At 71.7% G+C, this 102,810-nt stretch carries 93 protein-coding genes, 4 pseudogenes and 1 riboswitch; of the genes and pseudogenes, 34 read left to right on the forward strand and 63 right to left on the reverse strand.

The window, feature by feature from the left end; all coding sequences use genetic code 11:
- Window positions 1-135 precede the first annotated feature (135 nt).
- The gene (locus tag ACFUJR_RS05400) at window positions 136-981 is read right to left on the reverse strand and encodes a L,D-transpeptidase family protein (protein WP_383163249.1); all 846 of its coding nucleotides are present in this window, start codon (window positions 979-981) and stop codon (window positions 136-138) included.
- A gap of 226 nt (window positions 982-1,207) precedes the next feature.
- On the opposite strand from ACFUJR_RS05400, the gene ACFUJR_RS05405 reads away from it, so the two are divergent.
- The 3 genes from ACFUJR_RS05405 to ACFUJR_RS05415 all read left to right on the forward strand — a co-directional run bounded on the left by ACFUJR_RS05405 (window position 1,208) and on the right by ACFUJR_RS05415 (window position 4,444).
- Window positions 1,208-2,788: a methylmalonyl-CoA mutase gene (locus tag ACFUJR_RS05405; RefSeq protein WP_383163247.1), complete on the forward strand. Its 1,581-nt coding sequence runs from the start codon at window positions 1,208-1,210 to the stop codon at window positions 2,786-2,788.
- 137 nt (window positions 2,789-2,925) lie between these two features.
- Window positions 2,926-3,582 (forward strand): leucine efflux protein LeuE, encoded by a 657-nt coding sequence (gene leuE, locus ACFUJR_RS05410; RefSeq protein ID WP_383163245.1) that lies wholly within the window; start codon window positions 2,926-2,928, stop codon window positions 3,580-3,582.
- A gap of 37 nt (window positions 3,583-3,619) precedes the next feature.
- Window positions 3,620-4,444, forward strand: coding sequence for a MerR family transcriptional regulator (locus ACFUJR_RS05415; protein ID WP_383163243.1), 825 nt, complete (start codon window positions 3,620-3,622; stop codon window positions 4,442-4,444).
- Between the two features lie 60 nt (window positions 4,445-4,504).
- On the opposite strand, the gene ACFUJR_RS05420 is transcribed toward ACFUJR_RS05415, so the two are convergent.
- Both ACFUJR_RS05420 and ACFUJR_RS05425 read right to left on the reverse strand, forming a co-directional pair.
- The gene (locus ACFUJR_RS05420; RefSeq protein WP_383163242.1) at window positions 4,505-5,815 is read right to left on the reverse strand and encodes an alpha-2,8-polysialyltransferase family protein; all 1,311 of its coding nucleotides are present in this window, start codon (window positions 5,813-5,815) and stop codon (window positions 4,505-4,507) included.
- On the reverse strand, window positions 5,812-6,804 hold the full coding sequence (locus ACFUJR_RS05425; protein ID WP_383163240.1) for a glycosyltransferase family 2 protein: 993 nt from the start codon (window positions 6,802-6,804) through the stop codon (window positions 5,812-5,814). Before ACFUJR_RS05425 ends, ACFUJR_RS05420 begins: the two co-directional genes overlap by 4 nt.
- Before the next feature lie 187 nt (window positions 6,805-6,991).
- On the opposite strand from ACFUJR_RS05425, the gene ACFUJR_RS05430 reads away from it, so the two are divergent.
- The 13 genes from ACFUJR_RS05430 (at window position 6,992) to ACFUJR_RS05490 (ending at window position 21,275) form a co-directional block, all read left to right on the forward strand.
- Window positions 6,992-8,260, forward strand: a complete 1,269-nt coding sequence (locus tag ACFUJR_RS05430; RefSeq protein ID WP_383163238.1) for a DUF6716 putative glycosyltransferase — start codon at window positions 6,992-6,994, stop codon at window positions 8,258-8,260.
- Entirely contained in the window at window positions 8,260-9,465 is a 1,206-nt protein-coding gene (locus ACFUJR_RS05435) for a cytidylyltransferase domain-containing protein (protein WP_383163236.1), read from the forward strand. Before ACFUJR_RS05430 ends, ACFUJR_RS05435 begins: the two co-directional genes overlap by 1 nt.
- Before the next feature lie 14 nt (window positions 9,466-9,479).
- A complete protein-coding gene (locus ACFUJR_RS05440) occupies window positions 9,480-10,373 on the forward strand; it encodes an N-acetylneuraminate synthase family protein (RefSeq protein WP_383163235.1) in 894 nt (297 codons plus the stop codon).
- Window positions 10,370-11,602, forward strand: coding sequence for a hypothetical protein (locus tag ACFUJR_RS05445; protein ID WP_383163233.1), 1,233 nt, complete (start codon window positions 10,370-10,372; stop codon window positions 11,600-11,602). The genes ACFUJR_RS05440 and ACFUJR_RS05445 overlap by 4 nt, the downstream gene beginning before the upstream one ends.
- A 116-nt stretch (window positions 11,603-11,718) precedes the next feature.
- A complete protein-coding gene (locus ACFUJR_RS05450; protein ID WP_383163232.1) occupies window positions 11,719-12,984 on the forward strand; it encodes a M20 family metallopeptidase in 1,266 nt (421 codons plus the stop codon).
- A gap of 298 nt (window positions 12,985-13,282) precedes the next feature.
- Window positions 13,283-14,320, forward strand: a complete 1,038-nt coding sequence (locus ACFUJR_RS05455) for a BMP family protein (protein ID WP_383163230.1) — start codon at window positions 13,283-13,285, stop codon at window positions 14,318-14,320.
- 196 nt (window positions 14,321-14,516) lie between these two features.
- Window positions 14,517-16,109, forward strand: coding sequence for an ABC transporter ATP-binding protein (locus tag ACFUJR_RS05460; RefSeq protein WP_383163313.1), 1,593 nt, complete (start codon window positions 14,517-14,519; stop codon window positions 16,107-16,109).
- Window positions 16,106-17,218: an ABC transporter permease gene (locus tag ACFUJR_RS05465; RefSeq protein WP_383163228.1), complete on the forward strand. Its 1,113-nt coding sequence runs from the start codon at window positions 16,106-16,108 to the stop codon at window positions 17,216-17,218. Before ACFUJR_RS05460 ends, ACFUJR_RS05465 begins: the two co-directional genes overlap by 4 nt.
- Window positions 17,215-18,504: an ABC transporter permease gene (locus tag ACFUJR_RS05470; protein ID WP_383163226.1), complete on the forward strand. Its 1,290-nt coding sequence runs from the start codon at window positions 17,215-17,217 to the stop codon at window positions 18,502-18,504. The genes ACFUJR_RS05465 and ACFUJR_RS05470 overlap by 4 nt, the downstream gene beginning before the upstream one ends.
- Window positions 18,501-18,905, forward strand: coding sequence for a cytidine deaminase (locus tag ACFUJR_RS05475; protein WP_383163224.1), 405 nt, complete (start codon window positions 18,501-18,503; stop codon window positions 18,903-18,905). Before ACFUJR_RS05470 ends, ACFUJR_RS05475 begins: the two co-directional genes overlap by 4 nt.
- A gap of 80 nt (window positions 18,906-18,985) precedes the next feature.
- Window positions 18,986-20,263 (forward strand): thymidine phosphorylase, encoded by a 1,278-nt coding sequence (locus ACFUJR_RS05480; protein ID WP_383163223.1) that lies wholly within the window; start codon window positions 18,986-18,988, stop codon window positions 20,261-20,263.
- 100 nt (window positions 20,264-20,363) lie between these two features.
- Window positions 20,364-20,939, forward strand: a complete 576-nt coding sequence (locus tag ACFUJR_RS05485; RefSeq protein WP_383163221.1) for a Uma2 family endonuclease — start codon at window positions 20,364-20,366, stop codon at window positions 20,937-20,939.
- 66 nt (window positions 20,940-21,005) lie between these two features.
- Window positions 21,006-21,275, forward strand: a complete 270-nt coding sequence (locus ACFUJR_RS05490; RefSeq protein WP_383163219.1) for an STAS domain-containing protein — start codon at window positions 21,006-21,008, stop codon at window positions 21,273-21,275.
- A 9-nt stretch (window positions 21,276-21,284) separates the two neighbouring features.
- Here the strand turns inward: ACFUJR_RS05490 and ACFUJR_RS05495 are convergent, their stop codons facing one another.
- The 3 genes from ACFUJR_RS05495 to ACFUJR_RS05505 form a co-directional block, all read right to left on the reverse strand.
- Window positions 21,285-22,259, reverse strand: a complete 975-nt coding sequence (locus ACFUJR_RS05495; protein WP_383163217.1) for a sigma-70 family RNA polymerase sigma factor — start codon at window positions 22,257-22,259, stop codon at window positions 21,285-21,287.
- 82 nt (window positions 22,260-22,341) lie between these two features.
- A complete protein-coding gene (locus tag ACFUJR_RS05500) occupies window positions 22,342-22,989 on the reverse strand; it encodes a L,D-transpeptidase family protein (RefSeq protein WP_383163312.1) in 648 nt (215 codons plus the stop codon).
- 125 nt (window positions 22,990-23,114) lie between these two features.
- Complete coding sequence (locus ACFUJR_RS05505; RefSeq protein WP_383163215.1) at window positions 23,115-24,377, reverse strand: MFS transporter; 1,263 nt, start codon at window positions 24,375-24,377, stop codon at window positions 23,115-23,117.
- A 62-nt stretch (window positions 24,378-24,439) separates the two neighbouring features.
- Here ACFUJR_RS05505 and ACFUJR_RS05510 point away from each other — a divergent pair, with 62 nt between their 5' ends.
- Window positions 24,440-25,393: a LysR family transcriptional regulator gene (locus tag ACFUJR_RS05510; protein ID WP_361596640.1), complete on the forward strand. Its 954-nt coding sequence runs from the start codon at window positions 24,440-24,442 to the stop codon at window positions 25,391-25,393.
- 20 nt (window positions 25,394-25,413) lie between these two features.
- On the opposite strand, the gene ACFUJR_RS05515 is transcribed toward ACFUJR_RS05510, so the two are convergent.
- Window positions 25,414-26,202: an alpha/beta hydrolase gene (locus ACFUJR_RS05515; protein WP_383163212.1), complete on the reverse strand. Its 789-nt coding sequence runs from the start codon at window positions 26,200-26,202 to the stop codon at window positions 25,414-25,416.
- A gap of 115 nt (window positions 26,203-26,317) precedes the next feature.
- Between ACFUJR_RS05515 and ACFUJR_RS05520 the strand changes: the two genes are divergently transcribed.
- Together ACFUJR_RS05520 and ACFUJR_RS05525 are read left to right on the forward strand one after the other, a co-directional pair.
- Window positions 26,318-27,472 carry an adenosine deaminase gene (locus ACFUJR_RS05520; RefSeq protein ID WP_383163210.1) on the forward strand — a complete coding sequence of 385 codons (1,155 nt, stop codon included), beginning with the start codon at window positions 26,318-26,320 and terminating at the stop codon, window positions 27,470-27,472.
- A 171-nt stretch (window positions 27,473-27,643) separates the two neighbouring features.
- The gene (locus ACFUJR_RS05525) at window positions 27,644-27,994 is read left to right on the forward strand and encodes a hypothetical protein (RefSeq protein WP_383163208.1); all 351 of its coding nucleotides are present in this window, start codon (window positions 27,644-27,646) and stop codon (window positions 27,992-27,994) included.
- Between the two features lie 80 nt (window positions 27,995-28,074).
- Here ACFUJR_RS05525 and ACFUJR_RS05530 read toward each other — a convergent pair whose 3' ends face one another.
- The 5 genes from ACFUJR_RS05530 to afsQ1 all read right to left on the reverse strand — a co-directional run bounded on the left by ACFUJR_RS05530 (window position 28,075) and on the right by afsQ1 (window position 31,790).
- On the reverse strand, window positions 28,075-28,275 hold the full coding sequence (locus ACFUJR_RS05530; RefSeq protein WP_383163207.1) for a PspC domain-containing protein: 201 nt from the start codon (window positions 28,273-28,275) through the stop codon (window positions 28,075-28,077).
- A gap of 93 nt (window positions 28,276-28,368) precedes the next feature.
- Window positions 28,369-28,950, reverse strand: coding sequence for a VanZ family protein (locus ACFUJR_RS05535; protein ID WP_383163205.1), 582 nt, complete (start codon window positions 28,948-28,950; stop codon window positions 28,369-28,371).
- Between the two features lie 58 nt (window positions 28,951-29,008).
- Window positions 29,009-29,635, reverse strand: a complete 627-nt coding sequence (locus ACFUJR_RS05540; RefSeq protein WP_383163203.1) for a hypothetical protein — start codon at window positions 29,633-29,635, stop codon at window positions 29,009-29,011.
- The gene (locus ACFUJR_RS05545) at window positions 29,632-31,104 is read right to left on the reverse strand and encodes an ATP-binding protein (protein ID WP_383163201.1); all 1,473 of its coding nucleotides are present in this window, start codon (window positions 31,102-31,104) and stop codon (window positions 29,632-29,634) included. The genes ACFUJR_RS05540 and ACFUJR_RS05545 overlap by 4 nt, the downstream gene beginning before the upstream one ends.
- 8 nt (window positions 31,105-31,112) lie before the next feature.
- On the reverse strand, window positions 31,113-31,790 hold the full coding sequence (afsQ1, locus tag ACFUJR_RS05550; RefSeq protein WP_181019089.1) for a two-component system response regulator AfsQ1: 678 nt from the start codon (window positions 31,788-31,790) through the stop codon (window positions 31,113-31,115).
- A gap of 158 nt (window positions 31,791-31,948) precedes the next feature.
- Between afsQ1 and ACFUJR_RS05555 the strand changes: the two genes are divergently transcribed.
- Window positions 31,949-32,713: a SigE family RNA polymerase sigma factor gene (locus tag ACFUJR_RS05555; RefSeq protein ID WP_383163198.1), complete on the forward strand. Its 765-nt coding sequence runs from the start codon at window positions 31,949-31,951 to the stop codon at window positions 32,711-32,713.
- Window positions 32,714-32,855: 142 nt separating this feature from the next.
- On the opposite strand, the gene ACFUJR_RS05560 is transcribed toward ACFUJR_RS05555, so the two are convergent.
- The gene (locus tag ACFUJR_RS05560) at window positions 32,856-33,485 is read right to left on the reverse strand and encodes an ATP-binding protein (RefSeq protein ID WP_383163196.1); all 630 of its coding nucleotides are present in this window, start codon (window positions 33,483-33,485) and stop codon (window positions 32,856-32,858) included.
- 119 nt (window positions 33,486-33,604) lie between these two features.
- Between ACFUJR_RS05560 and ACFUJR_RS05565 the strand changes: the two genes are divergently transcribed.
- Both ACFUJR_RS05565 and ACFUJR_RS05570 read left to right on the forward strand, forming a co-directional pair.
- Window positions 33,605-33,994, forward strand: coding sequence for a hypothetical protein (locus ACFUJR_RS05565; protein WP_383163194.1), 390 nt, complete (start codon window positions 33,605-33,607; stop codon window positions 33,992-33,994).
- 125 nt (window positions 33,995-34,119) lie between these two features.
- Window positions 34,120-34,260 (forward strand): hypothetical protein, encoded by a 141-nt coding sequence (locus ACFUJR_RS05570; protein WP_383163192.1) that lies wholly within the window; start codon window positions 34,120-34,122, stop codon window positions 34,258-34,260.
- 141 nt (window positions 34,261-34,401) lie between these two features.
- On the opposite strand, the gene ACFUJR_RS05575 is transcribed toward ACFUJR_RS05570, so the two are convergent.
- From ACFUJR_RS05575 to deoC, 3 genes are read right to left on the reverse strand one after another with little or no spacing between them, the layout of a single operon-like run.
- Entirely contained in the window at window positions 34,402-35,286 is an 885-nt protein-coding gene (locus tag ACFUJR_RS05575) for an aldehyde dehydrogenase family protein (RefSeq protein ID WP_383163190.1), read from the reverse strand.
- Complete coding sequence (locus ACFUJR_RS05580; protein ID WP_383163188.1) at window positions 35,279-36,715, reverse strand: aldehyde dehydrogenase family protein; 1,437 nt, start codon at window positions 36,713-36,715, stop codon at window positions 35,279-35,281. The genes ACFUJR_RS05575 and ACFUJR_RS05580 overlap by 8 nt, the downstream gene beginning before the upstream one ends.
- Before the next feature lie 5 nt (window positions 36,716-36,720).
- On the reverse strand, window positions 36,721-37,677 hold the full coding sequence (deoC, locus tag ACFUJR_RS05585) for a deoxyribose-phosphate aldolase (RefSeq protein WP_383163186.1): 957 nt from the start codon (window positions 37,675-37,677) through the stop codon (window positions 36,721-36,723).
- 231 nt (window positions 37,678-37,908) lie between these two features.
- Between deoC and ACFUJR_RS05590 the strand changes: the two genes are divergently transcribed.
- Entirely contained in the window at window positions 37,909-39,081 is a 1,173-nt protein-coding gene (locus ACFUJR_RS05590) for an LPXTG cell wall anchor domain-containing protein (protein ID WP_383163184.1), read from the forward strand.
- A 180-nt stretch (window positions 39,082-39,261) separates the two neighbouring features.
- On the opposite strand, the gene ACFUJR_RS05595 is transcribed toward ACFUJR_RS05590, so the two are convergent.
- From ACFUJR_RS05595 to ACFUJR_RS05610, 4 genes are all read right to left on the reverse strand, one after another.
- Window positions 39,262-41,613, reverse strand: coding sequence for an LAETG motif-containing sortase-dependent surface protein (locus tag ACFUJR_RS05595; protein ID WP_383166096.1), 2,352 nt, complete (start codon window positions 41,611-41,613; stop codon window positions 39,262-39,264).
- Window positions 41,614-41,774: 161 nt separating this feature from the next.
- Window positions 41,775-42,485, reverse strand: a complete 711-nt coding sequence (locus tag ACFUJR_RS05600) for a DUF6333 family protein (protein WP_383166099.1) — start codon at window positions 42,483-42,485, stop codon at window positions 41,775-41,777.
- Window positions 42,486-42,640: 155 nt separating this feature from the next.
- Window positions 42,641-43,705, reverse strand: a complete 1,065-nt coding sequence (locus ACFUJR_RS05605) for a DUF6397 family protein (RefSeq protein ID WP_383166102.1) — start codon at window positions 43,703-43,705, stop codon at window positions 42,641-42,643.
- Between the two features lie 83 nt (window positions 43,706-43,788).
- Complete coding sequence (locus tag ACFUJR_RS05610; RefSeq protein ID WP_383166105.1) at window positions 43,789-44,193, reverse strand: roadblock/LC7 domain-containing protein; 405 nt, start codon at window positions 44,191-44,193, stop codon at window positions 43,789-43,791.
- A gap of 163 nt (window positions 44,194-44,356) precedes the next feature.
- On the opposite strand from ACFUJR_RS05610, the gene ACFUJR_RS05615 reads away from it, so the two are divergent.
- Window positions 44,357-44,782 (forward strand): PPOX class F420-dependent oxidoreductase, encoded by a 426-nt coding sequence (locus tag ACFUJR_RS05615; RefSeq protein WP_383166108.1) that lies wholly within the window; start codon window positions 44,357-44,359, stop codon window positions 44,780-44,782.
- A gap of 80 nt (window positions 44,783-44,862) precedes the next feature.
- Here the strand turns inward: ACFUJR_RS05615 and ACFUJR_RS05620 are convergent, their stop codons facing one another.
- The 5 genes from ACFUJR_RS05620 to ACFUJR_RS05640 form a co-directional block, all read right to left on the reverse strand.
- A complete protein-coding gene (locus ACFUJR_RS05620) occupies window positions 44,863-45,480 on the reverse strand; it encodes an ATP/GTP-binding protein (protein WP_383166111.1) in 618 nt (205 codons plus the stop codon).
- Window positions 45,461-45,877 (reverse strand): DUF742 domain-containing protein, encoded by a 417-nt coding sequence (locus ACFUJR_RS05625; RefSeq protein WP_383166114.1) that lies wholly within the window; start codon window positions 45,875-45,877, stop codon window positions 45,461-45,463. The genes ACFUJR_RS05620 and ACFUJR_RS05625 overlap by 20 nt, the downstream gene beginning before the upstream one ends.
- A gap of 15 nt (window positions 45,878-45,892) precedes the next feature.
- Window positions 45,893-46,327 carry a roadblock/LC7 domain-containing protein gene (locus tag ACFUJR_RS05630; protein WP_383166117.1) on the reverse strand — a complete coding sequence of 145 codons (435 nt, stop codon included), beginning with the start codon at window positions 46,325-46,327 and terminating at the stop codon, window positions 45,893-45,895.
- On the reverse strand, window positions 46,324-49,359 hold the full coding sequence (locus ACFUJR_RS05635; protein ID WP_383450234.1) for a nitrate- and nitrite sensing domain-containing protein: 3,036 nt from the start codon (window positions 49,357-49,359) through the stop codon (window positions 46,324-46,326). The genes ACFUJR_RS05630 and ACFUJR_RS05635 overlap by 4 nt, the downstream gene beginning before the upstream one ends.
- A gap of 130 nt (window positions 49,360-49,489) precedes the next feature.
- Window positions 49,490-50,410, reverse strand: a complete 921-nt coding sequence (locus ACFUJR_RS05640; protein ID WP_383166123.1) for an MHYT domain-containing protein — start codon at window positions 50,408-50,410, stop codon at window positions 49,490-49,492.
- 151 nt (window positions 50,411-50,561) lie between these two features.
- On the opposite strand from ACFUJR_RS05640, the gene ACFUJR_RS05645 reads away from it, so the two are divergent.
- From ACFUJR_RS05645 to ACFUJR_RS05660, 4 genes are all read left to right on the forward strand, one after another.
- A complete protein-coding gene (locus ACFUJR_RS05645) occupies window positions 50,562-51,176 on the forward strand; it encodes a class I SAM-dependent methyltransferase (protein WP_383166126.1) in 615 nt (204 codons plus the stop codon).
- A gap of 86 nt (window positions 51,177-51,262) precedes the next feature.
- Window positions 51,263-51,568 carry a hypothetical protein gene (locus ACFUJR_RS05650; protein WP_383166129.1) on the forward strand — a complete coding sequence of 102 codons (306 nt, stop codon included), beginning with the start codon at window positions 51,263-51,265 and terminating at the stop codon, window positions 51,566-51,568.
- 90 nt (window positions 51,569-51,658) lie between these two features.
- Window positions 51,659-52,528, forward strand: coding sequence for a hypothetical protein (locus tag ACFUJR_RS05655; protein ID WP_383166132.1), 870 nt, complete (start codon window positions 51,659-51,661; stop codon window positions 52,526-52,528).
- A 203-nt stretch (window positions 52,529-52,731) separates the two neighbouring features.
- Window positions 52,732-54,150 (forward strand): tannase/feruloyl esterase family alpha/beta hydrolase, encoded by a 1,419-nt coding sequence (locus ACFUJR_RS05660; protein ID WP_383166135.1) that lies wholly within the window; start codon window positions 52,732-52,734, stop codon window positions 54,148-54,150.
- A gap of 211 nt (window positions 54,151-54,361) precedes the next feature.
- Here ACFUJR_RS05660 and ACFUJR_RS05665 read toward each other — a convergent pair whose 3' ends face one another.
- From ACFUJR_RS05665 to ACFUJR_RS05675, 3 genes are all read right to left on the reverse strand, one after another.
- On the reverse strand, window positions 54,362-54,907 hold the full coding sequence (locus ACFUJR_RS05665) for an MOSC domain-containing protein (RefSeq protein WP_383166138.1): 546 nt from the start codon (window positions 54,905-54,907) through the stop codon (window positions 54,362-54,364).
- A 111-nt stretch (window positions 54,908-55,018) separates the two neighbouring features.
- Window positions 55,019-55,201, reverse strand: a complete 183-nt coding sequence (locus ACFUJR_RS05670) for a hypothetical protein (protein WP_383166141.1) — start codon at window positions 55,199-55,201, stop codon at window positions 55,019-55,021.
- Window positions 55,202-55,216: 15 nt separating this feature from the next.
- Window positions 55,217-56,308, reverse strand: coding sequence for a fatty acid desaturase family protein (locus ACFUJR_RS05675; RefSeq protein ID WP_383166144.1), 1,092 nt, complete (start codon window positions 56,306-56,308; stop codon window positions 55,217-55,219).
- A gap of 288 nt (window positions 56,309-56,596) precedes the next feature.
- Between ACFUJR_RS05675 and ACFUJR_RS05680 the strand changes: the two genes are divergently transcribed.
- Together ACFUJR_RS05680 and ACFUJR_RS05685 are read left to right on the forward strand one after the other, a co-directional pair.
- Window positions 56,597-59,734, forward strand: coding sequence for a DEAD/DEAH box helicase (locus tag ACFUJR_RS05680; RefSeq protein WP_383450236.1), 3,138 nt, complete (start codon window positions 56,597-56,599; stop codon window positions 59,732-59,734).
- Window positions 59,731-61,046, forward strand: a pseudogene (locus tag ACFUJR_RS05685) (SWF or SNF family helicase). The gene ACFUJR_RS05680 and the pseudogene ACFUJR_RS05685 overlap by 4 nt, the downstream one beginning before the upstream one ends.
- A 45-nt stretch (window positions 61,047-61,091) precedes the next feature.
- Here ACFUJR_RS05685 and ACFUJR_RS05690 read toward each other — a convergent pair.
- Both ACFUJR_RS05690 and ACFUJR_RS05695 read right to left on the reverse strand, forming a co-directional pair.
- A complete protein-coding gene (locus ACFUJR_RS05690; protein WP_383166149.1) occupies window positions 61,092-61,673 on the reverse strand; it encodes a hypothetical protein in 582 nt (193 codons plus the stop codon).
- A 121-nt stretch (window positions 61,674-61,794) separates the two neighbouring features.
- Window positions 61,795-62,649 carry a bifunctional 5,10-methylenetetrahydrofolate dehydrogenase/5,10-methenyltetrahydrofolate cyclohydrolase gene (locus ACFUJR_RS05695; RefSeq protein WP_383166152.1) on the reverse strand — a complete coding sequence of 285 codons (855 nt, stop codon included), beginning with the start codon at window positions 62,647-62,649 and terminating at the stop codon, window positions 61,795-61,797.
- Window positions 62,650-62,678: 29 nt separating this feature from the next.
- Window positions 62,679-62,786, reverse strand: a riboswitch (ZMP/ZTP riboswitch).
- A 150-nt stretch (window positions 62,787-62,936) separates the two neighbouring features.
- Here ACFUJR_RS05695 and ACFUJR_RS05700 point away from each other — a divergent pair.
- Together ACFUJR_RS05700 and ACFUJR_RS05705 are read left to right on the forward strand one after the other, a co-directional pair.
- The gene (locus ACFUJR_RS05700; RefSeq protein ID WP_383166155.1) at window positions 62,937-64,217 is read left to right on the forward strand and encodes a GAF domain-containing protein; all 1,281 of its coding nucleotides are present in this window, start codon (window positions 62,937-62,939) and stop codon (window positions 64,215-64,217) included.
- A 45-nt stretch (window positions 64,218-64,262) separates the two neighbouring features.
- Window positions 64,263-65,786, forward strand: a complete 1,524-nt coding sequence (locus tag ACFUJR_RS05705) for an aldehyde dehydrogenase family protein (protein ID WP_383166158.1) — start codon at window positions 64,263-64,265, stop codon at window positions 65,784-65,786.
- 300 nt (window positions 65,787-66,086) lie between these two features.
- On the opposite strand, the gene ACFUJR_RS05710 is transcribed toward ACFUJR_RS05705, so the two are convergent.
- The 29 genes and pseudogenes from ACFUJR_RS05710 to ACFUJR_RS05850 all read right to left on the reverse strand — a co-directional run bounded on the left by ACFUJR_RS05710 (window position 66,087) and on the right by ACFUJR_RS05850 (window position 99,908).
- The gene (locus ACFUJR_RS05710; protein ID WP_383166162.1) at window positions 66,087-66,467 is read right to left on the reverse strand and encodes a hotdog fold domain-containing protein; all 381 of its coding nucleotides are present in this window, start codon (window positions 66,465-66,467) and stop codon (window positions 66,087-66,089) included.
- On the reverse strand, window positions 66,464-66,646 hold the full coding sequence (locus tag ACFUJR_RS05715; protein ID WP_383166164.1) for a hypothetical protein: 183 nt from the start codon (window positions 66,644-66,646) through the stop codon (window positions 66,464-66,466). Before ACFUJR_RS05715 ends, ACFUJR_RS05710 begins: the two co-directional genes overlap by 4 nt.
- Window positions 66,643-67,482 carry an SDR family oxidoreductase gene (locus tag ACFUJR_RS05720; protein ID WP_383166167.1) on the reverse strand — a complete coding sequence of 280 codons (840 nt, stop codon included), beginning with the start codon at window positions 67,480-67,482 and terminating at the stop codon, window positions 66,643-66,645. Before ACFUJR_RS05720 ends, ACFUJR_RS05715 begins: the two co-directional genes overlap by 4 nt.
- A 9-nt stretch (window positions 67,483-67,491) precedes the next feature.
- A complete protein-coding gene (locus tag ACFUJR_RS05725; protein WP_383166170.1) occupies window positions 67,492-68,373 on the reverse strand; it encodes an FkbM family methyltransferase in 882 nt (293 codons plus the stop codon).
- Window positions 68,370-69,119, reverse strand: a complete 750-nt coding sequence (locus tag ACFUJR_RS05730) for a hypothetical protein (protein WP_383166173.1) — start codon at window positions 69,117-69,119, stop codon at window positions 68,370-68,372. Before ACFUJR_RS05730 ends, ACFUJR_RS05725 begins: the two co-directional genes overlap by 4 nt.
- Window positions 69,116-70,330 (reverse strand): glycosyltransferase family 4 protein, encoded by a 1,215-nt coding sequence (locus ACFUJR_RS05735; RefSeq protein ID WP_383166176.1) that lies wholly within the window; start codon window positions 70,328-70,330, stop codon window positions 69,116-69,118. The genes ACFUJR_RS05730 and ACFUJR_RS05735 overlap by 4 nt, the downstream gene beginning before the upstream one ends.
- Before the next feature lie 327 nt (window positions 70,331-70,657).
- Window positions 70,658-71,857, reverse strand: coding sequence for a flavin-containing monooxygenase (locus tag ACFUJR_RS05740; protein ID WP_383166179.1), 1,200 nt, complete (start codon window positions 71,855-71,857; stop codon window positions 70,658-70,660).
- A gap of 465 nt (window positions 71,858-72,322) precedes the next feature.
- Window positions 72,323-72,481, reverse strand: a pseudogene (locus tag ACFUJR_RS05745) (transposase); the annotation flags it as partial.
- 808 nt (window positions 72,482-73,289) lie between these two features.
- Complete coding sequence (locus tag ACFUJR_RS05750; protein ID WP_383166182.1) at window positions 73,290-76,499, reverse strand: DUF4157 domain-containing protein; 3,210 nt, start codon at window positions 76,497-76,499, stop codon at window positions 73,290-73,292.
- Window positions 76,496-78,481, reverse strand: coding sequence for an ATP-binding protein (locus ACFUJR_RS05755; protein ID WP_383166185.1), 1,986 nt, complete (start codon window positions 78,479-78,481; stop codon window positions 76,496-76,498). The genes ACFUJR_RS05750 and ACFUJR_RS05755 overlap by 4 nt, the downstream gene beginning before the upstream one ends.
- Window positions 78,478-79,725, reverse strand: coding sequence for a DUF4255 domain-containing protein (locus tag ACFUJR_RS05760; protein ID WP_383166187.1), 1,248 nt, complete (start codon window positions 79,723-79,725; stop codon window positions 78,478-78,480). The genes ACFUJR_RS05755 and ACFUJR_RS05760 overlap by 4 nt, the downstream gene beginning before the upstream one ends.
- A 7-nt stretch (window positions 79,726-79,732) precedes the next feature.
- Complete coding sequence (locus ACFUJR_RS05765) at window positions 79,733-80,242, reverse strand: hypothetical protein (protein ID WP_383166190.1); 510 nt, start codon at window positions 80,240-80,242, stop codon at window positions 79,733-79,735.
- 89 nt (window positions 80,243-80,331) lie between these two features.
- Window positions 80,332-83,556: a DUF6519 domain-containing protein gene (locus tag ACFUJR_RS05770; RefSeq protein ID WP_383166193.1), complete on the reverse strand. Its 3,225-nt coding sequence runs from the start codon at window positions 83,554-83,556 to the stop codon at window positions 80,332-80,334.
- A gap of 16 nt (window positions 83,557-83,572) precedes the next feature.
- Window positions 83,573-85,750 (reverse strand): hypothetical protein, encoded by a 2,178-nt coding sequence (locus ACFUJR_RS05775; protein ID WP_383166196.1) that lies wholly within the window; start codon window positions 85,748-85,750, stop codon window positions 83,573-83,575.
- Complete coding sequence (locus ACFUJR_RS05780) at window positions 85,747-88,353, reverse strand: baseplate J/gp47 family protein (RefSeq protein WP_383166199.1); 2,607 nt, start codon at window positions 88,351-88,353, stop codon at window positions 85,747-85,749. The genes ACFUJR_RS05775 and ACFUJR_RS05780 overlap by 4 nt, the downstream gene beginning before the upstream one ends.
- A complete protein-coding gene (locus ACFUJR_RS05785) occupies window positions 88,350-91,094 on the reverse strand; it encodes a putative baseplate assembly protein (protein WP_383166202.1) in 2,745 nt (914 codons plus the stop codon). The genes ACFUJR_RS05780 and ACFUJR_RS05785 overlap by 4 nt, the downstream gene beginning before the upstream one ends.
- Window positions 91,091-91,456, reverse strand: a complete 366-nt coding sequence (locus ACFUJR_RS05790) for a GPW/gp25 family protein (RefSeq protein ID WP_383166205.1) — start codon at window positions 91,454-91,456, stop codon at window positions 91,091-91,093. The genes ACFUJR_RS05785 and ACFUJR_RS05790 overlap by 4 nt, the downstream gene beginning before the upstream one ends.
- A 10-nt stretch (window positions 91,457-91,466) precedes the next feature.
- The gene (locus ACFUJR_RS05795; protein ID WP_116164941.1) at window positions 91,467-91,784 is read right to left on the reverse strand and encodes a hypothetical protein; all 318 of its coding nucleotides are present in this window, start codon (window positions 91,782-91,784) and stop codon (window positions 91,467-91,469) included.
- 3 nt (window positions 91,785-91,787) lie between these two features.
- Window positions 91,788-92,309 (reverse strand): phage baseplate assembly protein V, encoded by a 522-nt coding sequence (locus ACFUJR_RS05800; RefSeq protein ID WP_383166208.1) that lies wholly within the window; start codon window positions 92,307-92,309, stop codon window positions 91,788-91,790.
- Window positions 92,306-93,433, reverse strand: a complete 1,128-nt coding sequence (locus ACFUJR_RS05805; protein WP_383166210.1) for a hypothetical protein — start codon at window positions 93,431-93,433, stop codon at window positions 92,306-92,308. The genes ACFUJR_RS05800 and ACFUJR_RS05805 overlap by 4 nt, the downstream gene beginning before the upstream one ends.
- Entirely contained in the window at window positions 93,426-93,806 is a 381-nt protein-coding gene (locus tag ACFUJR_RS05810; RefSeq protein WP_383166213.1) for a LysM domain-containing protein, read from the reverse strand. The genes ACFUJR_RS05805 and ACFUJR_RS05810 overlap by 8 nt, the downstream gene beginning before the upstream one ends.
- Window position 93,807: 1 nt before the next feature.
- Window positions 93,808-94,443, reverse strand: coding sequence for a hypothetical protein (locus ACFUJR_RS05815; RefSeq protein WP_383166215.1), 636 nt, complete (start codon window positions 94,441-94,443; stop codon window positions 93,808-93,810).
- Window positions 94,440-94,703: a hypothetical protein gene (locus ACFUJR_RS05820; RefSeq protein ID WP_383166218.1), complete on the reverse strand. Its 264-nt coding sequence runs from the start codon at window positions 94,701-94,703 to the stop codon at window positions 94,440-94,442. The genes ACFUJR_RS05815 and ACFUJR_RS05820 overlap by 4 nt, the downstream gene beginning before the upstream one ends.
- Entirely contained in the window at window positions 94,700-95,572 is an 873-nt protein-coding gene (locus ACFUJR_RS05825) for a hypothetical protein (RefSeq protein WP_383166221.1), read from the reverse strand. Before ACFUJR_RS05825 ends, ACFUJR_RS05820 begins: the two co-directional genes overlap by 4 nt.
- Complete coding sequence (locus tag ACFUJR_RS05830; RefSeq protein ID WP_383166223.1) at window positions 95,569-96,327, reverse strand: hypothetical protein; 759 nt, start codon at window positions 96,325-96,327, stop codon at window positions 95,569-95,571. Before ACFUJR_RS05830 ends, ACFUJR_RS05825 begins: the two co-directional genes overlap by 4 nt.
- Window positions 96,328-96,335: 8 nt before the next feature.
- On the reverse strand, window positions 96,336-96,857 hold the full coding sequence (locus ACFUJR_RS05835; protein WP_383166226.1) for a phage tail protein: 522 nt from the start codon (window positions 96,855-96,857) through the stop codon (window positions 96,336-96,338).
- 11 nt (window positions 96,858-96,868) lie between these two features.
- Window positions 96,869-98,410, reverse strand: a complete 1,542-nt coding sequence (locus ACFUJR_RS05840; RefSeq protein ID WP_383166229.1) for a phage tail sheath family protein — start codon at window positions 98,408-98,410, stop codon at window positions 96,869-96,871.
- 51 nt (window positions 98,411-98,461) lie between these two features.
- Window positions 98,462-99,235, reverse strand: a complete 774-nt coding sequence (locus ACFUJR_RS05845) for a BTAD domain-containing putative transcriptional regulator (RefSeq protein WP_383166232.1) — start codon at window positions 99,233-99,235, stop codon at window positions 98,462-98,464.
- A gap of 484 nt (window positions 99,236-99,719) precedes the next feature.
- A complete protein-coding gene (locus tag ACFUJR_RS05850) occupies window positions 99,720-99,908 on the reverse strand; it encodes a hypothetical protein (RefSeq protein WP_383166235.1) in 189 nt (62 codons plus the stop codon).
- A gap of 3 nt (window positions 99,909-99,911) precedes the next feature.
- Here ACFUJR_RS05850 and ACFUJR_RS05855 point away from each other — a divergent pair, with 3 nt between their 5' ends.
- On the forward strand, window positions 99,912-100,094 hold the full coding sequence (locus tag ACFUJR_RS05855) for a hypothetical protein (RefSeq protein ID WP_383166238.1): 183 nt from the start codon (window positions 99,912-99,914) through the stop codon (window positions 100,092-100,094).
- Here the strand turns inward: ACFUJR_RS05855 and ACFUJR_RS05860 are convergent.
- A pseudogene (locus tag ACFUJR_RS05860) lies at window positions 100,091-100,529 on the reverse strand (VOC family protein). The gene ACFUJR_RS05855 and the pseudogene ACFUJR_RS05860 sit on opposite strands and share 4 nt — an antisense overlap.
- A 371-nt stretch (window positions 100,530-100,900) precedes the next feature.
- On the opposite strand from ACFUJR_RS05860, the gene ACFUJR_RS05865 reads away from it, so the two are divergent.
- On the forward strand, window positions 100,901-101,083 hold the full coding sequence (locus tag ACFUJR_RS05865; RefSeq protein WP_383166241.1) for a hypothetical protein: 183 nt from the start codon (window positions 100,901-100,903) through the stop codon (window positions 101,081-101,083).
- Between the two features lie 297 nt (window positions 101,084-101,380).
- Here the strand turns inward: ACFUJR_RS05865 and ACFUJR_RS05870 are convergent, their stop codons facing one another.
- From ACFUJR_RS05870 to ACFUJR_RS05880, 3 genes and pseudogenes are all read right to left on the reverse strand, one after another.
- Window positions 101,381-101,677 carry a hypothetical protein gene (locus ACFUJR_RS05870; protein WP_383166244.1) on the reverse strand — a complete coding sequence of 99 codons (297 nt, stop codon included), beginning with the start codon at window positions 101,675-101,677 and terminating at the stop codon, window positions 101,381-101,383.
- A gap of 70 nt (window positions 101,678-101,747) precedes the next feature.
- Window positions 101,748-102,581 (reverse strand): IS5 family transposase, encoded by an 834-nt coding sequence (locus tag ACFUJR_RS05875; protein ID WP_383166247.1) that lies wholly within the window; start codon window positions 102,579-102,581, stop codon window positions 101,748-101,750.
- 86 nt (window positions 102,582-102,667) lie between these two features.
- Window positions 102,668-102,810: pseudogene (locus ACFUJR_RS05880) on the reverse strand (IS630 family transposase); the annotation flags it as partial.

Here is a 102,810-nt window from a genome sequence, read left to right on the forward strand (position 1 = left end):
GGGGGGTAAGGGGTTGGGTAGTGGGGGGGGGAGGGGATCTCCCCCCGTTCCGCGGGGCATGGAACACGGGGGGGGTGGGGCCCCTCTTCCCCCCCCCCCACCCGCGCCACTCTCACTTCGACCCGCTTGCGGTGCCTACCAGTGCACGACGACCTTGTCGCCGACCTTCACCTGGTCGAAGAGGGTCGCGAGCTTCGCCCGGTCCCTGACGTTCACGCAGCCGTGCGAGCCCCCGTTGTAGCCGCGGGCCGCGAAGTCCGCCGAGTAGTGCACCGCCTGGCCGCGGCTGAAGTACATCGAGTACGGCATCGGCGTGTGGTAGAGCTTCGACCAGTCGTCGCGGACCTTGCGGTCGACGTTGAAGACGCCCTCGCGGGTCGGGGTGTTCTCCGAACCGAAGCGGACGTCCATCGACGAGACGACCTTGCCGTCGATCATCCAGGCCAGCGTGCGGGTCTCCTTGCTGATGCAGAGCACGCGCCCGGTCATGCAGCGCGGGTCCGGCGTGTCCAGCGCGTTGGACGTGGACGGCTTCAGCTCGTCGGAGGTCGGCTTGCGGGTCATCCCGACGAGCCGCTGCCAGGTGACCTCGTCCACCGAACCGGTCTGCGGCAGCTCCCGCTTCTTCTGGAAGGCCGAGACGGCCTTGCCGGTGATCGAGCCGTAGAAGCCGGTAGGCGCGCGGTCGAAGTAGCCGATCTGCCGCAGCCGCGCCTGGAGCTCCCGCACCTGCTTGTTCTCGTCGCCGTCCTTCATCAGGACCTTGCCGACGGGCTGGGCGGAGGTGGGGGAGGAGCTGGGCGTCGGGGAGGACGGCTTGTCGTCCGTCGTCGGCGTCGCGCTCGGGGAGTCCGAGGTCGGCGCCGGGGTCGTGGGCGCGGCCGAGGAGGAACTCGACGGCCCGCTCGTCGCGGGCGTGCTGCCGCCGCCCGCCGCCTGGGCCGTGCAGCCGGTGGCGATCGCCACCGCGGCCGCGGCCATGAGTGCTCTGCGTATGACGGACGAACGGCGCATCGGTGCCCCCCCGGGAATCGGCCTGTGTACCTATTGGATGCTTCCCGCGCGCGCTTGGTTGCGCACCCGGCGCAGCTACGGAGCATCCTTGTGAGGAAGGTCCCAGCGCGCGGCCCCGCCGTCGCAGGCCCGCCGCTGCAGTCCGTCGCGAGAATCCGTACCGGCCAGTAGGTTCAATCGGGAGGCACACCAGATGGCGCGTGAGTCGGAGTCGGGGCTGCCTGTCGAGCCGGTGTACGGGCCGGAGGTGCTGGAGGGGTGGGATCCGGCGGAGAAGCTGGGTGAGCCGGGGGCGTACCCGTTCACGCGTGGTGTGTACCGGTCGATGTACACGGGTCGCCCGTGGACGATGCGGCAGTACGCGGGTTTCGGCACGGCGGTGGAGTCGAATGCCCGGTACCGGCAGTTGATCGCGAACGGCACGACGGGGTTGTCCGTCGCGTTCGATCTGCCGACGCAGATGGGCCATGACTCCGATGCCCCGCTCGCGCACGGCGAGGTGGGGAAGGTCGGTGTGGCGATCGACTCGATCGACGACATGCGGGTGTTGTTCGACGGGATTCCGCTGGATCAGGTGTCGACGTCGATGACGATCAACGCGCCGGCCGCGCTGCTGCTGTTGCTGTACCAGCTCGTCGGTGAGGAGCAGGGGGTGCCGGCTCACCGGCTGACGGGCACGGTCCAGAACGATGTGCTGAAGGAGTACATCGCGCGGGGTACGTACATTTTTCCGCCCAAGCCCTCGCTGCGGTTGATCGCGGACATCTTCAAGTACTGCCGGGCCGAGATCCCGCGGTGGAACACGATCTCGATCTCGGGCTATCACATGGCGGAGGCGGGGGCCTCGCCGGCGCAGGAGATCGCGTTCACGCTCGCCGACGGTGTCGAGTACGTCCGTACGGCGGTGGCGGCGGGGATGGACGTGGACGATTTCGCGCCGCGTCTGTCGTTCTTCTTCGTGGCGCGGACGACGATCCTGGAGGAGGTGGCCAAGTTCCGGGCGGCGCGCCGGATCTGGGCGCGGGTGATGCGGGAGGAGTTCGGTGCGAAGGATCCCAAGTCGCTGATGCTCCGCTTCCACACCCAGACCGCGGGTGTGCAGCTCACCGCCCAGCAGCCCGAGGTGAATCTGGTGCGGGTCGCCGTGCAGGGCCTGGCGGCCGTCCTCGGGGGTACGCAGTCGTTGCACACGAATTCCTTCGACGAGGCCATCGCTCTGCCGACGGACAAGTCCGCGCGCCTGGCGCTGCGGACGCAGCAGGTTCTGGCGTACGAGACGGACGTGACCGCCACCGTCGATCCGTTCGCCGGCTCGTATGTCGTGGAGAGGATGACCGACGACATGGAGGCCGCCGTGCTGGAGCTGATGCGGAAGGTCGAGGACCTGGGCGGGGCGGTGAGCGCGATCGAGTGGGGTTTCCAGAAGGGTGAGATCGAGCGTTCGGCGTACCGGATCGCGCAGGAGACCGACAGCGGTGAGCGGGTCGTCGTGGGTGTGAACCGCTTCACGGTGGATGTGGAGGAGCCGTACGAGCCGTTGCGGGTGGACCCGGCCATCGAGGCGCAGCAGGTGGAGCGGCTGGCCCGGTTGCGCGCGGGGCGGGACCAGGCAGCGGTGGACGCGGCGCTGGCGGAGCTGAGGAAGGCGGCGGAGGGCACGGACAACGTGCTCTACCCGATGAAGGACGCGCTCAGGGCGCGGGCCACGGTCGGCGAGGTCTGCAACGCCCTCCGCGACATCTGGGGCACCTACGTACCGACGGACGCGTTCTGAGCCGCGTGTTCTGAGCCGCGCGTCCTGAGCCTCCGCGTGTCCTCAGCCTCCGCGTGTCCTCAGCCTCGGCGCGCCCTGATCCTCCGCGATACGAAACACCCGGGCGGAGTGTCGTACCCCCGTGCGACACTCCGTTCATGCTGGGTGTCACCGATCTTCCGACCTATCTCGTGGGCCTCGTCCTCATCATCCTTCTGCCGGGGCCGAACTCGCTCTACGTGCTGTCCGTCGCCGCCCGCAAGGGCACCCGGACCGGGTACAAGGCCGCCGCCGGCGTCTTCACCGGCGACGCGATCCTGATGACGCTGGCCGCACTCGGCGCCGCCTCGCTGCTCCAGACCACCCCGCTGCTCTTCATGATCGTGAAGTACGCGGGCGCGGGATACCTGGCGTGGATGGCGTACGGGATGATGCGCTCGGCCTGGGAGATGTGGCGCTCGCGCGGGGAGACCGCGGTCGAGGAGAGCGAGCAGGCCCACGCGGGGCCGGGGGAGAACCCGTACCGCAGGGCGCTGATCATCAGCCTCTTCAACCCGAAGGCGATCCTCTTCCTCATCTCGTTCTTCGTGCAGTTCGTGGACCCGGCGTACGCCTACCCGGCCCTCTCCTTCCTGGTGCTCGGCACGCTGCTGGAGATCGGCAGCTTCCTCTACCTGACGATGCTGATATTCGGCGGCACGCGGCTCGCCACCGCGTTCCGGCGCCGCAGGCGGCTCTCGGCCGGGGCCACCTCCGCCGCGGGCGCGCTCTTCCTCGGCTTCGCCGCGAAGCTCTCCCTCAGCAGCGCCGCTTGACCCTCACACCGTGTGAGGCCGTGTCGTAGGAGTCGTCATGTTCACCATCGGAGACTTCGCCCGGCACGGGCGGGTGTCGGTCCGCATGCTGCGCCACTACGACGCCATCGGACTGCTGCGCCCGGCCCATGTCGACCCGCACAGCGGCTACCGCTTCTACGAGGCGGACCAGCTCGCCCGCCTCAACCGCGTCATCGCGCTCAAGGAGCTCGGCTTCACCCTCGAACAGGTGGGGTCGATCCTCGACGAGCAGGTCGGCGCGGAGGAGCTGCGCGGCATGCTGCGGCTGCGCCAGGCAGAGCTGGAGACGGCCCTGGCGGAGGCGGCGGGACGGCTGGCCCAGGTCGGCGCGCGGCTCCGAGCCATCGAGAGCGAGGGGCACATGCCCACACAGGACGTCGTGATCAAGAGCATTCCGCCGGTACGGCTCGCCGAGCTGAGCGGCGTGGCGGGGGGCTTCGGCCCGGGAGAGATCGGTCCGGTCATCCAGCCGCTGTACGAGACGCTGTGCGCGCGGCTGGAGGCGGCGGGCGTCACGGGGTTCGGCCCGGGGATCGCGTACTACGAGGACGCTGGGCGGGGCGACGGCTCGGTCGTCGTCCACGCGGGGATGACGCTCCCCGCGGGTACCGAGGAGGTGGCGGGCGTCGATGTCGTCGTGCTGCCCGGCCTGGAGGAGGCGGCGACCGTCGTCCACCGGGGCCCGATGGAGGACCTCCTGCCGACGGTCCAGACCCTGGCCACCTGGATCGACGCCAACGGCTACCGCTCGACGGGCTACTCCCGCGAGCTCTACCTGGAAGTCCCGGAAGACCGCGCGAAGTGGGTGACGGAACTCCAGGAGCCGGTCACCCGCGCCTGACGCGACAGAGACCGACGGAGCAGGGGCCGGCCCGGACACCTGTCCGGGGCGGCCCCCTGCTCACTTCGCCAGCGCCCGCTTCAGTTTCAGCGCCCGCCGGGCCAGGCGGCGGACTCCTGGGTGGCGGGGGACCGGGATGCCGCCCGGGAGGCCCAGGACGGTGAGGCGGCGGCGCTTGAAGTAGTGCCGCGTTCCCTCCGCGAGCGGGCCCGACAGGTGTCGTACCGCCGCGCCCCGCAGGTCCGGTCGGATCTTGGGCTGCATCGCGAAGCCCACCGCCGAGACCAGGCCCGCGAGGGCCTCCGCGTCCCAGGCCGTGGCCGGCGCGGTGTCGTCCTCCAGGTCGGGGACGAGCGCGTCCACCAGGGTCGCCGGGACGCGGTTGCTGTTCTGGAACGGGGCCAGCCTCTCCAGGAGCGTCCGCGTGCCGACCCGGGCCACCGGGATCCCGTAGAACGCGTGCGCCGTCATCAGCGCCGTCGAGAAGCAGCCCACCACCAGCGCGGGACGCTGCTCCCGGTACACCACCTCGGCGAGCACCGGCCGGTCGAGGACGGTGAGTTCGGCGCCGAGCGCCTCCGCCTCCCGTGCCAGCCGCCGGGTCCAGGCGTCCGGCGCCGTGGGGTGCGGCTTGAAGACGAGCCGCCGGTACCCGCGCGCGATCGTGCCGCGCACCATCCGTACGTGCAGCTCCTCCTCCTCGTCCGGGGTCAGCAGCGAGAGCGCCGCGAGGTACTGGCCGAGCAGCAGCGCCGGGCCCTCCTCGGTGGCGGGGCCGGCCGTGTCCGCCAGCTCGGCGACCACCTTGGTGAAGGCCTCCGCCGGCACCACCTCGGGCGTCGGTCCGAACTCGCCCAGCAGCAGCGGCGCGAGCCCGGGCACCAGGTCCAGATGGAGCAGTCGCCGCACTCGGTCGCCGACCAGCGGGTCGATCTTGTTACGGGTCGGGCCGTAGCTCATCAGCCCGTCGGCGTACACGTCGAGCCGCGCCTCCGGGAACAGCCGGGCGATCGTCAGCGCCGGCGCGACCTGCACCGACTCCAGGGCGATCTCGATCCGGTCGTCGCCGAGGTCCCAGAGCCGCCGCAGATGACGTTCGAGCATCGGCACGTCGTCCGCGCGAGGCGACCAGCCGGCCGGGTGGAGCGGGGAGATCGCCTCGTTCCAGGACAGCACCGCGTCGAAGCGGCCGCGCAGCCGCTCGAAGCCGGGCATCTCGTCGAGAGCCGGTGTGGTCTCCGGCACCGCCGCGTTGTTGCCGACGAGCAGGAGCCTCCGGTCGGCCGGGCCGAAGCAGCCGCTATCGAGGGCGGCGGCCAGCGTCGCCGCGCCGTACAGGGTGGAGGCGTAGAAGATCTGGGTGGTCCTCACGCGGCGGCCCCCGAGCCCTGGCCGAGGGAGCCCGCGCGGCGGCGGCGCAGCTTGCGCAGGACGCCCGCCCGTTCCTCGTCCATCGAGGACAGTGCCTCGTCGAGCACGTCCTGCGGCATGCGCCGCAGCGCCCCCGCACTCATCGAGCGCAATTTCCTCGCCACCGCCGGTTCGAATCGTTCAATGGAGGAGACGTGGTGCGAAATGAGCGCGCAATAGGTACGGACGGCTTTCGGAAGAAGCCGGTCCGCGTCCGCGTCGTCGGCCGTCTCCTCGATCACCTGGTCGAAAGCCCGGATGAAATCGAGTTGGCGGATATCGCCGATCTGGGTCAGCGAGGTGGAGACACCGCGCCGGTAGAAGACGCCCAGTGTGCTCACCGCGGCGAAGGAGTCCGCCTCCCGGTGCAGCTTCCAGATCCACGGCCGGTCCTCCGCCGTCCGCAGGCCCGGGGTGAAGTGGAGCAGCCCGCGGTCGAGCAGCCGCCGGTGGTACATCCCCGCCCAGGCGTACGGATAGTCGACCGAGGTCGTCCGGTGGGCCGGCAGGATCGCGTCCCGGGGACGCAGCACCTCGTTCCGGCGCGCGATCGGGGCGCGCTTCACCGACCGGCGCCGGTCGGTGTTCACCACGTGGTCGGTGCGGAGGAAGTCGCAGTCCAGCTCGTCCATGGCCGTGACCAGCCGGGACAGGTGCCCGGGGGCGAGCCAGTCGTCGCCGTCGAGGAACGCGAGATAGCGCCCTCGGGCGGCGTCGAGTCCGGTGTTGCGCGCGGTGGCAAGACCCTCGTTCCTCTCGTGCCGGAGCAGAACGGCCCCCGGGATGTCGCGTGCGGCCCGTTCGAGGATCTCCGGCGTCCCGTCCGTCGAGCAGTCGTCGACGAGAAGGAACTCGAAGTCCTCGCGGGTGTTCGCGCGCAGGCTTGTCAGGGTGTCTGGGGCATATGTCTGCACGTTGTAGAACGGCACGACGACGGAGAGCTTGACCACCCGGCCGACGCTAGGCGCCGCCCCGGCATTCGTTCTGACCGGCAGAGGGATGTTCGGTGAACACGAAGAGGCGGGCGGCTTAACCACCCCCGATCCCGGCCGTTTTCAGCGTGCGGAGAGGCTCTGTTCACCGTTTGTTGTGGCTCAGTTGGGCCAGCACACGAAATGCGTCTCTAGCGTCCTCGACGTGCCAGCAAGTACCCATGAACGAGTACGCGTAGCCGTACTCGCCGACTCCGACACCCGGTGGAAATGGGGCGCGCTCACCGCGCGCCGCATCACGAATGCCGAACCCACCGGTTTCGTCCTGCGCGGCCGGGCGACCCCCACCGCGCGTCAACTCGCCGAGACGGGGGTGTCCACCACACCCCCGCGCGAGGTGACGGGCGCGGAGTTCCTTCGTGAGGTACGGGACGGGGAGTACGACCTCGTCGTCCTCTCCCTCGTCGGCGGCACGGTCCGCGCGGTCCTCCAGGGGATCGCCGACCTGAACCTGCAGCGCCGCCCGCTGATCGTCACCGGCTATGTCGGAGTCGTCTACGAGAAGCTCGCCGACGGTCTCCTGCTGCGCCACGGCGCGGACGTCGTCCTCGCCAACTCCCGCCACGACGCGGAGCGTTTCCGTGCCGTGTACGAAGGAGTGGGCGCCGACGCCTCCTCGGTGGTGGAGGCGGCGCTGCCGTTCCTCGGCGGTGCGCCCTACGCCCCCGAGCCCGGCCGGGACACGCTCGTCTTCGCCGCCCAGCCGTCCGTGCCGGTCACCCGCGCCGACCGCGCGTACCTGCTCCGCAGGCTCGTCGAGCACGCGCGGCTGCACCCGGGGCGGGAGGTGCTGCTCAAGCTCCGCTCCAAGCCGGGCGAGCACACCACCCACCTGGAGGAGCTGCCGTACCAGAAGCTGGTGCGCGACCTGGACACCCCGCCCAACTTCCGTCTGGTGTACGGGCACATGGGCGAGGTCCTGGACCGCACCGACCTGCTGGTCACGGTCTCCTCGACGGCCGCGCTCGAAGCGCTGCACCGGAGGATCCCCACGGCGATCCTCACCGACATGGGCGTGCGCGAGGTCCTCGGCAACCACCACTTCATCGGATCGGGGCTGCTGACCTCCTTCGACCGGCTCGACGCGGACGTCCGCCCGAAGCCGGACGAGGAGTGGCTCGCCCGGCAGGGCGTCGCGTCCGAGGGCGGGTACGAGAAGGCCTTCGACGGCGCCCGCGCGCGGGTCGCCGAACTGCTCGACGGGCCGCCGCTGCCCCCGATCACCCCCTACTACACAACGGAGACGGCTCCGGGATACCTGCCCGGGATCCTCGCCCGCCACCGCCTCGACGTGACCGCCCCGGCGAGCCGCGACAGCGGGCTGCGCCGGATCGTCCGGGAGGCGGCGCGGGGCGCGTACCGCCACGGCGTCCAGCGCGTGGCCCCCGTCATCCGCCGTCTTGGAGAACTCTGATGACCACGACCGTGCTTGCCGTCATCCCGGCGCGGGGCGGTTCCAAGGGCGTCCCCGCCAAGAACCTCGCCCCGGTTGCGGGGGTCCCGCTGGTCTCCCGCGCGGTCCGCGCCTGCCTCGGCGCCCCTCTCGTGACCGATGTCGTCGTCTCCACGGACGACGCGGCGATCGCCTCGGCGGCCCGCGCGGCCGGCGCGGAGGCGATCCACCGTCCGGCGTCGATCGCCGGCGACACGGCCACCAGCGAGTCGGCGGTCCTGCACGCGATGGACGCGTTCGAGGCGACGAGCGGGCGCCGCGCGGACGTGATCCTCCTCGTCCAGTGCACGAGCCCCTTCCTCACGGCGGGCGAGGTCAACGGCACCGTGGAGAGGATCGTCGAGGGCGGCGCGGACACGGCCTTCACGGCCGCCCCGACCCACGGCTTCCTCTGGCGGGAGACCCCCGAGGGCGGGACCGGCGGGGAGGACTCCGGGGCCTACGGTGTCAACCACGACAAGGCGCACCGCCCCCGCCGGCAGGACCGCGAGGCCGAGTACCTGGAGACCGGAGCCGTCTACGCGATGGCCGCCGAGGGCTTCCGTACCCACAAGCACCGCTTCTTCGGCCACACCGCGCTCGTCGTCACCGACCCCGCCCGGGTCCTGGAGATCGACGACCCGCACGACCTGGCCCGCGCCCGCGCGCTCGCCCCGCTGCTCGACACGCCGATCACCCCCGGCTTCGACGACGTCGACGCCGTGGTCCTCGACTTCGACGGCACGCAGACCGACGACCGGGTCCATCTCGACTCCGAGGGACACGAGTTCGTCTCCGCGCACCGGGGCGACGGCCTCGGTATCGCGGCCCTGCGCCGGGCCGGCATGCCGGTCCTGATCCTCTCGACCGAGCAGAACGCCGTCGTCGCCGCCCGCGCCCGCAAGCTCCGGATCCCCGTCCTGCACGGCATCGACCGCAAGGACCTCGCCCTCAAGCAGTGGTGCGAGGAGCAGGGCATCGACCCGCAGCGCGTCCTCTACGCCGGCAACGACGTCAACGACCTCCCGTGCTTCCACCTCGTCGGCTGGCCGGTCGCGGTGGCGAGCGCGCACGACTCCGTACGGGCCGCCGCCCGTGCGGTGACCCTCACCCCCGGTGGCTCCGGAGCCGTCCGCGAGATCGCGGCCTGGCTTCTCGGACCCGAGCTCCACACCCCCAACTCCTAAGGAACACCAGAACCATGAGCAACCGTCTCCGCACGTTCGGCAGCAAGACCGCGGGCCCCGGCTGGCCCGTCTACGTCACCGGTGAGATCGGCATCAACCACAACGGCGACCTCGAGAACGCCCTCGCGCTCATCGACGTGGCGGCCGAGGCCGGCTGCGACGCCGTGAAGTTCCAGAAGCGCACGCCCGAGATCTGCACCCCGCGCGACCAGTGGGACATCGAGCGGGACACCCCCTGGGGCCGCATGACCTACATCGACTACCGCCACCGTGTGGAGTTCGGCGAGGACGAGTACCGCGCCATCGACGAGCACTGCGAGAAGCGCGGCATCGACTGGTTCGCCTCCCCGTGGGACACCGAGGCCGTCACCTTCCTGGAGAAGTTCGACGTCCCGGCCCACAAGGTCGCCTCCGCCTCCCTCACGGACGACGAGCTGCTCCGCTCGCTGCGCGCCACCGGCCGTACGGTCATCCTCTCGACCGGCATGTCGACGCCGAAGCAGATCCGTCACGCGGTCGAGGTCCTGGGCAGCGACAACATCCTGCTCTGCCACGCCACGTCCACCTACCCGGCCAAGGCCGAGGAGCTCAACCTCAACGTGATCAACACGCTGAAGGAGGAGTACCCGAACGTCCCGATCGGCTACTCCGGGCACGAGACCGGCCTCCAGACCACGCTGGCCGCCGTCGCCCTCGGCGCCACGTTCGTCGAGCGCCACATCACCCTCGACCGCGCCATGTGGGGCTCCGACCAGGCCGCCTCGGTCGAGCCGCAGGGCCTGCAGCGCCTGGTCCGCGACATCCGCACGATCGAGACCGCGCTCGGTGACGGCGTCAAGAAGGTCTACGAGTCGGAGCTCGGCCCGATGAAGAAGCTCCGCCGGGTCCAGGGGTCTGTCGCCGCATGACCGGCCAGCTGGCGTTCGTCGAGAGCCCGGTCCAGCTCCTGAACGTCCTGGAGTGGGCACACGCCCAGTCCCTCGCCGTCGGGGGCACGACCGCCCCCGACGGCCGGGGGGCCGCGATACACGCGCCCGCGCGCGCCGGGGACCAGGCGCCCCCGCCCGCTGCGGCCCCGCGCCCCGCGACTCCCGCCAGCACCACCGGCCCCGACGGCCGGGGGACCGTGGCCGACGGGCACGACCGCGGCGGGCTCACCGTCGTCGTGCTCTCGCCGACCGACCCGATGTCGCGCGGTCAGCTGCGCCGGATGGCTCAGCTGGCCCGCGACGACGGGTTCACCGTGCACTGGCAGGAGGCCCGTGGCACCCGCGGCTCCCTCGCACGGACGCTGCGAGAACTCGCCCCGCTGCTGCGGTCGGCCGAGCGCGTCATCGTCGGGGACCCGTTCTCGCGCTACGTGCAGCTCCTGCTCACGCTCTTCGCCCCCAGGAGTCTGACGGTCGTCGACGACGGCACCGCCACCATGGAGTACGCCGCCCAACTGGCCCGAGGCGAGCGCCTGGTGCGCTGGCACCGGCGTGGCAGCCGGGGACCGCGCGAGCTGGTGCTCGCGCCGGTGACCGCCGCCGCCCGCCGCAAGCTCGCCCCGACCCGGCGCCGTACCGTCGAGATCTTCACCTCGCTCCCGGTCGACCCTCCGCCCGGCACGACCGTCACCCGGAACACCTTCGCCTGGACCCGGTCGCGCTTCGGCCCGCCCCGGCTCACCAAGGGCGCGGACCTGGTCGGCACCTCGCTGGTCGAGACCGGTGTGGTCGACCCCGACCAGTACGCCGTCGTCGTCGCCGAGCTGGCCCGTACCCACGGCGCCACCCGCTACTTCGCGCACCGCCGCGAGGCGACCGAGAAGCTGCACCGGATCGCGGTGGAGACCGGTCTGGAGATCGTCCGCCCCGATATGCCGCTGGAGCTGATCGCCCGGCGCGGCCCGATCGGTCGTACGGTGGTCAGTTTTCCCTCGACCGTCGTCCACACCCTGCCGCTCGCTCTGGCCGGCACGGGGGTCAAGGTCGCCGTCTGCGAGATCGCGCCGGAGTGGCTCAAGAAGACCGCCTCCCCCCGGGCCCAGGGCTTCCTGGCCGGAGTCGCGGGCACGGCGGCCCACGAGGTCGACCGGCTGACCGCCCAGAGGGCTCAGGCCACCCAGACCCCACAACGGCTCGAATTCGGGTGAGCTTACCCACAACGGATGGTCGTCAAGCCTGGTAAACCGAGATTCTTTCCCCTATCGGGCTGAACTTTTCGTGATCAACGGGCAGTTGATCTTTGAAGGGGCCTACCCTTCAAAAGGTGAACCAGTTGAAGTCCCGTGAGCCCGGCTCCGTCGCTCTGCCCGGAACGCTGTCCGCGCCGCTGCGCGCCGAACTGATCGCGTTCCGCCGCGACTTGCACATGCACCCCGAGCTCGGCAACCAGGAGTTCCGGACGACCGCGGCCGTGAAGGCCCGGCTGGAGGCCGCGGGACTCGCGCCGAAGATCCTCCCGGCGGGCACGGGCCTGGTGTGCGACATCGGCACTTCAGGAGGGGGGCGAAGCTCGGACAAGGGTGACGGCGGGCCACGGGTGGGGCGGGCACGGCCCATGCTGGCGATCCGCGCCGACCTCGACGCGCTGCCCATTCCGGACGTCAAGACCGTCGCGTACCGCTCCACCGTGCCCAATCGGGCCCACGCATGTGGACACGATGTCCACACCACCACCGTGCTGGGCGCCGGGCTCGTCCTCGCCGAGCTCGACCGGCAGGGGCTGCTCCCCAACCCGGTACGGCTGATCTTCCAGCCCGCCGAGGAGGTGCTGCCCGGCGGCGCCGCCGACGCCATTGAGTACGGCGTCCTGGACGGGGTCGGCCGGATCATCGCCGTGCACTGCGACCCGAAGGTGGACGCGGGCCGGATCGGTCTGCGCCCCGGGCCCATCACCTCCGCCTGCGACCGTCTCGAAGTCACCCTCGACGGCCCCGGCGGCCACACGGCCCGCCCGCACCTCACCACGGACCTGGTCACGGCCGCCGCCCGGATCGCCGTCGACGTTCCGGCCCTGCTCGCCCGCCGGGTGGACGCCCGCTCGGGCCTCGCGGTCACCTGGGGCCGTATCGAGGCCGGCCACGCCTGCAACGTCATCCCGCAGCACGCCGAACTCTCCGGCACGGTCCGCTGCCTCGACCTGCCCGCCTGGCGCGACGCCCCGGACCTGGTCCACGCGGCGATCGACGAGATCGCCACCCTCCACCGCGCCAAGTCGACCATCAACTACGTCCGCGGGGTCCCCCCGGTCGTCAACGACCCGGTCATCACCGAACTGCTCCGGGAGGCCATGACCGCCCGCCGGGGAGCGGAGCAGGTCGAGGACACCGAGCAGAGCCTCGGCGGCGAGGACTTCTCCTGGTACCTGGAGCACGTCCCCGGCGCGATGGCCCGCCTGGGTGTCCGTACCCCCGGCGACCCGACACGCCGGGACCTGCACGCGGGCGACTTCGACGTGGACGAGCGGGCCATCGCGGTGGGTGTCGAGCTGTTCACCGCGGCGGCCCTGCTCGACGCCGCACCGCGGCTCTGACGCGCCCGGACGGGTTCGCCCGGTCGGCGCAGCGGCCTGCGCACGTCCGGCCCAGTGGCCTGCGCACGTTCGGCCCAGCGGTCCGCGCGCCGTCGCGCGGGCCCGGGTCGAACGCCCGCACCAGCGGGTATAACCGGTCGTGCCGGGTCGGACGCCGTCGGTCGTCCTTCTGGCCGGTTCGCGACGATCCGATAACGACTCATGAACGGGTCTTTAACTGACATCTACGCGCGTTACGATCCACGCGAAACCAGCGCCGGAAGAGGCGCTTTCGGTCAGTCTCGAAGGGACCCTCCTCTTGCGCCGGGTATCCAAGATCGTTTCCGCGTCCGTTGCGACCGCGGCCCTCGCTCTCACCGCCACCGCTTGCGGTGAGTCGTCCACCGAGTCCGCATCCGACTCGGACACCATCAAGGTCGGCATGGCGTACGACGTCGGTGGCCGTGGCGACAACTCGTTCAACGACTCCGCCGCCCGCGGCCTCGACAAGGCCAAGGCCGACCTCGGTGTCGAGACCAAGGAGCTCACCGCCAAGACCGGTGAGACCCCGGCCGACCGCGAGCAGCGCCTCACCTCCCTCGCCGAGGGTGGCTTCAACCCGGTCATCGGTGTCGGCTTCGCCTACAAGGACGCGATCGACAAGACCGCTGCCAAGTTCCCGAACACCACCTTCGGCCTCGTCGACTCGGTCTCCGAGGCGAAGAACGTCGACTCGATCGTCTTCACCGAGGAGCAGGGCTCGTACCTCGCCGGTGTCGCGGCCGCGCTGAAGTCCAAGGACGGCAAGATCGGCTTCATCGGCGGTGTCGACATTCCGCTGATCAAGAAGTTCGCCGCCGGCTTCCAGCAGGGTGTCAAGGACACCAAGCCGGACGCCACGGTCACGATCCAGTACCTGTCGACCGGCACGGACATGTCCGGCTTCGGCGCCCCGGACAAGGGCAAGGCCGCCGCCAAGGGCATGCTCGACAAGGGCATCGACGTCATCTACGCCGCCGCGGGCGGCTCGGGCGCCGGCGCCATCGAGGCCGTCGCCGCCAAGCCCGGCACCTGGGCGATCGGTGTCGACTCGGACCAGGCCAAGGACCCGGCCCTGTCCAAGTACGCCGGCTCGATCCTGACCTCGGTCGTCAAGAACGTCGACACCGGCGTCTTCGAGCTCGTCAAGTCCGTCCAGGACGGCAAGCCGATGACCGGCACGCACGTCTACTCGCTCGCCGAGAACGGTGTCTCCCTGACCACCACCGGTGGCCACCTCACCGACATCCAGGCCCAGATCGACGAGGCCAAGAAGAAGATCGTCGACGGTCAGATCAAGGTCGCCACGACCCTCTGACATCCGTCGGAGGGGGCCCGGAGAGCGGCTTCGGCCGACACTCCGGGCCCCCTTCACACGTCTGCCCGTGGGCAGTTGCACGATTTTCCAAAAGCTACGCGCGTAGCGTCCGTCGTGCAGGGTATTTTTCGCCACCGACAGCGTCTGCGCACCGGCCTCTTCCCCTCCTCACGCTCCCTGCCTAGGAGAGTGCGTCATCAAAGCCTCCAGCCCCAGCAGTCCCAACGCCGTAGAACTCCGCGGCATCACCAAGCGTTTCCCCGGAGTCGTGGCCAACCACGACATCGACATCACCGTGCGCCGCGGCACCGTGCACGCCCTCGTGGGCGAGAACGGCGCGGGCAAGTCGACCCTGATGAAGATCCTCTACGGCATGCAGAAGCCGGACGAGGGCACCATCACGGTCGACGGCGAGCAGGTGACGTTCCACAGCCCCGGCGACGCCATCGCCCGCGGCGTCGGCATGGTGCACCAGCACTTCATGCTCGCGGACAACCTCACGGTCCTCGAGAACGTCGTCCTCGGCTCCGAGAAGCTGTACGGCATCGGTGACAAGGCCCGCGCCAAGATCAAGGAGATCTCCGGCGCGTACGGTCTCGGCGTCCGCCCCGACGCGCTCGTCGAGGACCTCGGTGTGGCCGACCGTCAGCGCGTGGAGATCCTCAAGGTCCTCTACCGCGGCGCCCGCACCCTGATCCTCGACGAGCCGACCGCCGTGCTCGTCCCGCAGGAGGTCGACGCGCTCTTCGACAACCTGCGCGAGCTCAAGGCGGAGGGCCTGACGGTCATCTTCATCTCGCACAAGCTGGGCGAGGTCCTGTCGGTCGCCGACGAGATCACCGTCATCCGCCGCGGCACCACGGTCGGCACCGCCGACCCGAGGCACACCACGACCAAGCAGCTGGCCGAGCTCATGGTCGGCGCCGAGCTCCCGTCGCCGGAGACCCGCGAGTCGACGGTCACGGACGTGCCGATGCTGACGGTCCGGGACCTGTCGCTCAGCGCCGTCGACCCCGACGGTGTGGTCCGCGCGGTCCTCGGCGGCATCACCTTCACCATCCACAAGGGTGAGGTGCTCGGCATCGCCGGTGTCGAGGGCAACGGCCAGTCCGAGCTCGTCGACACGATCATGGGCATGCGCAACGCGGACCGCGGTGTGGTGACCCTCGACGGCGCGGACATCTCCCACGCGCCGACGCGCAAGCGTCGCGAGGACGGCATCGGCTGCATCCCCGAGGACCGCCACCGGCACGGTCTGCTCCTGGAGGCCCCCCTCTGGGAGAACCGGATCCTCGGCCACGTCACCGAGAAGCCCAACTCCAAGGGCGCCATCCTCGACCTCAAGGCCGCCCGCAAGGACACCGAGCGGATCGTCCGCGAGTACGACGTCCGCACCCCCGGCATCGACGTCACCGCGGCCTCCCTCTCCGGCGGCAACCAGCAGAAGCTGATCGTCGGCCGCGAGATGAGCCACGACCCCAAGCTGCTGATCGCCGCGCACCCCACCCGGGGTGTGGACGTCGGCGCGCAGGCGCAGATCTGGGACCAGATCCGCGAGGCGCGCCGGGAGGGCCTGGCGGTCCTGCTGATCTCCGCCGACCTGGACGAGCTGATCGGCCTCTCCGACACCCTGCGCGTGATGTACCGCGGGCGTCTGGTGGCCGACGCCGACCCGGCGACCATCACCCCGGAGGAGCTGGGCTCGGCCATGACCGGCGCCGCCGCCGGTCACCTTGAGCACGATGAGAGCCCTGAGGGCACCGACGGCCCGGAGGACGAGGCCCGATGAAGAAGTTCGACAAGGAGCGGGTGCTCCTGGGCATCGCGGCGCCGCTGCTCGCGATCGTCGCCGCCTTCCTGATCACCGCCCTGGTGCTCGCGGCCACCGGCAAGGAGCCGTTCAGCGCCTTCGGGATCATGTTCGACTACGGCATCAAGTCGGACAGCCAGGTCTACATCATCAACAAGGCGACGACGTACTACCTGGCGGGCCTCGCGGTGGCCATCGGCTTCCGCATGAACCTGTTCAACATCGGTGTCGACGGTCAGTACCGTCTCGCCGCCTTCTTCGCCGCCGCCGTCGGTGGCGCGCTGACCCTGCCGGGCATCGTCCAGATCCCGCTGATCATCATCACCGCGATGATCGTCGGCGCCATGTGGGCGGGCATCGCCGGTGTCCTCAAGACCACCCGGGGTGTCAGCGAGGTCGTCTCGACGATCATGCTGAACTTCATCGCGACCGCGATCATCGGCTACCTCCTCCAGCCCGGCCGCCTCGGCCACCTGGACGAGGCCGGCACCGAGGTCGCCACCAGCCCGCTGCCGGAGTCCTCGCACTTCTTCGAGTTCCCGACCACGCCGACCCCGATCATCGGTTTCGTCGTGATCGCCGCCATCGCCGGCGTCGCGTTCTGGTTCACGCTCGCCCGCACCCGCTTCGGCTTCGACCTGCGCACCGTCGGTCAGTCCGACACGGCCGCCGCGGCCAGCGGTGTCAACGTCAAGAAGATGGTCGTCACGTCGATGCTGATCTCCGGCGGTATGGCCGGTCTGATCGGCATGCCGACGCTGCTCAACGAGTCCTACGAGTACGGCGGCGGGTTCCCGGTCGGCATCGGATTCACCGGTATCGCCATCGCGCTGCTCGGCCGCAACAACCCGGTCGGCATCGCGCTCGCCGCGATCCTCTGGGCCTTCCTGGAGCGCGGCGGCCAGCAGCTGGAGTTCGAGGACTACGACAGGGAGATCGTCGGCGTCATGCAGGGCGTCATCGTCCTCTGCGTCGTCATCGCCTACGAAGTCGTCCGCCGCTACGGCATCAAGCGCCAGCAGCGTCAGGTCGGCGAGAAGCTCGCGGCCCAGGCCCGTTCCAACAACACGACGGAGGTGTCGGCGTGACCGCCACGGCGACTTCCACCCCGCCGCCCGCCGCGCCCAAGGCGGCCCGCGGCAAGGGCGGCCGCACCCGCCTCTCGCTGCCCGTGATCCTGCTGATCGTCGCGGGCGGGCTCATCGCCCTCTCCGCAGTCCGCGCCATCACCGGCGCGCAGGACCTCACCTCGGCCGGCCAGATCAGCGCCGCGCTCTCGCTCGCCGTGCCGATCGGCCTCGCCGGTCTCGGCGGTCTGTGGGCCGAGCGCGCGGGCGTGGTCAACATCGGCCTCGAAGGCATGATGATCCTCGGCACCTTCTTCGGTGCCTGGGCCGGCTGGCAGACCAGCCCCTGGATCGGCATCCTCGCCGGTGTCCTGGGCGGCATGTTCGGCGGTCTGCTGCACGCGGTCGCCACCGTCACCTTCGGCGTCGACCACATCATCTCCGGTATCGCGATCAACATCCTGGCGCTCGGTGTCACCAGCTACTTCGCCAAGCTGTGGTTCAACACCGGCGAGGCCGCGGCCAAGGGCGGCAGCCCCAAGCAGTCCCCGCCGTCCGAGGACATCACCTCGATCACGATCCCGGGCCTGTCCGACTGGCTGGCCGACATCGAGAAGCACCACTGGTTCCTGATCTCGGACATCGCCGGCATCCTCGGCGGTCTGGTCACCAACCTGTCGCTGGTCACGATCCTCGCCGTGCTGCTGGTGATCGGTACGTACTTCGTGCTGTGGAAGACCTCGTTCGGTCTGCGCCTGCGCTCCTGCGGCGAGAACCCGATCGCCGCCGAGTCCCTCGGCGTCAACGTCTACAAGTACAAGTACATCGCCGTGATCGTCTCCGGCGGTATGGCCGGTCTCGGCGGCGCCTTCCTGTCGCTGGTCACCTCGCACATCTACAACGAGGGCCAGACCGGTGGCCGTGGCTACATCGGCCTCGCGGCGATGATCTTCGGCAACTGGCGGCCGGGCGGCCTGGCGATGGGCGCGGGCCTGTTCGGCTTCGCGGACGCGCTCCAGCTGCGCAGCGGCGGCGACTCCGTGCACGCGCTGCTCCTGCTGCTCTTCGCGGTCCTCGTCGCGATCGCGGCCTGGAAGGCGTACAAGAAGCGCTGGATCACCTCCTCGATCGCCATCGTCATCGGCGTCGGCGTCTTCATCTGGTACCTCGGTACCGAGACGGTCCCGGTCGAGTTCGTCAGCGCCACGCCGTACGTGGTGACCCTGCTGGTGCTGTCGCTCTCCGCACAGCGCCTGCGGATGCCCAAGGCGGACGGCATGCGCTACCGCAAGGGCGAGGGCAAGTGACGCCCAGCGCCCTGGCGCCCGACTGGGAGCTGCTGCGGGTGACGGCCCGGGACGCCATGTCCCGTGCCTACGCCCCGTACTCCGGCTTCCCGGTCGGCGCCGCCGCGCTCGTCGACGACGGGCGGGTGGTCTCCGGCTGCAACGTGGAGAACGCCTCGTACGGCCTCGGGCTGTGCGCGGAGTGCGGGCTCGTCTCGCAGCTCCAGGCCACCGGCGGCGGCAGGCTGACCCACTTCGTCTGCGTGGACGGCCAGGGCGAGGCCCTGGTGCCGTGCGGGCGGTGCCGGCAGCTGCTGTACGAGTTCGGCGGCCCCGAACTCGTCCTGGAGACCCCGGCCGGGTTCGTCACCCTCGCCGAGATGCTCCCGCAGGCCTTCGGCCCGGACCACCTCGAGAAGTAAGACCGCGGAGCGGCCCTTCCGGCACGATGGGAAGGGCCGCTCCTCCTTTCCCCTCTATGCGCGTAGAAAGAGGCACCACCATGGACGTCATCTCCGTCATCCGCACCAAGCGGGACAAGGGCGAGCTGAGCCCGGAGCAGATCGACTGGGTCATCGACGCCTACACCCGCGGCGAGGTCGCCGACGAGCAGATGTCCGCCCTGGCCATGGCCATCCTGCTCAACGGCATGAACCGCACGGAGATCGCCCGCTGGACCGCCGCGATGATCGCGAGCGGCGAGCGCATGGACTTCTCCTCGCTCTCCCGCCCCACCTCTGACAAGCACTCCACCGGCGGTGTCGGCGACAAGATCACCCTCCCGCTGGCCCCGCTCGTCGCCGCCTGCGGCGCGGCCGTGCCGCAGCTCTCGGGCCGGGGCCTCGGCCACACCGGCGGCACGCTGGACAAGCTGGAGTCGATCCCCGGCTGGCGCGCGCTGCTCTCCAACGAGGAGATGCTGCACGTCCTGGACACCACCGGCGCGGTCATCTGCGCGGCGGGCGACGGTCTGGCGCCGGCGGACAAGAAGCTCTACGCGCTGCGGGACGTCACCGGCACGGTGGAGGCCATCCCGCTGATCGCCTCCTCGATCATGTCGAAGAAGATCGCCGAGGGCACGGGCTCGCTGGTCCTGGACGTGAAGGTCGGCTCCGGCGCCTTCATGAAGACCATCGAGAACGCGCGCGAGCTCGCCTCGACGATGGTCGGCCTGGGCACGGACAGCGGTGTGAAGACGGTCGCGCTGCTCACCGACATGTCGACCCCGCTCGGCCTGACCGCCGGCAACGCCCTCGAGGTCCGCGAGTCGGTCGAGGTCCTCGCGGGCGGCGGCCCGGCGGACGTCGTCGAGCTGACGATCGCGCTGGCGCGCGAGATGCTCGACGCGGCCGGGATCAAGGACGCGGACCCGGCGAAGGCGCTGGCGGACGGCTCGGCGATGGACGTCTGGCGCCGCATGATCGCGGCGCAGGGCGGCGACCCGGACGCGACCCTGCCGGTCGCCCGCGAGCAGCACGTCGTGACCGCGGCCTCGTCGGGCGTCCTGACCCGCCTCGACGCGTACGACATCGGCATCGCCGCCTGGCGCCTCGGCGCCGGCCGCGCCCGCAAGGAGGACCCGGTCCAGGCGGGCGCGGGCGTCGAACTGCACGCCAAGCCGGGTGACACGGTCACGGCGGGCCAGCCCCTGCTGACGCTCCACACGGACACGCCGGAGAAGTTCGACTACGCCCTGAACTCCCTCGACGCGGCCTGGGACATCGCCGCGGAGGGCACGGCGTTCACCCCGAACCCGATCGTGCTTGACCGTATCGCCTGAGGGATATGCCTCTGACACCTTCGGGTGAACGGGACCGGTGGACCACCGCCGGTCCCGTTCGGCATGCTGGGATCGGTGACGACCGACTGAGGAGCACACCATGAGCGCACTCGCCGTCGAGCCCGGGCAGGGCTGGGACGACCTCGTCCGTCTCTGGCATGAGATGGACTGGCCCGAGGGCTGCAAGGTGGAGATCATCGAGGGGATCATCACCGTGGCGCCTTCGCCCGCCAACCAGCACAACGGCATCGCCAACAAGCTCCAGCGTCGGCTGTATCAGGCAATTCCCGAGGATTGGGGCGTCTATCAGACTCAGGCGGTTGCCATCCCGACCCGCTCGGGGATGTACATTCCAGACCTGTTGGTGACCCCCGAAGTGGCTCTCGACGAACCTGGCCACTACATCCCGGCCACGGCAGCCGAGCTCGTTGTCGAGATCACGTCGCAGTCGAACGCCAATCATGACCGCATCAGCAAAGCGGCCGGATACGCCACGGCAGGCGTGCCGCTGTATCTGCTCATCGATCGGTGGGCACCCGGTGGCCCGACGGTGACGCTGTTCGGCGAACCGCGGAGCGACGTCTACCGGGTGCTGCGCGCCGTGAAGTTCGGCGAGGAGATCCACCTCCCCGACCCCTTCGACCTGACGATCGACACCAGCACGTTCCCGATCTAGGCGCCGCCCGGCCCGCCGCGGCCCGGCCCGCCGATGAGTTCCGGCCGCGGCAAGGGTCTCCCTGGTGTGGACACCAGTCGACCGCTCGTACTCACCCTCGCCTCCCGTGCCACCCCCGACGAGGTCGCCCGGCTCTGCGCCGTGCTCGAAAGGGTGCCACCCGCCGACGTGATCTGCGAGGTCGGCGGGCTGACGCACACCGACCTCGCCGCCGTGGAGGCTCTTGCCCGGCTGAAGCTCACCGCCGGGCGCCTCGGGCATCGGCTCACGTTCCGGGGGGCCGGCGGGGAGCTGCGGCTCCTCCTCGACCTGGTCGGGCTCGCCGAGGTCCTGTGACGGGGGCCCTTACGCCGGGAGCCGCTCCGGAAGGTCGAAGAGCGGGAACCACCGCTTGGTGTCCAGGAAGAAGTCCATCCCGCCGACCTTGCCGTCCCGCACCTCCAGGACGATCAGGGCCCACGGGCTGTACCCGCCCTCCGGGTCCGGGTGGTAGTGCGCGAACGCGGGCGAGCCGTTCGCCACGGTCGGCACCAGCTTCGAGCCGCGGCAGACGTCGCCGACCCCGAGCATCCAGCCCACGATGTCGTCGTGGCCGCGCAGCCAGAGGTCGTACGGCGGCATGGACATCGTCGCGTCCTCGTGGAGGAGCGCGGTCAGCGCCTTCATGTCGTACCCCTCGAAGGCCGCGACATAGCGCTCCAGAAGCTGCTTCTGCTCCTCGTCCAGCGGATCCGCCGCGTCCGAGACCGCCGGTTCGTTCTCGGCGATCGTGGCGCGCGCCCGCTGCAGCGCGCTGTTGACCGAGGCGACCGAGGTGTCGAGCAGCTCGGCGACCTCGCTCGCCTTCCAGGCCAGCACCTCGCGCAGGATCAGCACGGCCCGCTGCTTCGGCGGCAGGTGCTGCAGGGCGGCGACGAACGCGAGGCGCACGGTCTCACGGGAGACCGCGGTCTCGGCCGGGTCGGCCACGGACGGCAGCACCCGTCCGTCCGGGACCGGCTCCAGCCAGGTGATCTCCGGCCGGGCGTTCAGCTGCGCCTGGGCGACCGGTGTGGCGGCCGTCAGATCCATCGGCCGGGCCCGCTTGTTCCCCGCGTTGAGCGCGTCCAGGCACACGTTCGTCGCGATGCGGTAGAGCCAGGAGCGGAGCGAGGAGCGTCCCTCGAAGGAGTCGAGCGACCGCCAGGCGCGGACCATCGTGTCCTGCACGGCGTCCTCGGCCTCGAACGACGAGCCGAGCATCCGGTAGCAGTAACCGGTCAGCTCCGTGCGGTACTTCTCCAGCTCGGAGTTCCGGTCCGCCGTTGCCAGGTCACTCATGAACGTCCACCCCAGTCGCCCCTCATCGGCACCGGTGCTGTGCCGATGAGGGGAAGCTACCGCAGCCCTCTGACAGCGCGGGTCAGGTTCCGGGCTTCCGCCCGTAGACGTACACGTCGTCCCCGTTCCTGAGCAGGTTCCAGTACGCCTTGGCGTCGGCCGGACGCATGTTGACGCAGCCGCCCGAACCCGGCGGGTTCCACATGGACTTGGTCGTGGAGTGGAAGGCCTGTCCGCCGTCGAAGAACTGCGAGTACGGCATCGAGACGTGGTAGATCGTCGACCAGTGGTTGATCTTGCGCCAGTAGATCTTCCTGGCGCCGGTGCGGGTCTCGGTCCCGTCCTTGCCCGTACGGACCGGCACCGGACCGTACTTCAGCTTCTTGCCGTCCTGGATCCAGCTCAGCTGCCGTGTCAGGTCGACACAGGCGATCCGGCCCTTGTTCGTCGGGCACTTCCCCGCCTTGTTCGGGTTCTTGCCGGCGGCCTTCTGCTCCAGCATCGTGTTCATCGACCGCCAGGTCAGCGGCCCGGCGTACCCCATGGTCGGGGTGATGCCGTGCTTGCGCTGGAACGACTGGACGGCCTTGCAGTCGGCGAGCGACTGCCTGCCGTCCGCCGTCCGCCCGAGAAACCTCTCCACCTGCTTCTGGTACGGCCCCGTCGTCACGTTGCACGACGCCGCCTGGGCCGTCCCCGCGCCGAGTGCCACCGTCAGCGGCACCACCATCGAGGTGATGCCGAGGACGATCCCGGCGCGCTTCCTTATCCCGTTCATGATCACCAACTCCCCCTGGGGTCCTACGACTCAGGACGAGCGGGGGAGCGTTCTGGTTGTACGGATCCGGTCTCGGTTCAGTGCGCGGTACGCAGCGAGAGGTTCCGCGCCTCGACCCGCGCGCTGTGGCTGCCGTAGAGCGTGATCGACACGACGCCGAGGACCGCGACGAGACCCAGGAGGACCGTGCCCGCCCAGCCGCCGGAGTGGAAGGCGATCGCGCCGAGCGTGCCGCCCACGCTGCTGCCGATGTAGTACGCGGACTGGTAGAGCGCCGAGGCCTGCGCACGGCCCGTCGTCGCGGTCCGGCTCACCGAGGAGGAGGCGACCGCGTGCCCGGCGAAGAAGCCGGCCGTGATCAGGACCAGGCCGAGCAGGACGGCGGCGAGGGCGTCGGAGAGCGAGAGCAGCAGACCGGCCGCGGTGGTGCCGACGGTCAGGTAGAGGGCCCCGCGCCGGCCGAGCCGGCCGACGAGCTTCCCGGCCGCCGCCGAGGAGACCGTACCGACCAGGTAGACCAGGAAGATCGAGCCGATGACGCCCTGGGGGAGCGAGAACGGGGCCTCGACCAGGCGGTAGCCGATGACGGTGTAGACCGCGCCGAAGACCGTCATGAACAGGGCGCCGATCGCGTACAGACGCATCAGCAGCGGGTCGGCGAGATGCGTGCGGACCGTCGCCGCGAGCGCCTTCGGGTTGAGCGAACCCGGCGTGAAGTGGCGGGCCTCGGGGATGAGGACCCGGAAGGCGACCGCGCAGGCCACCGCCATCAGACCGACCGCGAGGAGGCCGGCGCGCCAGCCCCACATCTGCGCCACCCAGCCGGTGACGATGCGGCCGCTCATCCCGCCGATCGAGTTGCCCGCGACGAAGAGGCCGATCGCGGCGATCAGCGCCTTGGGCCGTACCTCCTCGGCGAGGAACGCCATCGCGGAGGCCGGCAGACCCGCGAGTGCCGCGCCCTGGACCGCGCGCAGGGCGACCAGCCACTCCAGGCTCGGGGCGAACGGGACGAGCAGTCCGACGGCGACCGCGACGGAGAGCGAGGCGGTCATCATCGTGCGCCGGCCGAAGCGCTCCGAGAGGGCGCTCATCGGGAGGACGAGGAGGGCGAGGGCGCCGGTCGCGGCGGAGACCGTCCAGGAGGCGGCGGAGGCGGTGGCGCCGAACTCGGCGGAGATCGCGGGAAGGAGGGCCTGGGTGGAGTAGAGGAGCGCGAAGGCGGCGAGGCCGGCGGCGAAGAGCGCGAAACTCATCCGGCGGTGACCGGGGGCTCCGGGGGCGAGACGGGTGTCGGCGACCGTGCTGGTGGCGGCCGCCTTGGTACTGGCGGAAGGCATGTCTCGAACGTAGGACGATTCGTTTCATGCGTCCAATGCATGGAACTGATGTAATCGTTCCCATGGTGCATGAGTACAGGTCACAGGGTCGGCTGTCACCGAGTAGTTACGAAGAAGACATGGGGCTGCTGCTCGCGCCACGGCTCGCGTACTTCGCGGCGGTGGCCCGCCACGAGCATGTGACCAGGGCTGCGGCCGAGATGGGGGTGCCGCAGTCGACGCTCTCACGGGCGATGGTCCGGCTCGAACAGGACCTGGGGGTGGCCCTCTTCGCCCGGAGGGGCCGTACGGTCTCGCTCACCCCGGCCGGCCGGACGTTCCTGGCCTCCGCCGAGCGGGCCCTCGCCGAGGTGGAGCGGGCGGCGGACTCCGTACGGGCCGACGCGGACCCGGCGGCGGGGCGGGTCGCGTTCGGGTTCCTGCACACCATGGGCTCCGAGACCGTCCCCGGGCTCATCCGCGCCTTCCGGGTCGACCACCCCCGAGTCCGCTTCACCCTCGTCCAGAACTACGGCGAGGCGATGATCGAACGGCTGCGGGCCGGGGACCTGGACCTGTGCCTGACCTCTCCCGTCCCGGACGCGCCGGACCTCGTGGCCCGCCGCCTGGACGAGCAGCGCCTGCGGCTGGTCGTCCCGGACGACCACCGGCTCGCCTCCCGCAAGCGGGTCCGGCTCGCGGAGGCGGCGGAGGAGACCTTCGTGACCCTGGAGCCCGGCTACGGGCTGCGGCGCATCACCGACGACCTGTGCGCGGAGGCCGGTTTCACCCCGCGTGTCGCCTTCGAGGGCGAGGAGGCCGAGACCCTCCGCGGCCTGGTCGCGGCGGGCCTCGGCGTCGCGCTGCTGCCGCCGCCCGCGGTCCCGCGCCCCGGCGTCGTCGAGCTCACGGTCACGGCCCCGCGCGCGGTGCGCGAGATCGGTGTCGCCTGGCTCGACGGCCACCCGGACACGGCACCGGTGGCGGCCTTCAAGCGCTTCCTGCTGAGCAAGCGGGGGAGCCTCCTGCCCGAATAGGTATCTCCCAGACCCTGTCGTCAAAGTCTCGCCCGGCGGCGCGGGGCGCGGCCGAAGCCCGCCGCCAGCGGCATCCGCAGTCCCAGCGGCGGCGGAGCCGCGAGCGCGTCCGCGACCGGGCGGGCGAACGAGCGGGCGAAGAGGGAGCCGAGGACGAAGTCGGCGGCCAGGGCGTGGATTTCGCCGTGGTACTGGCGCAGCGCGTGGCCGTCGGTGTGCACCTCGAAGCGGCACGTGTCGCGGTTCGCCTTCTTCACCCGTTCCGCCAGCCGGTACGACAGCTCCGGATCCGTCCGGGCGTCGTTCGTGCCGTGCACGATCAGGATCCGGCGCCCGACCAGCTGGCGCACGGGCTCGGGCTCGGCCGCCACGTCGTCCTCCGGCAGCCACGGCGCGAGCGCGAGCACCGCGTCGACGGCCGCGTGTCCGGCCGCACGCAGCGCGGCCCGCGCGCCCATCCCGTGGCCTGCCAGGCAGACCGGGACGTCGCCGTAGCGCCGTACCGCCTCCGCCACCGCCCAGGAGGCGTCCGAGGCCAACTGGGCGTCCGTGCCGTTCCAGCCCCGCCCCCGGTAGCGCACCACATGCGCCACCAGGCCGTCCTGCAGGCCCGCCCTGGCCAGTCGGCGGCCCAGCGGCAGCAGCGCCGCGTGCGCCCGGAGCGAGGCGCCCCGCGCGGACGCCACCTCGCCGTCGGGAAGAAGCAGGACCACACCGCCCACCGCCGTACCGGGGTGCGATGCGCCGACGGGCCGTCCGAGCCGGGGTGTCCGGCTGCCGACAGCCCCTACGAGTGCGGAGTGCGCCATGGCAGAACAGTCTCAGAAGCCGAGGTGTACGCCATCCGTACGCGCGGTCACTGTTGTGTATCGACAAGCGAGTTGAGGAGGGGCGCTCTACGCGCGTAGGGGCTAGAGTGCGGAAATGACGAGCCAGACCCCCAACGTCCCCACCGCGGACCAGATCCGCCGCGCCCCGAAGGTGCTCCTCCACGACCACCTCGACGGCGGACTGCGCCCCGGCACGATCATCGAACTCGCCCTCGCGCAGGGCTATGCCAACCTCCCCGAGACCGAACCGGACAAGCTCGGCATCTGGTTCCGCGAGGCCGCCGACTCCGGCTCCCTGGAGCGCTATCTGGAGACCTTCGCGCACACCTGCGCCGTCATGCAGACCCGCGAGGCCCTCGTCCGCGTCGCTGCCGAGTGCGCGGTGGACCTCGCGGAGGACGGTGTCGTCTACGCCGAGGTGCGCTACGCCCCCGAGCAGCACCTGGAGGCCGGACTCACCCTGGAGGAGGTCGTCGAGGCGGTCAACGAGGGCTTCCGCGAGGGCGAGCGCCAGGCCAGGGCGAACGGCCACCGCATCCGGGTGGGCGCGCTGCTGACGGCGATGCGGCACGCCGCCCGCGCCCTGGAGATCGCCGAACTCGCCAACCGCTACCGCGACTCCGGCGTCGTCGGCTTCGACATCGCGGGCGCCGAGGCCGGCTACCCGCCCACCCGCCACCTCGACGCCTTCGAGTACCTCAAGCGGGAGAACAACCACTTCACGATCCACGCCGGCGAGGCCTTCGGCCTGCCGTCCATCTGGCAGGCCCTGCAGTGGTGCGGCGCCGACAGGCTCGGCCACGGCGTGCGGATCATCGACGACATCGAGGTCGCCGACGACGGCTCGGTGCGGCTCGGCCGGCTCGCGGCGTACGTCAGGGACAAGCGCGTCCCGCTGGAGATGTGCCCGACCTCCAACCTCCAGACCGGCGCGGCGGACTCCATCGCGGAACACCCCATCGGCCTGCTCCGCAAGCTGCATTTCCGTGCCACGGTCAACACCGACAACCGCCTGATGAGCGGTACGAGTATGAGCCGGGAATTCGAGCAGCTGGTCGAGGCATTCGACTACACGCTCGACGACATGGCGTGGTTCACGGTCAATGCGATGAAATCAGCGTTCATTCCTTTCGATGAACGTCTGGCCATGATCAATGACGTGATCAAGCCCGGATATGCCGAGCTGAAGTCCGAATGGCTGTTCCGGCAGACTGCCACGACCAGCGAGTCTTCCTCCCGGGCGGGCTGAGGGCGGGCTTCGGGGCAGGAGCGGGGCGGCCGGGGAACATCTGCTCGGCCGCCTTTCGGTGTTTGCGGGAGTGTCATCCGGTGGCTAAGTTGCAAAGCCGCTCTGCATTCCCCGAATTCCTGCTTTCCTCGAAGCTCGAAGATCCCCAAGATCCCCAAGGATGATTTTCTGATGAAGCAGTCTGCCGCCAAGACGCTCGGTGTCGCCGCTCTCGGTGCCGCTTTCGCCGCTGCCGCCGCCGGCACGGCCACCGCCGCACCGTCGCTGCCCGCCACCCCGGACGCGCTCGGCCTGGTCACCAAGACCGTGCCGCTGGGTGACGTCGCCGAGCTCCCCGACGGCGCCGCCGAATCCCTTCTCTCCGGCCAGTCGTCGGTCGACCAGGGCGTCAAGACCCTGCCGGCCGCCGCGGGTGCCGCCACCCAGCACCTCCCGCTCGACGCCGCCAACGGCCCGCTGGCCAGCACCCCGGTCGGCGGCCTGCTCGGCGGCCTGCCGGTGGGCGCCCTGCCGCTCGGCTGACCCGATCACGCCGCACGCATGCCGATGGGGCGCCCACCCGGTCCGGGTGAGCGCCCCATCGGTGTACGTACGGCGTGCCCTTACCAGGCCGTGCTCGCCGGCTTCTCCTGCGGGAGCAGCAGCCAGAGCGCGAGGTACAGGAGGAACTGCGGACCGGGCAGCAGGCACGAGACGAGGAAGATGACCCGCATGGTGGTGGCCGAGGTGCCGAAGCGCCGTGCCAGCGCTGCGCACACTCCGCCGATCATGCGGCCTTCGCGGGGGCGGGCAAGTGCGGCCATGGTGGGCTCCTTCGGGAAGCGTCTCCCGGAAGCCGCTCCGTCGGGCTTCCGATGACTCCATACTCGCCCGGGGCCGGGGGACAAAGCGTCGGTCTACGGGGCGATCCCGACCCTGGGAATCGTCGGGGTAGACCCCTGAGAACCCTCGTTCCGCAGCAGGGCCGAACCCCGGCCCGGCCTGGTCCCCGAGGAGGACCGGCCGGCCGCCCCGTCCCACCTGCGGCGCAGCCGCGCCCGCCCGGCGGGCACCAGCAGCACATGCGCGAGTGCCACCCCCGCGGTGTTCAGAAGCAGCGAGTCCACGTCCACGACCTGGCCCGGCACGGCGGTCTGCAGCAGCTCGACGGCGAGCGACACGAGCGCCCCGGCGGCGACCGTACGGGCCAGGGAGGCCCACGGCGACACATGGAGGCGGCCGTCGGCCATCGGCAGCAGGACGCCGAGTGGTGCCAGGAGCAGCAGGCCCTCGCCGATCCGCCGGGCGGCCTCGACCGGGCCGAGCGCGAGATCCGCCTGGATCCCCGCCAGCGGGGTCAGGTTCGGCGCGGTCACCCAGGCCACGTCACGTGGTCGGAGCGTGACCCAGGCGACGAGCAGCAGATGCGCGAGGAGGAGGACGAACCCCGCCACGCGTACGACCACGGCGGCACTGCCGCCCGAACCTTGACGCTGCACGCCCCCCAAGATGCGTCCCGTCCCGGAGTCGGTTCCGCCGCGCGGCGGAACACCCGCTTCAGGACGCGGAGGGGCTGGGCGCACCCGTCGTCGGGGGCGCCGACTCCGGGCGTTCCCTCAGCCCGGCCGTGCACACGTAGTGGCGTGGCGGATAGCGACCGGGCCCGCCGAGGACCACGCTCGCCTCGCCGGCGCCCGCCGAGCTGTGCGCCAGCGTGCAGACGATCTGCGACAGCGCGGTCGGTGTCAGGTCCTCCGGCTGCCGGCTCAGCCGCAGCGTGCCCGCCGGATCGCCCTTGTACCCGCCGGTGACGAGCAGCGGTCCCTTGACGGCCGTCGAGAACCCGGCCTGCCGCTCGTTCTCCGACGGCTCGGCCGGCAACTGCGCGAGCAGCGCCGAAGCGGTGGCGACCCGGTCCCCGTTCGCCTTCTCCTGAGGCAGCGGCGCCCGCCGGTCCACCGGCTCCAGCTGCGACCCGCAGAGCAGGAAGACCCGGACCGGGACCCCCGACGTCTGCGTGGCGATCTCGTCGCCCGTGACGCTGCACGGCACCCGCGAGGGGGCCGGTCCCGCGTCGACGGGTACCGACGTCGTCCTGATCCCGCACCCGGAGGCGAGCGCGGTCAGCACGACGGCCGCCGCCACCCCTCCCGTACGTACTCCCGCACGGCGAAGCCCGCTCAACTCTTCTCCACCTCGCCCTGCTCGCTGTCCTGCGGAAGCCGCAGGACGAACACCGCGCCGTCGCCGTCGGGCGAGTTCGCGGCCGTGATCGAACCGCCGTGGATCAGCGCGTTCTCCATGGCGATCGACAGTCCCAGACCGCTGCCCTCCGACCGGGGCCGGGACGCGCTCGCCTTGTAGAAGCGGTCGAAGACGTGCGGCAGAACCTCCTCGGGGATGCCCGGGCCGTGGTCCCGCACCTCGATGACCAGCTCGCCGTCCTCCGTGCGGATCGCCACCCGTACCGGCGAACCGCCGTGCTTGAGCGCGTTCCCGATGAGGTTCGCCAGGATCACGTCGAGCCGGCGCGGGTCGAGCCGGGCCATGATCCCGCGCTCTGCGTCCAGCTGCACGGCGTCCAGCCAGGCGCGGGCGTCGATGCACGCGGTGACCTGGTCGGCGACGTCCACGTCGTCCAGGACGAGCCGCGCGGTGCCCGCGTCGAAGCGGGTCACCTCCATCAGGTTCTCCACCAGGTCGTTCAGCCGCCGCGTCTCGCTCACCACGAGCGCCACGGCCGGCGCGATCATCGGGTCGAGGGAGTCCTGCTCGTCCTCCAGGACCTCCGTCACGGCCGTCAGCGCCGTCAGCGGCGTCCGCAGCTCGTGGGACATGTCCGCGACGAACCGCCGGCTGGACTCCTCCCGCGCGCTCATGTCCGCGACCTTCTTCTGCAGGGACTCGGCCGCGCTGTTGAACGTCCGCGACAGATCGGCCAGTTCGTCCGTGCCCGAGACCCGCAGCCGGGTGTCGAGCTTGCCCTCGCCGAGCCGCCGAGCCGCCTCACCCAGCCGGTGCACGGGACGCAGCACCGTCGTGGCCGCGGCCTGAGCGAGCAGGGCCGAGCCGACGAGCGCGAGCGCCGTCGCGATCCCCAACGACCAGGCCAGCGAGTTCAGATCCGCCCGCTCGGCCTCCAGCGACTTGAACATGAAGCCGGTGGGCCCGCCGCCGGCGATCCGCGTCCCGCCGACCAGATACGGCGTCTGACCGCGCTGCGTCCGCTGCCAGAACAGGTGGTAAGGGCTGGTGTCGCCCTCCTTGACCGGCCGCGCGGTGTCCACCGCGACGCGCAGCGACTCCGGTACGTCGGCCAGGGTGAAGGTGTCCGGGTTCGAGGCCCCGATGATCGGCTTGCCCGCGTCCCGCTCCCCGAGCAGCAGCACGCTGTACCCGGCGCTGCCGCTCGCCATCTGCTCGGCGGTACGCCGCAGATCGTCCTCGGTGGGACGCAGCGGCAGCGTCGCGGCCCGGTTCTGCATCTCCTGCCGGAAGTCGTTCAGCGACCCGTCCTGCGTCCTGGTCAGCACCGCCTCGCGGTTGAGCCAGTACGCGATCCCGGACGCGGACACCGCGGCCGTGAGCGCCACGAGGGCGAAGACGACGACGAGCCGCAATCGCAGGCTGGTGAACCGCAGCCCGGTGAACATCGCTCTTCTCACGCAGGGACGTCCAGCCGGTAGCCCACGCCGCGCACGGTACGGATCAGGGTCGGCGAGGACGGCACGTCCTCCACCTTGGCGCGCAGCCGCTGCACACAGGCGTCGACCAGGCGCGAGTCGCCCAGGTAGTCGTGCTCCCACACCAGGCGCAGCAACTGCTGGCGCGACAGGGCCTGTCCGGGCCGCCGGCTCAGTTCGAGGAGCAGCCGCAGCTCGGTCGGCGTGAGCTGCAGGTCCTCCCCGTTCTTCGTCACCGTCATCGCGGAACGGTCGATGACCAGCGAGCCGAAGGTCGCCGAGTCGGTGGACTCCCGCTCGCCGCGCCGCAGTACGGCCCGGATGCGGGCGTCGAGCACCCGCCCCTGGACCGGCTTGACGACGTAGTCGTCCGCGCCGGACTCCAGGCCGACGACCACGTCGATGTCGTCACTTCGCGCGGTGAGCAGGATGATCGGCAGCTGGTCGGTGCGCCGGATGCGCCGGCACACCTCGAAGCCGTCGATTCCGGGCAGCATGACGTCCAGCACGACCAGGTCCGGCCGCTGCTCCTTGAGCAGCTTCAGGCCGTCCTCGCCCGTCGCCGCGGTGGCCACTCGGTGGCCCTGGCGTGACAGCGAGAGTTCGAGGGCCGTGCGGATGGCGTCGTCGTCCTCGATCAGCAACAGGAAAGGCACGGGCGCCATTCTGTCGCATGCGGCCACCTGAGTTCGACTGTGTGGCCGGACCGGTGCCTGTGACAGGGCTGTGACAGTCGGCGGACACCCCGATGAAAGTGCCCGGGCAAGCTTCTTGGCACACGGACAGACACACTCCAACCGACGGGGGGCGCACGATGAACGCACTGCACAGCACCACCTCAAGCGCAGTAGTCACGCGCCTCCACGATGTCGTCGTGCGGAGTGCGGAGAAGTCCGGCGGTGCCGGGGGTACCTCCCTGCTCGAGCGGAGTCGAGAGCTCGGGGGAGCACGGGGGTGCGGCCGAGCCACCGGACGTCAGCACAAGGCGCCGTACATGGTCGCCGTGGCTGACGGGGGAGCGGCGTACGGGGAGGCCACGGGGGAGCGGCAGTCGGTGTCGGAGGCGGAGTTCACCGCCTACGTCCAGGAACGCCGCGCCTCCCTGTACGCCACCGCCTACCACCTGACCGGTGACCGGTTCGAGGCCGAGGACCTGCTGCAGAGCGCGCTGTTCTCGACCTACCGGGCCTGGGACCGGATCAGTGACAAGGCGGCCGTGGGCGGCTATCTGCGCCGCACCATGACGAACCTGCACATCAGCGCGTGGCGCAGGCGGAAGCTGAACGAGTACCCCACCGAGGAGCTGCCGGAGACGGCGGGCGACACGGACGCGATGCGGGGGACCGAGCTGCGCGCGGTGCTGTGGCAGGCGCTGGCCCGGCTGCCCGAGCTCCAGCGGACGATGCTGGTGCTGCGCTACTACGAGGGCCGTACGGATCCGGAGATCGCGGAGATCCTGGACATCAGTGTCGGCACGGTGAAGTCGAGCATCTGGCGCTCCCTGCGCCGGCTGCGCGAGGACGAGGTCCTGAGCTTCGGCCGTGACGAGGAGGAGTCCTTCGGCGAGCTGGTGGCCTGAAGGTCGGGGGGCGACGGGGGAAGAACGGGGGGACGTACGGGGGTACGGGGGAAGCGCGGTCGGACAAGCCGGGGGGTCTTGTTCGACCGCGTCTCTTTTTGTTTCCGGCCCTGGTGAGCCGGGCCGTCGAGCCCGGGGCGCCTCAGTGCGCCGCGGGGGTCCGGTGGCGGCCCGCCGCGGCGGCGGCGAGGCGGCCCAACGCCTCCCGCTTGGCACAGGGGTGGGCGCCCAGCGCCGTCTGGCGGGCCACGATGGAGCGCTCCGAGCGCATCAGGCGCCAGCCGCGGCGCAGCAGGAACGGGACCGACTTGCGGCCCTCCCTGAGATCACGCAGGAGGCGGCGGCGGAACGTCGTCGAGGGGCGGCCACGCAGACACAGCGCGTCGGCGAGGACCCCGAGGTCCTGGCAGCGCTCCACGATCTCCGCCGCGAAGATCCCCTCCGCCACGAAGAGCGGGGTCCGGCCGATGTCCAGCGCGTCGCGGTCGACACGCGAGCTGGTGGCGAGGTCGTACACGGGGATGTCCGTACGGCCCGTGCGGCACAGCGCCACGATCGCCGCGACGGCGGCGTCGGCGTCCCAGGAGCGCGGGGAGTCCCAGTCGATGTCGGCGCTGCCCGCGACCAGTGGGAGCGTCGGGTCGTCGCCCTCCTTGTAGAAGTCGTCGAGGCGCAGGACCGGGAGGCCGGCGACGGCGGCGAGGGACGACTTGCCGGAGCCTGAGGGGCCCGCGAGCAGGACGACGCGGGTCGGGATCGGTTGGGAACTCACGGGACACCAGTGTGAGGCATTCCCCCGGGCAGGGGACCCCGAGGGAGGGGGTTGGTATCCAGCGTCACATCTCAACTACTCTCGGTGTCTCTGTCGTTACCCGACGTCGAAGGATCCTCATGGCGCGTCACAAGAAATCCAGGACCCCCGGCCGCGGCGCCCTACTGAAGGCCGGGCTGACCGCGACGGCGGCGGGAGCGGCGGTGCTCGGCATGGGTGCCACGGCCCAGGCGGCCGCCCCGCTGCCGCTGCCGGTCGAAGCGCTCGCCGGCAGCGACGCCGTCGCGGCCCTCGGGGCCACCGGTCACGCGGTGGGCCCGCTGACGAGCCTTCAGCTCGACCCGCTGGCGAACACCGGGGTCGACCCGCTGGACAACGGGGTCGGCACCCAGGTCGCCGACTTCAAGCCGGTGGGGACCAACCTGGTGACCGACCACGTCACGAAGGGCGGGGGCCTGGACGATCTGCCGCTGGTCGGCGAGGTGGCGGGGCTGCTGCCGACGAACTGACGGCTCCCTGGCCGGCCCCCGGCGCGACCCGCTGGTGGCCCACGCCCCCTGGAGGGCACCTCCCGTACGAACCAGGCCGCGGCGAAGGCGAGCGCGGCCGGCACGGCCGTTACCAGGAGCACCCCGTGCAGCCCGCTCGTCACCGCCGCCGCGAACCCCTCCCGTACCGGCTCGGGAAGCTCCCGCAGCCGGGCCGGGGTCAGCGACGTGTCCGCCCCGTCGAGCCGGGCCGTGAAGACCGCGCCGAGCGTCGCGACGCCGAGTGAGCCGCCGATGGTGCGGACGAGCGTGACGGTGCCTCCCCCTACGCCCCGGTGGCGTGGGGGGACCCCCAGTGGCGCCCATGTCGCGTGGCCGGGCATGAGAAACGGCCCCCGGGACACCCGGGGGCCGCCTCTCGCCGGCCGTTAGTACGACGAGCCGCTCGCGCCCAGCGAACCCGTCGGGTGCCAGACGGTCTTCGTCTCCAGGAAGGCCGTCATCCGCTCAGTGCCCGGGGACTCCGCGAAGTCCACCGCGCGCGGGCGCAGGACGCGCTTGAGGTTGTCCGCGGCCGCGATCTCCAGCTCACGGGCCAGGTCCGCGTCCGCGCCCGTCAGGTCGATCGCGTTGACGTCCTGGTGGGCCGCCAGGTGCGGGCCCATCTCCGCGGCCTTGCCGGACAGGATGTTCACGACACCGCCCGGCAGGTCGGAGGTGGCCAGCACCTCGCCGAGGGAGAGCGCCGGCAGCGGCGCCTTCTCCGACGCGATCACCACGACCGTGTTGCCCGTCGCGATCACCGGGGCGATCACCGAGACCAGCCCGAGGAAGGACGAGTCCTGCGGGGCCACGACCGTCACGACGCCCGTCGGCTCCGGGGTCGACAGGTTAAAGTACGGGCCCGCCACCGGGTTCGCGCCGCCCACGATCTGGGCGATCTTGTCGGTCCAGCCCGCGTACCAGACCCACCGGTCGACGGCCGCGTCGACGACCGCGGCCGCCTTGGACTTAGACAGGCCCTCCGCGCCCGCGACCTCGGCCGTGAACTGGTCCCGGCGGCCCTCCAGCATCTCGGCGATGCGGTAGAGGATCTGGCCGCGGTTGTACGCCGTCGCGCCCGACCAGCCGCCGAACGCCTTGCGCGCGGCGACGACCGCGTCACGGGCGTCCTTGCGGGAGGAGAGGGGAGCGTTGGCCAGCCACTTGCCCTTGCTGTCCTGCACTTCGTACACCCGGCCGCTCTCGGAACGCGGGAACTTCCCGCCCACGTACAGCTTGTAGGTCTTGAAGACGGAAAGACGGTCAGACATCGAGGTACGCCTCCAGGCCGTGGCGACCGCCCTCGCGGCCGAAGCCCGACTCCTTGTAGCCGCCGAAGGGCGAGGTCGGGTCGAACTTGTTGAACGTGTTGGCCCAGACGACACCCGCGCGGAGCTTGTTGGCCACGGCCAGGATCCGCGAGCCCTTCTCCGTCCAGATGCCGGCCGACAGGCCGTACTGGCTGTTGTTGGCCTTGGCGACGGCCTCGTCCGGCGTACGGAAGCTCAGCACCGACAGGACCGGGCCGAAGATCTCGTCGCGGGCGATGGTGTGCGCCTGCGTGACGCCCGTGAAGAGCGTCGGGGCGAACCAGTAACCGGCGGCCGGGATCTCGCACGCGGCGGTCCAGCGCTCTGCGCCCTCGGCCTCGCCGCGGTCCACCAGCGAGGTGATGCGGGCCAGCTGCTCCGACGAGTTGATGGCGCCGATGTCGGTGTTCTTGTCGAGCGGGTCGCCGAGGCGGAGCGTGGAGAGCCGCCGCTTCAGGCTGTCGAGCAGCTCGTCCTGGACCGACTCCTGGACCAGCAGTCGCGAGCCCGCGCAGCAGACCTGGCCCTGGTTGAAGAAGATGCCGTTGACGATGCCCTCGACGGCCTGGTCGATCGGCGCGTCGTCGAAGACGATGTTCGCGCCCTTGCCGCCCAGCTCCAGGGTCACCTTCTTGTGCGTGCCGGCGACGGAGCGGGCGATCGACTTGCCGACCGCGGTCGAGCCGGTGAAGGCGACCTTGTTCACGTCCGGGTGCTCGACGAGCGCGGCGCCCGTGTCCCCGTAACCGGGAAGGATGTTGACGACGCCCTTCGGCAGCCCGGCCTGGCGGCAGATGTCCGCGAAGAACAGGGCGGAGAGCGGGGTCGTCTCGGCGGGCTTCAGGACGACCGTGTTGCCGGTCGCCAGCGCCGGGGCGATCTTCCACGCCAGCATGAGCAGCGGGAAGTTCCACGGGATGACCTGGCCGGCCACGCCGAGCGGGCGCGGGTTCGCGCCGTAGCCCGCGTGGTCGAGCTTGTCCGCCCAGCCCGCGTAGTAGAAGAAGTGCGCGGCGACCAGCGGAAGGTCCGCGTCGCGCGTCTCCTTGATCGGCTTGCCGTTGTCCAGGGTCTCCAGGACGGCCAGCTCACGGCTGCGCTCCTGGATGATCCGGGCGATCCGGAAGAGGTACTTGGCGCGCTCGGAGCCGGGCAGCGCCGACCACTTCTCGAACGCCTTCCGCGCCGCCCTGACCGCGCGGTCGACGTCCTCGGCGCCCGCCTGGGCGACCTCGGCGAGGACCTCCTCGGTGGAGGGGGAGACGGTCTTGAATACCTTGCCGTCGGCCGCCTCGACGAACTCGCCGTCGATGAACAGGCCGTAGGCGGGGGCGATGTCGACGACGGACCGGGACTCGGGCGCCGGTGCGTACTCGAATGCAGATGCCATGATGATCAGTCCACCGTCACGTAATCGGGGCCGGAGTAGCGGCCGGTCGCCAGCTTCTGACGCTGCATGAGCAGGTCGTTGAGCAGGCTGGAGGCACCGAAGCGGAACCAGTGGTTGTCCAGCCAGTCCTCGCCGACGGTCTCGTTGACCAGGACCAGGAACTTGATGGCTTCCTTGGTGTTGCGGATGCCGCCGGCGGGCTTCACGCCCACCTGGACGCCGGTCTGCGCGCGGAAGTCGCGCACCGCCTCCAGCATCAGGAGCGTGTTGGCCGGAGTGGCGTTGACCGCGACCTTTCCGGTCGAGGTCTTGATGAAGTCGGCGCCCGCCATCATGCCGAGCCAGGAGGCGCGGCGGATGTTGTCGTACGTCGAGAGCTCACCGGTCTCGAAGATGACCTTCAGGCGGGCCTCGCCGGAGGCCTCCTTCACGGCCCGGATCTCTTCGAGGACCTTCATGTAGTTCCCGGCGAGGAACGCGCCCCGGTCGATCACCATGTCGATCTCGTCGGCCCCGGCGGCGACGGCGTCGCGGGTGTCCGCCAGCTTCACGTCGAGCGCGGCGCGGCCGGCGGGGAAGGCGGTGGCGACGGAGGCGACCTTGACGGCGGAACCCCTGAGGGCGGCCTTGGCGGTGGCCACCATGTCCGGGTAGACGCAGACCGCGGCGGTCGTCGGGGTCGTACGGTCGGTCGGATCGGGGTGGACGGCCTTGGCGGCGAGCGCCCGGACCTTGCCCGGGGTGTCCGCGCCTTCGAGCGTCGTCAGGTCGATCATGGAAATGGCCAGGTCAATGGCGTAGGCCTTGGCCGTGGTCTTGATCGAGCGGGTGCCGAGGGACGCGGCGCGCGCCTCCAGGCCGACGGCGTCGACGCCGGGCAGCCCGTGGAGGAAGCGGCGCAGCGCACTGTCGGACGCGGTCACGTCGGCGAAAGCTGATGCTGCGGATGCAGTGGTGGGCATGGTCACCAGTCGAGCATATCTACGCGCGTAGCGGCCTGTACAGCCCCCGGGTTCCGGAAGGGGATTCGTGGCCGCTGTCACACCGCCGTGACATGGAGCGGACGACTCCTCGATACAAGATCACTAACGTTCTTTCCGCAGCCAGCCAGAACTCACCGGCCCCGACCGAACGAGACGTCAGCGGCATGCGGCTCTTCCTCACCCGACCTGTACCGATTCACAGGAGTCGTTATGCGCACCGCCCTCCGTACCGCCGTCGCCACCGCCCTCCTCGCGGGCGTCGCCGTCACCCCGGCCCTCACCGCCGGCACGGCCTTCGCCGCCGGCACGGCCTTCGCCGCCGGCACGGCCTTCGCCGCCGACGCGAAGCCGAAGCAGGCCACCGGGCCGGCGTCTGAGGTGAAGCCCGACATCGACATCAAGCCCGCCATCGACGACGCCGGCACTCTCGTTCGTACCGAAACCCTCACCGACGGCACCCTCGCCCGGATCTACAAGATCAACGAGCTCCACCACCGTGCCGAGCTCTTCACGGGCGGCTACAAGATCGGTGTCTTCGACGCCAACACCCGCCCGGCGGCCGGCAACAACAACGGCGCCTTCTTCGTCCTCTACCCGGACGGCACCAGCCTCGACTGGACCGGCAACGCCCTGCCCGGCGCCGAGCCCGGGACGTACGAGCTGGCCGACGGCACCCTCCTCGAACTCGGCCGGGCGAAGGACGGGCGCTACGGCCTCCAGCTGATCGAGAACGGCAAGGGCCGCGGCTTCACCTACCTGAACGGCGACCGCGAGGTCTGGACGTACGGCAAGGCCGTGGTCGTCCTGGAGAGCGACGGCGGATTCGCCGCGTACATCCCCGGCTCGAAGGTCCAGGCGGCCCCGAAGCCCGTGGAGAACGAGACCCCGGCGCCGGAGCCCACGCCCACGAGCGAGGAGGAGTCGGAGTGGCTCGGCGAGTTCTCGGGCTGGCAGGTCCTGGGGCACGGCTACAAGGGGATCGCGCACCGGAAGGGTGGTGACATCACGGCGAAGATCTTCAAGGGGGAGAAGGAGGTCGGCCGGATGTCCGTCGACCAGACGGAGAAGACGGTCGACAAGCAGGTCTTCGGCTCCGAGATCGAGGTGACGCTCTCCTGGAACGGTGAGCTGCGCGCGGACTGGCTCGCCGACCGGCCGCAGGGCAAGACGCCCCAGACCACCAAGACCACGGAGACGGCCGCGACCACCACGACCACGCAGACCACCGTCGTCCCGCGGGGCGGAGTCGCCGCCGGGGCCGAGCCGAACACCGGCACGGACCACACCGCGCTGCTCGCGGCCGGTGCGGGCGCCGCGTCCCTGGCCGCCGCGGGCCTCGGCTTCGTCGCCTTCCGCCGCCGCACCGCGGGGGCCCGCGGCTGACCGCCCTGCCCACCCCTCCTCACACCTGCCACTGACCCGAGCAGGAGCGCCACCCCACCCTGGCCGGCCGTCGCACCCACACCCCGCTCCCCGGCCGGCCGCCCCCCCCTTTGAGGCCCCCCCCTGCACCCCCCCCTCCCCCCCCCCCCCTCCCCCGGGCCCTCTCATGCCCCGGACGGCCTACTCGCCCGCCGTCCTGCGGCGCCGCATCCACCACAGCAGTGCTCCGCCGGCCGCGGCGAGGACCGCCGCGATGCCCACGATCATGCCGACGGGGGTGCTGCTGCCGGTGTCGGCGAGGTCGCCGTCCGGGTCCTTCGTCGCCGGCGGCGCGCTGTGGTCGCCGCCGGGTGTGGAGGGGCCGGGTGCCGGAGTGGTCGGCTGCTCGGTGGGCGTACCGGTGCCCGACGGCGTCGGCGTGGGCGTGGGCGTCGGCGTGGGATCGCCGCCGCCGCCACGCTCACCGGACGAACCGAGGAAGACCTCTTCGGTACCGCGGTGTGTCGTCTCGGTCTGCAGGGAGGTCTTGGTGGTCCTGTCCAGGTCACGGTGCTGGACGTTGAACTCGGTCCGTGTGATGTTGCGCTTGGGGGACTTGGAGAAGTCGACCCCGCCCATGGACAGGATCCAGACCTTGCCGTCGTAGACCCGCTCGAACTTGTAGTCGCCGTTCTTGAACGAGTGGACGTACTTGTCGTAGACGGTCTTCTTGTCCCAGTCCTTGTTCTCACCCCTCAGCGGCCAGCGCTTCACGTCGTTGCTGTTGATGAGGGTGCGGAAGTCGGTGGGCTGGGCGGCGTCCGCGCGGCGGACGTGCTCGGCGGCGACGCGGGAACGGTAGACGTAGCGCAGGTCGGCGTAGCCGGCCTCCTGGTTCACACGGCGCTCCACCTCCGGCAGGATCTCGCTGCGAATGAGCGCTTCGGCCTGCTTGGACTGCGCCTCGGTGATGTCGCAGGTGTTCGGCGGCTTGTCGGGACCGCTGGCCACCTCCATGTTGACCTTCAGCGGTGCGTCGAGGATGTAGATGCCACCGTCCTGCTCGCGGACCGTCGCCGTCTTGGGGGTGATCCACTGCCGGATGATCGGCAGGCAGGGCGCTCCCTCGACGGTACGCGGCGCGGCGCGCCAGAAGCGTTCCCCGCGTTCGTACTTGTCGGGGTTCATGGCGTCGGCGTAGTCGTGCTTGAGGGTGAGGTCCGCCTCCAGCAGGATGCGGCCCGCGTCGGTCTTGGCGAACTCCTTGTCCATGATGACGTCGGGCTGCACGGGGTTGAGGTTCACCCAGAACTTGTCGGGGGTCAGCGCCAGCCAGGTGAAGAACGCGTCGTTGGCGAGGTTCAGGCGCGCCTCACCGCCCCAGCCGGGCTTGCCCTCCGCGTCGGGGACGTACTTCGTCTTCATGGAGTACCGCATCCCCTTGCCCTTGGCGGGGGTGGAGACGTAGTTGAGTTCCATGCTGGAGAAGTCGATGCCGCCGGGACCCCGGTTGAAGTAGCCGCCCCGGTTGTTGGCCTCGTACTGCTTCTGCATGCGGAGCGCTTCCGCGGGGGTCTTTCCCGAGCGAAGTGCCTGGTCCATGATCGAGGAGCGACCCGCCTTCAGCGGGTCGGCGTTGAACCGCGGGTCGGAGGCGGTGTAGATGTTCGGCTTCAGCGGCCGCTCGATGGCGTTCGAGCGGCGCTCGACGATGTTGGCCTGCCGCGCACTGGTGCCACGCGCCGCCTTCATCTCCTTGTTGAAGGCGTCGACCTTCTCCTTGGTGCCCTTCTCGGTCGTCTGACCGGTCAGGTACTGGAACTTGTCCTTCGGGTACTGCTTGGCGAGCTGCTTGTCGCCCTTCAACTGGTCGTTCTCGATGTGACCGTTGGACTTGGCCTCGACGTTGACGCCCTTGACCCGGTTGCGAGCGTCGATGCGGCGTTCCTGCTTGTTGCCCTTCTCGTCGGTGTATTCGAGGGTGTCCTCGCACCACCAGTCCGGGCCGATCATGTTGTACTTCTTGACCATCCGCTGCATGAACGCGTAGCCGCGCGGAGGGTTGCCGTGGGGGGCGAGCCAGCGTATCTGCTTCCAGTCGTCCCAGTTCTTGTAGCCGGTGGCGTTGTCGTACTGGGCGTTGTAGCGGGCGTACATCTCCATGACGCGGTCGCCCGGGTTGCCGTTCTTCTCCCAGAGCCTCTGCCACTTGCGGTAGTTCTTGCCCGCCGTCTCGCGCTGCTTGTCGGTGGGAGCGAGAACCCCGTCGAAGTCCTTGGCGGGGTTGACGTACGTGTAGTTCTCGTCCGTCGGGAACGGATCGTAGTCGCCGGTCATGGGCGGGCCGGAGTTGGCCGGGGTCCTGCCGTAGCTGTGCCCCAGGTACATCTCGTCGCAGCGCTGAGGCTTGGGCGCCGCCTCGGCCTCGTCGATCTGGAATCCCGGTAGCCCCGGAAGTCCGGTCAGGGATATGGCGGTTGCCGCGCTCAGAGCCAGCACGGTGCGCGGCCACAGTCGACGGGTGCGACCTAACGGCCGTATCTGTGCAGTCACGTTCTTTCTCCCCCTGGAGAGCCCGTGTACAGCGCCGCGCGGGGCTCCTGAGGTCGGCGACGGGTGCGGCGCTGGAGACCGACCACCCTAGGGGACATCGCAAGTGCGAAGGCGAGAACACGACGATCGATTGCTGACAACTTCCTTACGTTTCCCGATTGTTACTCTTCCATCCAGGTCTCCTCCAAGTGATCGGCAGCCTCGGGCGTGCGCGAAACACGGAACACCGACAGCACGCGCTCCCGCCGGTCCACCGGCATCAACGTGCGCAGCACGGCGTCTTCCAGCTCGCTGAAGTCCATCGTGTGGGGCTCCGCCTCGAAGTCGAAGTCGGCGTCGAGAGCGGCACGCGCCTGGAAGGCGTCAAGGATGCCGTCGACGCTCCCCTGCACGTTCCACGGGCCCTCACCCGACCACCCCTCGGCCCAGAGGCGTGTTCCGTCGGGGTGCAGGAAGACCCATGCCCCGTAGCGGATGGGGAAGTTGACGCGAACCGACCCGATCACCGCGGCCCCCGGGTATCGCTGGGCCAGGGCGGCCGCCTGATCGTCCAACGGGAAGCACCCGCCCCGGAAGGCCAGCGCCGCGTCGGTGATCTCGGTGACCGGGCCCCAGCATCCGACCCGCACCTGTTCGAGGTCGGCCCGGGTGTCCTGCGGGACCAGCTCCGTGGCGGGCTGCGGAGCCAGCTCCGCGGTGACGCCGGCGACCGAGGTCAGGGACGCGACGACCTCTCTCGCGCGAGCGGGATCGTGCGGGGGCAGCGCTTGAACCTCTTGGGGCGAGGGCTCGTTGATGACGGTGAGGCTGAAGGTGCCGTCGCGGAGCACGGGGGCGTCGGGCGGCGAGTCCCAGATGGTGTCGTCGGTCATAGCCATCCACCGTAGTGCGGGCAGCGACGGAGGGGGCGAGGGCGGATCGCGCCGCGTCTTCTCGACGAGGGGCTGGAGCCGTTGCTGCCGCAAGGGTCGCGCCGGGCCGTCCGCGCGTGTGACTCTTACCGTCCGCTACGAAGCGAACGTGCTGGTCACAGCTCCTCCGTCGCTGCGTCCGCCGTCGCCCTACGGCGCCTCAGCCGGTCGAGGAGGCTGCTTCGCGTGCGGAGTGCGGGTGGGCGGATCAGGACGGGCGCGCGGGGCGGACGCGGTGTCGGCGCGTCGGGCGCGGGTGCGGGTGCGGGTGCGGTGTCGGGACGTGGGGCGGGACGGTCCGCCCGGGCCTCGTCCAGGGCGAGGGCGAGGCTCATGCGGTGCCAGAGGATCTCGTCCGGGTCGTCCGCCACCGTCAGCCGGTCCGCGATGTCGCGCGCGGCCGCCGACTCCGTACGCCCCGAAGGTGGTTCGGGGCGCAGGCGTTGGAGGTGGGTGCGTTCGTGCGGGTCGTCGACGACCTCGGACAGCTGACCCGGGTCGAGCAGCGAGGCGATGGCCGCGGCCCGTGCCCAGGGGTCCTCGGTCGAGCGGAGCAGGAGCCCCAGGCGGCGGGCCCGCCAGTTGCGCGGCCGTCGGTCCTCGCCGCCGTCGACACGCTCCCTGATCTGCCTCGGCAGTCTCCCGGTGAGAAGCCCGGGATGTGTCAGGGCGAACTCGCCCAGTTCCCCGGCGAGATAGAGCCAGACCACCGCGCGGTAGCGGTTGAGACAGAACCGCACCGGGCTGAAGTGCCCCGTCCTCGCGAGCGTGGTGAAGCGGTCCGGCGGCACGGCGAGCAAGGCGGCTGCCTCTCCCGTACCCACCGCGCGGACGCGGTCGCGCAGTCCGGCCGGGAAGTCCGGCGCGCTTCTGAGCCGGTCGATCTCCGACCGCTCCACCCGCCGACGTCCGCCCCGCACACCGACGCCCCCCGGCGCGGCTGCCGAAGCGACTTCCGAAGCTGCTCCGGGTGAAACTCCCGAGGCTGGTCCCGGTGGAACTCCCGAAGCGGCCCCCGGTGGCCGGGGCGTGCCGGGCGCGGTGCCCGGCACCGTCCTCACCAGACCCAGCTGGACGGCGAGCTGGAACTCGTCCCGCCGCAGCTCCAGTTCCTGCGCTGCTCGCGTCAGCGCCAGCGCGGGCGGCGCGGGCGCGACGCGAACGGTCTCTTCTCCTGTCATGACGGTCTCCCCCGTGAGCGATGACTACTCTCGGTGACGACCGTATCTCCGTCAGGCCTGTCTCCGCTCGGCCTGTGGATAACTCACATGCCGCCGACACCCGGTTGCCGTGCCGCCACCCCGAGGTGCTCGCCGACCCGGTTGACCAGCAGCGTCATCTCGTACGCCACCTGGCCGACGTCGGCGTCCGCGCCGCTCAGCACGCACAGGCAGCTGCCCTCGCCCGCCGCCGTCACGAAGAGCAGGGCCTCGTCGAACTCGACCATCGTCTGCCGTGCCCGCCCGGCGTGGAAGTGCCGACCTGAGCCGCGCGCAAGGCTGTGCAGGCCCGAGGAGACGGCGGCCAGATGTTCGGCGTCCTCCCGTTCCAGGCCGCTGCTCGCTCCCGTGACCAACCCGTCGTTGGACAGAACGAGCGCGTGCCGTATGTACTCGACCCGCTGGGTCAAGTCGTCCAGGAGCCAGTCCAGTTCCTTGTCCAGCGCCATCTGTGGTCCTTCCCCCTGTGTGTGGCGTCCCCGTGACCCCGCAGTCCCCGCGGTCCGCCTGTCGCGGCAAGCCTTACGCACTGTCGTGGACAGAGCAAGCACCCCTGGCGATGCCGGGGGTGGCGAGCCGGCCGCCCATGCCCCGGTGACGCACCATGGAGGCATGCCGAAGATGACGGAGGAACAGTGGCGGGCCTTCGTGTCCGAGGGAACGCGCACCGGGAAGCTGGCGACCGTACGCGACGACGGGAGTCCGCACGTGGTCCCGATCTGGTTCGTGCTCGACGGTGACGACATCGTCTTCAACACCGGTAAGGGGACAGTCAAGGGCCGCAACCTGGCCCGCACCGGACAGGCGGCCCTCTGTGTCGACGACGACCGGCCGCCGTTCGCCTTCGTCTCGCTGCGGGGCCGGGCCGAGATCAGCGAGGACCTGGCCGAGCTGCGCCGCTGGGCCGCTCGCATCGGCTCCCGTTACATGGGCGAGGAGCGCGCCGAGGAGTTCGGCGCCCGCAACGGTGTCCCCGGCGAACTCCTCGTACGCCTGCGGATCGACAAGGTGACCGCTGAGAGCGGTGTCTCCGACTGACCCGCCCGCGCGACGCCGCACGACGCACGCCCGAGGCTCCGGGGCGGACGGAGCCTCGGGATCGCGTCCTGGAGATCCCCTCACCCGACCGAGTCGAGCAACCGCGCCGTGTGCATGCGTCCCGCGTACTCGACCAGTCTGATCAGCACCTCCTTGCCCGAGTCACGATCGCGCGCGTCGCACAGCACCACCGGAGTACCGCGGTCCAGGTCCAGCGCACGCGAGACCTCGTGCGCTCCGTAGTTCCGGGCGCCCGCGAAGCAGTTGACCGCCACGACGAACGGGATCTTGCGGTGCTCGAAGTAGTCGACGGCGGGGAAGCAGTCCTGGAGCCGTCGTGTGTCGGCGAGGACGACCGCTCCGAGCGCCCCTTGGGAGAGTTCGTCCCAGAGGAACCAGAACCGGTCCTGTCCCGGCGTACCGAAGAGGTACAGCGAGAGGCCGGAGCGGATGGTGATGCGGCCGAAGTCCATGGCGACCGTCGTGGTGGTCTTCTGGTCGACGCCCCCGGTGTCGTCCACCGATTCCCCGGCCCGGCTCAGCTGTTCCTCGGTGCGCAGCGGGCGGATCTCGCTGACCGCACCCACCAGGGTGGTCTTGCCCACCCCGAATCCACCGGCGACCAGGATCTTCAACGCGAGGGCCGTGGTGTCCACGCCACCGCCCGCACCCGTGCTCTCAGAGCGCTCGTAGGCCATCGATGACTTCCCTCAGGATCCGTTCGTCGGGCAGCTGCGCGGGCGGTACGGGTCGGCTGACCCTGACGAGGCCCGCTTCGAGGAGGTCGCCGAGGAGGACCCGGACGACCCCGACGGGCAGATCGGCGTCGGCGGCGAGTTCGGCCACCGACTGCGTCTCCGCCCTGCACAGGGTGAGCAGGGCCCGGTGTTCGGGGCCGAGGAGCGACTCCTCGGCCCGGCCGGGCGGGTTGTCGTCGACGACGACGAGTGCGATGAGGTCGAACCGTACGTTGCTGGGGCCCGGCTTCGTACGGCCGCCGGTCATGGCGTACGGCCGGACGAGCGGCCCGGCGTCCGCGTCGTACCACTGGCTGCCCGGCGGGGGCCGGCCGTCGCCGGGGCTGTCCTCGTTCATGGATGGTGTCTCCGGTCAGCCGGCGGCCGGCGGGGTCGTCGTGAGCCGCGGCGGGGTGTGCAGATGCTCGCCGACACGCTTCACCAGCCGGGCCATCTCGTAGGCGATCAGGCCGATGTCCGCGCTCACGGAGCTGAGGACGGCGAGGCAGGATCCGTCTCCGGCGGCGGCGACGAACAGGAATCCGTCGTCCATCTCCACCATCGTCTGGCGTACGCCCCCGGTGTGGAACTGGCGGCCCGCGCCCTTGGCGAGGCTGTTGAAGCCGGAGGCTATGGCGGCCAGATGCTCGGCGTCCTCCCGGCTGAGTCCGCTGGAGGAGCCGACGGCGAGTCCGTCGTTGGACAGCACGACCGTGTGCCGGACCTCGCGGACCCTCACGACGAGGTCGTCGAGGAGCCAGTCGAGTTCACCGGAGCGGTGGTGGGACATCCTCTCGTGGTCGATCATGCGTCGTCTCCTTCACTGCCGAAGTCGTGGCCGAAGTGGGGGCCGTGGGCATGGGCGTTGCCGCAGTCGGAACCGGGGCCGGATCCGAAGTCGGAGCCGGATCCGCGACCGGCGTCACGCCCTGATTCACGGCCGGATCCGCGACCGGCGTCACGGCCGGGGTCACGGCCTGAGCCCGTTCCGAGTGGCCGTCTGGTGCCGGGGCCCGGGCCGCCGCCCCGGGCCCAGCCGTCGCGGTAGGCGGTCATCCGGTCCCTGACCTGTTCGGGGGTCCGTTCGTGCGCGCCCTGGACGGCCGGGGTCGGTGGCAGGTCGGCCGGTGGCGCCTCGCGCAGCTGCGGTACGAGGCTGGCCTGGCGCACACGCCGGGGCAGGTCGTCCGACTCGTCGGCGGGCGGCCCCGGCGGTCCGGGCGCGGGCGGGGCGGCGGGGGTCTGCGGGGGCGGGGCGGCGGAGCGGCCGCGCTGTCGCAGGGTGGTGACGCCTGCCGGCGGCTGCTCGGGCGAACCGTGATCCTGCGACTCCGGCTGCCCGGGGAGAGCGGAGATCCGGGGCGGGCGCGGCAGCGAGGGCGACGGCGCGTGCGACGGCGACTGCGCCTGCTCGGCGGAGGACGGCGGCGGCGCGTGCGACGCCGACGGGAAGCCGGACGCGGGCGACGGCTGGGACCGCGGCGAGGACGCGTTCCGCGACGGAGGCAGTGACTGGGTTTGGGACTGGGACTGGGACTGAGCCTGGGCCTGGGCCGGTACGGCGCCCACGGAGGCGGGCGGCTGTGCCCGGTGGTGCGGGGAGGGCTCCTCCTCCACGCCCCGCCGCTCGCGGTGCGCCGCGTACCCTCGCGGGTCGTCCCCGCGCGCCGGTTCCGCCGTCCGCCCGGGTGCCGTGCTCCTCCCGGGCGGGAGCGCGCCCTGCAGTACGTCGGTGGGGAGCAGGACGACGGCGGTCGTGCCCCCGTAGGGCGAGGTCCGCAGATGGACCTTGATCTCGTGGCGGGAGGAGAGCCGGCTGACCACGAACAGGCCGAGCCGGTCGCTGTCGAAGAGGTCGAGCGCCTCGGACTGCGCGATCCTCGTGTTGGCCTCGGCGAGGGTCTCCTTGCCCATACCGAGACCCCGGTCCTCGATCTCCAGGGCGTAGCCGTTGCCGACGGGCTCTCCGCTGATCCGCACCTTGGTGTGGGGCGGGGAGAACTGGGCCGCGTTCTCGATGAGTTCGGCCAGCAGGTGGGTGAGGTCGGCGACCGCGCCGCCGATGACAGACGTCTCGGGGAGCCGGCGCATCTCCACGCGCGCGTAGTCCTCGATCTCGGAGACGGCGGCCCGCACGACGTTGGTCAGCGGCACCGGCATGCGCCAGGCGCGGCCCGGGGCCGCGCCGGAGAGGATGATCAGACTCTCGGCGTGGCGTCTCATGCGCGTGGTGAGGTGGTCGAGCCGGAAGAGGTCGCCGAGTTCGCCGGGGTCGTCGGCGCGGCGCTCCATGCTGTCGAGCAGGTTGAGCTGACGGTGGACCAGGACCTGGCTGCGGCGGGCGAGGTTGACGAAGACGCCGGAGATGCCGCTCGCGAGTTCGGCGCGTTCCACGGCGGCGGAGAGCGCGGCCCGGTGGACGGTGGTGAGGGCCTCTCCGACCTGTCCGATCTCGTCCTGCGGAGCGGGGCCCGGCGGGGCCTCGGCCTGTACGTCGATCTCCTCTCCGGCCCGCAGCCGCAGCATGGCGCCGGGGAGCTTGCGCCGGGCGATCCCGAGGGCCGTGTTGCGGAGGCTGGTCAGCTCGATGACCAGGGCGCGGCCGATGCGTACGGAGATCACGAGGGAGGCGGCGACGGCGGCGAGCCCGAGCAGTACGGCGGCGCCACCGGCGGTGAAGGCGCCTTGGCCGAAGGGGTCCGCGCGGTCGGCGGCGGCGCGGCGGGCGTCGGTCTCGATGGACGCCAGCCCGCCTCGTACGACCGCCATGGCGTCGTCCCAGGTGGCGGCGGACACGGCCTGGACCGCCTTCCGGCCGGGGGCGGCTGATCCGATGCGGTCCTCGGCGGTGGTGAGCTGCTGGTAGCCGCGCTGGTCGGCGAGTTCCTGCCAGGCGGCGCGCTCGGGGCCGCGCAGGTCGGCGGTGGCGGACTCGATGAGCGCGCGGCGCGTCTCGACCGCTCCGGTGAACTGGCGCAGCCTGTCCGCGCTCAGTTCGCCGGCGAGGTGGGCGGAGCCGAGCAGGGCGTCCTCGCGGGCGAGCATCTCGCCGGCGCGGCCGAATTCGAGGAGCACGCGCGCGTCGGCGCCGATCTCGGCGTCCTGGATGCCGGTCAGGGCGCCGCCGACTGCGAAGGCGGCGGTGATGGCGGCGGTGTACTCCGTGTACACCTGGTCCCAGTCGCCCTGGCCGGCCGCGGCGGCGGTACGAAGCCGGCCCAGGCCCTCGGCCCTAGTGACGAACCGGCCGATCCGGTCGGCGACATCACGGGGCAGGTCTCCCCTGTCACCGACGGTGTGCCCGTCGTCGAGGCGGAGCCGGGCGACGGCGGCGTCGGTACGCCGTGCCTGGTCCTTGAGTTCGGCGGCCCGTCCCGTCCCGGGCGCGGCGACCTGGCGTACGGCGGCGCGGCGTTCGGCCTGGAGCGCGGTGACGGCGGCGGCGACGGGGGCGCGGATCTCCGCGTCGACCCTCTGGAGCTGGCGCAGCCGGGCCATGTCCTGGGCGGTGGTGACCGTGGCGAATCCCCACAGGGCCAGCAGGGAGACGACCGGGACCATCAGCAGCGAGACGATCTTCGCGCGGACGGTTCGGGGGCGCAGGCCGCGTCGACCGAACGACACGGAACGCGCGGAGGATCCGGACGGGGCGGTGGACCCGGACGGGTCGGAGGCCGCGGCAGGGGCCGATCGTGCGGACGATGCGACCCCGCCGGGGGGTGCCTCGGGGGCGTGCGCGGGTGGTTCGTCGGCGGGAGGCCCCGCGTGCGCGCGCCGTCCGCGCGCCGCCTGCGGCGGCGCCGCCGTCACGGCGTCCTGGGTCTTGCGGGGAGTTCGCATGGCCTCCTCGTTCCGGCTGCGTCTGTCCTGGTGCGATGTGCGTGCCCCGCGCCGCCCCCGTGCGCCCGGGGGCCCGGTGGGGCGGCTGCGCCGCGCGCGCGGGGGGACCTCTGAGCGGGATGGGCGTCGGCTACGACGGGGCGGGCCCGGAGTCGACCGTGCGGGCCCGGTAGGCATAGGCGGGCGGGGCGTCGGCCTGTCCCAGGCGTGCGGTCCCGGACTCCGCGATGTCGACTCCCCGTCCCGGGGCGTGGAAGCCGGGCGGTGCCACGTCGACCGCGCGTTCGTCGGGCTCGGTGATCCGCTCGGCCGAGGCGTACGCGGCGCGCTCCTTGGCGGTCGGGGAGAGTGCGACGAAGGCCGAGGTGATGAAGAGATAGGAGCCGAGGCCCACGGCGAGCGGGAAGATGAACTGCATGGCGGTGGCTCCGGGCAGCCCGGCCGTCGACGGGACGACCTCGACCTCGACGGCGAACATGCCCGTGTAGTGCATGCTGCTGACGGCGGCTCCCATGACCAGCGAGGCGAGCGCCACGGCGGCCGGCGCGTGGATGTTGAGCGCGGCCCACAGCGCGGCGGTCGCGGCGACGACGGCGATGGCGACGGAGAGCCCGACCAGCATCGGGTCGTAGGTCACCTGGCCGTGCAGACGCAGGGCGGCCATGCCCATGTAGTGCATGCTCGCGACGCCGATTCCCGTCGTCAGCCCGCCGACCAGGAGCGAGCGGCCCCGCTCACGTCCGTAGCCGACGGCGAAGACACCGGCACCGACGACCACCATGGCGATGAGCAGGCTGAGAATGGTGAGCGGAACGTTGTAGCGGATGTCGGTTCCGGTGACGCCGAAGCCGAGCATCGCGACGAAGTGCATCGTCCAGATGCCGGTGCCGATGGCGGACGCGGCGGTGAGCAGCCAGTTGCGTCGCGACCGGCCGGTCGCGTCGAGCGCCCGTACGGTGCAGCGCAGCCCGAGGGCGGCGCCTATGCAGGCCATCGCGTACGACAGCACAGGTGTCAGCCAGCCGAAGGCGGCGTGGTCCAGGTGTCCCATGACCCAGGGACGCTAGACCGCACAAGGGGGCGCGTCAGGGGCGCATTTCGAAAGCTGATGGAATATGACGCAGAGATGTTCCAGAACGATCGTGCCGCGCTCGAACATGGGCACTGGGCGCTCACCCCTGAGGCTGAGGCATCATGCACACATGAGCGATGACCCCACCCGTGTCCAAGAGTTCTTCGGCTCTCGCGCCGCCGGCTGGGACTCCCGCTTCCCGGACGACGGCCCCGCGTACGCCGCGGCCGTCGCCGAACTCGGCCTGCGCTCCGGCGTCGCCGTGCTGGACGCGGGGTGCGGAACCGGCAGGGCGCTGCCCGCGCTCCGCACGGCCGTGGGCCCGACGGGAACCGTCATCGGCGCGGACCTCACCCCCGAGATGCTCGACGAGGCGGTACGGGCCGGGCGCGACGAGGCCGGGGAGCTGATCCGGACCGACGTGGCCCGGCTGCCGCTGCGCGACGGCGCGCTCGACGCCGTGTTCGGTGCCGGGCTCATCTCCCATCTGGCGAACCCGGCCGCCGGTCTGCGCGAGCTGGCGCGGGTCGTGCGCCCCGGCGGCCGGCTCGCCCTCTTCCATCCCATCGGCCGGGTCGCGCTCGCCGCCCGGCACGGTCGGCAGATCACCGACGGCGACCTGCGCGCCGAACCCAACATGCGTCCGCTTCTCTCCGGTTCCGGCTGGCGGATGCTCAGTTATGTGGACGAGGACGACCGTTACCTCGTGCTCGCCGTTCGAGAGGACGACACGATTCCGTCGTAGAGGCGTCCGACGCCCCCTTCTTTCCCGGCAGTTCCGTGTCTACCGTGGAGGTGCCGGGCAGCCGTGTCCGGGAGAGGCGGCACGCCATGGCCCGTGTGCGAGCGCTGTTCAACGCCCTCCTGCCGACCGCGCGACGGGGACCGGACACACCGCGCGAACCCGCCCCGGCACGACGGCAGCACAACATCTTCGAAGCGGCGGCGGCCTATGTCACGGGCTGCGCGGAGGACGATCAGGACCGGATCGACGAGGCCGTCACCTGGGTCTCCCCCGAAGCCCTGACGTTCGGCATCAACGAACTCGCCTGCAGGGCGGTGATCGCCCTGGCGCGCGAGCGGGACGAGTCGCCCGAGACCGTGGCGCGGTCGCTGCTCGGACTGCCGCCGGCCTGAGCCGTACGGAACGGGCCGCGCCACCCCGCCCTCGCCCTCCCCGCCACATTCCCTCCCGAAGACTCTCGACGCACGGGTTACGCACTGGTTATGGTGCGCCGACGACCAGATGGGGAGGCTGCCGTGGCTACCGCCGACGACGACGCGCTGTATGTGCTGACCGCCGTGCTGCTCACGCCCGCGCAGTTTCCGAGCGTGCTGGGCGACGACTACCCGGCGGCGTGCGCGGCGCTGGAGATCGAACCGTACGCCGGTGGGTACGGGCTGGTCCTCGGCCAGGACGGCGTGGGGGCCCGGTGGACCGTGATCGTCGACGACGTCTCGCTGGTCGCCGTGGCCATCGCCTCCTGGGACTGCGGGATGGAGTACGACCTCTCCCCCGACGAGCGTTCGGTGGTGGCTGCGCTCCCCGGCTGGCCGCTCGCCGTCGCTTCTGCCGCGCCCGGCCTGCCGGCCCCGCACGACCCCCATCCGGAAGAGGGCGACCGCGCTGCGCTGTCCCCGCCCGAGGCGGACGGCTGGGGTCCGGCGCAGCGCAGGCTCGGGGCCGACGAGGTGGCGCTGCAGTGGGCGGCCTGGCGGGCCCGGATGGACGAGGACGACTCGGCGGCCGGTGCCGTGGACGGGGTGGATCCCGCAGGTACCGAGGGCGGAGCGGGCGCGGAAACCGCCGGCGGCCCGGCGCACGACCCGTACGACGGGGTGCGCCGTGCCCTCGGCGAGTTGCGCGGCTACCTCGAGGACGCCCCGCCGGTGGGGCGGGTGCGGTCGAGCTTCGCGACGGGTGAGGCCCGGATGCTCAGGGCCGACGGACCGGGCTGGTCCCTGGTCGCGCGCACCGACGACATGGCCTTCGTCCTCCTGGACGACGAGCCGCGCGAGGTCCTCCCCGTGGCCCGCGGCCCCAAGCTGCCCGCGCTCCTGGAGGCCCTGGACGCGATCGCGGTGCGCCCCGCCTGATCCGCCCCCGGGTACGCCACCGGGCGCGCCCACGCCCCGGGTACGCCACCGGGCGCGCCCACGCGCCCTCAGGTACACCCCGCGCTGATCCCACACATGGCCGACGAGCCCGAGGTGTGGCGCGGAACCATGGCCGCACGCGAAGAGGTGACCGCACGATGTGGCGGCGCACCCCCTTCCCGTCGTCCCATCGGAGGCTCTCCATGCCGTCCACGCGCCTGTTCCGAGGCGTCCCGCTCCTCACCGCGCTCCTGACCGCCCTGACGGTCGTGGGCCCCGCCGCACCGGCCGGGGCCGAGTCCGGTCCCGCTCGGCCCGGCTGCGCGGGCGCGCCCCGGGTCGAGGTACCCGGGGCCGCGTACCAGGAGACCGCGTGCCTTGCCGATCTGACGACCGCCGGCCTGGCGGGCACCCGGTACACCGACATGGCCGACCAGGCCGGGCTCTCCGCTGAGGGGACCCGGAATCCGTCCGGCGTCCCCGGGGTGCAGATCGACGGCTACTTCCCGGACGACTCCCGCCTCAACGCCACGCACGGCTGGTCCCACGACGCCCAGTTCGTCATCCGGCTCCCCGAGCACTGGAACGGCGGTCTGGTCGTCACAGGCGCGCCCGGTACCCGGCGCCAGTACGCCACCGACACGCTCATCTCCGACCATGTCCTGGCCCAGGGATTCGCCTACGCCGCCACCGACAAGGGCAACACGGGCCCGGACTTCTTCACCGACGGGCGCGAGCCGGGCGACGCGGTCGCCGAGTGGAACCGGCGGGTGACGGAGCTGACGAAGGCCGCGAAGAAGGCCGTGCGGCAGCACTACGGCCGGGCGCCCCGGCACACGTACATGACGGGCATCTCCAACGGCGGCTACCTGACCCGCTGGCAGCTGGAGAACCGTCCCGAGCTGTACGACGGCGGAGTCGACTGGGAGGGCGTCCTCTGGACGGCCCGCGGACCCAACCTGCTGACGAGCCTTCCGGTCACCGTCGCCCGTTCACTCGGCCGGGCCTCCGACGAGGACCTGATCGACGCCGGATTCGCGGAGGGCTCCCGTTTTCTGTGGCCGTACCACGAGAAGGCGTACTGGGGCGTGACGCAGAAGAGCTTCCGGGCCGAGTTCGATCCGACGTACGACCCCGCGTGCCCGGGCACGACGGCCGGTTCCACGGTCGAGGAGATCCTCGCCCCCTGCGCCTCCGACGCCTCGTACGACTACGCCTCCCGTCCCGCGTCCGTCCATCGCGCGGTCGCCGGGGTGGCGCTGACGGGGCGGATCGGCAAGCCGCTCATCACCCTGCACGGCGATCTGGACACGCTGCTGCCGATCGCGACCGACTCCGACGTGTACGCCGGGATGGTCGACGCGCGGGGCCGGTCCGGGAAGCACCGGTACTACACGGTCCAGGACGGGACGCACACGGACGGGTTGTACGACACGTACCCGGACCGGCTGCGGCCGATCCTGCCCTGCTACCGCTCGGCGCTCGCCGCGCTGCGCGAGTGGGTCGAGAAGGGTACGGCTCCGCCCGCGAGCCGTACGATCGCACGGCCGGCGAGCGGGGACGTGGTCGACTCCTGCGCGCTGCCGCACCCCGAGGCCCTGTCGTCGAAGTGGCGCCGGTAGGGCCCGCGGCGTCCGGTGCCGTGCATCGCCAGGTGGAAGGGCGCCCGACCACTGGACGTACTCGGGCGCTCCGACAACGCGGCGAGGTGCGGTGCCGGGCGTCGCGGGCCAGGCGAGACTTCGACGACCTCACAGGGCAATACACCTAGGGCGACGGGTCACGGCCCCAGGGCTCGAACGGCCCGGGACGCGCGCATGGGCGGACCCGGGCTCAGACCATCTCCAGGGGCCGGTGCGGCTCGGCCGGCAGCTCGACCGTGATCGGGTCGCCGGGCCGCACCTCGCCACCGGTGAGCACGATGCTCATGATCCCGGCCTTGCGGACGATCTGCCCGCTCTCGTCCCGCCCGAGGACCCGCTTCAGCAGCCCGTGCCGGTAGGTGTCGATCTGGGCGCAGGGGTTGCGGAGCCCCGTGACCTCGACGACGGCCTCGGCTCCGAGGCGCAGCCGGGTGCCGGTCGGCAGACCGAGGAGGTCGACGCCCCGGGTGGTGATGTTCTCGCCGAGGGCGCCGGGGGTGACCTCGAAGCCGGCGCCGGCGACCTCGTCGAGGAGTTCCGCGTGGATCAGGTGCACCTGACGCAGGTTCGGCACGGTCGGGTCCTTGGCCACGGGCGACCGGTGCTTGACCGTGACACCGGCGTGGACGTCGCCCTCCACGCCGAGACCGGCGAGCAGCGTGACGCTGTCCCGGTTCGGCTTGGTGAACGAGTAGACGCCGTTGCTGCTGACCGCCGTGACGGTGGCGCTGCTCATGACGGGAGCCCCCTTCTCCGATCCGATGATCACATGGTCGCGATCATCGTCGAGCGTACGCCTGACGTACGCCGAGGCCGAGCCGGCGCGACTGCTCGCCGGGCGGTCTCCTCAGCGGTTGAGCTCCTTGCGGGAGATGCGGCGCAGTCGGCGCCGCTGGCTGGGATCCAGAGCCAGGTAGGCCACGGCCGGTACGCCGAGCACCACCAGCAGGGACATCCAGAAGCCGATGAGGGGCATCAGGAGAAGGCCGACGGCCACTCCCCCGATCACGATCTTCGTCCGTGTCGACATGTCGACGCCTCCTTGTCACGCTGCCGAGCGCAGCGGCTCCCCGACCTCGTACAGATGTCCGAGCGCCTGTCGGTAGGACTCGACGAAACCGGTCTCTGTGTAGGGGATACCCACCGTACGGCAGTGCGCACGCACGGCGGGCTGAGCGAGCCGAAGATGGGGGCGCGGCATGCTCGGGAAGAGATGGTGCTCGATCTGGTAGTTCAGTCCGCCGAGGAACCAGTCGGTCAGGAATCCGCCCCGGATGTTGCGCGACGTGAGCACCTGGCGTCGCAGATGACCCCAGCTCTCGCCGTCCGGGTGTGCGTCCGGCGTCTCCATGCCCTTGTGGTTGGGTGCGAACGCCATACCCAGGTGGAGTCCGAGGAGCATCTGGTGGATCAGGGCGAAGACCAGCGCCTGGCCGACGGTGAGATGAGTGAGGAGCAGCGTCGCGTAGCCGAGGACGTGGGCGAGGAGCAGGGCGCCCTCGACGAGCCGCTCGCGCCGGTTCCGGTACGGCCCGTCCCCGGAGAGCAGGGCCTGGAACCCGTACACCTTCAGCGCGACGCCCTCCAGGGTGGTCAGCGGGAAGAAGAGCCAGGCCTGGTGGCGCGTGAGCCAGCCGCGGAATCCGGCGCGACCGGCCGTCTGGGCTTGCGCGAAGACCAGGATGTCCGCCGCGACGTCGGGGTCCTTGTCGAGGTGGTTGGGGTTCGCGTGGTGGCGGTTGTGCTTGTCGTTCCACCACTCCTGGCTCATACCGAGCAGCAGGTCGGCGTGGACGAGCTGGATCATCCGGTTGCGCCGTCGGTCCGCGCTGATCTGGGCGTGTCCGGCGTCGTGGGCGACGAAGGCGACGCGGGCGGAGAGCAGGGCGAGCGGCACGGCGAGGAGGAGGGCCCACCACGAGGGGCCGAGCAGGACCAGGCCCGCGACGACGGCGGCGAGGCCGAGGAGGTTGACCGCCATGCCGCGCGCGTACCACCCGGCCCTGCGCTCGAGGAGCCCCTGGTCCTTGATGGTCCGCAGCAGCGGTGCGAACTCGCTGCCGCCGACGCGGTCGCCGCCGCGCCGGGCTGCGGCGCTCCGATCGGGCGCCGTGAGCGTTGCGGTGGCCTGGGGCATGGCGGTCTCCGGTGTCCGTGGGCGGTGGCCCGGGCGTGGGCCACCCGGACTCCCTCGAACATACGGATCGGTGATCCTCCGCAGCCATGGCGTCACCCCCCGAGGTCGCGGGGGGCTGACCCGGGGGCGGGGGTGGGGCTGACTCCACCCCAAGGGCGCGTCCGGGGGTCGTGCCTGTCACGAAGGGCGCGAGAGGTGAGCCAGGTCACGGCGATTGCGCTCCCGGGAGCACGGGCGTTCCTGTACCCTCGGGCGCTCGGCCCCCAGTAGTCAAATTTGAGGAATGCGTTGTCGCCGTCCCAGAGGCTCGATGAACTCGCCCGCTGCTCCGCCGTCTTCCTGCCCGCCGATCCGCCCCGAGCGGGCCGCATCGCCTTCTGGTCCCCCGACGGGACCCCGCCCACCGACGGACTGCCCGCGACGGAGGACCGGCTGACCGTCGTGACCGACGACGTACGCGCGCAGTCGGTCGCTGCCGCTCTGATCCCCGTACGGGACGCTCTTCCGCTCCTCACGCGCGCCCGGTTCTCGGACGGAGCCTCGCCCGCGACCGCGTTCTGGGGCGCCGCAGCCCTCTTCGCACTGCACCTCGCGGCGCGGGGGCTGCTGCTGCCCGGACTCACGGCCACCGATCGCGACGCCTGGCGGGCCGGACCGCTGGGCCCCGAGGAGCTGGCCGAACTCCAGATGCTCGCCGCGTCGATGCCGCCCGCCGCCCATGCCGTACCGCTGACGGGCCACGGAACCGCGCCCGAGGCCGAACCGCTGTTCCTCCCCGAGCCCGAGAGGCTGCTGCGCGCCTTCGTGGACGCCGTGGTGGACGGTCTGCCGCGCACGCCGGCCGCCCCTCTCGCCGCCGGTGGACCCGCCTTCGCGGCCGACGAGCCTCAGGAGCTGCCCGAGCAGCGGGCCTGGGCGGCGGACGTGGCCGCGGGCCACGACGCGGGCGTACGGCTCTCGCTGCGTCTGGAGCTGCCCGGGCTGACCGAGCAGGAGGCACCGGCCTTCCGGGCCGTGCTCCAGATGCACAGCGTCGCCGACCCGACGCTCGTCGCGGACGCGGCCGAGGTCTGGGCCGGTTCGAGCCCGGCGGGCGCGGCGTTCGGACCCCGGGCCCGGCTGGACGCCCTGCTCGCGCTGCGCCGTGCCGCCCGCGCCTGGGCACCGCTCACACCGCTGCTCTCGGCGGCCGTGCCGGACGCCGTGGAGCTTGCCGACGAGGAGGTCTCGGAGCTGTTCGGCCCGGCGGCCCGGGCGCTGGCCGCGACGGGTCTCCAGATCCACTGGCCGCGCGACCTGGCCCACCGCCTCACCGCCCGCGCCGTCATCGGCCCGCCGGACGGCAGCGGGCCGGATTCAGCCGGACCGCTGGGCGGCAGCGGGCGGGACGCGGCACGGCCGCATGAGGGCAGCGGGCCGGATTCAGCCGGGCCGCTGGGCGGCAGCGGGCGGGACGCAGCCGGACCGCGGGAAGCCGCGAAGTACGCGGGCACCTCGGACGACGCCGACGCCACCGGCTCACCCGGCCCGCGCTCCTCCGCGCTCCCCTCCTTCCTCTCCGCCGACGCGCTGCTCGCCTTCAACTGGCGATTCGCCATCGGCGACCAGGAGCTCACCCGCGCCGAGCTCGACCAGCTCGCCGAGACCGGCCGGCCGTTCGTCCGGCTGCGGGACCAGTGGGTCCTCGTCGACCCGGCGGAGGTACGCCGCGCCCGCGCCGCCAAGGACCACAAGCTCACCCCGGTCGACGCGCTCGGGGCCGTGCTCACCGGGGCGACGGAGGTCGACGGCCGACGGGTCGAGGTCCAGGCGACCGGCTGGCTGGAGCAGTTGCGCGCCCGCCTCGACGACCCCGAGGGCGGGCCGCAGGAGGTCGCGCAGCCCGCCGCGCTCTCCGCCACGCTCCGCGACTACCAGCTGCGCGGGCTCAACTGGCTGCACCGGATGACCTCACTGGGCCTCGGCGGCTGTCTCGCCGACGACATGGGGCTCGGCAAGACCATCACCCTCATCGCGCTCCATCTGCACCGGCAGAGCGAGCCGTCGGCCGCGGGACCCACCCTCGTCGTCTGCCCGACCTCGCTGATGGGCAACTGGCAGCGGGAGATCGAGAAGTTCGCGCCCGGCACGCCCGTGCGCCGCTTCCACGGCCCGGCGCGCAGCCTGGAGAGCCTGGCCGACGGAGAGTTCGTCCTCACGACGTACGGGACGATGCGGCTGGACACCGACCGACTGGCCGCCCGTACCTGGGGAATGGTCGTCGCGGACGAGGCCCAGCACGTCAAGAACCCGTACTCGGCCACCGCCAGGCAGCTCCGCACCATCGGCGCGAAGGCGCGCGTCGCCCTCTCCGGCACGCCGGTCGAGAACAACCTCTCCGAGCTGTGGGCCATCCTCGACTGGACGACACCTGGTCTCCTCGGCAGGCTCGGCACGTTCCGGTCCCGTTACGCAGCCGCCGTCGAGGGAGGCGAGGACCCGGCGGCTGCCGAGCGACTGGCGGCACTGATCCGCCCCTTCCTGCTCCGCCGCCGCAAGTCCGACCCGGGTATCGCTCCCGAGCTGCCGCCGAAGACCGAGACCGACCGGGCCGTCTCGCTGACCAAGGAACAGGCGGGCCTCTACGAGGCGGTGGTACGCGAGACGCTCGCCGCGATCGCCGAGGCGGACGGCATGGAGCGGCGCGGTCTGGTGGTGAAGCTGCTGACGGGGCTCAAGCAGATCTGCAACCACCCGGCCCAGTACCTGAAGGAGGACCGGCCCCGCGTCGACGGCCGTTCCGGAAAACTGGAGCTGCTCGACGAACTCCTCGACACGATCCTCGCCGAGGACGCGAGCGTGCTGGTCTTCACCCAGTACGTGCAGATGGCGCGACTGCTCGAACGGCATCTGGCGGGGCGGGGCGTGCGCACGCAGTTCCTGCACGGGGGCACTCCCGTAGCCGAGCGGGAGGCGATGGTCGCGCGCTTCCAGGCCGGAGAGGTGCCGGTCTTCCTGCTGTCGCTGAAGGCGGCCGGCACCGGGCTCAACCTGACCCGCGCGGGGCATGTCGTGCACTACGACCGCTGGTGGAACCCCGCCGTCGAGGCCCAGGCCACCGACCGCGCGTACCGGATCGGGCAGCAGCAGCCGGTGCAGGTCCACCGGCTGATCGCCGAGGGCACGATCGAGGACCGGATCGCCGGCATGCTGCAGCGGAAGCGGGCGCTGGCCGACGCGGTGCTCGGCTCGGGCGAGGCGGCCCTGACCGAACTGACGGACGCCGAACTGGCCGAGCTGGTCCGGCTCCGCGGAGACGGATACGGCGACGGCCGGGACGGCCCGGGCAGCGACGGATACGGCGACGGCCGGGCCGTCCCAGACGGCCCGGGCGGCGGCGGTCGAGACGGCGATGAGGACCGGCACGGGAACGAGGACGGACGATGAGCGGGTACGCGTACGACGACGAGCGGACCTTCGCGGCGCTGCCGCCGACCGGGGGCTCGGCCTTCGCGCGCACCTGGTGGGGCCGCGCCTGGCTGAAGGCCCTGGAGGACACGGCGCTCGACGGGGAGCAGCTGAAGAAGGGGCGGCGGCAGGCGAGGGCGGGCGCGGTGGGCGCGGTGTCGGTGCGGCCGGGCCGGATCACGGCGGTCGTCAAGGACCGTGACGGCTCCTCGTACCGCAGCGACGTCCTCCTGCAGGAGCTCTCGGAGGACGACTGGGACCGGCTGCTCGACCTCGCGGTGGAGAGCGCGGGGCACATCGCCGCCCTGCTCGATCACGAGATGCCGCCGCACCTGGTGGAGGACGCGGCGGCGGCCGGGCTCGAACTGCTGCCGGGCATCGGCGATCTGGACCCCGAGTGCGGCTGCGAGGCGTGGGACCACTGCCCGCACACCACGGCCCTCTGCTACCAGGTGGCCCGGCTGCTCGACGAGGACCCGTTCGTACTGCTGCTGATGCGGGGGCGCGGCGAGCGGGCGCTCGTGGAGGCGCTCCAGGAGCGCAGTGCGACGCGGGCTGGGACGGAGGAGTCCGCCGCCGAGGGGCCGGTGCCCGAAGGGGTACCGGCCGAGGAGGCCTTCGCCGCGCGGGACATCCTGCCTCCGCTGCCGACGCCGCCCGCGCTCCCCCGGACGCCCGGCGAGCCGCCGTCCCTGGACACGGAGACGGCGCCGGGGCCGGGGATCGATCCGTCGGCACTGGAGGTCCTCGCGGTGGACGCCGCAGCCCGGGCGCACCGGCTTCTGGCCGAGGCGCTCGCCGCTCCGGCGCGTGACCGGGCGAGCGGGGGCATGGGCACGGGGACGGCACGGGCACGGGGGCGGAGAGGGCTCTGACGGTCGCTCAGGACGCGGTGCGGCTGGCCGCCGGGTCTCCCCCGTCGTGGATCACGGCTCGCCTCGCGGACGGGTCCGGTCGGCGTCGGGCGGAGCTGGACGTGGCCGCGCGCGCATGGCGGTTCGGGGGCGCTGCCGCCCTCGCCGTACTGGAGGAGGAGTGGACGCCCGGTGCGGAGGCGCTTGCCCGGGCGAGGGCGGTGCTCGCGGAGGCCTGGGAGGACGACGCTCGGCCCGTCCTGCGACAGGCCGGGGCGGCACGCTGGACGGTGGTCGGTGCGGAGGCGCAGCTGCGTCTGGGCGAGGACGGTCGCTGGTGGCCGTTCCGCAAGGAGCGCGGCCAGTGGATCCCCGCAGGTCCCGCGGACCAGGACCCCGCCGCCGCGCTCGCGGCCCTGTCGGCACGGGAGGAGTGACGGGAGGGGCGCAAGAGGTCGGCGCGCCGTCGCCCTCTTCCAGGGTCACGACAACGGCGCGGTGAGCGGGCGTGCCTTGGCGCCAGGGCGGGCGTAGGCGGTGAGGCTGCAGGCCACGGTGTCGGAGCCGAGGAGGTAGCTGGAGCGGTAGGGGTACTGGACGAACGTGGTCCAGCGGGTGCCCGGCGGTTGCCCGGCCGCCTTGCGGTGCAGCGGCTCGCGACACAGGGTCGCGGCCGCGTCCCTTATGTCCTCGTCGGTGCGGTGGTCACCCGCGAGCCGTAGGACGGTGACGAGCTGGGCGTCGTGTGGCCGGTCGCAGCCGCGCCGTACGACGGTGCCGGGCTCGGCCCGGTCGATGTCGAAGCACTCCCCGGGCCTGAGGCGGTCGTACGCGACGGCGGCGGGTCCGTCGGCCATGCCTCCCTGCGGTGCGAGCCGTTCGCCCGCGGCGGGTGCCGCGTCGGCGCTCACGTCAGCCGAAGCGGCCGGTCGGGCCCCAGGAGTGTCCCCGATCCGGTTCTCGACGCCCTGACGGCTCGTCACCGTGATCGCCGCTGGCAGGAGGAGGAGCGGCACGAGAAGGTACCGGAGGGGCGACGACAACTCGCCGGTGCGCGGTGACATGGCGACCAGGGTCACCCGCCCTGGCCCACCACACCCTGCCCGCGGTCGAGTTGCAGCACGGCCCGTACAGGACTGTGACCGTTCCCTTACCTGTACGCGCCCTTGGCCCTCGCTCGCCGTGCTACAGGCCGAGCTGGCGCTCCGCCCCCTCGACGGTCTGCGCGAGGAGCACGGCGATCGTCATCGGGCCGACTCCGCCCGGTACGGGGGTGATGAGGGAGGCGCGCTCGGCGGCCGTCTCGAAGTCGACGTCACCGATGTTGCCCGGGTTGTAGCCCGCGTCGATCACGACGGCGCCAGGCTTGATGTCCTCACCCCTGATGAAGCGCGGCTTGCCCACGGCGGCCACGAGGATGTCCGCCTCGCGGACGATCGAGGAGAGCTCGGTGGTGCGCGAGTGACAGTAGGTGACGGTGGCGTCGCGGCCGAGCAGCAGCAGGCCGGCGGGCTTGCCCAGGATCGCGGAGCGGCCGACGACGACGGCCCGCTTGCCGCTCAGCTCGACGTCGTACGCGTCGAGCAGGCGCATGATGCCCCCGGGCGTGCAGGAGACGAAGCCGGGAAGGCCGAAGCCCATGGCGGCGAAGGAGGCCATGGTGACGCCGTCGACGTCCTTCTCCGGCGCGATCGCCTCGAAGGCGGCACGCTCGTCGATGTGCGGGCCCACCGGGTGCTGGAGCAGGATGCCGTGGACCTCGGGGTCCTGGGAGAGCGCGGTGATCGCGGCGACGAGTTCCTCGGTCGTCGTCCCGGCGGGCAGCTCGACGTGCTTGGAGCGGATTCCGGCCTTCGCACAGCGGTTCTGCTTCATCTTCACGTACGTGACGGAGGCGGGGTCCGCGCCGACGAGCACCGTGGCGAGGCAGGGCGTGACGCCGGTGCGGCGGGTGATCTCGGCGGCACGGGCGGCGGTCTCCTCGACCGTACGGCGGGCGAGCGCGGTGCCGTCCATGAGGGAAGCGGTGCTGGTGGACATGGGCCACTCCTGGGCGTCGTCGATGACAGGAAGATCGCCCAGGCGCACGGCAGCTTCGGATCCGCGCGGGTGCGCGGGGTCCGGCGGGACCGCTCCCCGGTGGTGATCCACCTCAAGCGCCAGTCACGGCCCGAGCCCTACTCTACGTGAGGCCTGAGCGAGCCCACAGGGGCGGTGTCCGGACAGGGCGGGGACGCGGTGGTGCCGGGGAGCTTGTCGACGCTCTCCGCGCGCACGACGATGACGGACGGACGATCCGACCGTGGGACCTCGACATGGAGGCCGAGTTGAGCGATGCGTGGGTGGCGCCGGAGCCGGACGCCGGTGCGCTGCGCCGGGCGCACGAGGTGTTCACCAGCGGCGGCCAGGTCCGTCTTCCACCGGTACGGCAGCTGGTGGCGGAGTCGTGGCGGCGCTCGGTGCGGGCCCGGGTCAGTCCGGACGGTGCGGCCTGTGTGGAGCTGGCCGACGACGAGCTTGCGGGGGCCCGCGACGAGCATCCGCTGTCCGCGGCGATGCCGGTGATCCGCGAGCTGATGGGCACGTACGCGACGGACGGCGAACATCTGCTGGCGGTCTGCGACGCGGCCGGACGGATGCTGTGGGTGGAGGGCCATCCAGGGACGCTGCGGCGGGCGCGGGCGATGAACTTCGTCGCCGGGGCGCGCTGGTCGGAGTCGGTGGCCGGGACGAACGCGCCCGGGACCGCGATCGCCGTGGACCGGCCGGTCCAGGTGTTCAGCGCGGAGCACTTCCAGCGGCCGGTGCAGGCGTGGACGTGTGCCGCCGCTCCCGTACACGATCCGCGGACCGGGAGGCTGCTCGGTGCGGTGGACATCACCGGCGGGGACCGGCTGGCGCATCCGCACAGTCTGGCGTTCGTCCAGGCGGTGGCGCGGGCTGCGGAGTCCCAGTTGGCCCTCCTCTCGCCGTCGCCCGCAGGGGACCGGCCGCGGCTGGCGGCGCTCGGCCGGGACGAGGCGTTGCTGAGCGTGGCCGGCCGGCGGCTGCGGCTGAGCAGGCGGCACAGCGAGATCCTCGTCGTCCTGGTCCATCGCCCGGAGGGGGTCAGCGGCGACGAACTCCTGACGCTGCTGTACGAGGACGAGTCGGTCACCCCGGTCACCCTGCGGGCCGAACTGTCCCGGCTTCGCGGGCTGCTCGGGCCGGAGCTGCTGCGGTCCCGCCCGTACCGGCTGGCCGCGACGGTGGACGCGGACTTCGCCACGGTGGACCGGCGTCTGGGCTCGGGTGCGCTGTCGGCCGCGCTGACCGACTACGCGGGTCCGCTGCTGCCGGCGTCGCGCGCCCCCGGGGTCGTACGGCTGCGCGAGCGGCTCGCGGACCGGCTTCGGGCGGCGCTGGTGGACCGGGGTGATCCGGCGCTCCTCTCGGACTGGACGTACAGCGCCTGGGGCGAGGACGACGTCGAGATGTGGCGGGCGCTGTCGGAGGTCGTTCCGGCTTCGGGGCGACCGCCGGTGGTGGCCCGGCTGCGGGCTCTGGACGCCGAACTGTCGGCGGGCGCAACAGGGTTGCAACGTCCGGCTCCGCAGACTCGGCGGTGAGCGCCGGCCAGGGACGGCGGGCGCGGTCCGAGGGAGGCCATTTCCATGACCCGTTACGCCGCACCCGGTACCGAGGGCGCGATCATGTCGTACCAGGCCCGCTACGACCACTGGATCGGCGGTGAGTACGTGGCCCCGGCCCGGGGCGGGTACTTCGAGAACTCGAGCCCGGTCGACGGCCGTCCCTTCACCGAGATCGCCCGCGGCACGGCGGAGGACGTGGAGAACGCCCTGGACGCGGCGCACGCGGCGGCCCCGGCCTGGGGCCGCACGGCGCCCGGGGAGCGGGCCGGGGTCCTCCTGCGGATCGCCGACCGGATGGAGGCGCACCTGGAGGAGCTGGCGGTCGCGGAGAGCTGGGAGAACGGCAAGCCGGTCCGCGAGACGCTGGCCGCCGACATTCCGCTCGCGATCGACCACTTCCGCTACTTCGCGGGGGCGCTGCGTGGCCAGGAGGGCACGCTCAGCGAGATCGACGACGACACCGTCGCGTACCACTTCCACGAGCCGCTGGGAGTCGTCGCGCAGATCATCCCGTGGAACTTCCCGATCCTGATGGCGGTCTGGAAGCTCGCCCCGGCGCTTGCGGCAGGCAACGCGGTCGTCCTGAAACCGGCCGAACAGACCCCGGCGTCCGTGCACTTCTGGATGAGCCTGGTGGCCGACCTGCTGCCGCCGGGTGTGGTGAACATCGTCAACGGCTTCGGTGTCGAGGCGGGCAAGCCGCTGGCGTCGTCGCCGCGTGTCGCCAAGATCGCCTTCACGGGTGAGACGACGACGGGCCGGCTGATCATGCAGTACGCCTCCGAGAACATCAGGCCGGTCACGCTGGAGCTGGGCGGCAAGTCGCCGAACATCTTCTTCGACGACGTGTGGGCGGCGGACGACGACTTCCGCGACAAGGCGCTGGAGGGCTTCACGATGTTCGCCCTCAACCAGGGCGAAGTCTGCACGTGCCCGTCGCGCGCCCTGATCCAGCGCGGCCACTACAACGAGTTCCTGGAGGCGGCGGTCGCCCGCACGGAACGGATCGTCCCGGGCCACCCGCTGGACACGGACACCATGATCGGCGCCCAGGCCTCGAACGACCAGCTCCAGAAGATCCTCTCGTACCTGGACATCGGCCAGCAGGAGGGCGCGAAGATCCTGACGGGAGGTCAGCGCATCGAGTACGACGGCGAGCTGGCGGGCGGCTACTACGTCCAGCCGACGATCTTCGAGGGCGACAACCGTATGCGGATCTTCCAGGAGGAGATCTTCGGCCCGGTCGTCGCGGTCACCTCGTTCACGGATTTCGACGACGCGATCCGCACGGCGAACGACACGCTCTACGGCCTCGGCGCGGGCGTCTGGACCCGGGACGGCAACACGGCCTACCGCGCGGGCCGCGCGATCCAGGCCGGCCGCGTCTGGACGAACTGCTACCACGCCTACCCGGCCCACGCGGCATTCGGGGGCTACAAGCAGTCGGGCATCGGACGCGAGACCCACAAGATGATGCTGGACCACTATCAGCAGACGAAGAACATCTTCCAGAGTTACAGCCCCAAAAAGCTCGGGTTCTTCTGAGCGACTTCGGCGAGCCGCTCCGTGAGGTGCTGGGCGGGCGAGCGCGCAAGCCACGAGGTCCTTCCCACCCGCCGACGGCCCCGGCAGCTCCTTCTCCGTGACCGCCGACGCTCTGCGGGCAACCGGTGAGGGGAGCCGGGGCTGCCGTGCCAGCGGCGCGCTCGTTCTGATGCCGGCGCTTGGCCGTCGTACGCGACCGCGAGATCCAGGACCGGCCCGCCGCCGACAGCGGGCCGGTCGCTCGTGTGGGGTACGCGGCTCGGGCTGCTCACCGCCGACCGGCACCTCGCGCCCCCGCGGTCACCTTGCCGTCGTTGCCGCTTCGGCCGGAACGACCGCAGTGCCTCGCGCTCGGGTGGCCACGATGGGTTCGGTGAGCACCTCGGCCCGGCCGCTCTCGTCGACCGATCGGCAGATGATCCGCAGCTCGAAATCGACGGTCCGGCTACGCCTTCCCTTCGACGTCTGGCGCGCCTCTACTTCGACGACGTCGCCGCCACGGACCGGGGCGAGGAACTCGACCGACGCATATCCGGCGAACAGGCTCTCGTGGCCGTCGAGGGTGATCGCCAGGTGCGTTCCTGCGTCTCCGAAGAGCTTCAGTCCGAAGGCCCCGTCGACCAGGTTCCCCGCGTAGTGCGCCTCGGAGTGGGCGACGTAGCGCTGGTGTACGACCTTCACGCGATCTCCTTGTGGATACGGCCGAGGCGGCGGGCTACGGTCTCGCCGTCCAGCTCGATGCCCGGGTAGCCGCGCTTGGCGAGTTCGGTACACATCCGGCGGTACTTGCCGACTCCGCCCACGTAACCGAGGAAGGTCGTCGGCTTGCCGGCAACGTTCGATCCTTGGACGGGAGTCACACCGAGCGATCTACAGTCCCGGTGTCGTCAGTGCCGGGGACGTACTGCAGGCCGCCATTGCTGTACAGCAGCTGACCGTTGATCCAGCCGCCCTCGGGAGAACAGAGGAAGGCCACGAGGTGGGCGCATTCGCGCGGTGTGCCCAGTCGGCCCAGTGGGGTGGCCCGCGTGAGCGTCTGCCGGGCGTGGTCGGTCATCCAGCCGGTGTCGACCGGGCCAGGGTTGACGGCGTTGGCCGTGACGCCGAGTGCGGCCAGTTCGCGGGCGGCGGCCAGGGTGATCCGGTCCAGGGCGCCCTTGCTCGCTCCGTACGGCAGGTTCCCGACGGTGTGGTCGCTGGTGAGGGCGATGACGCGGCCACTGCCGTACGGTCCGGGGAAGCGCTCGGCGTAGGCCCGGATGAGGAGCCAGCTGGCCCGAACGTTGACGGCGAAGTGCCGGTCGAAGCTCTCGAGACTGGTGTCCAGAAGACCGGAGGCGACCGACTCGGCGTGGGCCATGACCAGGGCGGTCACCGGCCGGCCGAGCGCGGCACCGACGCCGTCGAGCACGGTGGCGGCGGCGTCGGGGTCCGTGAGGTCAGCCTCGAGGGCTACGGCCCGGGCGCCGACCTCAGCAAGCCGGGCGGAGAGTTCCTCCGGGGCACCGCGGTCCGGCCCCCAGGGCATCCTCTCATCGTACGGGGTCCAGTAGGTGAAAGCGATGTCCCAGCCCGTCTCCGCCAGGCGGGTGGCGATCGCGGCGCCGAGGCTCCGCCGCCGACCCGCACCGGTCACGAGCGCGACGGGGCGGGGCGCGGCGGCGGGGGTGCGCCCATCGGTCGGTGTCGAGGACACAGGGCCTCCTCACTCCCCGCCGAGCAGGGCCGTCAGGTCCGGCCGGGAGCGGTGCACTGCGACGAAGTTCGGACCGAAGAACCGCTCGTCGAAGAGCGTGTAGGGGCGGAAGTCGACGCGCTGCGGCAGGATCCGTCCCACGTGGTAGCCCAGGGGGTCCAGCAGGCCGTACAGCCGGTACAGGAGCGAGCCCGAGAGGATCGCGGCGTAGCCGTACTCGAACTGGACGGCCGTCACCCGGCCGGCGCGCAGGGCGTCGTGGAAGCCGGTCAGAACGTCCAGTTCCCCTCCTTCGGTGTCGATCTTGAGCAGGTCCACGGTCTCGATGCCGCATGAGGCCAGGTAGTCGTCGCCGCGGAGCACGGGCTCCTCGCGCCACTCGAAACCCGCGTCATGCGGGTAGTCGTACAGGGAGCTGAGCTCGTCGCGCGCCGGGTAGAACTTCACGCGTCGCGTCCCGGAGCGGTCCGCCAGCCCCGTGTCGGCGACGACGACGCCCGGCAGGCCGGCCGTGCGGCGCCGCAGTCGCTGCCGTACGGGCAGGACCACCTCGAAGCAGTGGACGGTGGCGCCGGGGCAGGCGCGGAGCGCGGTGGCGGCCCAGGTTCCGCGGTTGGCGCCGACGTCGAACAGCACGGGCCCGCCGGAGCCCTGACGTGCTGTGGGGCCGGCCTGGCCCAGGCATCGCAGGACGCGCTCCTCGCCGTTGGTGGGTGGGAAGTGGTCCTCGGTGTGGAGTACGGACAGGGCGCCGTACACCGCGTTGCGGGCGACTCGTACAAGGGGGGCATCAGGGCGTCGGCGGACCCAGTCGCGCAGGGCGCGGTCCGCCCAGGAGGGCAGGCCGCTGGGCCGCACGGCCGGGAGGGAGCGGGCCGTCGGCGGGCTCATGAGGCGCCCCCTGCGCCGGGTCCCGCGGCGGGGCCGGTGCCAGGCCCCGCGGCAGGTCCGGTGCCGGGTCCAGGCGGGCTGCCGGTCCCGGTCGCGACGCCGGTGACCGCACCGGCGTTCGGGTCGGAGGCCCGGATAGCCGTCCCGATGGTGCTGACCATCCTCCGGAAGCCGCGGAAGCGGGTGACGGTGTACACCCACAGTCCGGTCGCGGCGACGGCCGGCCCCACGATGAGGACAGCCGGCCGCTCCCTGTCGACCAGCATGACCACTACGTAGCCGCAGATCAACAGCACTGGCGTACAGCCGAACAGCAGCATGGAGTACACGTCGGCGGCCGTGCTGCTCTGGACGTACACCCGCCCCTGCGGCGCGGACGCGCCGTACAGCGCCCGAGCCGTGGTTCCGCCGCCGGTGTCGATCCTGCGCAGGAAGTGCTCCCAGCGCAGGACGGGACGGCTGACGCACGCGGTGAGCTGCGGGCTGAGTTCCAGGGCGATGTAGCCGGCGATCTTGTACACCTGCCCGGCGTGGTCCACCCAGAACAGCCACAGGAAGCTGGAGGCGGCGGCGAGGCCGAGCAGGACGTCCGGGAGCCGGGTCATCACGGAGAGACCGGTGCCGAGTGCCGCGAGCTGGAGCGTGATGAGGGCGTAGGCCAGGTTGGTGCGGTTGTTGATCTCCGCTCGGAGGTTCTGGAACTCGGTGATGTCGATCTCCTCGGGGGTGGGCGGAGCACCGCTCATCCCGCTTCCCCCGCGAAGCCGTCCGGGTCCGCCACGGCGCCCGACGGGCCGCCCGCGCGGGCCGCCGCGTACATCTCCTCGAGCCGGCACGTGTACGTGTCGATGCCGTAGCGCCGCACCCATTCCCGGCCTCCGGCGACAACCCGGCGGTGCAGCGCCTCGTCGTCGTCGAGCAACCGCAGCGCGGCCCGCGCGAGGGCGGCACTGTCACCGCGCGGCACGACCAGTCCGTTGACCTCGTCGGCCACGGTCTCCACCAGGCCGCCGGACGCGGCGACGATCACGGGCCGCTCGGAGGCCATGGCCTCCAGCGGGACCAGTCCGTACGGCTCCTCCCCCGTCGTGGGGTACCAGACCAGGTCGCAACCGCGGTAGGCGTCGCCCATGGTGAGGGGCGGGAAGTCCTGGAAGACGACGTTCTCGGCGACGCCGGCGTCGGTCGCGTATGCCATCAGGCGCTGTCGGAGTTCGGAGACGACCGCCGACTCGCCGATGATGTTGTCACCCGCGCAGAGGACGAGGGTGCCGCGGCCCAGTCGCCTGCGCACCTCGACGAAGGCCTCCAGGCCGGTGTCCACGCCCTTCCACGGGAGCGGGCGGGCGGGATGGAAGATCACCGGCCGTTCGAGCCCGACGAACGCCTCGTGCCGGGGGCCCTCCGGCGCGAACCGCGACAGGTCGATGCCCAACGGCAGCGTCACGGACGGGGCCCTGCTCGGAAGGGAGGCGCGCAGAAAGTCGCTGACGTACAGCAGCAGGTGCCACGGCAGGTCCATCACGTCGTGGAGCACGTGCTCACCGGTGTGGTCGTGGACGCTGTTGAGTACGACGGGGCCTGGGTGTCCGGCGCGGCCGCCGGCGGCGTCCACGGCGGCCAGGACGCCGTGTGCGAGCTGCGGCCCGTAGTGGTGTGCGTTGTGCAGGTGCACGGCGTGGGGCCGGTCGGCGTCGAGGAGGGGCCGGACGATCCTCTCGATCGATCTGAGGTGCGCGGCGCGGCCCTCGGAGCCGGCGCGGTGGACCCGGAGGAGTTCCGCGGGCCGCAGGAGCGGGTGCCGGTGCACCGGCACTCCCTCCCACACCTCGTCAGACTCGTCCCCGCCCACCAGGCAGATGATCTCGTGGCCCCGTCTGCGGAGTGCCCGCACCAGGTCGGCCAGATGCGTCTCGACCCCGCCCCAGGTGGGCGGGAAGGCGTGAGCCACCATCATGATGCGCAAGTGACGGCCTCTCGGGTTGCAGATGACGTCCGTTGCCCCGCGCGCCGTGCTCCGGCGCCGTCCCGGGCGCGGGGACCCGGCTTCGACCGTGGATCAGTGTGGCAAACACCCAGGACTGATGCCGGGAACACTTCGCCGACGCGCCGACGGGGTGGGCCAGTCGGCCGCAGGAGCTCCCGAGGGCATGGTCGGCCGGCTCACCGACCGCCCTTGACTGGCCGACTGAGGCTTGTCCCGCAAAGATCGCGTGGCAGTGAGCCGGTTCCGCCGGCCGGACGGCGACGCGGCATGATCGCCCGCGTGACCAACGACGGGGATCTACATCCTGTACGGATAGCCGACTACCACGACGGACCCTTCGGCCTGCGCCCCGAGCTGCTGGACGAGAGGTTGTTCTGGATGGGGCACCTCCAGTCCTGCGCCGATGGTGGAGCCGGTGAGCTGCTGTTCGGGCTCGGCTATGCCTGCACTGTCCATCGGTCCTACTGGCAGCGTCTGTGGCAGTGGGCCGACTGGCCCGCCGAAGCCGGTGGCCTCGATGAGCACGTCGGTGGGGACAGTGGTGCCGTCGGCGCCGACGACCTCGTTGCCGCGTACGGCGCTCACGGCGGTGGGATGCAGGCGCACGTGCGGCTGGGACAGGGCCCGGTAGAAGGAGCTGGACGTCAGGAGGCGCTTGCAGCCCAACCGGCAATCCGGTGTCAGGTGCCGGCGCAGCTGCCGATCGCGGACCGCAGGGCGCAGGTGCACGCGGGCGCCCGCCTCGAGGAGGTGAACGGCCTGCGGATGGCGGAACGCGTAGCCGACGCCCTCCTGCAGGGCGTACTGGCCGGCGCGCAGGGCGCCGCGCGCTCCGGGTAAGCGGTCCATGAGCCGGTTGAGCACCGTGGGGAGTGGCAGATCGGGCTTGGGCAGCACCCACTGGGCGGTGCGCTGGAAGAGGTTCACGGTCGCGGCCTGGCCTTCGATGGCCGGGACGATCTGGACGGCGGAGGCGCCGGTGCCCACCACGGTCACCCGTCGGCCGGTCAGGTCGACGCTGTGATCCCACTGGGCGGTGTGGAACACGGGACCGTCGAAGTCCTCGATGCCGGGGGCGTCCAGGCGGCGCGGGAGGTGCCACGGGCCGGTGGCCAGGACCAGTACCGCCGCGCTGTACGGTCCGTCGCTGGTCTCCAGCAGCCAGCGGCCAGCTGCCCTATCCCACCTTGCCGCAAGCACCTGCACACCGCAGCGCAGCACGTCGCCGAGCCGGTAGCGCTCGGCCGTGGCCTGCAGATAGGCGAGGATCTCCTGTTGTCCGGCGAAGAACCTGCTCCAGGCGGCATCCGGGGTGAAGGAGTAGCTGTAGAGCGTCGAAGGCACATCGCAGGCGCAACCCGGGTAGGTGTTCTCCCTCCAGGTACCGCCGATGTGTGTCCCTTTCTCCAGAACGAGGACGTCGTCGAACCCTGACTCGCGAAGCCGAACGGCGGCGCCGATCCCGGAGAACCCCGCTCCGACGATCACAGCTCGCACGTCCCTGACAGTCCGTACACTCTGCGCCGGGATCACAACAACGCTCCAGCCGGGCGGCCGGCGCGCAGGCCGCCGCGCGCACACAGTGCTCGCAAGGACGTTCGGCGGGCGAAACCCGACCACTGGGTCTGGGACGTAGCAGTGTGGGACAGCAAGGCAATGGGGGACAAGACGCGCCTGAGCAGTGTGATCACCTACCGCCAACGATCACGACGCCGCGGCCTCACCCCACCCGACGGCTACCAGGGTTCAACGTTCTCCGCGGAATGCGGCCGTCTGCGTCCTCGCCGATCAGCCGACCGCTTTGAACGTGTTGGCTTCACCAGAGCGGGGCCGGCCGCGGGCCAACAGGTCCTGCTCTGCGTCCCGCGCAGGGTCGGTCGCCGTTGGCGTCGCGTAGTAGCTGCTGCTGAAGCGCGGCCGAGCTGCTGGTGCTCACGCCGGATCGGCCAGCCCCCACGAACTGTTGGCCAGGACCAGGGCGTCGCCGGGGTCGGACTCCTTGCGGGAGACGGAGTGGCGGCTGCGGTAGCGGGCGGCGCCCATCGGGTTGATCGCGAACACCTGGCGGCTGCCGGTCCGGAGCACCGCGACGAGTAGTCCGCGGGAAGTCTCGGTGGCGACAAGGTGGGACGGTCGAGGATCGCAACGATCGGAGTGCCATCGAGCGAGATCAGCCGGCGCCGAATGGCGGTCGTCCTTCGGGACGACCGAGAATCGCGGCCCCCCGTCTGCTGGAGAACGCCGGACCACACCGACAATCTGGCGCCAATCCTGCGGCGGCTGATGTCCGTACGGCCTCAACCCCCAACCTCCGCCAATCCATCCACCCCGCACACCCTCACCGGGCTTGAACCCTCGCAGGCGCGGCGGGCACCAAGATCCGGACCATTTCCGGACCAGTCGCGTCCAACAAGCCGTAGGCACCGCAGTTTTCGCTGGTCAGCGTGTGTGCGACGGCTGTGCCACCAGGAGACGAAGAACCTGCTGGTGAGCTACTCCCCGAAGAAACTCGGCTTCTTCTAACGGCACGAAAGAAGGCGCCTGGCCTGGGCGTTTGCCCGGGTCAGGCGCCTTCTTGGAGCGCCCAGTACTCCAGCTCGCTGGTCAAGCAATTCAAGGCCAGGGGCTGGGCGATGAGGACGAGCGCAATCTCGTTGCAGTCCACTGACGGGTGGCTGTGTTCCTTCGCCGAAGGTCGGCACGTCCGCCACTGCGACGTCCAGTCGTAGCCGTACGAAGCGCAGCGGATGCCTCAAGCCTCGGTCGACGGCTGTGTCGGCGCTGATCTCGGCGACAAGGTCGGGGATGACGAGGATCGGGTCGAGGGTGTCGCGGCTGCCCCACGTGGCGGTGAACCGTACGCCGGCCCACGGGTGGTCGGGGCCGGCCACCAGCGCCAGGTGCGGCTCAGCTTCCTCGGACGACGCGACTAGAACCCGAGGCCGGCCCGGACCTGGCCCGCCACACGGTTCGCGAGGGCGCCGACGTCGATCTTGGGGACGATCCATTGGATGTCCCGTGCCTCGGGGAGGCGGAGCGGCTGGTCGGACTGGTAGTGGAAGGGGGCGATCAGGCCGAACTCCAGGCCCGTGGCGTACGAGTAGGACGCGAGCTGGTACGGGAAGCGCCAGAACCCGCCGACCGCCGCCTCGATGAGGATGTCCGCCTCGATGCGCAGGGTCAGGACGGGCTGCACGCTGATGCGGGCCAGGGTGTCGAAGGTCAGGACCCCCTTCGCATAGGCGAGCCGGGCACTGGCGTCGAGGCCTCCGCGCAACAGGACGCCACCGGTGAGGGTGATACCGCCGGTGGCGCTGGCAATGGCCACGGACGCACCGAGGCCGGCGCGCACGAACATCTCCAGGCCCGCTTCCGCGGGCAGCACGAGGCGTGCCTCCGCCGCGAGTTCGGCGTTCATGTCCTCTTCGAGAGGGTTGAACGCGCCACGGATGACCATGTCCCGGATTTCGCCGGGGCCGAAGCGGTAGAACACGGCAAGGCCGCCGCCGATGCGGGCGACCAGGCCGACCGCTCCGATGCCGAGGGGGATCGCGAAGATCGGGATGTCGGGCAGGCTGTGGCGGAACAACTCGTGGCGGGCGCCGCGGGGTTCGAGGAAGCGATACGGGGGAAAGCGCAGCTCGCCGGAGACGCGGAGCTTCCTGTCCCGGCCGTACTCGACGCCGACGGTGCCGACCAGACCAGGACGGATCGTCAGACTGCCGGTGCCGCGGCCGCTGATCCGGCCGTCCTCGTCGAGGTGCGCGTCGAGCCGCCCGGCGAACCGGCCGCGCCTGAGCTCGATGGACCCGTCCCCGCCGAAGAGTCCGTCCCGGTAACGCAGGGCGATCTCGCCCTCGGCGCCCAGCAGGGCGAAGGTCGTGCGGGCGGTTCCCGTCACGCGCTCGCCGTCGTAGGTCACCGCGACATCCACCGGTCGCAGGCCCGGGACCTTCAGGAGGGCCTTGCCGCCGTAGACGATCCGCTCCCCCGACCTGCGCACGGTCAACTGGGCGGGGCTCTCGCCGGGCAGCATCACGTCGATCTGGCCGCCGACCCGCCACGCGCCGCCGCCGACGTCGAGCCGCACCTCACCGCCGCGCACGAGCCCGGAGGGCTTCGAGGCGCGCGCGACGAAAAGCCCGGTGAGTCCGGTCAAGGGGCGGTACTCGACGTCGCCGGTCGCCTCGTCGAGACCGGGGACGCGCCCGACGAGCCGGCCCTTGGCGAACAGCCCCTGCGCGTCCACCCCCGCTTCCATCCGTCCGGTGACCAGCGAACCGAGGACGAAGGCAACGTGGCCGCCCACCTGGAGCTGCGGGGCGATGCTCAGCGCGAGGGCGGCCTCGGTGACCTTGAACGGCGGCAGCGACAGCTTGTCCGCGGGCGCCTGCGCCGAGCCGCGGAAGCCGCTGCGGTCCCAGTCCACGGTGATCGGAACCCGGGAGAGCAACGGAACGCTGGGGGTGAGGGTGCCGTGTCCGACGAGCCCGTCCTCGGTCGTGGAGAGCGTGAGCCTGCCGGTGGACAGATAGGGGTACAGGAAACGGATCTCCTGTTTTCCGCCGCTCAGTGACAGGGTCCCCGTCGCGAATGGGTCCTTGACCGCGAAGGCCAGCTTTCTGTCCTCGGCCTTCGGGATGCTGATCGGCAGCCGGGTGCCCCTGCGGACCGCGATGTCCTTGGCGTCGCCGTCGGCGGTGCCGGAACCGAGCCAGCCGGTGATCGTGTGCGCGCCCTTTCCCGACGAGGGGCGGCTCAGCCTCTCCAGTGCGACACCCGCGATCAGCTCCCGTGCGGCACGGTTCTCCGGTACGGGACTGGTCTCGATCTCGTCGTGGCCGTCGCCCGCCGGCTTGTCCGGCACCCGCAGGGTCTGTCGGCTCGGGCCGCTGACCAAGGGGTAGGGCTTGTACGCGGCCCAGGCGTCGGCGGCCGTCTTCAGGTCGTCCGCCGCGGGCCGCCGCCCCGCCCGCAGGTCCGCCTCCGCGGTGAAGTGGACCTGCAGCGCGGACTTGGCCTGGCGGGAGGCGAAGGGCGGGTCCAGAGCCCTCCACTCCTTGCCGTACTCCCCGGACTGCGTGGCGCTGCCGAACCACAGGATCACCTGGCGCGGCCGTTTGCGCCCCTTGGCCGCCAGCGCGTCCGATACGGAGGCGGCGGCCTGCTGGACGTGCCGGGCGATGGTGCGGCCGCTGTCCATGTTGTCGGGCCCGTCGTGCGGGGCCAGGTTCTCGGGGACGTTGGTGCCCCCGAGCTGGAGCTCGACGACGTGGTCGATCTGGGACTGCACGGAGTTGACGTACGGATCGAACTCCGTGCCCTTCGCGGCGTCACCCCCGGCGTCCTTCCACCAGGCGGCAGCCTGCTCCTGGGGCCACTGCATCCGCAGCAGCCATAGCCTGCGCAGTTCCTTGGAGGGTGCCCGCTTCTGCCAGAGGCCTGACCTCGGGCGGCTCCCGGACATGTCGACCACCGCCTGCAGCCCGTGGGCCTTGGCAATGGCGTCGTACGTCTCCCGCCAGGGGCCCTTGTTCTCCGGGACGACGAAGGCGCCCAGGTTGACCCGGACCATGTCGGCCGGGTCGCCGGGAGAGCGCTGCTCCTCGTTGACCATGCGTGGCTCGTCCGCGTAGGTGACGCTGTACTCGTCCTTGGGCTCCAGCTTGGTCCAGCTCATGTCGGCGCGGCCCAGGAAGGGACCGGCGGGCCGCTCCCACCGCCACCCGGTGGGCAGCGGCTCGCCGCGCGCGTGGAACGCGGACGCCGTGTGCGCCTGCTGTTCCAGGCGGGCGTCGGCGACGGGCGGGGCGACGGAGGGGTGTGTCCGCAGGAAGCCGGGCGCCGAGGGGTGGCCTCCGTGCTGGGCGACATGAGCGAGCTCGTGCGCGATGAGGGCCCGGCCCCGGCGCGACATCGGATCGTACGCGCCGTGCGAGAAGACGATGTCGTTGCCCACGGTGTAGGCGAGGGCCCCGAGTTCTCCGGTCGCCCGGTCCGCCTCGGGACCGGCGTGGACGCGCACCGGGGAGAAGTCGTGTCCGTAGCTCGTGGACAGCTGATCGCGCACGCCCGGTTCCAGGGGCGTGCCATGTCCCTGGAGGCCCGAGGCCGCGGTGCTGTGGGCGGCGTCGGTCATGACGGGACCCAGCCCCGGATCTCGTTGGCGGCCAAGGGACGTTCGAGCTTGTCGCACTCGATCCTGGCGGCGTCGAGGACGTGGCGCATGCCCACGGGTACGCCCTCGTCGGCGGCGAGGAACGCGGCGTGCAGCGCCAGCTGGGCGATGGTGCCGCCGCTGACGGCCAGTTGGGCCAGCCGACGGGGGTCGAGCCCCTCGCTGGGTACGCCCGGCGGGAACGCCCCGGCCCACAGCCGGGCGCGCTGCTCGGCGTCGGGGAAGGGAAAGGTCACGACGAACCGCATCCGGCGGACGAAGGCGGGGTCGATCGCCTCGCGGGCGTTCGTGGTGAGGATCGAGATGCCGCGGAAGGTCTCCAGGCGTTGCAGCAGGTACGACACCTCCAGGTTGGCGTAGCGGTCCCGGCTGTCCCGTACCTGGGTGCGCTTGGCAAAGAGGGCGTCGCCCTCGTCGAACAGCAGCACCGACCCGGTCTCGGCGGCGTCGAACAGCCGAGCGAGGTGCTTCTCGGTCTCGCCGATGTACTTGCTCACCACCTGGCTGAGGTCCGCGGCGATCACGTCGAAGCCCAGCTCGTGGGCGACCGCCTCGGCGGCGGTGGTCTTGCCGGTGCCGCTGGGTCCGGCGAACAGCGCGGTCACCGCGAGACCTCGGCCTCGCTCGGCGTACCCCCACTCGCCGTGCACCCGCCTTCGCCGTCGTACGTGCGCGAGCAGGGCACGCAGCGAACGGTTCGCCTGATCGGGCAGGACGAGGTCGTCCAGCCCGGCCACCGGGCGGCGCACCGTCGCGAGGCCGTGCAGCGGACGTGCGGCGACGGCCCGGCAGGCCGTGGCGACATCAACGGGCGGGCTGCCGACGGCCTCGGGCCCGGTGGCTCCCGTTTCTCCGGGTGCGGAGGCGAGCCGGCCGGAACGCTCCACGGCCAGGGCGATGCCCGCCGGAGTGAGCGGATGCCGCTCGGCGAGTTCGGCCGGGTCGTCGCTCAGGCGCGCCTCGCGCAGGGCAGCGGCGAACAACTCCCGTCGTTCGCTCACCGAAGCGGGTGGCAGCCGCAGCACCGGAAGGTCGCTTCCGGGGGGTGCCTCGTCCGCCGACAGCACGGCGGGAAGGCCGAGCGGTGCTCCGGTAGTCAGGAGCCGTACGCAGCGTGGCAAGGATTCGGCGGTTCCCTCGACGAGCAGCAGCCTCGGCCCGAGCCCTGCCTCGCGGGCGAGCAGGCGCGCCAGAGTGTCCATGGCGGGCGCGGTGTCGGGCAGGTCGAGGCCGTCGACGGCGAGCACGGTGAGCCCGATCCGCTCGGCGGCGTCGACGACGGCCTGGCGGCGGGTGAGCCGGTCCTCGCCGGTGAGCAGACAGCCTTCGATGCCGGGAGCGGGGCGGACAAGGGCGGCCAGGGAGGCCACGACGGCACCCTGCCCGGGAGCCAGCCGGCACACCGGAGCGACGAGCCGGGCGCGCCCGGCCAGGCGGTCGTCCATCGTGTCGGCGCCGAGCAGGGCGTGCAGGATGCGTTCGTCGGCGGCGAGGGGCAGTTGCGAGAGGCCACCGAACTCGGTGGGCGGCAGCTGCGCCGGCACGTCGAGCAGTCGCCAGCCCCGCAGCGGGGCATCGGGCAGCAGGGCGCTCCAGTGCGGGTCCGGGAGTTCGGCCAGGGCGCGGGCGAAGGTGACCGGGCCTGTCGCCGTCGGCAGACCCAGCTCGGGAGCGGCGACCGCGACCAGCAGGTCCCGCTCGAACGACGTGAGGGTGAACAGCCCGCAGAGCCGCTCGAGGGCCGTGGGCAGACCCGTCGTCTCCCGGACCTCGGCGGCGAGCAGCTCGGCGGCGCGGGCCGGTTCGTCCGCCTCGTCGGGGCGGGCGTCGAGACGGGCCGCGGCCGCGGCGGCGGCCAGGGCGAGATGCCGCTGGTTGTCGCGGGCCCAGACACGCTCGCGGTCGGGCGCGTCGAGCCGAGGTTCGGTGTCGGAAAGGGTCACAGGGTCACCACCGGAAGGACATACAGGCCGTGGGAGTCCAGGCCTGGGAGGCTGCGCGCGCCGTCGACCTCGACGGTGACGCGGTACGGGCCCGCAGGGGCGTCGGTCACCGTGAACTCCACTTGCGCGGTGGGGGGATTCGCGGCGGGCAGTTCGGCCACGAGGGCGAGCGACACCGCCGATCCCGGCGTGGTGGCGTCGAGCAGCAGCCGCACCCGGTTGGCGTGTCCGACCGGCGGGGTGACGGTGGCGGAGACGGTTCCCGTGCGCAGCCCCGGCTGGTGGCCCGTGCTGGTGGTGGCGGAGACCGGACCGAGGGTGGGGACCACCAGGACGACGACGGGCGCGCTCACCTGCACGGGGCGGGTCGCGGACAGGGTGGGGTGTGCCGGCGGCCCGCTTCTGCGGACGGAGATCCGCCGTCGGCCGGGTGCGAGTGCCGGAGAGGTGAGGACGAGGTGGGTGTCGTCGGCCACCGTGACGCCGGAGACGGGAGCGCCGTCGACCAGGACCTCGCTCGTCTCGCCCTCACGGGCGGAGAGGGCGTGGCCGTGCAGATGGAGATTGGGCATGGGGTTGTCGGCCCGTACGGGAGCCCCCCTGCCCTCGGGTCCCGCGGCGCCGTCCAGCCTCGGCGGTGTGAAGGGTGCGACCCCGGCGAGGAGCGTACGGACGGGGAGGACCGCCCCGGGATCACCGTCGCCGTCCACGAGCACGGGGCCGGCGGTGACGGCGAGCGTCACCGTGAAGGTCGCGGGCGGGAACAGGGCCCACAGACGCGTCAGTTCGTCGGTGGAGAGGGCCTCCGGCGTGACGCGGACCGGCTCGTCGGCCTGCGCCAGGTCGTTGTCGGCGATCTCAGGGTGGTCCGTCTCGGCCTCTGCGAGCAGGGTGTCGGTGACGTAGGGGACGGTGTGCAGGGCGGCGGCGGTCCTGGCCAGGAGCTGCTGCGTCTGCCATTCGTCGGAGCCGCGGAAGGTGAACAGGTAGTGCAGGTCGAGCGCCGCCTTCGGTTTCTGCCGCAGGTGCCCGGCGGAGGAGCGGGTGGGCAAGTCGGCGAGGGACAGCGTCGCGTTGCGCGAGACCCGGTACAGGTGCACGCCGACGCGGGCCTGATCCCCCGTGTTGTCGAGGGGACCGGGGGCGACGACCGGTCCCGGGTTGATGCCGAGCCCGTTCACAGCGTTCTGTACGAGGGTGGTGAGGGCGGCGGTGACGGCCGGCACGGCCAGGGCGTTGCTCATCGGGTCCTCACCACAGCGTGCTCAGGTCGTCGAGGTCGGTGTACCACTGCTCGATGCCGTTGAGCAGGATGTCGGTGTTGTCGCCGGCGGCCGTCGTGTCGGCGTCGATCGAGCTGCGCAGAAGCTGCAGGTTCTCCTGGAGCAGGGGGTCGTTCTGGGCCGCCTGCTGGACTTCCATGACGTCGAGCACCTTGGCCATCGTCTCGAGTTCGGCCTTCTCGTCCTTCAGGGCCGCGTCGGCGGCTACGAGGAGGGCGTCGACCTCTTCTCTGATCTGCGCGAGGAAGAGGTCCAGGCCCTCGTCGACCAGGTCGTCGTCATCGCCGCCCCGCAATTCCGCCAGCCGCGGCACGACGACGACCATCCCCGGTCGCAGGTGGTCGAGGTCGAGGCCCGGATTGGCCTCGCGGATCACCTGCGCGGCCTTCTCCTTCACGGCCTTGGACGTTCTGGTCTTCAGGAGCCGTGTAGTCAGGGCGGCGAGTGTCTTCTCCTGCTCGACGACGACGATCGGCATCGGTGCGGGGTCCTTCCGGAAGTCGGGGCGGGTGGTTCGAGCGCGCGAGGGAGCGGACGGTCCCTTGGGGGCGGGTGCCGGACCCGCCGTCAGAGCACGCCCTGGACGTTGAGGTGCAGCCACTTGGGGTCGATGATGTCCGCCGGCTCGATGCCGCCGCTGGTGATGTTGCCGAGCACGGCGAGCCATTTCGGGTTGACGTCGAGGAGGATCGACGGAATGCCGCCCCTGGCACGGTTGCCGGTCACGGTGGCGGTCGTGGCCCGCACGCTGAGCGCGGCCGGGTCCGAGTCTCCGTGCTGACGGAACTGGTTGGCGGAGACGACGGCGTCTCCGGTCATGTCGATCCGCGCCGCGGGGAACTGCGCGCCGCCGGTGAGGGTGTTGGTGGAGACGATCAGGCTGACGTCGTCCGAGGCGTGGGTGAACGCGGTGTTCGGACCGATCAGGTAGGAGACCCTGGCGCCGATGACGGAGACGTACGGGCCGATGTGCGCGGTGCGGAAGGCAGGGGTATCGCCGTCCCCGTCGTCCTCTTCGTGGTCGTCGCCCACCACCAGGCCGCTCCACGGCGGGTGGCCGTCGTAGTCGACGTCCTCGGGGATCCGTCGGCAGACGTTGCTCTCGATGGTGCTGCGGGTGAAGACGCAGACGTGGATGCCGAGGTACCGGTCGCCCTCCATGTAGTTCTCCCGGCCGACCGATTCGACGGTGTTGCCGTGGATCCGCGACTCCCGGCAGGCCAGTACAGCCACGGCCGTCTTTCGTTGCGGCCCGCCGTTCTCCTGGGCGCCGGGGGACGGCGTGGTGACGTTGGAGACCGTGTTGGAGCTGATCAGCGCGTGGTTCGCGCCGACGACACGGATGGCGTAAACGTTCACGGGCGGGTGCCCGTACGGGCGCGGGACGATGTCCCGCAGGGTGTTGCCGACGATGACGGCGTCGGCGGACCTGCCGCGCTCGGTGACCACGATGCCTTCGACGGCTCGTTCGATGGTGTTGTGCGAGACGTCCAGGTCTCCGGTCGGGACGCGCAGGGCGATGCCCGGGCCCATGACCCGGCGGATGCGGTTGCCCGTGATGCGGGTGGTGCCACGCAGTACGCCGGACACGCTCTCCAGCACGACGATCCCGCGGGACGGGCCGGGGTCCGGCTCCGGGGTACCGATGATCGTGTTGTCCCGGACGGTGTATCCGCTCGCCCCCACCTCGATGCCGCCCCCGTCGGCCTGCACATGGTTGTCGGCGATGTCGAAGGAGGCCCGGGGCGAGAGCGCGCCGCACAGGTGGAGACCCGCGCTGTGGGTGAACAGCACCGTGTTGCCGCGGATGCTGTTGCGCAGCACGTGGGCCGCGCTCTCCCGGAACTGCACGCCGGCCGAGAAGCACATCATCCGGTTGCCGACGATCTCCAGGTCGGCCGTCAGCAGGTGGGCTCTGATGCCCCCGCCCTCGCCGCCGTCGTCCAGGTACTCCTGGGCCTCGACGCCGGCCCGGCCGATGATGTCGCAGTCCAGGATCCTGGTCCGCAGGGAGGCGCCGGACAGCTGGATCGCGGTGCCCGTCCCGGCGTCCTCTCCGCCGCCGATCGCCAGCGCCGTCAGCCGCCGGGCGGTGACCGCGGTCGTGACGGCGAGCTGGATCGCCGGATCGTTGCCGATGGAGATGACCGTGAAGTCCTCCAGGGTGACGAAGACCGAGAGACGGATGTCGAAGCAGCCGCTCTCGCCGATGAGCAGGGTGCCGGTGCCGTGCCCGTGGACGCGCACCGACCGTGCCCTCCGCATCCGTACGGGTCCTTCGACGAGGTGGTAGACGCCCGGCGCGAGACAGACCGTGCCGCCGTCCTCCGCGACCGAATCCACCGCCGCCTGCACGGTCAGGACGCCGCTGGCGTGGGACTCGGGGGTGACGCAGACGGTGCAGTCGCCGCAGCCCCCGGCGTCCGGCCACAGGGTGCGGCAGTCGTGCGCGGTGGAGGGGAACGTGACGACGGCCAGGCGTGCGTAGTGGTGGTGGACGCCCAGCGGGGGTGCCGCGTCGAGCTTCTCGACGGTGGCGGTGGTGGTGCGCGCGGTGAAGATCCAGTGGTCGCCCGTGCGGAACACACCGCCGGGCGCGTCGAGTGCCACAGTGATGCCGTGTTCGAGGACGATCGGCACGCTCCCCGTCGGCACCTTGATGGCCCCGGTGGAGCCGGGGGCGTCGAGGTTGTCGACCACGGCGCCCTCCGCACTCCTGACCGTGCCCGTGTGGTCCCAGCGGCGGATCAGCAGGTTCCGCCGGAGCGCCTCCTCGGTCGTCACGACCAGTTCCGCCGGGAGGGGAGGGGTGATGGAGATCGTTCCGTCGCCGTGCAACGTGGTGATCCGGCGCATGTAGCCGGGCCGCTCGTCGAGTCCCTGTTGGTCGTCGAGGATCTCCACCCAGTCGTTCTCACGCAATCCGAGCACCGTGTCCCGGCCTAGGTGCTCGGGCCGCAGCCGGTCCTGCGCCAGGACCTCGACGACCCGCATGGCGACCGAGCCGTTGTCTCGGGACCACTTGAACGTGGCGGTGCCGGCCGCTCCCCCCTCGTGGATCTCCACCCGGTAGGTCTGGTTCTCGAGCCCTCGGTAGTCACCGCTGGGCGGCAGCGCGCACGGGTTGTCGTCCGCGACCACGGGGATCGTGTCGGTGGTGAGCCGGCCGGCGGAGGGGGCGATGACCTCGGCCCACCCGGGGATGTCCTCGTCCGGGGTGCTGCAGTCGACGTCGGGGGTGTCGGGCTCGTGCACGCGGACCCGCCAGACGGTCTGGGCGCGGACCGTGGTGTCGACCCCCACGGCCTCCTCGATCAGGTCCCGCGCCTGGAGCGGGGTGACCTCGCGCTGCCACACGTCCAGATACACCATGTGAGTGCCGGTGGTGGGCAGCGGCGTCGGGGCCGTCCAGTAGGGCTGGTTCCCGTACGGGGTGTCCTCCGTGTGCACCGGGCCCGCGAGCAGCGGGTCGAAGGCGATCTCGTCGCCCGTTCCGTGGTTCTCCGCCATCAGCCCGTCGACGTACATGCGGCCACGGCCGATGGTGATGCCGTCCGCCGAGCTGGTGATCCGGAAGGCGTCGGGGGTCGTACGGGGGACCACGGCGACGCCGGAGAACCCCTCCGTGGCCCCGGGGCTGCCGAGGTCGGCGGCGGCAGCGCGCAGTCTGCGGTCGACGATCGCCACGAACTCGTTCCAGTCGGAGTCGAGCAGCAGTCGGCCCTGCTGCATGACGACGCCGGAGTGGTCGCGCAGCGCGTCGAACCGCACGCGGCTCAGATCGGCTCCCATCGGGAGGCCTCCTTGCTCAGGTCGCGTAGAAGAAGCCCGCTTCGAGTCCGAAGCGGAGGTACTCGTCGAGCCGCAGCAGGAGATCGCTCTCCCGTCGCGGTGTGAACAGCAGATGGGTCGCGCCCATCTCGCTCTCGTCGTCGGCACCCCGCCGGATGGAGTCCGGCGTGGCGGTGCCGAGCTGGGCGTACGCGGGGTCGCCGAAACGGAGCGAGGTGAAGTGCGGGCGGTCGGCGCGGCGGGTACCGGGCGGGTCGGCGGGGTCCGGGCGGCAGCGGTAGCGGCGGCCCGTGCGCGAGCCCTCCGGCACGTAGCTGAAGCGCAGGCAGCCCTGCTGGCGGCGGCGTGCCCACACGGCGGCCTCGCGGACGTCGCCCGGGGCGAGTGCGGCGACGAGCAGGGAGTTGGACGCGTCGAGCTCTTCGGCGTGGATGCCGCCCATGACGGTGCACTCGCGCAGATGGAGGCGGCCGCCGGGCTCGACGCCCGCGCCCGTGGCCTGCGCGTCCGCGTCGGGGACGGTGCGCAGGCCGCCGTCGGGCAGTGCCGGACGCCCGCAGTAGGCGACGGCCGTCGGAGCGGAGGCGTCGACGACGCAGTCGGTGAGCGTGATGTCGGCGCCTTCGACGGCGACGATCGGCCCGAGGACGCATCGGGTCAGCCGCACGGTGGCGAAGGGGTCGAGGACGAGCAGGGAGGCCAGCTCGGGGTGGGCCGGCTGTCCGTCGGCGGTCCGGCTCTGCCCGGGGACCAAGGTGCAGTCGCGCAGCTCCACGGTCCGGTTGCCCCCGTCTCCCTGCTCCTCCAGGACGACCGGTCCCCCGGTGACCAGGAGCCCGTCGAGGACGACCTCGGTGCGCTGACCCATCGCCAGGCGCAGTCCGTCCCGGGCGACGACCGTGGGACGGGCGCCGTCGTCGGCGCGTACCCACACGGCGGTGTCCGGCCTGCCCGCCGCGGCCGTGGTGGTCCGCACCGTGTGCAGGTCCTCGTAGCGGTCGGAGTCGGTGATCCGCAACGTTCCCCCGTCGGCGAGCCCGTCGAGGACGGCCTGCTGCGCCTCCCCGTCGGCGACCTTCCGGTGCGGCCGGGGAGCCTCCGCCCCGCCGCGCGCCGAACCCCGGGCGCCCAGCGGCACGGCGAGGCCGTAATGGTGGGTGGCGACCGGCTTGGTGGTGTCGGGGACGGCCGTGCCGAAGAACACCCGACCGAGCTCGGGGTCGACCGCGACCTTGCCCGCCACGGGCTCGTGCGCCCACGCGCCACCGCCGCCGGGCAGGTCGGACAGGTCGCAGACGGTGATCTCGGCGGACGGTACGGGGGTGAACTCCCACGCACCGGCCGCGTTGCGCACGCCCTTCGACAGCACAAGACTGCGCCCGTTCCCGTACGAGGAGTCGAGGTGCGCGGCCAGCCGGCAGCGGGTCAGCGGCAGGGGGACGTCCTCGGGCTCCGCGAGGTGGGTGATCTCCTCCTCGGTGCGCGGCGCGCCGAAGAGCGTGGAGTCGCTGCCCAGAGTGTCGAAACGGTAGCGGCGCCGCTCCCCCGCGACGTGGGGGGTGAGCGGTGTGCGGTCGAGGCGCACGGCCTCGGTGCGCCACAGGAAGATGCCGACGTTCGGGATGGCGTACCGGCCGGCGCGGCGCGGCGGGCGGGCCGCGATGGCGCGTACGTCGGCGGTGTGGGCCAGGTCGTCGAAGGCCCCGTTCATCCGCGTGCCCCAGGACAGTGCCTCCGCGTCGCGCATGCCGGGAGTGGCGCGGGCGTGGAGCCTGGTGTGGTTCATGTACTGGGTGGTCACGAGGCGTTCGAAGAACTCGACGGCGCGGGCCGGCCAGCCGGTGACGTCCCGGGCCAGCTGCTCCAGTGCCGCGGCCGTGCCCTTGCGGCGGCGGTAGGCGATGGTGTGGGCCACTTCGGCGCGCGGCGAGCGGACCTTGTCCGCCACGCCGTGCAGCGGTCGATAGCCGATGAGGTCTCCGATGTAGGGCGCCGCCCAGGGCGCGCAGGTCTCGATGAACTGGTCGTCGTACAGCTGCTCCAGGTCCTCCTCCAGGACCTCCAGCTGGGTGGCGAGCACGTCGACGAACTCGCGCAGCGCGCCGTCCCTCTCGTCGTCGCGCAGCCGGTACAGCGCCGGCAGCAGGGCGTACAGCCGGTCGGTAGCGGTGGGTTCGGGCTGAGGTGTGGTCACGGCATCTCCTGCAGCCGGTCGAAGGGAGCTTCGGAGAGGGCGAGGAGCTCGGCCGCGACCGCCCTGCCATGGGTGTCGACCGCCGCCTCCGCGGCGACGAGGCGGCGCTCCAGGCCCGGTCTGTCGCGATACAGCAGGTCCAGGTCCACGGCGACGACGCCCGGCACGCTCGCCGCGACGGCCACCACCTGAGAGCGGTGCACCGGTGTGGCGAGGCCGCGGAGGAGCGGCGCGTAGGCGATGCGCAGTGCGGTCTCGACGGTGGCGAGCACGGTCTTCGCCTCGCGGGCGGGATCCACCCGCACCTTGAGGGCCAGCCGGAACCGGGCCTGGCGGGCGGGGAGGACCTCGACGCGGGCCAGGGGGTCGCCGTACCGGCGCAGGGCCGCCGTGAGGTGGGCGACGGTGGCGTCGGGAGCCGCGGCACCGTGGGGTCCGCAGACGCTGACGACGATCGTCCGGCCGGTCCGCAGTCGCAGCACGTCGGCCCGGGCGAGCGAGACCCCGGCGAAGGCGAGCGCGAAGTCGGCGTAGTCGCGCAGCGAGACGGCACGGCCGAGGGTACGGGTGGCGAGCGGCATGGAGTTCCGTGCGTGCCCCTCGTCCTCGGGGTCGACCCCGCCGTCGGCCGCGACCGGGTTGGTGGCGGCCTTGACGCCCAGAGGCCGGTCCATGAGCTGGGACAACCGGTCGGCCGGCAGATTTCCGGCGACTCCGGTGCCTTTGCGGTAGGTGGCACGCACGTTGTGCGAGCCGGAGGGGAGCCGGGCTCCGCGTGCGCCGTCACCGAACGCCACCACCACGGAGCCGTCGGGTTCGTCGCGGGTGATGAAGACCCGGTCGCCGGCCTCCGCCCCATACAGGGTGGGCAGCTCACGCCAGGCGACCTCGTCGGCCCGGACGGTGAGGGTGGAGGCGAAGCCCTGCGGGGTGTCGGCACGGACATGGGTGAGCGGGCCGTGCAGCAGCGGCATGGACTGGAAGGGCCGGCGGGCGTCGCCGTCGCCGAGGACCTGCTGCACGGTCTCGCCGTGGGTGGCCTTCACGACGTTCCCGAACAGCACGGCGGTCGCGCGTTCGTAGTGATGCAGGGGCGGCTTTGTCAGCTCGACCACGGTCCGGTCGCCCTCGGGGCGCACGGAGTGCAGGACGACGACCTCGGCCGCCGGTTCCTCGGTCCCGCCGTCGAGCCGGCCGGACAGGACGAGCCGGCGCCCCGGGAGCATGGCGGTCGCGTCGCCCTCGACGAGAAAGTCGCGTGTGGTCACGGGGGTGGTGTCGGGTGCCTCGACGACCGTGAGGGGTTCGCACACGGCGAAGACGGTCACATCACGCGGTGTCTTGAACTGGTACCCGTCGGCGTGGGTCCCGCCCGAGGCGCGCTGTTCGCCCTTGAGGGTCAGTCGGGTAACGGTGCCCGACACGGCGAACTCCGCCCGGGAGAACTCGGTCCGGTCCACCACCTTGAAGAGTTCGCGATAGAAGGAGGTGTGCTGGTCCACGTGCTCCTGGGACAGCACCACCCAGGACCCGACCCCGACGTCGGGCTGTGATCCGTCGAGGTCGACGACGGTGACGACCTCCCTGAACTCGGATAGTTCGGTCACCGCATCGAACTTCGGCCAGTCCTTGTCGTCCTCATGACCCTCGCCGACCGCGATCACATAGCCGTGGCGGAACCCCGCGTTCATCGCCCGCCACACCGGCGCGTTGTGGCCGAACACCCGCAGCCGCTTGCGCAGCACGAAGGCCTCCGGCCGGGCCGCCGGTTCGTTGTAGGGGGCGTCCGAGCCGAGCCCCCGGTCCCAGCGGACGTACGTGCGCCGGTGCGGCGGGTCCGGCTCGACGGCCGTCACCAGCCGCACGTCCCACCTGTCGTGGGCAAGATCGTCGCTCGCGAAGAGGATCGCGTCGCCGGTCCGGACGGGGAGCGCGTCGCCGTCGAACCAGGCGTCGACGCTGCGCTTGACGGGCGGGTAGGGCTTGGTGGGGACGACTGGCAGGGCGTTCCACTCGGCGCGCGCGGAGAGCTCCTCCACCGTCTCGAACAGCTGGGGACGTTCGCCGGGGCCCGGCACGCTCTGGACCCTGAGCCCGCTGGCCAGGTCGACGGCCGTGGGCGGGGCCGGGGGGATCAGTCCGGGGTCGGGGGGAAGCCCGGTCGGCTGCCCGGCCTGCGGGGGCTTCTCCAGGGAGAAGGCGAGGTGGGTCTCGGCCGCGACGCCGGGCCCGAGGCGGTAGGCTACGAGCCGGCCGAGTTCCTGCAGCGAGACGCGTTCGGTGGCCGTGCGCAGGTACGACTCGTTGACGAGACGCTCGTTGTAGAAGGTCAGGACGTCGCAGACGACGGCCCAGGCGTCGATCATGGCGATCGTCGGGTCGCCCGGGTCGCGGGTGAGCAGTCGGGCCAGCTGGGGCCGGCTCGCGTCCGAGAGCGCGGTGACCATGCTCGACCGGAAGTCGCCGTGCACGCCGCTGCGATAGGCGATCTCCGTGAGCCCGGGCCGGTTGCCGAGGGTGCCGGGGGTGCGCGCGGAGGTGCCCGAGCAGCAGCCGCAGGTCCCGTCGGTTCCATCGGTTCCGTCGGGGATCGTCGCGGTCATCGGCCGCCTCCCAGGGTGAGGTCGAGCATGCCGCGCTCGGGGAAGTTCGGGTCGTTGTCCAGGCGGGCGATCTCCAGGCGCCCCATCTCCAGGACGCCGCTCTCCAGACCGCTGGTCTCCGGGAGGCGCTGCCGCTGGAAGGTGTGGACGTCCACGGACTCCACGCCGGGCACGGCGTGCACCTCCGCGAGGACCGTGGATAGGTGCACCGGCCGGCCGAAGGTGAGGCGGTCCGGGTGGAACAGACCCCGGCCGCCGCCCGGCAGGGTGGAGTCGCCGAGCCGGGCGAGCACCTCCGCCCCGACGTCGGATCGCAGATGGGTGCGCTCCACGCACACCCGCAGCCCGATCTCCAGCGGTACGAACACGGGACCGTCCACCTCCAGGTCGTACCCGGCCAACCGGTACCGCTCGAGCCGGACGCGCAGGTCCCGCTCGAAGGCCGCGTCGACGGGCTTGCCGCCCCGCCGGTCCGCGGTGACGAACACGCTGTGCCAGGAGCCTGTCCACCGGAGGGTCGCCGCCGCGCGCTGCACGGCGCCGACGCGTTCCGTCACCTCGGCCCAGTCGGCCTCGGTGACCGCGCGTTCCTGCGCGGCGAAGGCCTGGGGGGCGTCGCGGCGGATCTCCCCCGCGGACTCGGGGTCGGTCCCGCCGGCGGCGGGCAGCGGATTGCACACGGATTCGACATCGTCGATGTCCGTCACCGCGTGGGTGATCGACTCCGCGCCCACGTTGCCCGCGCGCCCGTTGCCCACCCGGTACCGGGCGAAGAACCGTGTGCCCTCCTTGGGGCGCATCCCGTGTTCGTCGTCCCCGAACCGCAGCCGTACCGTCCCATCGTGCTCGGCCTCGACGGTGAAGTCGACGGCCGCCGCCGTGCTGTCCAGCAGGTCGGGCCGGACCTGCCAGTCCCGGCGGTCTCCGCCCAGGTCGCCGACGAGGTCGATGGCCGGCCGTGCCACGCGGGGCTCGGCGGCGGGGACGGCCGACGCGGGCAGCGGCCGCTCCGACACGAGCAGTTCGTCCCCTGTGAGGGCGATGCGCAGCACGGTCGTGCCGTCGCTGATCGACCAGAGGGGGTCGGCGCCGCGGACGGTGACCGTCTCGCCCGCCGGCTGCCGTCCGTGGGCGCCCAGCAGTGCCCGCAGTTCCTCGTCGTAGGTGAGCGCGGTCAGCTCGGCAAGGAGCGCGGGGGTGGCGCTCTGCCGGAACAGGGTCGGGGCGGGGTGGGCGTTGGCGTGTGTGAGCGGGCCCCGGGCGAGCATGGGGCGGTAGCGGGCCGGTACCGGGCTCGGCAGGGTGACGCCTCCCTGGCCCGGTCGATCCACCCTGTGGAGACGGGGCCCCGGGACCTCGCCGAGCGGCTCGCCGATCCCTCCCGGAGCGGGGACGGACTGCCCGTGGTCGGCGAGGACGATGTTGCCCCAGGCGCGCGCTGTCTCCAGGGCGCCCTTGACGACGCCGAGGCAGAGCGGAAACGGCAGGGCGTCGTCCTCGTGCCAGGCGATCTCGGTCACCGGCAGCGGGCCGGCGGTCGGGGGATTCTCGAAGAGTCCGCCCGCCAGGTCCTCGGACTTCCGGACGTCGACGAGGCGGACGGCCCACCGCCGGGTCGGGTCGGCGTCGACGTCCCGTCCGGTGGTCGGCGACACGGTCTCGGCGAGCACCAGGACGTCTCCGGCCCTCAGCTGTGGATGGGAGCCTCGCAGCGTCGCCGATGTCGCTCCCGTAGGCAGGCAGCAGCCCTGGTCGCCCCACGTGTGGAAGCGCATCTCGGCCAGATCGGCGTGCAGGATGGCCGCTTCGACGGTCTCGAAGACGACCGGCCGGCCGGCAAGGGCGGCCTGGAGTTCCGCGGACCCGGGCTTCACCCGCGCCGGCACGTCCGGCACAGTCGTGAGGAGCGGGGTGCCCACGGGCAACTCCACCGTCGTGCCGGGCTTGACGCCGATCCGCACCCAGACGCGGGCGTTGCATCCCTCGTGGACGCGGTAGTCGACGAGCCGGGCGTGCCGCCGCAGCGAGATTCTGCTCCGGGCGGTCCCTAGGTAGGCCTCGGTCGCGACGGCGTCCTGACGGTAGGACAGTTCGTCGGCCGCGTAGGCGAGGAGCTCCACGAGGGCCGTTCCGACGTCCGCCGGGTTGCGCTCTGTCCACTCGGGTGCGAGCAGCGAGATCCGGTCCAGCATCAGCCGCCGGAATCCCTGGTAGTCCTTGGCGAGGTAGTCGATGGCGGGGGTCGCGGGCGGCTCGGGCACGCACACGTCGGCCGGGGCGCAGTCGAACTCGCTCGGGCACTCGACCTTGAACGCGAACTCGGCCTCGGCGAGCAGCGAGTCGAAGCCGGCGGGCGGCAGGTCCGAGGCCGGGTCGGCGACGAGCCGCAGCCGGTAGGTGGAGAAGTCCCCGCGCTCCGCAGTGCGGACGACGAGTACGTGGTCGGGTTCTTCAATGCCGACGACCAGCTCGGGCGGCATGTCGGGGTGGTTGCCCGCCGCGGCCCAGTCGACGGTCACGGCCGGGATGCGTTCGCCGCCGTCGATGACGACGTTGCCCCGGCTGAGACCGGTGGGCACCGGCCGTACGAGGCGGACGTACAGGACGCGTTGGCGCAGATCCGGCGTGGGCGCGGCGGTGTCGAGGACCTCGATGTACTCGATTGCGTTGAGGTCGCTGAGGGCGCCGGCCTGCTGGAGGGCGAGCAGGCGGTGCGGCTTGGTGCACGGGAAGCGGGTCACGGGCGGCCGTCCGGGATGTGGAAGGTGGCGACGGCAGGGGTGCGGGTGCGCAGCACCACGTACGAGACGGTGATCAGCAGGGCGGAGTCGACGGCCTCCACCTCGACCCGGTCGGCGGTCAGGACCTGGCCCAGGTGCCGTTCGAGGGCGCTCTGCACGAGGTACTGCGCGGTGGCCGCCGCCTCGGGGCCGCCCGGTTCGAAGACCAGTTGCAGGAGCCCTGCCCCGAAGTCGGGCCGCATCACACGCTCTCCGGGCGAGGTGAGCAGCAACTGCTCGATCATGTCGCGCACGTGGTCGTCCGGATCGGTCGTCGCCGTGCGGCCGCTGCCGCCGATGTCGTAGGGATGATCGATGGTCATGCCGACTCCCTCATGAGGCGATCGCCCGGGTCTGGGCGGCCAGCGGGGTGAGTGGGGTCCCGGTGGGGGTGCACATCGAGGTGCCGGACTGCAGCGCTACGGGTGTGCCGCCGGCGAGGACCCGTACGGCGCCGGCGAGCCACTGGGCGGTGACGCACGGCGGCGTGGGGGTGCCGGTGAGCCCGCACCCGGCCACCACGTACGGGGTGGCGAGGGTGACGACGGGCTGCCCCGAGACGGTCACCCGGGGGAAGGGGGTGGTCGGCGTGGCCTGTCCGGCGTGGGTGCACAGGACGGTGGCGCCGAGGTGGAGGATCGGTCCTGGCATCGTTCACACCACCGTCAGCGCGCCGAGGTTGATGTCGGTGGTCGGACCGGTCATGGAGATCGTCGCGCCCTTGCCGTTGCTGATGACGATGCCGACGTCGCTGACTGAGATCATGGCCCCGGTCGCGGTGGTGATCAGGATCCCTCCTGTCGGCCCCGGCGCGTCGCTGATCACCATCCCGTTCTTCAGCGTGGTCTGCAGGGTGATGCCGCCGGGCGGCACCGTGCGGGACAGCAGGGGGACCTCGGCCGGGCTGCCCCAGTAGCCGCCGACCCAGATCGGGTGGTCGGCGTCGCCGTGCTCGTACTCGATCCAGACCCCGGAGCCGATGGGCGGCACGGTGAAGACGCCGGTGTTGATCCCGGCGAGGGGCAGGCAGGGCATCGCCCACGAGGACACGCTCGGCGACACGTCGGGGACGAGGGCCTGGAGCCGGCCCATCTGCAGCGGGTCGACGTTGTTGACGACGGTGCCGCGGTACTTGCCGACGTAGCCGGTCACGGTAGGGGTCTGGGTCTGAGTCATACCGGCACCGCCGGGACGGTCGAGACGACTCCGTTGCGGGCAAGCGAGAACGTCTGGGTGTACGAGCCGCGCCGGATGTCGTGCGTGACGCGGGTGACGTAGTAGAGGCCATCGAAGGCGGTACCCGCGCCGCGCACCCCCACCAGCCTGCGGGAGCGCAGGACATGGCCGTACTTCGCGACGTCGAGGGTACCGGTGCCGAACACGGCGTCGGAGTGCTGGGCGGCGTAGGCGACGCCCTTCATCACGGCGGCGAGCGGGCTGAGGTTCGCGGTGTCCGTCATGCGGTGCAACTTCGGCGGAAGCGGGGGGACGAGGCCGAGCGGCGGCCGGATGGGGGCGATGTCGGGGATGGGCAGGTTCAGCGGGGCCTTGCTCGTGCGTTCCTGGATCGCGACGATGGGAAGCTCCCTCTTCTCCTTGTCGAAGGTGAAGTTAAGGGTGGCGACGTTGTCGTGGGCGGCGTCGAGACCGACGTTGAGCGCGGGCTGCGGCGCTCCGAGCCGGATCTCCGGTCCCCAGTACGCCTTGCTCACCCCCGGCACCGGTCCGGGTTCGATGTAGAAGACGTGGCCGACCTCCTTGGCGAGGGCCGTGACGTAGGCGTAGTCGGTGCCCTGGTGGACGGGGATACGGTCGACGGGGATGGGCACGTCCTCCAGCAGGCTCGGGATCACGACGGGCGCGCAGCCCAGTGCCGCGTACTTCGCGAGGACGGTCAGGGCGCGCACCGCCGGCGACATTGCCGGGTAGGGCAGGCCGTCGAACGGCACCAGGTCCATGACACAGCTGAGGTCCTTGCCCTTCACATGGAGCACCGACGTGGGTCCGGCCGCCGTCATGTCCTGGTGGGTCACGACGCCGTCGACGAGGACTTCGGTGACGCCGCGCACCGTCACCGCGACGACGCAGCGGAACACCGGCACGGTGACCGGGAAGAACGCCTGGACCGGGGAGTCCTTGGGGATCGAGAAGTTCAGCTCGAATCCGCTCTGCGCGTCCCCGGCGCCGCTCTCGACCTTGAGACCGGTCAGCGCGTCGATGACGAAGCGCGGCGCGGGCACGGGGACGGCCGGGCCGAGGAACAGCTGCAGCCTGACGGGGCCTGGGGGCAGGTCACGCATCCTCGGCTCCGGGCACGCCCTCGGCCAGGGTGATGCGCAGCCGGCGCCCCGGCGGCAGCGTCATCCGGGCCGGGTCGATCACCCCGTTGGCGTCGGCGAGCCTCCACCACAGCTCCGGGTCGCCGAGGAGTCCGGCCGCGAGCAGATCCCGGCGGTCGCCCGCTGTGGTCGCGTACTCGTGGAGCAGCGCGAAGCGCTCCGGAGACGGACACAGCCGGCGGCGGAAGTACGGGACGGGCGGCGCGGGTTCCTCGCCGGGGTCGGGCGGGCGGACGTGGGCCGTGACGCCGACGCCGGCGTAGCGGCTGGTCGGCGGCAGCGAGACGGTGGGCACGGCACCGGCCGCGAGGAGTGCCTGGAGCGGGTCGGGCATCTCAGATCACCTCAAGGCCGAGTGCGGACAGGGCGGCCGAACCGGCGCGGGCGGCCAGCGCCTCCTTGTTGCGCAGGTGGCCCATGAACAGCGCTCCGCCGCGGTGGCCGAAGCCGAGGTCGTCGACGGACAGCACGCGCATGCCGAGGGTGACCTTGGCGCGGATCGGGTTGAGCGAGGTGTCGAAGGCCTCCTCGGCGATCGACAGCTCGGTCACGCGGACCGGTACGACGCGCTGTCTGCTCCACACGAAGAGCGTCAGCGGCGTTTCCATGGGTAGGACCTCCAGCATGCCCCTGGCGGCCAGGGCGTCGTTGTCCACGAGGGCGGTGGCCCGCGGGTTGACCAGCAGTTCCAGGGCGGCGAGCTGCGGGTGGATGCCGAACTCGACCGTGGCCGGATTCTCGGCCGGGAACTCGAGCCGGTCCGTCGCGTCGATCTCCGCCTCCAGGCGCAGCGTCTCGACGGCGACGCCCTTCAGCCGCAGTGCCTGGCCGGCGTCTCCGCCCGCGGCCTGGACGGCGACCGTGCGGGTGAGAGCGTCCGGGTTGTACTGGAGCGCGATCGTCCGCAGGGCGCGACCGGTGGTCACGTCCACTTCGACGAGGCCCCCCTTGACGACACGGGGCGAGATCACCGTCCACCTCCCAGGGCCGTCCAGATCGCCGTCGCGGCCTGCGCCCCGAGCGCGGCGGCGCTCGGCGCGGGGGTGCGAGCGAGCCGGGGGCGCACGACGGGGACGGTGCGCCCGGTGAGAACGGCGGGGTCGGCGCCGGCCGCGAGGGCGCTGAGCGCCCGCTCCAGGCCGGACACCACGGAACCGGCCTGGGCCGGTGTCAGGCCGCGCAGAACGACCTCGTCGACGACGATCCGCACCCGCGGCGGCCCGGCGCTCATCGCGCGTCCCCGGTACCGCGGAGGAAGTCGCCGAGGGACAGCGAGCCGACGCTCGCTCCCGACCCGCCCCGGGAGACACCGTCCGGCTCCGGCGGGGCGGGCGCGTGCGCCGCCGGAGGGACGGCGCGGATCTCGACCCTGCCGATGGTGATCGTGACGGCGGGTGCCGGCTCCGTGGTGGCGACGACGGACGGGGGCGCGACGGGACGGGGAACCACCGTCGGCGGGCTCGGGGCGGGGACCACCACGGGTCGGGCGACGGGGACCCCGCGTGCCTCCTCGCGCCGCGTCGGCCGCGTGGGGTCCTGATCTGGGGCCACGGGGCGGCGGCGAGGTCGCCGCTCACTCGGCTCCGGCCCACCGTGCGGGGCCGGGGAGGTGCCGCCGTCAGCGGAGGAAGGCAGCATGGCCGGTGCGGCGGCCGACGGGGTCACGGTGGTCGTGGGCGGGGCTGAGACGGGCGGGGCAAGCGGCCGCCGTTGCGGCACGGCGCCCCCCTTCTCCACGAAGCGCTCGTCACCGGTGGGCGCCTCGCGCCGCACGGCGTCCGCGACGGGGGCCGGCGGAGGCGGGGTCCCGAGGGCGGAGTGGACCACGGGGGGCGAGTCGTACAGCACGGCCGGGGGTACGGAGACGGGCAGGCCGTCGGCCCGGCGCAGGCCCGTCCAGGTGCCCCGACCGGATGCCTCGCCGTCCCACGAGAGCGCGGCCACGTCCCCTACTTCCTCCGGCGTGGCGTCCTCGCCGGACCCGAGGGGTTCCCGGGACGGCCTCTCGGCGGCGGGGCGGGGCGGCAGGAGCGGAACGGTGGCGGGCAGGCGACGCCGTCCGGTGGCCCGGGAGGCGAGCCGGTGCAGCAGATCGGTCATGGCAGTTCCCTTGTGGCAATGCGGAGGTAGCTCGCCCGTCGCGGTTCGCTCAGCGCGAGCACCTCGGTCTCGGACCAGCCGTAGGAGCGGGCCAGTACGTCGACGTCGAGCAGCAGTCGTAGTCCCCTGGACTCGACCTCGGCCCAGACGAAGGAGGCCACGTCGAAGTCGGCGGTGAACGTGCGCTCGCAGTCGGGGCACTTGAGGTCGACCAGTACGTCGGCGAGCGGGTCCGCGGACGACATGGCCTCGGTCAGCGCCGCGCGCACCGCGTCGGGCAGGTCGACGGCGACCGGCACCGTCGTGCGCTCCTCGTGACGCAGGCTCAGCAGGCATCGTTCGAGCAGCAGCAGCGCGCCGCGGTCCGGGTCGTCCGCCTCGGGCTGCTCGGCCACCGCCTGGAGATCCCGGTACGAGAGGCACCGCCAGACCATTTCGTACCCTCCGTGCAGCAGGGGCGGCGGAGAATCGACGATCTTGTCCTCAAGGGCGAGCAATGCCTCGGTCGTGGCCTGGAACTCCACCGTTCCGCGGCATGCCGGGCAGCCGACCGTGGCCGCCATCCGCGGACCTGCCAGTGCGTTCCGCAGACGCAGCAGCAGTGCGGTGACGCGTCCGATGGGCCGCTCGGCCGGCGGAACGGAATCGGTGTCGTCGTCGGCCGCCGTGGCCAGGGCGAGGGCACGCGTCTCGGGGGACGCGTCCCGGCACTCGTCCCAGAGCCGCAGTACCTCTCCCGCGGGCAATGCGCGCACATTCACTCCTACGGCTCGACGAACGACGGCTCTTGCGGCTCGACCACGTCCACGTCGCGTTCCCAGCCCTCGTGTTCGAGCTTCAGCGTCTGGATGGCCACGGCGTTGGCGTTGGAGTCGAGTTCGGGGAGGGACTGGAACTCGGAGACCCAGGCGCGGAAGACCTTGTACGCGAGGACCAGCTGGCCCGCCTCGTTGTACAGCTCGATGATCAGGTCCTTGCGGAAGTCCTTGAGGGAGACCTCCGCGCCGAGCCCGGAGCCGAAGTTCCAGACCTTGTTGGCCCACCGCTCGAACTCGACGTCGTGCGTGACGCCGCGGGTGAAGGTGATCGCCTCGTACTTCGTGCGGCCGGGTGACTTGCGCGCGGTGGACGGGTCGGCGCCGTCGCGGTGCTCGACGACCTCGGTGGTGCGCTTGAGGGCGCTCACCTTGCTCACGCCGGCGACGTAGCGACCGTCCCATTTCACGCGGAACTTGAAGTTCTTGTAGGGGTCGAAGCGCTGGGCGTTGACGCTGAACTGTGCCATGGGGTCGCCTCCTAGGCGGTGATCTGGCCGGCGATCTGCTGCAGCCGGAGGACGACGAACTCGGCGGGCTTGAGCGGAGCGAAGCCGACGAGGATGTTGACGACGCCGAGGTTGATGTCGGCCTGGGTGGTGGTCGTCGCGTCGCATTTGACGAAGTACGCCTCGCGCGCGGTCTTGCCCTGGAAGGCGCCCTGCCGGAAGAGGTTGTTGAGGAAGGCACCGATGTTCAGGCGGAGCTGGGCCCACAGGGGCTCGTCGTTCGGTTCGAAGACCGCCCACTGGATGCCGCGGAAGAGACTCTCCTCGATGAACAGGGCGGTGCGGCGCACCGGCAGGTACTTCCATTCCGAGGCGCCCCGGTCCGCGCCGTTGCGGGTGCGGGCTCCCCAGACGACGTGTCCCGCTCCGGGCGCCAGCCTCAGGCAGTTCACGCCGACCGGGTTGAGCCGCCCGATCTCGCCGTCCGTCAGCGGCAGGGCCAGCTCGGTGACTCCCGCCAGGGTGGCGTCGAGCCCGGCCGGAGCCTTCCAGACGCCCCGCTCGGCGTCGGTCCTGGCGATCACACCGGCGACGGCTCCGGACGGGGCGAAGGACATGACCTGGCCGTCCCGGAGCGGGTCCGGCTGGCGGACCCTGGGGAAGTAGACGGCGGCGTTCTTGCTGCTGGTGAACGCGTCGGTGCCACTCTTGGCCAGGTCCACGGTCGTCCAGCTCTGGGGCGGGTCGAGCACGACGACCGCACGCCGCGGCTGGGCGTAGGCGATTGCGGCGGTGACGACTGCGGGGTCCACGTCACGGTCGCCCAGTTCACCGGCCCCCGAGTAGGGCGGGATGACGAGCAGGTTGAACAGGTCGGCGTGCTCCAGGGCGTAGATGCCCTTCTTGTCCGTCTGGAAGTTGGCTCCGGTGGCGATGTCCGCGGCCCCGATCGCCCCGCCGTCCTTCCCTCCGGTGGCGGTAGCCTCCACCAGGGCGGCGCCCTGCGGTTGGGTCGGGAGCGGCGCCTCCACCCTGACGAGCTGCGATTCGGCCGCGAGCACGATGTCCACGCGGCGGGCGGCGTCGGGCGCGATGGAGACGTTGCGGAACACCTCCTTGACCCCGGTCGCCGTGTCGAGGGCGGTCAGGTTGAACAGCGCCGGGTCCTTCGTGCCGTCGTCGTTCAGCCGGACGTCGTCGTCCACGCTGACCTTCAGCTTTGCCCCCCAGGCGCCGGGCGAGGCCGCGCTGAGCTTCAGTTTCTTCTGGCCGGTCCCGAGGCTGACGGCAGCGGTGTCGTTGGCCTCGGCGGCGTGGACCCGTACGACAAGGGCGACGCCGCCGCCCTGCTGGAAGAAGTCCCGTACGGAATAACCGAGATGGCTCTCCGACCAGAGGCCACCGAAGGTGCGCTCGAAGTCGGCGTACGAGGTCAGGGTCACGGGCCTGTGGAGCGGGCCGCGCAGGGCGCGGCCGACGAAGGCCGTGATCGAGGTGGGGACACCGGTGATCGTGCGTACGCCGCTGGGCAGCTCTTCCACGTACACGCCGGGATGGGCCAATTGCACCGGCATCTGTTTTCCCTCCGCCAGGTCGACTGTTGCCCATGGCTTATCCCGTAGGTGTCACCACGGCGTCACCGCTCGATCACCGACGGGGCCGCGCGGAGGCACCACCAGCCCCCGGGCCAGCGCCGTGAGCTGCGCGGAAGGCCGCAGCCCAAGTTCCGCGTCGAGCTGTCTGCGGAACCACTCGTAGTGCCGTACCGCGTCGACGGCGTTCCCCTCGGACACGTGCACGGCGATGACCGCTCTGCTGGCGCTCTCCCGCAGCGGCTCCAGGCGAACGGCTTCGAAGGCCAACTCCAGGGCCCCCGCGTGCCTGCCCTGTGCGGCCAGGCACTGGGCTGCCGCCTCCAGCGCGTGCAGCCGGAGTTGGCGGGTGTGCTCCTGCTCGAGCAGCACCCACTCGTCGTACCACCCCGGGAGCAGTTCCCCGCCCCTGAGCAGCCAGGCGTAGCCGTCGTCGTCCACCGGCGGCGGCTGGGCGTCGGCGGTCGGGCGCAGTATCCGTCGGACGCGGTCGGTGAACTCCCGGTTGTCGACGACCGTGTCCGGTGCCAGGGCGACGTGCGTCCCACGGGTGACCACCAGGCCGGGTGCCGCCCGGTTCACCCGCCACACGGCGGTCCGCAGGCTGGCCTGCGACTTCTCCTCGGGCACCTCGGGCCACAGCGCGGCCGCGGTCGCCGATCGGCTGGCGCCGGTACGCAGTGCGAGATAGGCGACGAGCCGCTGCCCGCTCGGCGGCACTGCGACGGCACTGTCGACGCGCCGCACGGCGAACTCGTCGAGGAGCCGGATGGTGACCGGGGAGGCGGCGACGCTCGGTTCGGACATGAAGTTCCTCACGCAGAGTTACGATCGAGCGGTTCGATCGCAGAACGTAGCCGAGAGGCAACGGGAACGACCCGCCGTCGCGACCTGGCTGCCGCCTCCTGGCGCGAGACGTACGGGCCCATGGCCCGGTCTCAGGCGTCCGGAATCTGCTGTCGGGTGTCGACGTACCGGGTGAAGGCCTTCCGAGGGATCAGGTTGACGACCCGGTGGCGCTCCGTGGTGCGTCAGCCGGCCGCCGTGTCGGCGGGGCGAGGCCGTCCTCCAGGAGGAGACGGGGCTGCCAGCGCCGTTGGCGGCGACGGTCCAGACGTCGTCGGTGTTCCCCCGGGTCCTCCGCGGCACCAGTACCTAGTACAACCAAGCCGTGCAATCGGGCTCGTCACCGCACATGACGGTTGTCGAGGTCGAGGGGAACGGGCGCACGCGACAGCAGGGACGCCTCGCTCGGACGCTGGCGGCCGGGGGACGCGCGAAGCTGTGGTGCTCATGGCGAGGGGCGGGCGTCCGGGCCGACGAGGTGGAGGAAGCGGTCCGACAGGGCGTGCAGCCACCCGGCGCGTTCCGTGACGATCTCCTTCAGCCGTACGTCGTCGCTGCGCGCGACGAGGTGGCCCATGTAGCGCTCGTTGAAGTGGGCGTACTCCTGGTGCAGCGTGCGCAGCGCCTGCGCCACGCTGTGCTCGGGAGCGCCGACGAGCCGCGCGAGCGGGGCGGAGTACTGCTTCCACCGGCCCTCGACGGCCTGACGGAGCAGGCCGTCGAGTTCACCGGCCCGGCCGATGACGCGCCGCAGCTCGGCCGGCTCGATGCCCAGGGCGTCGGCCAGCAGCAGGGTCTGCCGATCTTCGGCCGCCGCTAGCTGATCCGTTCGGCCAGGGCTAGGATGATGCCGGAGAGGCCTCGGAGGTAGCAGAAGCGGTAGATGTTCTTGTACTGCGCTACCTCGCCGATTAGTTCGGCGCCTGGGGGCGTAGGCGGGCGGGGTGTCGTCGATGTCGTCGACGGCGAACATGACACGGTGCAGGCCCAGCGTGTTCGGCGGCGGGTTGTGCGTTCCGTCGCTGATCGCCGCGGGGGTGTGGTACTGCGCGAGCTCCAGCTTGCCGTGGCCGTCCGGGGTCCGCATCATCGCGATGTCGCTGCGGACTCCGCCGAGTCCGACGGCCTGGTCCGCGAAGAGGCCCTCGATCTGCGCCTTGCCTTCGACCTCCATACCCAGTTCGGTGAAGAAGGTGACGGCGGCATCCAGGTCTTCGACGACGATGCCGACGTCGTCCATCCGCTGGAGCGTCATGGCGGTTCTCCCTCTGCGTTGCACGGCCCTTTGAGGCCACCGGTAAACCGATGAAGGAGCCGGCGGCCCGTTCTCGACACCGTGAACGGGCTGAGCTCCAGGGACCCGCGGGAGCCCTCTATCGGGCATCCGAATGTGGCACTCCCACAGGGTCCGGAGAAGCGTCGAACTTGGCCTCGAAAGCGAGCCCGCCGGGCAGCGTCCCCGGCCAGAACGGCTCGGCGAACGTCCGGCGCGGGCAGCCCGCCGACCCGCGGATGAAGCGCCGGACCACCAACCGGATCACAAAGCCCTGATCAGCGAGCGGAAGGGTCTCCAGCCTGCGCTGGTAACGGTCGTGGACCCGGTCCGAGAACGGCTGCAGTCCGGACATGCAGCCCCGGCCGCGTGGCCTCTCGCCACCACCCGACCGTGCCGAACGCGGACGTGACGGCCTCGACATCCACCTCGTCGATCTCGGCGAACCCAGCGAGTCCCAGAACGGTGCATCGGTCTGCATGACCAGCACCATCACCGTCCACAACCAACCGCAGCAGCGGCCGGCAGTCACCTGAGGGAGTGTCAATCGAACATCCGCATAACGCGCTGCGACCACTCCCCAAGAAGTCGTCATAGCCACAGGGCAAGCTCCTGGCCGCCGCGTGCTCGTTGGGCTCGGGTGCGGGGGCGGAACTTGGGTTCCTTTCCGCAGCCACAGGGTGCCCGGCCCTCGTAGCGCAATCCGGCATTCAGGACCGCAGCTACGACGGTCCATGCCTTGGCATCCCGACGTCGTGGTGCTGCGAAGTCGTGGCCGACCCAGGCCATTGGCTCGGAGCATCGGAGGCATCGGTGCCTGTCTAGGCCGTGTTTTAGGAAGCGCGGGCGGCCAGCCACTTGGTGAGGTCGCCCGCGATGCGGTCGTTGCTGGTCTCGACGGTCACGTCGTGTTCGCGGCGGGTGGTGTCGCGGCGGACGATCTCGTATCCGCCCTCGTCCAGGACGGCGACTGAGGCGAACCAGGCGGGGTCGTCTTGGTCGGGCTGGATGACGACGAAGGTGTTGTCGAAGTCGTTGAGGTCGCCGATCAGCATGAACAGGGCGTCCTCGGACGGGTCGTCGACGTGGTCGCCGTTCTCGCTGTCGGCGCAGTAGTACCTGGCGGCCACTGAACCCTCCCCATGCGTGTGCTGCCCAATGCCGTGATCAGGATGGCATGGCCGTGCGGGCGACCGCTGGTCACAGCCACTGGTGGATCGCCGCTATCTGGACCGTCGCCTCGAACCGGACGGCGAGCTTGTCATACCGGGTCGCGACCGCCCGGTGCTGCTTGAGGCGGCTGATCCCGCACTCAACTGCGTGGCGGGCCTTGTAGTCCTCCCGGTCGAAGGCCGGCGGTCGGCCACCGGCGCGGCCACGGCGCTTGCGGTTGCGGACCTGGTCGGCCGGCTCGGCGATGGTGCAGCGGATCCCGCGTCTGCGCACGTAGGCACGGTTGGCGCGCGAGGAGTACGCCTTGTCACCACGTACCCGCAGCGGCTTGCGCCTGGGACGGCCACCGCCGACCTTGGGCACCCGGATCGCTTCGAGGACCGGCTCGAACTGCGGACTGTCACCCCGCTGCCCCGCCGTGACCAGCAACGACAACGGCTTCTGCCCCTGCTCGCACGCCAGATGGATCTTTGTCGAGAACCCGCCCCGCGACCGACCCAGCCCGTGGTCCTCCGGCTCGGTCGCGACCCCTCCCGGGGGCTCCTTCTGCCCGGCCCCGTCCCGGCGGGCACCAGCAGCATGCTGATGGGCTCTGCAGACCGTGGAGTCGACGTTCACCTCCCAGGTGATGAGCCCGGCCGCATCAGCCCTCGCCTGCAACAGGGTGAGAATCCGGGCCCACACACCCTCGCGCTGCCAACGGCGAAAGAGCCCGTAAACGGTCTGCCAAGGCCCGTACTCGTGCGGCAGATCACGCCACGGAACACCCGTCCGAACCCGCCACCGAACTCCATTGACCAACCGCCGCCGGTTCCCGGACCTGCGGCTCACACCCGCCGCAGGCAGCAACGACTCCAGCACCGACCACTGCTCATCAGATCCCCACGCCCCACACCATGATCATCACGGCGCGAGGCGTGAACCGGAACCCCGATCTAAAACACGACCTAGTGTTCTGAGTCTGGAATTCTGTTCAGATAGCTGGCGAGGCGTTCAAGGATCTCGTCCGCAGTCTTGGTCCACACGTAAGGTTTCGGGTCGCTGTTCCACGTGGCGATCCAGTCGCGGATGTCCTTCTCCAGGGCCTGGA

The organism is Streptomyces sp. NPDC057271 (genome assembly GCF_042668715.1).
Lineage (GTDB): Bacteria > Actinomycetota > Actinomycetes > Streptomycetales > Streptomycetaceae > Streptomyces.

What these genes read in the sequence shown, in the direction of transcription:
- ACFUJR_RS05400 (WP_383163249.1), bottom strand. Translation starts at nt 981, where the DNA reads ATGGCCGCGGCCGCGGTGGCGATCGCCACCGGCTGCACGGCCCAGGCG.
- ACFUJR_RS05405 (WP_383163247.1), top strand. Translation starts at nt 1,208, where the DNA reads ATGGCGCGTGAGTCGGAGTCGGGGCTGCCTGTCGAGCCGGTGTACGGG.
- leuE (WP_383163245.1), top strand. Translation starts at nt 2,926, where the DNA reads ATGCTGGGTGTCACCGATCTTCCGACCTATCTCGTGGGCCTCGTCCTC.
- ACFUJR_RS05415 (WP_383163243.1), top strand. Translation starts at nt 3,620, where the DNA reads ATGTTCACCATCGGAGACTTCGCCCGGCACGGGCGGGTGTCGGTCCGC.
- ACFUJR_RS05435 (WP_383163236.1), top strand. Translation starts at nt 8,260, where the DNA reads ATGACCACGACCGTGCTTGCCGTCATCCCGGCGCGGGGCGGTTCCAAG.
- ACFUJR_RS05440 (WP_383163235.1), top strand. Translation starts at nt 9,480, where the DNA reads ATGAGCAACCGTCTCCGCACGTTCGGCAGCAAGACCGCGGGCCCCGGC.
- ACFUJR_RS05445 (WP_383163233.1), top strand. Translation starts at nt 10,370, where the DNA reads ATGACCGGCCAGCTGGCGTTCGTCGAGAGCCCGGTCCAGCTCCTGAAC.
- ACFUJR_RS05465 (WP_383163228.1), top strand. Translation starts at nt 16,106, where the DNA reads ATGAAGAAGTTCGACAAGGAGCGGGTGCTCCTGGGCATCGCGGCGCCG.
- ACFUJR_RS05480 (WP_383163223.1), top strand. Translation starts at nt 18,986, where the DNA reads ATGGACGTCATCTCCGTCATCCGCACCAAGCGGGACAAGGGCGAGCTG.
- ACFUJR_RS05485 (WP_383163221.1), top strand. Translation starts at nt 20,364, where the DNA reads ATGAGCGCACTCGCCGTCGAGCCCGGGCAGGGCTGGGACGACCTCGTC.
- ACFUJR_RS05495 (WP_383163217.1), bottom strand. Translation starts at nt 22,259, where the DNA reads ATGAGTGACCTGGCAACGGCGGACCGGAACTCCGAGCTGGAGAAGTAC.
- ACFUJR_RS05500 (WP_383163312.1), bottom strand. Translation starts at nt 22,989, where the DNA reads ATGGTGGTGCCGCTGACGGTGGCACTCGGCGCGGGGACGGCCCAGGCG.
- ACFUJR_RS05505 (WP_383163215.1), bottom strand. Translation starts at nt 24,377, where the DNA reads ATGCCTTCCGCCAGTACCAAGGCGGCCGCCACCAGCACGGTCGCCGAC.
- ACFUJR_RS05510 (WP_361596640.1), top strand. Translation starts at nt 24,440, where the DNA reads ATGGTGCATGAGTACAGGTCACAGGGTCGGCTGTCACCGAGTAGTTAC.
- ACFUJR_RS05515 (WP_383163212.1), bottom strand. Translation starts at nt 26,202, where the DNA reads ATGGCGCACTCCGCACTCGTAGGGGCTGTCGGCAGCCGGACACCCCGG.
- ACFUJR_RS05520 (WP_383163210.1), top strand. Translation starts at nt 26,318, where the DNA reads ATGACGAGCCAGACCCCCAACGTCCCCACCGCGGACCAGATCCGCCGC.
- ACFUJR_RS05525 (WP_383163208.1), top strand. Translation starts at nt 27,644, where the DNA reads ATGAAGCAGTCTGCCGCCAAGACGCTCGGTGTCGCCGCTCTCGGTGCC.
- ACFUJR_RS05530 (WP_383163207.1), bottom strand. Translation starts at nt 28,275, where the DNA reads ATGGCCGCACTTGCCCGCCCCCGCGAAGGCCGCATGATCGGCGGAGTG.
- ACFUJR_RS05545 (WP_383163201.1), bottom strand. Translation starts at nt 31,104, where the DNA reads ATGTTCACCGGGCTGCGGTTCACCAGCCTGCGATTGCGGCTCGTCGTC.
- ACFUJR_RS05555 (WP_383163198.1), top strand. Translation starts at nt 31,949, where the DNA reads ATGAACGCACTGCACAGCACCACCTCAAGCGCAGTAGTCACGCGCCTC.
- ACFUJR_RS05565 (WP_383163194.1), top strand. Translation starts at nt 33,605, where the DNA reads ATGGCGCGTCACAAGAAATCCAGGACCCCCGGCCGCGGCGCCCTACTG.
- ACFUJR_RS05575 (WP_383163190.1), bottom strand. Translation starts at nt 35,286, where the DNA reads ATGTCTGACCGTCTTTCCGTCTTCAAGACCTACAAGCTGTACGTGGGC.
- ACFUJR_RS05580 (WP_383163188.1), bottom strand. Translation starts at nt 36,715, where the DNA reads ATGGCATCTGCATTCGAGTACGCACCGGCGCCCGAGTCCCGGTCCGTC.
- deoC (WP_383163186.1), bottom strand. Translation starts at nt 37,677, where the DNA reads ATGCCCACCACTGCATCCGCAGCATCAGCTTTCGCCGACGTGACCGCG.
- ACFUJR_RS05590 (WP_383163184.1), top strand. Translation starts at nt 37,909, where the DNA reads ATGCGCACCGCCCTCCGTACCGCCGTCGCCACCGCCCTCCTCGCGGGC.
- ACFUJR_RS05600 (WP_383166099.1), bottom strand. Translation starts at nt 42,485, where the DNA reads ATGACCGACGACACCATCTGGGACTCGCCGCCCGACGCCCCCGTGCTC.
- ACFUJR_RS05605 (WP_383166102.1), bottom strand. Translation starts at nt 43,705, where the DNA reads ATGACAGGAGAAGAGACCGTTCGCGTCGCGCCCGCGCCGCCCGCGCTG.
- ACFUJR_RS05610 (WP_383166105.1), bottom strand. Translation starts at nt 44,193, where the DNA reads ATGGCGCTGGACAAGGAACTGGACTGGCTCCTGGACGACTTGACCCAG.
- ACFUJR_RS05615 (WP_383166108.1), top strand. Translation starts at nt 44,357, where the DNA reads ATGCCGAAGATGACGGAGGAACAGTGGCGGGCCTTCGTGTCCGAGGGA.
- ACFUJR_RS05620 (WP_383166111.1), bottom strand. Translation starts at nt 45,480, where the DNA reads ATGGCCTACGAGCGCTCTGAGAGCACGGGTGCGGGCGGTGGCGTGGAC.
- ACFUJR_RS05625 (WP_383166114.1), bottom strand. Translation starts at nt 45,877, where the DNA reads ATGAACGAGGACAGCCCCGGCGACGGCCGGCCCCCGCCGGGCAGCCAG.
- ACFUJR_RS05630 (WP_383166117.1), bottom strand. Translation starts at nt 46,327, where the DNA reads ATGATCGACCACGAGAGGATGTCCCACCACCGCTCCGGTGAACTCGAC.
- ACFUJR_RS05635 (WP_383450234.1), bottom strand. Translation starts at nt 49,359, where the DNA reads ATGCGAACTCCCCGCAAGACCCAGGACGCCGTGACGGCGGCGCCGCCG.
- ACFUJR_RS05640 (WP_383166123.1), bottom strand. Translation starts at nt 50,410, where the DNA reads ATGGGACACCTGGACCACGCCGCCTTCGGCTGGCTGACACCTGTGCTG.
- ACFUJR_RS05645 (WP_383166126.1), top strand. Translation starts at nt 50,562, where the DNA reads ATGAGCGATGACCCCACCCGTGTCCAAGAGTTCTTCGGCTCTCGCGCC.
- ACFUJR_RS05650 (WP_383166129.1), top strand. Translation starts at nt 51,263, where the DNA reads ATGGCCCGTGTGCGAGCGCTGTTCAACGCCCTCCTGCCGACCGCGCGA.
- ACFUJR_RS05655 (WP_383166132.1), top strand. Translation starts at nt 51,659, where the DNA reads ATGGTGCGCCGACGACCAGATGGGGAGGCTGCCGTGGCTACCGCCGAC.
- ACFUJR_RS05660 (WP_383166135.1), top strand. Translation starts at nt 52,732, where the DNA reads ATGCCGTCCACGCGCCTGTTCCGAGGCGTCCCGCTCCTCACCGCGCTC.
- ACFUJR_RS05665 (WP_383166138.1), bottom strand. Translation starts at nt 54,907, where the DNA reads ATGAGCAGCGCCACCGTCACGGCGGTCAGCAGCAACGGCGTCTACTCG.
- ACFUJR_RS05670 (WP_383166141.1), bottom strand. Translation starts at nt 55,201, where the DNA reads ATGTCGACACGGACGAAGATCGTGATCGGGGGAGTGGCCGTCGGCCTT.
- ACFUJR_RS05675 (WP_383166144.1), bottom strand. Translation starts at nt 56,308, where the DNA reads ATGCCCCAGGCCACCGCAACGCTCACGGCGCCCGATCGGAGCGCCGCA.
- ACFUJR_RS05690 (WP_383166149.1), bottom strand. Translation starts at nt 61,673, where the DNA reads ATGTCACCGCGCACCGGCGAGTTGTCGTCGCCCCTCCGGTACCTTCTC.
- ACFUJR_RS05695 (WP_383166152.1), bottom strand. Translation starts at nt 62,649, where the DNA reads ATGTCCACCAGCACCGCTTCCCTCATGGACGGCACCGCGCTCGCCCGC.
- ACFUJR_RS05705 (WP_383166158.1), top strand. Translation starts at nt 64,263, where the DNA reads ATGACCCGTTACGCCGCACCCGGTACCGAGGGCGCGATCATGTCGTAC.
- ACFUJR_RS05725 (WP_383166170.1), bottom strand. Translation starts at nt 68,373, where the DNA reads ATGAGCCCGCCGACGGCCCGCTCCCTCCCGGCCGTGCGGCCCAGCGGC.
- ACFUJR_RS05730 (WP_383166173.1), bottom strand. Translation starts at nt 69,119, where the DNA reads ATGAGCGGTGCTCCGCCCACCCCCGAGGAGATCGACATCACCGAGTTC.
- ACFUJR_RS05735 (WP_383166176.1), bottom strand. Translation starts at nt 70,330, where the DNA reads ATGATGGTGGCTCACGCCTTCCCGCCCACCTGGGGCGGGGTCGAGACG.
- ACFUJR_RS05750 (WP_383166182.1), bottom strand. Translation starts at nt 76,499, where the DNA reads ATGACCGACGCCGCCCACAGCACCGCGGCCTCGGGCCTCCAGGGACAT.
- ACFUJR_RS05760 (WP_383166187.1), bottom strand. Translation starts at nt 79,725, where the DNA reads ATGAGCAACGCCCTGGCCGTGCCGGCCGTCACCGCCGCCCTCACCACC.
- ACFUJR_RS05765 (WP_383166190.1), bottom strand. Translation starts at nt 80,242, where the DNA reads ATGCCGATCGTCGTCGTCGAGCAGGAGAAGACACTCGCCGCCCTGACT.
- ACFUJR_RS05770 (WP_383166193.1), bottom strand. Translation starts at nt 83,556, where the DNA reads ATGGGAGCCGATCTGAGCCGCGTGCGGTTCGACGCGCTGCGCGACCAC.
- ACFUJR_RS05780 (WP_383166199.1), bottom strand. Translation starts at nt 88,353, where the DNA reads ATGACCGCGACGATCCCCGACGGAACCGATGGAACCGACGGGACCTGC.
- ACFUJR_RS05790 (WP_383166205.1), bottom strand. Translation starts at nt 91,456, where the DNA reads ATGACCATCGATCATCCCTACGACATCGGCGGCAGCGGCCGCACGGCG.
- ACFUJR_RS05795 (WP_116164941.1), bottom strand. Translation starts at nt 91,784, where the DNA reads ATGCCAGGACCGATCCTCCACCTCGGCGCCACCGTCCTGTGCACCCAC.
- ACFUJR_RS05800 (WP_383166208.1), bottom strand. Translation starts at nt 92,309, where the DNA reads ATGACTCAGACCCAGACCCCTACCGTGACCGGCTACGTCGGCAAGTAC.
- ACFUJR_RS05805 (WP_383166210.1), bottom strand. Translation starts at nt 93,433, where the DNA reads ATGCGTGACCTGCCCCCAGGCCCCGTCAGGCTGCAGCTGTTCCTCGGC.
- ACFUJR_RS05810 (WP_383166213.1), bottom strand. Translation starts at nt 93,806, where the DNA reads ATGCCCGACCCGCTCCAGGCACTCCTCGCGGCCGGTGCCGTGCCCACC.
- ACFUJR_RS05820 (WP_383166218.1), bottom strand. Translation starts at nt 94,703, where the DNA reads ATGAGCGCCGGGCCGCCGCGGGTGCGGATCGTCGTCGACGAGGTCGTT.
- ACFUJR_RS05825 (WP_383166221.1), bottom strand. Translation starts at nt 95,572, where the DNA reads ATGACCGATCTGCTGCACCGGCTCGCCTCCCGGGCCACCGGACGGCGT.
- ACFUJR_RS05835 (WP_383166226.1), bottom strand. Translation starts at nt 96,857, where the DNA reads ATGGCACAGTTCAGCGTCAACGCCCAGCGCTTCGACCCCTACAAGAAC.
- ACFUJR_RS05840 (WP_383166229.1), bottom strand. Translation starts at nt 98,410, where the DNA reads ATGCCGGTGCAATTGGCCCATCCCGGCGTGTACGTGGAAGAGCTGCCC.
- ACFUJR_RS05845 (WP_383166232.1), bottom strand. Translation starts at nt 99,235, where the DNA reads ATGTCCGAACCGAGCGTCGCCGCCTCCCCGGTCACCATCCGGCTCCTC.
- ACFUJR_RS05865 (WP_383166241.1), top strand. Translation starts at nt 100,901, where the DNA reads ATGCAGCCCCGGCCGCGTGGCCTCTCGCCACCACCCGACCGTGCCGAA.